Annotated in this window: 93 protein-coding genes, 2 tRNA genes, 1 pseudogene and 1 riboswitch (1 of these 97 cut by a window edge); of the genes and pseudogenes, 46 read left to right on the top strand and 50 right to left on the bottom strand. The window is 69.8% G+C overall.

All coding sequences use genetic code 11. The annotated features are described in order from the left end of the window. Window positions 1–735: 735 nt before the first annotated feature. Window positions 736–1,827 (top strand): MerR family transcriptional regulator, encoded by a 1,092-nt coding sequence (locus tag ACFO60_RS25380; protein ID WP_380844199.1) that lies wholly within the window; start codon window positions 736–738, stop codon window positions 1,825–1,827. A gap of 28 nt (window positions 1,828–1,855) precedes the next feature. On the opposite strand, the gene ACFO60_RS25375 is transcribed toward ACFO60_RS25380, so the two are convergent. From ACFO60_RS25375 to ACFO60_RS25345, 7 genes are all read right to left on the bottom strand, one after another. Then, window positions 1,856–4,456 (bottom strand): valine--tRNA ligase, encoded by a 2,601-nt coding sequence (locus tag ACFO60_RS25375; RefSeq protein WP_380844197.1) that lies wholly within the window; start codon window positions 4,454–4,456, stop codon window positions 1,856–1,858. A gap of 489 nt (window positions 4,457–4,945) precedes the next feature. Then, window positions 4,946–6,229: an ATP-dependent Clp protease ATP-binding subunit ClpX gene (gene clpX / locus ACFO60_RS25370; RefSeq protein WP_380844195.1), complete on the bottom strand. Its 1,284-nt coding sequence runs from the start codon at window positions 6,227–6,229 to the stop codon at window positions 4,946–4,948. 180 nt (window positions 6,230–6,409) lie between these two features. Then, window positions 6,410–7,054 (bottom strand): ATP-dependent Clp protease proteolytic subunit, encoded by a 645-nt coding sequence (locus ACFO60_RS25365; RefSeq protein ID WP_380844193.1) that lies wholly within the window; start codon window positions 7,052–7,054, stop codon window positions 6,410–6,412. A gap of 11 nt (window positions 7,055–7,065) precedes the next feature. Then, the gene (locus ACFO60_RS25360) at window positions 7,066–7,710 is read right to left on the bottom strand and encodes a ClpP family protease (protein ID WP_380844191.1); all 645 of its coding nucleotides are present in this window, start codon (window positions 7,708–7,710) and stop codon (window positions 7,066–7,068) included. 116 nt (window positions 7,711–7,826) lie between these two features. After that, a complete protein-coding gene (locus ACFO60_RS25355; RefSeq protein WP_380844189.1) occupies window positions 7,827–9,404 on the bottom strand; it encodes a Na+/H+ antiporter in 1,578 nt (525 codons plus the stop codon). A gap of 259 nt (window positions 9,405–9,663) precedes the next feature. After that, window positions 9,664–11,043: a trigger factor gene (tig, locus tag ACFO60_RS25350; RefSeq protein ID WP_380844187.1), complete on the bottom strand. Its 1,380-nt coding sequence runs from the start codon at window positions 11,041–11,043 to the stop codon at window positions 9,664–9,666. A 209-nt stretch (window positions 11,044–11,252) separates the two neighbouring features. Beyond that, on the bottom strand, window positions 11,253–12,122 hold the full coding sequence (locus ACFO60_RS25345; RefSeq protein ID WP_380844185.1) for a helix-turn-helix domain-containing protein: 870 nt from the start codon (window positions 12,120–12,122) through the stop codon (window positions 11,253–11,255). 261 nt (window positions 12,123–12,383) lie between these two features. Between ACFO60_RS25345 and ACFO60_RS25340 the strand changes: the two genes are divergently transcribed. Further along, window positions 12,384–12,893, top strand: a complete 510-nt coding sequence (locus tag ACFO60_RS25340) for an ATP-binding protein (RefSeq protein ID WP_380844183.1) — start codon at window positions 12,384–12,386, stop codon at window positions 12,891–12,893. A gap of 251 nt (window positions 12,894–13,144) precedes the next feature. On the opposite strand, the gene ACFO60_RS25335 is transcribed toward ACFO60_RS25340, so the two are convergent. Beyond that, window positions 13,145–13,218, bottom strand: a tRNA-Pro gene (locus ACFO60_RS25335). Between the two features lie 90 nt (window positions 13,219–13,308). On the opposite strand from ACFO60_RS25335, the gene ACFO60_RS25330 reads away from it, so the two are divergent. Then, window positions 13,309–13,379: transfer RNA gene (locus ACFO60_RS25330), tRNA-Gly, on the top strand. 154 nt (window positions 13,380–13,533) lie between these two features. On the opposite strand, the gene ACFO60_RS25325 is transcribed toward ACFO60_RS25330, so the two are convergent. Further along, entirely contained in the window at window positions 13,534–14,595 is a 1,062-nt protein-coding gene (locus ACFO60_RS25325; protein WP_380844181.1) for a DUF418 domain-containing protein, read from the bottom strand. 166 nt (window positions 14,596–14,761) lie between these two features. Between ACFO60_RS25325 and ACFO60_RS25320 the strand changes: the two genes are divergently transcribed. Beyond that, window positions 14,762–15,577, top strand: coding sequence for a hypothetical protein (locus ACFO60_RS25320; RefSeq protein ID WP_380844179.1), 816 nt, complete (start codon window positions 14,762–14,764; stop codon window positions 15,575–15,577). Between the two features lie 55 nt (window positions 15,578–15,632). After that, on the top strand, window positions 15,633–16,985 hold the full coding sequence (locus tag ACFO60_RS25315) for a dihydrolipoyl dehydrogenase family protein (RefSeq protein WP_380844177.1): 1,353 nt from the start codon (window positions 15,633–15,635) through the stop codon (window positions 16,983–16,985). 103 nt (window positions 16,986–17,088) lie between these two features. Here ACFO60_RS25315 and ACFO60_RS25310 read toward each other — a convergent pair whose 3' ends face one another. Then, window positions 17,089–17,166, bottom strand: coding sequence for a 50S ribosomal protein bL37 (locus tag ACFO60_RS25310; protein WP_380832349.1), 78 nt, complete (start codon window positions 17,164–17,166; stop codon window positions 17,089–17,091). Between the two features lie 200 nt (window positions 17,167–17,366). Here ACFO60_RS25310 and ACFO60_RS25305 point away from each other — a divergent pair. The 3 genes and pseudogenes from ACFO60_RS25305 to ACFO60_RS25295 all read left to right on the top strand — a co-directional run. After that, window positions 17,367–18,134 (top strand): annotated as a pseudogene (locus ACFO60_RS25305) (DeoR/GlpR family DNA-binding transcription regulator); the annotation flags it as partial. 212 nt (window positions 18,135–18,346) lie between these two features. After that, window positions 18,347–19,420: a galactose-1-phosphate uridylyltransferase gene (gene galT / locus ACFO60_RS25300; RefSeq protein ID WP_380844175.1), complete on the top strand. Its 1,074-nt coding sequence runs from the start codon at window positions 18,347–18,349 to the stop codon at window positions 19,418–19,420. A 72-nt stretch (window positions 19,421–19,492) separates the two neighbouring features. Then, a riboswitch (cyclic di-AMP (ydaO/yuaA leader) is annotated at window positions 19,493–19,630 on the top strand. A gap of 55 nt (window positions 19,631–19,685) precedes the next feature. Next, window positions 19,686–20,606: a coiled-coil domain-containing protein gene (locus ACFO60_RS25295; RefSeq protein WP_380844173.1), complete on the top strand. Its 921-nt coding sequence runs from the start codon at window positions 19,686–19,688 to the stop codon at window positions 20,604–20,606. Between the two features lie 253 nt (window positions 20,607–20,859). On the opposite strand, the gene ACFO60_RS25290 is transcribed toward ACFO60_RS25295, so the two are convergent. Then, window positions 20,860–22,167, bottom strand: a complete 1,308-nt coding sequence (locus ACFO60_RS25290) for a M50 family metallopeptidase (RefSeq protein ID WP_380844171.1) — start codon at window positions 22,165–22,167, stop codon at window positions 20,860–20,862. Window positions 22,168–22,413: 246 nt separating this feature from the next. Here ACFO60_RS25290 and ACFO60_RS25285 point away from each other — a divergent pair, with 246 nt between their 5' ends. Then, the gene (locus ACFO60_RS25285; RefSeq protein WP_380844169.1) at window positions 22,414–23,019 is read left to right on the top strand and encodes a response regulator; all 606 of its coding nucleotides are present in this window, start codon (window positions 22,414–22,416) and stop codon (window positions 23,017–23,019) included. 40 nt (window positions 23,020–23,059) lie between these two features. On the opposite strand, the gene ACFO60_RS25280 is transcribed toward ACFO60_RS25285, so the two are convergent. Next, window positions 23,060–24,178: a PP2C family protein-serine/threonine phosphatase gene (locus tag ACFO60_RS25280; protein ID WP_380844167.1), complete on the bottom strand. Its 1,119-nt coding sequence runs from the start codon at window positions 24,176–24,178 to the stop codon at window positions 23,060–23,062. Window positions 24,179–24,297: 119 nt separating this feature from the next. Here ACFO60_RS25280 and ACFO60_RS25275 point away from each other — a divergent pair, with 119 nt between their 5' ends. Continuing rightward, entirely contained in the window at window positions 24,298–25,554 is a 1,257-nt protein-coding gene (locus ACFO60_RS25275) for a GNAT family N-acetyltransferase (RefSeq protein WP_380844165.1), read from the top strand. 187 nt (window positions 25,555–25,741) lie between these two features. After that, on the top strand, window positions 25,742–25,933 hold the full coding sequence (locus ACFO60_RS25270; protein ID WP_380844163.1) for a hypothetical protein: 192 nt from the start codon (window positions 25,742–25,744) through the stop codon (window positions 25,931–25,933). A gap of 6 nt (window positions 25,934–25,939) precedes the next feature. Here the strand turns inward: ACFO60_RS25270 and ACFO60_RS25265 are convergent, their stop codons facing one another. Next, entirely contained in the window at window positions 25,940–26,413 is a 474-nt protein-coding gene (locus tag ACFO60_RS25265; protein ID WP_380844161.1) for a ribose-5-phosphate isomerase, read from the bottom strand. 133 nt (window positions 26,414–26,546) lie between these two features. Between ACFO60_RS25265 and def the strand changes: the two genes are divergently transcribed. Then, entirely contained in the window at window positions 26,547–27,035 is a 489-nt protein-coding gene (gene def, locus ACFO60_RS25260; RefSeq protein ID WP_380844159.1) for a peptide deformylase, read from the top strand. Here the strand turns inward: def and ACFO60_RS25255 are convergent. The 3 genes from ACFO60_RS25255 to ACFO60_RS25245 all read right to left on the bottom strand — a co-directional run bounded on the left by ACFO60_RS25255 (window position 27,032) and on the right by ACFO60_RS25245 (window position 29,807). Beyond that, entirely contained in the window at window positions 27,032–27,496 is a 465-nt protein-coding gene (locus ACFO60_RS25255; RefSeq protein ID WP_380844157.1) for a hypothetical protein, read from the bottom strand. The two genes, def and ACFO60_RS25255, sit on opposite strands and share 4 nt — an antisense overlap. An 18-nt stretch (window positions 27,497–27,514) precedes the next feature. Continuing rightward, the gene (locus tag ACFO60_RS25250; RefSeq protein WP_380844155.1) at window positions 27,515–28,921 is read right to left on the bottom strand and encodes an aldehyde dehydrogenase family protein; all 1,407 of its coding nucleotides are present in this window, start codon (window positions 28,919–28,921) and stop codon (window positions 27,515–27,517) included. Window positions 28,922–29,159: 238 nt separating this feature from the next. Continuing rightward, the gene (locus ACFO60_RS25245; protein WP_380844153.1) at window positions 29,160–29,807 is read right to left on the bottom strand and encodes a mycothiol-dependent nitroreductase Rv2466c family protein; all 648 of its coding nucleotides are present in this window, start codon (window positions 29,805–29,807) and stop codon (window positions 29,160–29,162) included. Between the two features lie 218 nt (window positions 29,808–30,025). Here ACFO60_RS25245 and pepN point away from each other — a divergent pair, with 218 nt between their 5' ends. From pepN to ACFO60_RS25190, 11 genes are all read left to right on the top strand, one after another. Then, window positions 30,026–32,593, top strand: a complete 2,568-nt coding sequence (gene pepN, locus ACFO60_RS25240) for an aminopeptidase N (RefSeq protein ID WP_380844151.1) — start codon at window positions 30,026–30,028, stop codon at window positions 32,591–32,593. Between the two features lie 268 nt (window positions 32,594–32,861). After that, window positions 32,862–33,413, top strand: coding sequence for a LemA family protein (locus tag ACFO60_RS25235; RefSeq protein ID WP_380844149.1), 552 nt, complete (start codon window positions 32,862–32,864; stop codon window positions 33,411–33,413). Window positions 33,414–33,426: 13 nt separating this feature from the next. Next, entirely contained in the window at window positions 33,427–35,259 is a 1,833-nt protein-coding gene (locus ACFO60_RS25230) for a DUF2207 family protein (protein WP_380844147.1), read from the top strand. A gap of 12 nt (window positions 35,260–35,271) precedes the next feature. Next, on the top strand, window positions 35,272–36,315 hold the full coding sequence (locus ACFO60_RS25225; protein WP_380844145.1) for a hypothetical protein: 1,044 nt from the start codon (window positions 35,272–35,274) through the stop codon (window positions 36,313–36,315). Window positions 36,316–36,574: 259 nt separating this feature from the next. Then, on the top strand, window positions 36,575–37,297 hold the full coding sequence (locus ACFO60_RS25220; protein ID WP_380844143.1) for a Crp/Fnr family transcriptional regulator: 723 nt from the start codon (window positions 36,575–36,577) through the stop codon (window positions 37,295–37,297). Window positions 37,298–37,549: 252 nt separating this feature from the next. Beyond that, window positions 37,550–38,332 carry a hypothetical protein gene (locus ACFO60_RS25215; protein WP_380844141.1) on the top strand — a complete coding sequence of 261 codons (783 nt, stop codon included), beginning with the start codon at window positions 37,550–37,552 and terminating at the stop codon, window positions 38,330–38,332. Further along, the gene (locus ACFO60_RS25210; RefSeq protein ID WP_380844139.1) at window positions 38,329–40,707 is read left to right on the top strand and encodes a hypothetical protein; all 2,379 of its coding nucleotides are present in this window, start codon (window positions 38,329–38,331) and stop codon (window positions 40,705–40,707) included. The genes ACFO60_RS25215 and ACFO60_RS25210 overlap by 4 nt, the downstream gene beginning before the upstream one ends. Continuing rightward, window positions 40,697–41,650, top strand: coding sequence for a hypothetical protein (locus ACFO60_RS25205; protein WP_380844138.1), 954 nt, complete (start codon window positions 40,697–40,699; stop codon window positions 41,648–41,650). The genes ACFO60_RS25210 and ACFO60_RS25205 overlap by 11 nt, the downstream gene beginning before the upstream one ends. After that, entirely contained in the window at window positions 41,640–42,929 is a 1,290-nt protein-coding gene (locus ACFO60_RS25200) for an OmpA family protein (RefSeq protein ID WP_380844136.1), read from the top strand. The genes ACFO60_RS25205 and ACFO60_RS25200 overlap by 11 nt, the downstream gene beginning before the upstream one ends. Then, on the top strand, window positions 42,926–44,491 hold the full coding sequence (locus ACFO60_RS25195; RefSeq protein WP_380844134.1) for a hypothetical protein: 1,566 nt from the start codon (window positions 42,926–42,928) through the stop codon (window positions 44,489–44,491). Before ACFO60_RS25200 ends, ACFO60_RS25195 begins: the two co-directional genes overlap by 4 nt. After that, window positions 44,488–45,636 (top strand): hypothetical protein, encoded by a 1,149-nt coding sequence (locus ACFO60_RS25190; protein ID WP_380844132.1) that lies wholly within the window; start codon window positions 44,488–44,490, stop codon window positions 45,634–45,636. The genes ACFO60_RS25195 and ACFO60_RS25190 overlap by 4 nt, the downstream gene beginning before the upstream one ends. Here the strand turns inward: ACFO60_RS25190 and ACFO60_RS25185 are convergent. Both ACFO60_RS25185 and ACFO60_RS25180 read right to left on the bottom strand, forming a co-directional pair. Further along, window positions 45,523–46,032 carry a Pycsar system effector family protein gene (locus ACFO60_RS25185; RefSeq protein WP_380844130.1) on the bottom strand — a complete coding sequence of 170 codons (510 nt, stop codon included), beginning with the start codon at window positions 46,030–46,032 and terminating at the stop codon, window positions 45,523–45,525. The genes ACFO60_RS25190 and ACFO60_RS25185 overlap by 114 nt on opposite strands. A 201-nt stretch (window positions 46,033–46,233) precedes the next feature. Further along, window positions 46,234–47,652, bottom strand: coding sequence for an amidase (locus ACFO60_RS25180; RefSeq protein WP_380844128.1), 1,419 nt, complete (start codon window positions 47,650–47,652; stop codon window positions 46,234–46,236). 205 nt (window positions 47,653–47,857) lie between these two features. On the opposite strand from ACFO60_RS25180, the gene ACFO60_RS25175 reads away from it, so the two are divergent. The 3 genes from ACFO60_RS25175 to ACFO60_RS25165 all read left to right on the top strand — a co-directional run bounded on the left by ACFO60_RS25175 (window position 47,858) and on the right by ACFO60_RS25165 (window position 51,425). Next, window positions 47,858–48,622, top strand: a complete 765-nt coding sequence (locus ACFO60_RS25175) for a nuclease-related domain-containing protein (protein WP_380844126.1) — start codon at window positions 47,858–47,860, stop codon at window positions 48,620–48,622. Window positions 48,623–48,808: 186 nt separating this feature from the next. Further along, complete coding sequence (gene ilvD, locus ACFO60_RS25170; RefSeq protein ID WP_380844124.1) at window positions 48,809–50,650, top strand: dihydroxy-acid dehydratase; 1,842 nt, start codon at window positions 48,809–48,811, stop codon at window positions 50,648–50,650. Window positions 50,651–50,897: 247 nt separating this feature from the next. Then, window positions 50,898–51,425 (top strand): helix-turn-helix transcriptional regulator, encoded by a 528-nt coding sequence (locus tag ACFO60_RS25165; RefSeq protein ID WP_380844122.1) that lies wholly within the window; start codon window positions 50,898–50,900, stop codon window positions 51,423–51,425. 72 nt (window positions 51,426–51,497) lie between these two features. Here the strand turns inward: ACFO60_RS25165 and ACFO60_RS25160 are convergent, their stop codons facing one another. Together ACFO60_RS25160 and ACFO60_RS25155 are read right to left on the bottom strand one after the other, a co-directional pair. Then, window positions 51,498–51,722 carry an FmdB family zinc ribbon protein gene (locus ACFO60_RS25160; protein WP_380844120.1) on the bottom strand — a complete coding sequence of 75 codons (225 nt, stop codon included), beginning with the start codon at window positions 51,720–51,722 and terminating at the stop codon, window positions 51,498–51,500. A gap of 322 nt (window positions 51,723–52,044) precedes the next feature. Beyond that, window positions 52,045–52,554 carry an HNH endonuclease gene (locus tag ACFO60_RS25155; RefSeq protein WP_380844118.1) on the bottom strand — a complete coding sequence of 170 codons (510 nt, stop codon included), beginning with the start codon at window positions 52,552–52,554 and terminating at the stop codon, window positions 52,045–52,047. 369 nt (window positions 52,555–52,923) lie between these two features. Here ACFO60_RS25155 and ACFO60_RS25150 point away from each other — a divergent pair, with 369 nt between their 5' ends. After that, on the top strand, window positions 52,924–54,990 hold the full coding sequence (locus tag ACFO60_RS25150) for a prolyl oligopeptidase family serine peptidase (RefSeq protein ID WP_380844116.1): 2,067 nt from the start codon (window positions 52,924–52,926) through the stop codon (window positions 54,988–54,990). A gap of 151 nt (window positions 54,991–55,141) precedes the next feature. On the opposite strand, the gene purU is transcribed toward ACFO60_RS25150, so the two are convergent. Further along, window positions 55,142–55,990, bottom strand: a complete 849-nt coding sequence (gene purU, locus ACFO60_RS25145) for a formyltetrahydrofolate deformylase (RefSeq protein ID WP_380844114.1) — start codon at window positions 55,988–55,990, stop codon at window positions 55,142–55,144. 254 nt (window positions 55,991–56,244) lie between these two features. Here purU and ACFO60_RS25140 point away from each other — a divergent pair, with 254 nt between their 5' ends. The 3 genes from ACFO60_RS25140 to ACFO60_RS25130 all read left to right on the top strand — a co-directional run bounded on the left by ACFO60_RS25140 (window position 56,245) and on the right by ACFO60_RS25130 (window position 57,436). Further along, entirely contained in the window at window positions 56,245–56,409 is a 165-nt protein-coding gene (locus tag ACFO60_RS25140) for a hypothetical protein (RefSeq protein ID WP_380844112.1), read from the top strand. Window positions 56,410–56,513: 104 nt separating this feature from the next. After that, a complete protein-coding gene (locus ACFO60_RS25135; RefSeq protein ID WP_380844110.1) occupies window positions 56,514–56,966 on the top strand; it encodes a hypothetical protein in 453 nt (150 codons plus the stop codon). 11 nt (window positions 56,967–56,977) lie between these two features. Next, a complete protein-coding gene (locus ACFO60_RS25130) occupies window positions 56,978–57,436 on the top strand; it encodes an NUDIX hydrolase (protein ID WP_380844108.1) in 459 nt (152 codons plus the stop codon). Between the two features lie 93 nt (window positions 57,437–57,529). Here ACFO60_RS25130 and ACFO60_RS25125 read toward each other — a convergent pair whose 3' ends face one another. From ACFO60_RS25125 to ACFO60_RS25115, 3 genes are all read right to left on the bottom strand, one after another. Further along, the gene (locus ACFO60_RS25125; protein WP_380844106.1) at window positions 57,530–59,449 is read right to left on the bottom strand and encodes a tetratricopeptide repeat protein; all 1,920 of its coding nucleotides are present in this window, start codon (window positions 59,447–59,449) and stop codon (window positions 57,530–57,532) included. Window positions 59,450–59,748: 299 nt separating this feature from the next. Next, a complete protein-coding gene (locus ACFO60_RS25120) occupies window positions 59,749–60,246 on the bottom strand; it encodes a GNAT family N-acetyltransferase (RefSeq protein WP_380844104.1) in 498 nt (165 codons plus the stop codon). Beyond that, window positions 60,243–61,622, bottom strand: a complete 1,380-nt coding sequence (locus tag ACFO60_RS25115) for a tetratricopeptide repeat protein (protein ID WP_380844102.1) — start codon at window positions 61,620–61,622, stop codon at window positions 60,243–60,245. Before ACFO60_RS25115 ends, ACFO60_RS25120 begins: the two co-directional genes overlap by 4 nt. A gap of 512 nt (window positions 61,623–62,134) precedes the next feature. Between ACFO60_RS25115 and ACFO60_RS25110 the strand changes: the two genes are divergently transcribed. The 4 genes from ACFO60_RS25110 (at window position 62,135) to ACFO60_RS25095 (ending at window position 65,947) form a co-directional block, all read left to right on the top strand. Further along, window positions 62,135–62,404 (top strand): hypothetical protein, encoded by a 270-nt coding sequence (locus ACFO60_RS25110; RefSeq protein WP_380844100.1) that lies wholly within the window; start codon window positions 62,135–62,137, stop codon window positions 62,402–62,404. Between the two features lie 574 nt (window positions 62,405–62,978). Next, window positions 62,979–63,971, top strand: a complete 993-nt coding sequence (locus ACFO60_RS25105) for a mechanosensitive ion channel family protein (RefSeq protein WP_380844098.1) — start codon at window positions 62,979–62,981, stop codon at window positions 63,969–63,971. 38 nt (window positions 63,972–64,009) lie between these two features. Beyond that, on the top strand, window positions 64,010–64,375 hold the full coding sequence (locus tag ACFO60_RS25100) for a globin (protein ID WP_380844096.1): 366 nt from the start codon (window positions 64,010–64,012) through the stop codon (window positions 64,373–64,375). A 30-nt stretch (window positions 64,376–64,405) separates the two neighbouring features. After that, window positions 64,406–65,947 carry a glycoside hydrolase family 13 protein gene (locus ACFO60_RS25095; RefSeq protein ID WP_380844094.1) on the top strand — a complete coding sequence of 514 codons (1,542 nt, stop codon included), beginning with the start codon at window positions 64,406–64,408 and terminating at the stop codon, window positions 65,945–65,947. Between the two features lie 113 nt (window positions 65,948–66,060). Here ACFO60_RS25095 and ettA read toward each other — a convergent pair whose 3' ends face one another. The 5 genes from ettA to ACFO60_RS25070 form a co-directional block, all read right to left on the bottom strand. Beyond that, a complete protein-coding gene (gene ettA, locus ACFO60_RS25090; protein ID WP_380844092.1) occupies window positions 66,061–67,725 on the bottom strand; it encodes an energy-dependent translational throttle protein EttA in 1,665 nt (554 codons plus the stop codon). A gap of 10 nt (window positions 67,726–67,735) precedes the next feature. Further along, the gene (locus ACFO60_RS25085; protein WP_380844090.1) at window positions 67,736–69,040 is read right to left on the bottom strand and encodes a GGDEF domain-containing protein; all 1,305 of its coding nucleotides are present in this window, start codon (window positions 69,038–69,040) and stop codon (window positions 67,736–67,738) included. A 618-nt stretch (window positions 69,041–69,658) separates the two neighbouring features. Then, window positions 69,659–70,225 (bottom strand): single-stranded DNA-binding protein, encoded by a 567-nt coding sequence (gene ssb / locus ACFO60_RS25080; RefSeq protein ID WP_380844088.1) that lies wholly within the window; start codon window positions 70,223–70,225, stop codon window positions 69,659–69,661. Between the two features lie 173 nt (window positions 70,226–70,398). Continuing rightward, window positions 70,399–72,045 (bottom strand): GTP-binding protein, encoded by a 1,647-nt coding sequence (locus tag ACFO60_RS25075; RefSeq protein ID WP_380844086.1) that lies wholly within the window; start codon window positions 72,043–72,045, stop codon window positions 70,399–70,401. Next, window positions 72,042–74,201 carry a GTPase gene (locus ACFO60_RS25070; RefSeq protein WP_380844084.1) on the bottom strand — a complete coding sequence of 720 codons (2,160 nt, stop codon included), beginning with the start codon at window positions 74,199–74,201 and terminating at the stop codon, window positions 72,042–72,044. Before ACFO60_RS25070 ends, ACFO60_RS25075 begins: the two co-directional genes overlap by 4 nt. On the opposite strand from ACFO60_RS25070, the gene ACFO60_RS25065 reads away from it, so the two are divergent. Further along, entirely contained in the window at window positions 74,178–74,735 is a 558-nt protein-coding gene (locus ACFO60_RS25065; RefSeq protein WP_380844082.1) for a hypothetical protein, read from the top strand. The genes ACFO60_RS25070 and ACFO60_RS25065 overlap by 24 nt on opposite strands. 158 nt (window positions 74,736–74,893) lie before the next feature. Here ACFO60_RS25065 and cobA read toward each other — a convergent pair whose 3' ends face one another. The 12 genes from cobA to ACFO60_RS25005 form a co-directional block, all read right to left on the bottom strand. Further along, window positions 74,894–76,129, bottom strand: a complete 1,236-nt coding sequence (cobA, locus tag ACFO60_RS25060) for a uroporphyrinogen-III C-methyltransferase (RefSeq protein WP_380844080.1) — start codon at window positions 76,127–76,129, stop codon at window positions 74,894–74,896. A 55-nt stretch (window positions 76,130–76,184) separates the two neighbouring features. Then, window positions 76,185–77,210, bottom strand: coding sequence for an agmatinase (speB, locus tag ACFO60_RS25055; protein WP_380844078.1), 1,026 nt, complete (start codon window positions 77,208–77,210; stop codon window positions 76,185–76,187). Window positions 77,211–77,473: 263 nt separating this feature from the next. After that, a complete protein-coding gene (locus ACFO60_RS25050) occupies window positions 77,474–78,658 on the bottom strand; it encodes a nicotinate-nucleotide--dimethylbenzimidazole phosphoribosyltransferase (protein ID WP_380844211.1) in 1,185 nt (394 codons plus the stop codon). A 245-nt stretch (window positions 78,659–78,903) separates the two neighbouring features. Continuing rightward, window positions 78,904–79,959, bottom strand: a complete 1,056-nt coding sequence (locus ACFO60_RS25045; RefSeq protein ID WP_380844076.1) for a sirohydrochlorin chelatase — start codon at window positions 79,957–79,959, stop codon at window positions 78,904–78,906. 320 nt (window positions 79,960–80,279) lie between these two features. Continuing rightward, window positions 80,280–81,389 (bottom strand): GNAT family N-acetyltransferase, encoded by a 1,110-nt coding sequence (locus ACFO60_RS25040; RefSeq protein WP_380844074.1) that lies wholly within the window; start codon window positions 81,387–81,389, stop codon window positions 80,280–80,282. Window positions 81,390–81,590: 201 nt separating this feature from the next. Further along, on the bottom strand, window positions 81,591–82,763 hold the full coding sequence (locus ACFO60_RS25035; RefSeq protein WP_380844072.1) for an ABC transporter permease: 1,173 nt from the start codon (window positions 82,761–82,763) through the stop codon (window positions 81,591–81,593). Beyond that, the gene (locus ACFO60_RS25030; RefSeq protein WP_380844070.1) at window positions 82,760–83,674 is read right to left on the bottom strand and encodes an ABC transporter ATP-binding protein; all 915 of its coding nucleotides are present in this window, start codon (window positions 83,672–83,674) and stop codon (window positions 82,760–82,762) included. The genes ACFO60_RS25035 and ACFO60_RS25030 overlap by 4 nt, the downstream gene beginning before the upstream one ends. Next, a complete protein-coding gene (locus tag ACFO60_RS25025) occupies window positions 83,667–83,984 on the bottom strand; it encodes a winged helix-turn-helix domain-containing protein (protein ID WP_380844068.1) in 318 nt (105 codons plus the stop codon). The genes ACFO60_RS25030 and ACFO60_RS25025 overlap by 8 nt, the downstream gene beginning before the upstream one ends. Beyond that, window positions 83,981–84,451 (bottom strand): hypothetical protein, encoded by a 471-nt coding sequence (locus tag ACFO60_RS25020; RefSeq protein ID WP_380844066.1) that lies wholly within the window; start codon window positions 84,449–84,451, stop codon window positions 83,981–83,983. Before ACFO60_RS25020 ends, ACFO60_RS25025 begins: the two co-directional genes overlap by 4 nt. A 177-nt stretch (window positions 84,452–84,628) precedes the next feature. Continuing rightward, entirely contained in the window at window positions 84,629–85,246 is a 618-nt protein-coding gene (locus ACFO60_RS25015) for a LutC/YkgG family protein (protein ID WP_380844064.1), read from the bottom strand. Then, complete coding sequence (locus tag ACFO60_RS25010; protein WP_380844209.1) at window positions 85,243–86,631, bottom strand: lactate utilization protein B; 1,389 nt, start codon at window positions 86,629–86,631, stop codon at window positions 85,243–85,245. The genes ACFO60_RS25015 and ACFO60_RS25010 overlap by 4 nt, the downstream gene beginning before the upstream one ends. 73 nt (window positions 86,632–86,704) lie before the next feature. After that, complete coding sequence (locus tag ACFO60_RS25005; RefSeq protein ID WP_380844062.1) at window positions 86,705–87,481, bottom strand: (Fe-S)-binding protein; 777 nt, start codon at window positions 87,479–87,481, stop codon at window positions 86,705–86,707. Between the two features lie 178 nt (window positions 87,482–87,659). Here ACFO60_RS25005 and ACFO60_RS25000 point away from each other — a divergent pair, with 178 nt between their 5' ends. The 5 genes from ACFO60_RS25000 to ACFO60_RS24980 all read left to right on the top strand — a co-directional run bounded on the left by ACFO60_RS25000 (window position 87,660) and on the right by ACFO60_RS24980 (window position 94,759). Beyond that, a complete protein-coding gene (locus ACFO60_RS25000; RefSeq protein ID WP_380844060.1) occupies window positions 87,660–88,679 on the top strand; it encodes an LLM class F420-dependent oxidoreductase in 1,020 nt (339 codons plus the stop codon). A 382-nt stretch (window positions 88,680–89,061) separates the two neighbouring features. After that, on the top strand, window positions 89,062–90,585 hold the full coding sequence (locus ACFO60_RS24995; protein WP_380844058.1) for a hypothetical protein: 1,524 nt from the start codon (window positions 89,062–89,064) through the stop codon (window positions 90,583–90,585). Between the two features lie 753 nt (window positions 90,586–91,338). Beyond that, window positions 91,339–92,355 (top strand): NAD-dependent epimerase/dehydratase family protein, encoded by a 1,017-nt coding sequence (locus tag ACFO60_RS24990; protein WP_380844056.1) that lies wholly within the window; start codon window positions 91,339–91,341, stop codon window positions 92,353–92,355. A 42-nt stretch (window positions 92,356–92,397) separates the two neighbouring features. Then, window positions 92,398–93,477 (top strand): toll/interleukin-1 receptor domain-containing protein, encoded by a 1,080-nt coding sequence (locus ACFO60_RS24985; RefSeq protein ID WP_380844054.1) that lies wholly within the window; start codon window positions 92,398–92,400, stop codon window positions 93,475–93,477. After that, window positions 93,470–94,759: an NUDIX domain-containing protein gene (locus ACFO60_RS24980; RefSeq protein WP_380844052.1), complete on the top strand. Its 1,290-nt coding sequence runs from the start codon at window positions 93,470–93,472 to the stop codon at window positions 94,757–94,759. The genes ACFO60_RS24985 and ACFO60_RS24980 overlap by 8 nt, the downstream gene beginning before the upstream one ends. A gap of 115 nt (window positions 94,760–94,874) precedes the next feature. On the opposite strand, the gene ACFO60_RS24975 is transcribed toward ACFO60_RS24980, so the two are convergent. Continuing rightward, the gene (locus tag ACFO60_RS24975) at window positions 94,875–95,327 is read right to left on the bottom strand and encodes a winged helix-turn-helix transcriptional regulator (protein WP_380844050.1); all 453 of its coding nucleotides are present in this window, start codon (window positions 95,325–95,327) and stop codon (window positions 94,875–94,877) included. Between the two features lie 90 nt (window positions 95,328–95,417). Between ACFO60_RS24975 and ACFO60_RS24970 the strand changes: the two genes are divergently transcribed. From ACFO60_RS24970 to ACFO60_RS24960, 3 genes are all read left to right on the top strand, one after another. Beyond that, window positions 95,418–96,011, top strand: a complete 594-nt coding sequence (locus ACFO60_RS24970) for a dihydrofolate reductase family protein (protein ID WP_380844048.1) — start codon at window positions 95,418–95,420, stop codon at window positions 96,009–96,011. 133 nt (window positions 96,012–96,144) lie between these two features. Further along, entirely contained in the window at window positions 96,145–96,531 is a 387-nt protein-coding gene (locus ACFO60_RS24965) for a PPOX class F420-dependent oxidoreductase (protein WP_380844046.1), read from the top strand. A 248-nt stretch (window positions 96,532–96,779) separates the two neighbouring features. After that, window positions 96,780–98,162 carry a tetratricopeptide repeat protein gene (locus tag ACFO60_RS24960; RefSeq protein ID WP_380844044.1) on the top strand — a complete coding sequence of 461 codons (1,383 nt, stop codon included), beginning with the start codon at window positions 96,780–96,782 and terminating at the stop codon, window positions 98,160–98,162. On the opposite strand, the gene ACFO60_RS24955 is transcribed toward ACFO60_RS24960, so the two are convergent. The 4 genes from ACFO60_RS24955 to ACFO60_RS24940 all read right to left on the bottom strand — a co-directional run bounded on the left by ACFO60_RS24955 (window position 98,159) and on the right by ACFO60_RS24940 (window position 102,059). After that, the gene (locus tag ACFO60_RS24955; RefSeq protein WP_380844042.1) at window positions 98,159–98,683 is read right to left on the bottom strand and encodes a GNAT family N-acetyltransferase; all 525 of its coding nucleotides are present in this window, start codon (window positions 98,681–98,683) and stop codon (window positions 98,159–98,161) included. The two genes, ACFO60_RS24960 and ACFO60_RS24955, sit on opposite strands and share 4 nt — an antisense overlap. A gap of 13 nt (window positions 98,684–98,696) precedes the next feature. Next, a complete protein-coding gene (locus ACFO60_RS24950; protein WP_380844040.1) occupies window positions 98,697–99,005 on the bottom strand; it encodes a type II toxin-antitoxin system TacA family antitoxin in 309 nt (102 codons plus the stop codon). A 214-nt stretch (window positions 99,006–99,219) separates the two neighbouring features. Beyond that, on the bottom strand, window positions 99,220–100,356 hold the full coding sequence (locus ACFO60_RS24945; RefSeq protein ID WP_380844038.1) for an SGNH/GDSL hydrolase family protein: 1,137 nt from the start codon (window positions 100,354–100,356) through the stop codon (window positions 99,220–99,222). 113 nt (window positions 100,357–100,469) lie between these two features. Then, window positions 100,470–102,059 carry a hypothetical protein gene (locus tag ACFO60_RS24940; RefSeq protein WP_380844036.1) on the bottom strand — a complete coding sequence of 530 codons (1,590 nt, stop codon included), beginning with the start codon at window positions 102,057–102,059 and terminating at the stop codon, window positions 100,470–100,472. A gap of 265 nt (window positions 102,060–102,324) precedes the next feature. Here ACFO60_RS24940 and ACFO60_RS24935 point away from each other — a divergent pair, with 265 nt between their 5' ends. Together ACFO60_RS24935 and ACFO60_RS24930 are read left to right on the top strand one after the other, a co-directional pair. Next, on the top strand, window positions 102,325–102,870 hold the full coding sequence (locus ACFO60_RS24935; RefSeq protein WP_380844034.1) for an ATP-binding protein: 546 nt from the start codon (window positions 102,325–102,327) through the stop codon (window positions 102,868–102,870). Window positions 102,871–103,094: 224 nt separating this feature from the next. Continuing rightward, complete coding sequence (locus tag ACFO60_RS24930) at window positions 103,095–103,403, top strand: hypothetical protein (protein WP_380844032.1); 309 nt, start codon at window positions 103,095–103,097, stop codon at window positions 103,401–103,403. Between the two features lie 128 nt (window positions 103,404–103,531). On the opposite strand, the gene ACFO60_RS24925 is transcribed toward ACFO60_RS24930, so the two are convergent. The 4 genes from ACFO60_RS24925 to ACFO60_RS24910 all read right to left on the bottom strand — a co-directional run bounded on the left by ACFO60_RS24925 (window position 103,532) and on the right by ACFO60_RS24910 (window position 108,250). After that, window positions 103,532–104,542, bottom strand: a complete 1,011-nt coding sequence (locus ACFO60_RS24925; protein ID WP_380844207.1) for a helix-turn-helix domain-containing protein — start codon at window positions 104,540–104,542, stop codon at window positions 103,532–103,534. Window positions 104,543–104,892: 350 nt separating this feature from the next. Then, on the bottom strand, window positions 104,893–105,525 hold the full coding sequence (locus ACFO60_RS24920; protein WP_380844030.1) for a GNAT family N-acetyltransferase: 633 nt from the start codon (window positions 105,523–105,525) through the stop codon (window positions 104,893–104,895). A gap of 314 nt (window positions 105,526–105,839) precedes the next feature. Next, window positions 105,840–107,564, bottom strand: coding sequence for an FtsX-like permease family protein (locus ACFO60_RS24915; protein WP_380844028.1), 1,725 nt, complete (start codon window positions 107,562–107,564; stop codon window positions 105,840–105,842). Further along, the gene (locus ACFO60_RS24910; RefSeq protein WP_380844026.1) at window positions 107,561–108,250 is read right to left on the bottom strand and encodes an ABC transporter ATP-binding protein; all 690 of its coding nucleotides are present in this window, start codon (window positions 108,248–108,250) and stop codon (window positions 107,561–107,563) included. The genes ACFO60_RS24915 and ACFO60_RS24910 overlap by 4 nt, the downstream gene beginning before the upstream one ends. Window positions 108,251–108,396: 146 nt before the next feature. On the opposite strand from ACFO60_RS24910, the gene ACFO60_RS24905 reads away from it, so the two are divergent. Next, on the top strand, window positions 108,397–108,450 hold the 5' end (the start) of the coding sequence (locus tag ACFO60_RS24905; RefSeq protein ID WP_380844205.1) for a response regulator. It continues 600 nt past the right edge of the window; 54 of the gene's 654 nt are visible here — the first part of the coding sequence; it begins with the start codon at window positions 108,397–108,399; the stop codon falls past the right edge of the window.

The following is a 108,450-nucleotide window of genomic DNA, read 5'->3' as shown; positions in this document are numbered from 1 at the left end:
GGAAGACGGGAGTAATGCATATTCATGCACTGGCTTTTAACACACTGTTGAGTTCTCAAGAAACGGACGCGTACACCAGCCGGAAACCAGACCCACCAGGAGCCCGACCCCGGTCCGGGGCGTTCATTTCGTCTGCCTTAATTCTAGCCGACCCGGTCGATCAGAGCCAAATCGCGGTGTTACCCGCACTTGACTTCCAACCACCCGAACCATCTAGCATTCAGGCCGCCCCGTTTCCAGGGCAACCCCTCTAACTTACCCTACCGCTCTGGCGAGGTCAACCGGGCCGGTCAAGGGCTCGGAAAGCTTCGCTGGGCAGCACTGCGACGCCGGGTCCGTCGTTGCAACGCCGGACCCGAGGGTGTCGTAGAGGGTCCCCGGGAGCCAGGCGCCTGTGCGGCGACCCGCCGTTCCCTGGGGCGAGACAGAACATTAAGCGGCGTCGGGAGGTCCGTCAAATCGCGGCGGCTCCATGCATCTGAAGCGGCGGACTCGATCGAATGACTATGTACAACGCATAGGAGACACTCGACCTCCATGCCGGACATGCTCGCGAAGCGGTACAAGACATGAGCATCCACTGGTCACACACTCGGCTCGTGAGCGGATCGCGGGGAAGCCGACGGGCAGGGCCGGCGGGTCAGTGGAACGAGTGAGGCCACGCGGGAAGGCCAGGCAGGCCGGGCGGGCAGGCCGGCGAATGCACAGGAACGTCGACGGACGGTGGAGGCGCCGGTGGGATACGACGGCGTGGCGCAGGGCGACGACGGTCCGTTGCCCCTGGACGAGCCCGGCTACGGCATCGGCGCCGTCGCCAAGCGGATCGGCGTGCCCGTCCCCACTCTGCGCACCTGGAACATGCGGTACGGCATCGGTCCCAGTCGGCGCAGCCCGGGCGGGCACAGACGTTACGACGACGCCGATCTGCGTCGCCTGGAGGAGATGAACCGGCTCATCCACGCCGGTGTGGCTCCGGCGGACGCCGCCCGGCAGGCGCTGCGTCCCCGGCCGCCGGCGGGCCCTGAGGCCCCCCTGGCCCCCGTCGTGCGGCCCGCAGCGGCAGCGGACGGCACCTCGTCCGGCGAACCGGGCAGCCGGGCGGGTGTGGAGGCGGACGGCCGTCCCGGCACAGGGCCGGAGGGTCGGGAGGATGCCGACGGGGGCGGCCCGCCGGGCGATGGGCCGACCGGGCCGGCGGTCCTGAAGGGGAGCGCACGGAACGGTCTCCCGTCCGCCGCGATGCTGGCCAGGGCCGCACTGTCGCTGGACGGCCCCACCGTGGGCGGCGGGCTGGAGGCGGCGCTGCGGCGCCAGGGGGTCGTCTGGACCTGGGAGCGGCTCGTGCGGCCGGCGTTCGCCATCATCGTCCGCAAGCAGACGGAGACGGGTGAGGGCGTGGAGATCGAGCACCTCTTCTCCCACCGCCTGCTGGACGCGCTGGCCGTCCACGCCCGGCGGGCGCCGGCTCCGGCACGGCCGCGCCCGGTCCTGCTCGCGTGCGCCGCGGACGAGCAGCACGGCCTGCCCGTGTACGCGCTGGCCGCGGCGTTGAGCGAACGGGCCGTCGAGACGCGGGTGCTGGGCCCTCGCACGCCGTACGCCGCGCTGGCGGCGGCCATGCGGCGGCTCGGGCCCTCCGTCGTCTTCCTCTGGTCGCAGCGCCGCGAGACCGGAGACACCGTGCCGCTCGGCGCCCTGCCCCGGCTGCGACCGGCGAGCCGCCTGGTCGTGGGCGGCCCCGGCTGGGCGGAGGAGGTGCCTCCCGGAACGGCCCGCGTGTCCACCTTCTCCGAGGCGGTCACCACTGTCATGGGCTTTCTGCGCTGAGGCCCCCGTCCCCGCGGCCGCCGGTGCCTCAGCTCGCCGGCAGAGCGGCGAGCTGAGCCTCCAGACGGGCGATGTCGACGTCGGCCTGGGTGGCGCGGGCGCGCACCTTGGCGACGACGTCATCGGGCGCCTTGGACATGAACTGCTCGTTGCCGAGCTTCGCGACGACCTGGGCCGCCTCCTTGCGAGCCGCGGCGAGATCCTTCTCCATGCGCCTGCGCTCGGCGGCGACGTCGATGGCCCCCGCCGTGTCGATTTCGATCGAAACCGAGCCGACCGCGAGCCGCGCCGTGGGCGTGAACGACTCTGACGGGTCGTCCAGCCTCAGCAGGCTGCGGATCGCCGGCTCGTGCGAGGCGAGCGCCGTGCCGGCGAGCGCGAGCCGGGCCGCGACCCGCTGCCCGGGCTTCAGGCCCTGGTCGGAACGGAAACGGCGAACCTCGGTGATGAGCTCTTGGAGGGCGAGGATCTCCTCCTCGGCCGGCCGGTCGGCGTACTCGCCGGCGACCACCGGCCAGGAGGCCTTCATGATCGAGGGGCCGGCGGTCAGCGCCCGCCAGAGCTCCTCGGTCACGAACGGGACGAGCGGGTGCAGCAGCCGGAGCAGCGCGTCGAACACGTGGCCGAGCACGAGCCGGGTGCGTTCGGCGACCTCGCCGCCCGACGCGATCTGGATCTTGGCCAGCTCCACGTACCAGTCGCAGACCTCGTCCCACGCGAAGTGGTAGAGCTGATCGGAGATCTTGGCGAACTCGAAGTCCTCGTACCCGGCGTCCACTGCTCCGACGACCGACTGCAGCCGGGACAGCACCCACCGGTCGGCGACGGTCAACTCATGCGGCGCAGGCAGCGCCCCGGAGACGGTCGCCCCGTTCAGCAGCGCGAACCTGGTGGCGTTCCAGATCTTGTTGCAGAAGTTGCGCGAGCCCGCCGCCCAGTCTTCGCTGATGGCGACGTCCGAGCCGGGGCCGGCTCCGCGTAGCAGGGTGAAGCGGGTCGCGTCCGCGCCGTACCGGGAGACCCAGTCGAGCGGGTCGATGACGTTACCGGACGACTTGGACATCTTCTTGCCGTACTGGTCGCGCACGATGCCGTGCAGGGCGACCGTGCGGAAGGGCGGCGTGCCGTCCATGGCGTACAGCCCGAACATCATCATCCGGGCGACCCAGAAGAACAGGATGTCGTACCCGGTGACCAGCACGGTGGTCGGGTAGAAGCGCTCGAGATCGGCCGTGCGGTCGGGCCAGCCGAGAGTGGAGATCGGCCACAGGCCCGAGGAGAACCAGGTGTCGAGCACGTCGGAATCTTGGACGTAGCCGGCCGGGGGCTCCTCGTCCGGACCCACGCAGACGACCTCACCCTCCGGGCCGTACCACACCGGGATGCGGTGCCCCCACCACAGCTGGCGGGAGATGCACCAGTCGTGCATGTCGTCGACCCAGTCGAAGTAGCGCTTGGCGAGCTCGGGCGGGTGGATGCGGGTGCGGCCGTCACGGACGGCGTCGCCGGCGGCCTTGGCGAGCGGCTGGACGTTGACGAACCACTGAAGGGAGAGCCTGGGCTCCACCACGGTCTTACAGCGCGAGCAGTGGCCGACGGCGTGGACGTAGGGGCGTTTCTCCGCGACGACGCGGCCCTCGGCGCGCAGCGCCGCGACGACGGCGGGCCTGGCCTCGAACCGGTCGAGCCCCTGGAAGGGGCCGTGCGCGGTGATGACGCCGCGCTCGTCCATGATCGTGAGGGACGGCAGCCCGTGGCGCCGCCCGATCTCGAAGTCGTTGGGGTCGTGCGCCGGGGTGACCTTGACGGCGCCCGTGCCGAACGCCGGGTCGACGTGCTCGTCGGCGACGATCGGGATCAGCCGCCCGGTGAGCGGCACCTCCACCGAGGTGCCGACAAGGTGGGCGTAGCGCTCGTCGGCGGGGTGGACGGCGACGGCCGTGTCTCCGAGCATCGTCTCGGCGCGGGTGGTGGCGACCACGATCGCGTTCTCGCCCTCGCCGTAGCGGATGCTGACGAGCTCGCCGTCGTCGTCGCTGTGGTCGACCTCGATGTCGGACAGGGCGGTGAGGCAGCGCGGGCACCAGTTGATGATGCGCTCGGCGCGGTAGATGAGCCCGTCGTCGTACAGCCGCTTGAAGATCGTCTGGACTGCTCGGGAGAGACCTTCGTCCATGGTGAAGCGCTCGCGCGTCCAGTCGACGCTGTCGCCGAGCTTCTTCATCTGGCCGAGGATGCGCCCGCCGGACTCTTCCTTCCACTGCCAGACGCGCTCGACGAACGCCTCGCGGCCGAGGTCGTGCCGGGAGAGACCCTGCTTGGCCAGCTCGCGCTCGACGACGTTCTGGGTGGCGATGCCGGCGTGGTCCATGCCGGGCAGCCAGAGCGTCTCGTGGCCGCTCATGCGGGCCCGCCTGCTCAGGGCGTCCTGGATGGAGTGGTCGAGGGCGTGGCCGATGTGCAGGACCCCGGTCACGTTGGGCGGAGGCAGCACGATGCTGTACGGCTCTCGCCCGCTGCCTACATCCGCCGTGAAGTGACCTTCGGCGACCCAGCGCTCATAGCTCGGGGTCTCGACGTCGGCGGGTGCGTACTGGGTAGGCAGCTCAGGCGTTGTCACAGTCACCAATTGTAGGGATGGCTGCGGCTCGCCCGCGTCGCCTCACGCCGTGCCCGTAATCGGGTATACGGCCCCGGTCACCGAAAAGCCATCTTAGGTACGACTGAAAGTGCGGTCTCGTTACGTTACGTAACATCGGTGAGATATCGCAGCGTGACGTGACCGTGCGCACCGGCATCGAAAACCGCGGTTCCACCTCCATGAGGGCGCGGAGCCGCGTCCGGAGACGGGCGGGCGACGGCGGGGGCGACCGCCTGAGGCGTTAACGCCCGCGAAACCCCGCGGCCCGCGGGGCGGAGACTAGGCCCGCGCGGCGGGGCGCATGGCGATGATCGGTCATCGGCGCACGGCGGTGGCTGCTCACCCGCGAAGGACGGCCGGGACGCACCCGTGAACGGCCGCCGGGGCGCGGCCCGATCGCGAGCGGCCGGATGGCCGCTTCGCGATGGCGCCACGCCCCGCGCATGCCGGAAACCGGGAAAGCGGTCGGCGGCCCGGTCAGGCGGACTTCTCTCTGGGAGTGCGCTGCTGCTTGGCGCTGAGCTGGTCGCGGGGCACCAGAGTCGGGTTCACGTGCTCCAGGACCGACTCACGGGTGATGACGACGCGGGCGACGTCCTGGCGGGACGGCACCTCGTACATCACCGACAGCAGGACCTCTTCCATGATCGCGCGCAGGCCACGAGCGCCGGTGCCCCGCAGGATCGCCTGGTCGGCGATGGCCTCGAGCGCGTCGTCGGTGAACTCGAGCTCGACGTTGTCGAGCTCGAACAGCCGGCGGTACTGCTTGACCAGGGCGTTCCTCGGCTCGGTGAGGATCTGGATGAGCGCCTCGCGGTCGAGGTTGTGCACGCTGGTGATCACCGGCAGCCGGCCGACGAACTCGGGGATCATGCCGAACTTCAACAGGTCCTCGGGCATGACGTCGGCGAAGATGTCAGAGGCGTCGATGTCATCCTTGGAGTGGATGATGGCGTTGAAGCCGATGCCCTTCTTGCCGATGCGCGACTCGATGATCTTTTCGAGTCCGGCGAAGGCGCCGCCACAGATGAACAGCACATTCGTGGTGTCGATCTGGATGAACTCCTGGTGCGGGTGCTTGCGGCCGCCCTGTGGCGGCACGCTCGCGGTCGTGCCCTCGAGGATCTTCAGCAGAGCCTGCTGCACGCCCTCGCCCGAGACGTCGCGGGTGATCGAGGGGTTCTCGCTCTTGCGGGCTATCTTGTCGACCTCGTCGATGTAGATGATGCCCGTCTCGGCCTTCTTGACGTCGTAGTCCGCGGCCTGGATGAGCTTGAGCAGGATGTTCTCGACATCCTCGCCGACATAGCCGGCTTCGGTGAGCGCCGTGGCGTCCGCGATGGCGAACGGAACGTTCAGCATCTTCGCGAGCGTCTGCGCGAGGAGGGTCTTGCCCGAGCCGGTCGGGCCGAGCAAGAGGATGTTGGATTTGGAAAGCTCCAGACCATCGTCTCGGCCGCGTTCGCCGGACTGCACCCGCTTGTAGTGGTTGTACACCGCTACCGAGAGGGCCTTCTTCGCCTTGTCCTGTCCGATGACGTAGGCGTCGAGGAACTCGTAGATCTCTCTCGGTTTGGGCAGACTGTCCCACTTGAGTTCGGAGGACTCGGAGAGTTCCTCCTCGATGATCTCGTTGCAGAGATCGATGCACTCATCGCAGATGTAGACGCCTGGTCCGGCGATGAGCTTCTTGACTTGCTTCTGGCTCTTCCCGCAGAACGAGCACTTCAGCAGGTCTCCGCCGTCGCCGATGCGTGCCACCCCAGATACTCCTTTGCGTGGGACCGCCTGCTCCGCGATCCGAATCTTGCGGACTCGGTCCGAAAAGTCATCCCGCTCAGGTTTCGACGTTACCGTCTTCTGGGCCCACAGTGCGCCCCCTAGCGGTGAGTCGCACCGGAACGTGCCCAATTGGGCACCGTTCCGGTGCGATCCGCGTCCTCAGGAAGCCACGGCTTGAGCGCGCTTCTTCCGTGAGGGGATGATGTCGTCGATCAGGCCGTACGCCTTGGCCTCGTCGGCGTTGAGGATCTTGTCGCGCTCGATGTCGCGACGGACCTCCTCCGGCGTCTTGCCCGAGTGCCGGGCGACGATCGTCTCCAGCAGTGATCGCATACGAAGGATCTCGCGGGCCTGGATCTCGATGTCGCTGCCCTGGCCGCCACCCTCGGTGGACGGCTGGTGGATCAGGACACGGGCGTTCGGCAGGGCGAAGCGCTTGCCCGGCGTGCCGCCCGAGAGCAGCACCGCCGCGGCCGAGGCCGCCTGGCCCAGGCAGACGGTCTGGATCTCGGGGCGGACGAACTGCATCGTGTCGTAGATCGCGGTCATCGCGGTGAACGACCCGCCCGGCGAGTTGATGTAGATGCTGATGTCGCGGTCGGGATCGAGCGACTCGAGCGTCAGCAACTGGGCCATCACGTCGTTGGCCGACGCGTCGTCGATCTGCACCCCGAGGAAGATGATGCGATCTTCGAACAGCTTGTTGTACGGGTTCATCTCCTTGACGCCGTACGTCGTGCGCTCGACGAACGAGGGGATGATGTAGCGGCCGTTGATGTCTCCCGGCCGGATCAGATCACTCACGAATTGCCCCTTCAGGAGACGGCGCCCTCAGAGGGCACCTGCCGCGCGCTGCGCACGACGTGGTCGATGAAGCCGTAGTCCCTGGCCTCCTCGGCGGTGAACCAGCGGTCGCGATCGGAGTCTCTCTCGATCTGGTCGAGCGGCTGGCCGGTGTGGTGGGCGATGCGCTCGGCAAGGGTCTTCTTGACGTAGAGCATCTGCTCGGCCTGGATCGCGATGTCGGCGGCCGTGCCGCCGATGCCGCCGGAAGGCTGGTGCATCATGATGCGCGCGTGCGGCAGCGCGTACCGCTTGCCCGTCTCGCCGGCGCACAGCAGGAACTGCCCCATCGAGGCGGCCAGACCCATGGCGACGGTGCAGACGTCGTTCGGCACGTACTCCATCATGTCGTAGATCGCCATGCCGGCCGTGACCGAACCACCAGGCGAGTTGATGTACAGCCAGATGTCGCGGTCAGGGTCGTCGGCGGCAAGGAGGAGCAGTTCAGCGCAGATGCGGTTGGCGACCTCGTCGTCCACCTGGGTGCCGAGCACCACTATGCGCTCACGCAGCAGACGGTTGTATAGCTGATCCTCAAGGCGGAACGAGCCGTTCTCACGGCCACGCGACTCCGGCCCAAAGCTCGTGGGCTGGTTAGAGGTCGGCGGGCTGGTCACAGCGTCACCTTCCGATGCGTCGTAATAGATGGGCTTTGCTTGTGACCTTAACGCGCGGCGCCGACCGGTCAGTCCCGGTCTCGACACTGTTCGCTGTCGGCGCAGGTACCGGGAGGTCAGTGCGACCCCGAGGCGCGGCGGCGATCCTCGAGATCGAGCTCGTGGACGAGATGCCGTTGTGTCGCGGCGCTGATCTTGCCCTTGGAGTAAAGATCGTCCAATTTCTCCCGCTGGGTGTGGGCGAGTTGCTTGCGCAACCAGCGGGTGCCGGAGTCGGGCGAGGTCTCATCGCCGTCCTCCCCTTCGTCCTCATCGAGTATCGCACGCACTTTGTCCAGACGCAGCTCAAGGAGCTGGCGGAACACCTCGGCGGTGCGCTCGTCGATCTGGTCGCCGGCGGCCAGCTCGTCCAGTTTGGCCAGTGCGGCCTCCATGGTGGACTGCCGCGCCTGCGCCTCCTCCACGACGGTCTCGTCCGACTCGCCGAGCCCAAGGCGGCGCAGCAGCGGGGCCAGCGTGGTGGCCTGGCCCATGAGCGTGGCGAGTATCACCACCGCGGCGAGGAAGATGAGCAGCGGCCGGCTCGGCACCGTGAGCGGGATGGACAGGGCCACGGCGAGCGTTATCGCCCCGCGCATTCCGGCCCACCCCATCACCAGGCGCTGCCCCGTGCCGATGCGGTCGAAGGACAGATGCCGGCCGGGCAGCCACTTGGCGAGCGGGAAGACAAGCATGGTCCACGCCATCCGCAGCAGCGCGACCACGGCGAGGACGAGCGCCGCTGTCCCGGCGAGCGTGGCGAAGGAGTAGTCGGCGACCCCGGACAGCACCTGGCGGATCTCCAGCCCGAGCAGGACGAACAGGCTGGACTCCAGGAGCAGGACCAAAACCTCCCAGAACGCGTTCCCGGTGACCCGGAAGGAGGGCTGCAGGAGCCCTTGCCCCCTGGTGCCCAGGTAGAAGCCCGCGGTGATGGTGGCGAGCACCCCGGAGAAGCCGAAGTGCTCGGCGGGGAGGTAGGCGACGAACGGGGTGACCAGCGAAAGGACGATCTGCGCGCCGCCGTCCTTGATCCGGCCGCGGAGTCTCGCCATGGCCCAGCCGAGCGCCAGGCCGTAGAGCATGCCGCCCGCGACGACGCGCGCCAGCAGCAGGCCGCCGTCGGCGAGGGTGACCGGCTCGGCGATCGCGGTGAGGGCGAGGCCGAACAAGGTGAGGGCCACGGCGTCGTTGACCAGGCTCTCCCCCTCCAAGATGGTCACCAGGCGGCTGGGGGCGCCGAGGCGCTTCATGATGGAGGTCGCCGCCACGGGGTCGGTGGGGGCGACCGCGGCGCCGAGCGCCAGCGCCACCGGCCATCCCACCTCCGGCACGGCCAGGTGGACGGCGGTCATGACGGCGAGCGCCGTCACGCAGGTGAGGCCGAAGGCCATCACCGAGATCGGGACGGCGTCCTCCTTGGACTCGCGCGGCGCCGTCAGGAACGCCGCGCGGTACACCAGCGGTGGCAGGTAGAGGGCGAGGATGACGTCGGGGGACACCACCGCCTTGGACATGCCCGGCACGAAGCTCGCGGCCAGTCCGAGCAGGACGAGCGGGATCGCCACGGGTATCCCGAAGCCCTGTCCCAGTCCGCGTCCCACCAGCATGATCACCGCGACGACCACGGCGACGATGAGGTATTCCTCGATCATCCGATTACCCGTCTCATGGTCGTGAGTTGCCCGAGTTCGGCCAAGTATCACCCCGATGGTTGTTAAAGGCCGTGCACGTACGAACGACTGTGAATGCGAACGTGCGCGACGGCGGGACGGGATACCGGTCGGGGGCGTCGTCGTTTCCGGGACGCGGCGAAGCGGTGCCCGGAGACGACGATGCCCCCGCCGCGCGAAGCGGTGGGGGCATCGGGACGATCGTGCGGCGCCGCCGGCCGATGGGCCGGCGGACGCCGGATCACTCGGCCGGCTGGGCGTCCGCGGCGGAGACGCCCTCGGCGTCCTCCTGGCCCTCGTTGAGCTCGGCGTAGATGGCCTTGAGGTCGACCTCGTTGCCGGCCTCGTCGACCACCTTGACGGCGTCGCCGATGACGGTCTTGGCCTTGTCACGGACGATCTCGACCATGGCCAGCGTGAGCTGGTCGTTGTCGGCGAGGTGCTGGGCCAGGGTGTTCGGGGCGACGCCGAGCTGCATGGCGCGGCGGACGACGAAGTTGGTCAGCTCCTCCTCGCTCACCCCGATGTCCTCGCTCTTGACGATCTTGTCGAGCATGAAGCCCGTCTTGATGGCCTTCTGGGAGTTCTCGTCGAACTCGGCGAAGCGCTCTTCCTCGGTGGTCTGGTACAGCCGGAAGAACGCCTCGCGGCTGAGGCCGCTCTCGCCGATCTGGTGCTCGAGGTTGTGCTTGCGGGCGTCCAGCTCGGCCTTCAGCGCGCTGTCGGGCAGCGGGATGTCGATCTGGTCCAGGAGGGCCGTGACGGCGTTCTCACGGGCCTGCACGACCTGGTCGACCAGCTTGTTGCGGCGGGCCTGCGCGCGGATGCTCTCGCGCAGCTCCTCCAGCGTGTCGAACTCGCTGGCGAGGCCCGCGAACTCGTCGTCGAGCTCAGGGAGGACCTTCTCCTTGACACTCTTGATCTTGATGGTGACCTCGGCCTCCTCGCCGGCGTTCTCGCCGCCCACGAGGGTCGTGGTGAAGGTCTTCTCGTCGTCGGCGGTCATGCCGACCAGGGCGTCGTCGAGGCCCTGCAGGACCGAGCCCGCGCCGACCTCGTAGGAGACGTCCGAGGCCTGCTGCTCTTCGATGTTCTTGCCGTCGATCGTGGCGGAGAGGTCCATCACGACGAAGTCGCCGTTGCCGGCGGCACGCTCGACGCCGGTCAGCGTCGCGAAACGCTGCCGCAGGGCGTCGATCTGCGTGTCGATGTCCTCGTCGGAGACCTCGGCCGAGGGGACGGTGACCTCGAGGCCGTCGTAGGCGGGGATGTCGAAGGCGGGGCGGACGTCGACCTCGGCGGTGAACTCCACCTGCTTGCCGTCGTCGATCTTGGTGACCTCGATCTCCGGCTGGCTCACCGGGAAGACGTCGCTCTCGTCGACGGCCTGGCCGTAGAGCTTCGGCAGGGCCTCGTTGAGCGTCTCCTCCAGAACCACCGCGCGGCCGAAGCGCTGCTCGATGATGCGGGCGGGAACCTTGCCGGGGCGGAAGCCGGGCACGCGCACCTGCTGCGCGACCTTCTTGTACGCCGCCTGCATGCTCGTCTCGAGCTCCTCGAACGGCACCTCGACGGTGAGCTTCACCCGGGTCGGGCTGAGCTCCTCGACAGCGGTCTTCACGGGGTGGTCTCCTTGGTCAAGCTTGCTGGTGATCGCGGGCGCGTCATGCCGTACGGCGACCGCGACATGCTCGCGCGTCGCGCCCACATGGGCGGCTCAGTGCACGGGCCAGCCGGCACTACCTTTTCGGGGCGTGCTCAATCGTGGCGGGTGTCCAGCGCCGCATGCCAGTCTAGGGCAGACGAGCACCGTCGGCGTCACGACAGGCGTCAGAATCTCTCAGTGATGATCTTTTGCAGGATGTCGACCGTGGCCTCAGGGGTGGTGCTGACGGCGCACAGCCGCTCCATCACCTCGCTGTAACGGTCCACTTCCTCGCGTTTGTCCAGGTAAAGCGCGCTCGCGAGTTGCTCGACGTATACCACGTCGGGAAGCTCGTGGTCTTCGAAGCGGAGAATGCTGAAGGCCCCGCCCTCGGCGCTGTGCCCGCCGTAGCTGAAAGGCATGACCTGAATCGTGATGTTCGGCTGGCGCATCAACTCGAGCAGGTGCTCCAGCTGGCCGCGCATGACCTCGGCCCCGCCGATCGGCCGCCGCAGCGCCGCCTCGTCGATCACGGCCCAGAACACCGGGCCGTCGGCCCGGTCGAGGATGCGCTGGCGCTCCATGCGCAGGTCGACGCGGCGCGAGATCTCGGCCGGTCCGACGCCCGCCGAGCCCGCCGTGATGACCGCACGGGCGTATTCCTTGGTCTGCAGCAGGCCGGGAACGAACTGCACCTCATAGGTGCGGATGCGGGACGCGGCCTCCTCAAGGCCGACGTACGCCTGGAACCACGAGGGCAGGAGGTCGTTGAAACGGTGCCACCAGCCAGGCTCGTTCGCCCTCTGCAGGAGGTCCATCACGACCGATCGCGCCTCCCCCTCCTCGACCCCGTAAAAGGCGAGCAGGTCTGACACATCGCGTTCCTTGAATCCGACCCGCCCGAGCTCCATCCTGCTGATCTTGGATTCGGAACCGCGGATCAGATGCCCCGCCTCTTCGCGCGAAATGCCCTTTCCTTCGCGAAGTCGGCGAAGCTGGGACCCCAGCAGGATACGGAGAGCCGTAGGACCGGATCCAGGCTGGAACGGCGTCATTCGGCCTCCTTCTCTTCTCGGGCCAGCCCACACAGTGTCACCACTTCCGGCTCTCGTGACAAGGTCTGGACCGCGGGTCGGGTTCGCCGGTCGCAACAGTGCGACGCGAGGGTGACATCCCGGGCGGTTCTTGCGTCTGCACGACGCAAGTGCACGTGCATTTGGGTCTTGCACCAAGCCGAATACTGACCCATGATGGCCTAGTGCATATTGGGCTTAAGGTGCACTAACCCCTATAACGGCACTGGCTGCGGAGACACAATGACGGCGGGAGGTAGCAGCAGGATGCTGGAGCCCGTATCCGCGGTCCATTGCCTCGAAGCAACCCCTGATGTGGGATTTCGACGGTTATTGCGCACCGGCCGGCACGAGGACGCCACCACCTGCCCGCTGTCTCCGCAGGCCGATTCGGTGAAAACGGCCCGTGAAGTGACACGCCACACCCTGCGCGACTGGGGGTGCCCGCAACTCGGCGAGGACGCCGCGCTCGTGGTCTCGGAACTGGTCACCAACGCCGTGCGCTACGCCCTCCACGGCGTCCGGAGGTACGACGACCATCCCATAACGCTGCTGCTGCTGCGGATGTCGCCGCACGTGCTGCTGGCGGTGTCGGATCCGAGCGACGAGGTCCCCGTCCCCAGGGAGCCCGACTTCATCTCCGAGCACGGCCGCGGCCTGTACATCGTCGACACCTACAGCAAGGCGTGGGGCTGGGAGACGCTGGAGGAGGGCGGCAAGGCCGTCTGGGCCCTGTTTCGCGCAGATCGCTGACCACCGGTCAGCACGCTGCCCGCAGGATTTCGGCCCGTTTCGGGCCCGCGCCCCTCACCCCACAGCGGCTCGGCGAGTCTCGCCCGGCCTCGAGTCCACCCCGGGAGCACGCCGCGGATCACGCGGATCGCGCCATGAACATTTCACGTCCCTCGAACGTGACCGCCGCCCCGGCCGCCGTCGCCATGACCGCCGCGGGCCCGCCCGAGCCCGGCCCGCCATCGCGTCGGCGGGACCCGGAGCCGGGCACGTCGGGGTGACCGGATTTGAACCGATGATCTCCTGCACCCAAAGCAGGCGCGCTACCAAGCTGCGCTACACCCCGGAACATCGGGTCGCTCGCGCACTCGCATTCTCCGGTACGCTTACGTCCTGACGACCGGAAGAAGTCTAGACCAGACTGCGACCGGCTCGCGCGGACGTAGCTCAATGGTAGAGCCCCAGTCTTCCAAACTGGCTACGCGGGTTCGATTCCCGTCGTCCGCTCTCACCACGAAGGCCCAGGTAAAGGACATGATCCTCCACCTGGGCCTCACTTGTTCCCCGGCCTGTTCCCAATCTCGCAGCCGTTGCGTGCCCGTGCCTTTTCGCGCTCTCAGACCCGCTCGATCGCCGTGTTCCCTCCTTCCGCCCCCGGCGGTCAGAGGGCTCGGCGCAGGGGTGGGCGGCGGGCCCAGGTGGCCCAGCGCCAGACCCATTCCAGCGGCCCCTGGCGATAGCGGCGCAGCCAGAGCGCCGACACCAGCCACTGGAGGGCGAGGATGGCTCCGGAGATCAGGAGCACCCTCGCCGAGGACCAGCCGTCCGGCGAGCCGCCGATGAGGCGGGCGGCCAGCAGGACGAGGAGCGTGGCGGACAGGTAGTTGGTCAGCGCCATCCGGCCCAGCGGTGCGAAGACCTTCCGCAGCCCCGGAGCGAGCGGCGTTCTGAGCAGGAGCAGCAGGGCGCACACATACACGCCTGCGATGAGCAGCCCGGCGAGGGCGAACCAGGTGTTGAAGTGGGCGTCGTCGCCCCGCGTCCCTACCTGCAGCCACACGGCGGGCACGGCCGCCGCGGCGAAGACCAGGCCCAGCACGGCCGGGACGCGGGCGGAGCGTTCGATGCGGTCGATCACGCCGTACCGGGTCAGCGCCGAACCGAGCAGGAACAGCCCTGGTACCAGCGCCACGTGGTTGTCGCCGAAGATCAGCGGCGTCACGATGAGGACGGCGGCGAGGCCCGCGACCGCCCAGCGCGGCAGCCAGGTCGAGGGCAGCAGCACCAGCAGGCCGATGACGGCGTAGATGGTCAGGATGTCGCCCCGCCACAGCAAGAACATGTGGGCCAGGCCGAGGGCGAGCAGCGCCAGGAGCCGGCGCAGCAGGAGCACCCGTGGACGCGGCTCCTTTCGTGCTGCGGACGAGAGCAGCAGCGAGAAGCCGATGCCGAACAGCAGGGAGAAGATCGGGAAGAAACGCTGGTCGACGAACAACCCCAGCCCCAGCCAGGCGTCGTCCGGGCCCGCCACCACCACGGGCTCCGTGGATCGCACGGTGTGGAGCATGTGGGCGATCGGCTTGACGTTGGCCAGCAGAATCCCGCATAAGGCGAACCCGCGCAGCACGTCCAGCGCGGCGATGCGCGGCCGGTCGGAGATGGTGCTAGGGAGGTGCCCCGATCCGGTGGCCTCCGGCGCCGGGGGGAGCGTTTCATGTGGCATGAGCCGTAATTCTGCGGCCCCCGTTTCGGCACCGGATCGGTCGAAAGTAGCGTTCGCGGCAAGCCTGACCGTACTTCCGGCCGGTTCACCGCACGGGCGCGGACGGAACCCGCCGCGGCGGCTCTTCGTTGACCAGCACACCTCCCCCCGGCGAATCGAGGCTTCCTTGATCTCCAATGTCCGGTCCCTTTGCTCCCTCGCCGCGCTCGCCCTGGCACTGACCGCGTGCTCCGCGTCCGGTGCACAGGAGTCCGGCGACGCCGCGTCCCAGGGAGTGGCGCACACGGTGCCGCCCGCCGGACAGGGAGAGGAGGAAGAGGACGAAGAGCAGGCGCCGCCTTCCTACATCCAGATCTGCGTCGCGTGGCGCACCCGCGTCCGCGCCGGCTATCGGGCGTGCGACAACGCGCGGCCCAGATTCCGGTGGTATTTCCTGGCGTTCTCCAAGCGCGTCCCACCGGTGGGCGGCAAGGCGCGGGGCGGGTCGTTCAAGCGTCCTGAGGGCGATGAGCACCGAGCGGGCGCGAAGGGCGGCATCGGCTCCAAGATCGCCATCGACGACGATTGGGACGCCGTCCAGATCTGCGTGAGGAAGCCGTCGCGCGTACGGGTCGGGGACCGCCCGTGCGTGGACGAGGAGCACGGTTTCGCCTGGTACTACATCGGCATCGACGATCACGTGCCGGCGCCTGGGAAGACGGCGGAGTACGGCTCTTTCTGGGAGCCGGACGGCTTCGTCTACCGTGCCCGGGGCAAAGGCGGCCTCGGCTCGGACATCGCCATCGACGAGGACGGGACGCTGGATGCCGGGGACGAAGACGAGACGCAGGAGGACGACGACTCGGGGCCGACGGTCACCACGTGCAGCGGCACCGTGATCAACGGCGCGTGCGCGGACGATGGCGGCACCTTCGATGACGACGACGATCCCGTGTGCCGATGGGTGGGATTCGGGGTGCGCAGGCACAGGGTCTGCTCCTGATGGAAGATCTTGGTGGGGTCCGTGTCGGCGGGAGGGGACGGGGCAGGGGAAGGCCATGGCTGGGGAAGCGGAAGAGTTCGACGTCGTCGTCCTTGGGCTCGGGCCGGGCGGCGAGGAGGTCGCGGGGCGTCTCGCCGAGGCCGGGCTGGCCGTCGCCGGTGTCGAGGCGCGCCTGGTGGGCGGCGAGTGCCCTTACTGGGGGTGCGTCCCGTCCAAGATGATGGTCCGCGCGGCCGATCTGCTCGCCGAGGGCAGGCGCATACCGTCCATGGCGGGCGAGGCGACCGTGGTCCCCGACTGGGCGCCCGTGGCCCGGCGGATCCGCGAGGAGGCCACCGACAACTGGGACGACAAGGTCGCCGCCGACCGCTTCCACGACAAGGGCGGCACCCTCGTGCGGGGCCGCGGTCGCATCACCGCCCCCGGCGAGGTCACGGTCGACGGCAGGCGCGTGCTCCGCGCCCGCCGCGGCATCGTCGTCTCCACCGGCTCGCAGCCGGCCGTGCCGGCGATCGCCGGGCTCGGCGGCACCCCGTACTGGACCAACCGCGAGGCGATCGAGGCCGAGCGGGCGCCCGAGTCGCTCGTCGTCATCGGCGGCGGCACGGTCGGCGTCGAGCTCGCCCAGGTGTTCCGCCGTTTCGGCGCCGAGGTCACCGTCCTCGAGGTCGCCGGCCACCTGCTGCCGCCCGAGGAACCCGAGGTCGGCGAGCTGGTCGCCAGGATCTTCTCCGATGAGGGGATGACGGTCCGCACGGACACCCAGGTGACCCGGGTGGACCACCACGGCGCCGCCTTCACCGTGATGACCGAGGACGGCAGCCACCGGGCCGAGCGGCTGCTGGTCGCCACCGGGCGGCGCTCCGACCTCGCGGCGATCGGCGTGGGCGCCGTCGGGCTGGACGAGTCGGCGCACGCGATCGAGGTGGACGAGCGCATGCGGGCCGCCGAGGGCGTGTGGGCGCTCGGCGACGTGACGGGCAAGGGCGCCTTCACCCACGTCGCCATGTACCAGGCGCGCATCGCGCTCGCCGACATCCTGGGCGAGCGGGCGCCCGCGGCGGACTACCGGGCGGTGCCGCGGGTGACCTTCACCGACCCCGAGGTGGGCGCGGTGGGGTTGACCGAACGGCAGGCGCGCGAGCGCGGCATCGCCGTGCGCACGGCCGTCACCTCGCTGTCCTCCTCGGCGCGGGGCTGGATCCACCGGGCCGAGGGGCTGGTCAAGCTGGTGGCCGACGACCGTTTCCTGGTCGGGGCGACCGTCGCGGGCCCGGCCGGCGGTGAGGTGCTCGGCCTGCTGACGCTGGCCGTGCACGCGCGGGTGCCGATCGACGGGCTCGCGAGCATGGTCTACGCCTATCCGACCTTCCACCGGGCGATAGAGGACACCCTGCGCCTCTTGTGACGCCCCTCGGCGGCGGCCCCGCGAAGGCTCGCGAAGGCTGAGGCCGGGCCGGCGGCCGGGTCAGCCGGTCAAGGATCAGAGGTCAGCGGTCAGCGGTCAGCGGTCAGCGGGAGACGGGCCGCTTGCCGTGGTTGGCCTTCCTCTTCTTACGGGCCCGGCTCTTGCGCGCGCGTCTCGCCATCTCGGCCTCCCACGGGATACGGATCGTGCTCCCACCATGCATCCGCGCCGGGGCCGGTACAAGGCCCAAACGTCGATGAGACACCATGGGTTTCACCCGCCCCGCGACCTCGTGGCTCAGCCGGCCACTCCCCCATGTTCCAACACCATCAGGGTGAGAATATGTAGTATTTTGATGGAATCTGGTGGAGAGGTGAGGGGATGCTGGCTCAGCAACGGCAGCAGGCGATCCTCGAGCGCGTGCGCAGGAACGGCGCGGTGCGGGTCGCCGACCTGGTGCGCGAGCTCGGAGTGTCGGACATGACGATCCGCCGCGACCTTGAAACCCTGGCCGAGCGCGGGCTGGTCGACAAGGTGCACGGCGGCGCGACCGCCACCGGCGCCGGGTCGACAGAGGAGCCGGGCTTCGCGGCCAAGTCGGTGCGCCAGCAGGCCGAGAAGGAGGCCATCGCCCGCCGGGCCGCCGAACTGGTGCGCCCGGGCAGCTCGGTCGCGCTGTCGGCGGGCACGACGACCTGGACCCTCGCCCACCACCTCGCCGACGTCCCGCACCTGACGGTCATCACCAACTCCGTGCACGTCGCCGACGTCTTCCACCGGGCGGGGCGTGCCGACCAGACCGTCGTGCTCACCGGAGGGCTGCGCACGCCGTCGGACGCTCTGGTGGGCCCGGTCGCCGTGTCGGCCATCCGCGCGCTCAACGTCGACACGCTGATGCTCGGCGTGCACGGCATGAACGTCAGGGCGGGGTTCACCACGCCCAACATCCTGGAGGCGGAGACCGACCGCGAGCTGGTCGCGGCGGCGCAGCAGCTCGTCGTCCTGGCCGATCACACCAAGTGGGGCACCGTCGGCATCAGCAGGATCGCCGGCCTGGAGGAGGCCCACGTGGTGATCAGCGACACCGGCCTGCCCGAGGAGGCGCGATCGGCGCTGTCGGACCAGGCCGGCGCGCTGATCCTGGCCGACCCGGCCGTGACGACGCTCCAGACGGCGGCCGCCGCGGCGCATGACCCCATACGAGCGGGACGGGCGGCGGTGTCCGCCGCTGCGACGACGCACGCGGCGCGATCCGTCGACGGAACAGAACCAGCGGCGCGGGCCGCCGGAACAGAAGAAGCGGCGCGGGCCGCCGGAACGGAACGGGCGGCCCGGACGGCCGCCGGACAGGAGGTGGCCCGGTGAAGCGGACCGTCACACAGCTCGCCGACGGGCGGGAGCTCGTCTACTTCGACCGCCGCGACGACGCCGACCGCGGCGCGGCCGACACCCGGGAGCTGCCCCCGCGTCCCACGGCCTCGGAGCTGCGGTACGACCCGGTGATGGACGAGTGGATCGCGATCGCCGGGCACCGGCAGACCCGCACGTTCCTGCCGCCCGCCGACGAGTGCCCTCTGTGTCCCTCCCGGCCGGGCCGTCCGACCGAGATCCCCGCCTCGGACTACGACGTCGCGGTGTTCGAGAACCGCTTCCCGTCCTTCAGCTTCAACCTCGGCCACTACGAGGACATGGGTGGCCTGAGCGAGGTGCGGCCCGGCGTCGGCCGCACCGAGGTGGTGTGCTTCACCGCGGACCACGACTCCTCCTTCTCGCGGCTCTCGCCCGAGCAGGTCGATCTGGTGCTGCTGGCGCTGGCCGACCGCACCGAGCACCTCTCTCGCCTGCCCGGTGTGGAGCAGGTGTTCCCCTTCGAGAACCGCGGCGCGGAGATCGGCATCACGCTCGCCCACCCGCACGGCCAGATCTACGCCTATCCGTACGTGACGCCGCGCACGCGGCAGATGCTGGACTCGGCCGCTCGCTACAGGGAGCGCACGGGTGGCGATCTGTTCGCGGACGTGCTCGCCGCCGAGCGCAAGGCCGAGACGCGCGTCGTCGCGTCGAACGAGCACTGGACGGCGTTCGTCCCCGTGGCGGCGCGATGGCCGTTCGAGGTGCACGTCTATCTCAACCGCAAGGCCGCGGACCTGCGCGAGCTGGACGCCGATGAACGCGCGGCCTTCGGCCCGCTGTACACCGACGTGCTGCGGCGGCTGGACGGCCTGTTCGGGGTCAAGATGCCGTATGTCGCGGCCTGGCACCAGGCGCCGGTGCGCACCGGGCGCGACCTGGCCTACCTGCATCTGCAGCTCTTCAGCATCCGGCGGGCGGCGCAGAAGCTGAAGTATCTGGCCGGGTCGGAGTCGGCGATGGGGGCCTTCGTCAACGACGTGCTGCCCGAGGAGGCCGCCCGGATGCTGCGCTCACAACCGTGACTTCGCGCACGTGGGCCGCCGGGTCGCCATAAATACGGATCTACCACTACCATCCTTCAAACACCGACCGTAACGGCCGGTCCGCCTAATCCCAGGTGCCCCGCCTGGGAACCGGGGACCCATCGGTTCCTTGGGGTGAATCCACGCATGTGGTAGGGCATCTCCGGCCCGAACCCGTCAGCTAACCCGGTCGGCAGATGGAGAGGAGTGGGCTCTGCCCCCGACCTACGGTCGCCACGGTTCCGTGGCCGTCTGCGCTCTGATCATGGCCGCTCTCGTGCTCGGCCCGTCCACGGCGGGGAACGCCGCCCCCAAACCCACCGAGAAACAGCTCAAGGCGCAGCTGGCCTCGCTCGGCAAGCGGGTCGACAAACTGATCTCCGCCTACAACGCCAAGCGCGTCGCGGTCGCCAAGGCCAAGGCGGACGAGAAGACGGCGCGCGAGCGGCTGAAGACCGCCGAGAGCGAGCTCACCGCGTCAGAGGGTCAGGTCGGCGACATCGCCCAGCTTCGCTACCAGGCGGGCAGCGGCCTCGGCATGATGCGGGAGCTCCTGTCCCCCGGCTTCGGCGGCGCCGCGATGCTCGAGCAGTTGCAGGCCGAGCAGACCGCGAAGATCGGCCGGTACACGGCGGCGCGCGACGCCCGTAAGAAGGCCGCCGACGACGCGGCCTCGCTCACCGACCGCCTGGGCGACGACGTCATCGAGGTGACCGCGCAGCGCAAGGACGCCGAGAAGCTGATCGCCGAGATCAAGGACAAACTGGACCGGCTCGTCCCCGTCGCCCCCGGCAAGCGGGCGAACGGCACCTGGGCCCCCGAACTGCCCACCGGCGGCGACAACATCACCCCCCGGACCCGGCTGATGCGCGCCGAGGTCAAGAGTCACTTCCCGTTGCACTTCCCCGTCGGCTGCTACCGCGCCGAGGACAGCGGGGAGCACCCGCTGGGCCGGGCGTGCGACTTCATGCTCAGCTCCGGCGGGGCGTTGCCCTCGGCCGCCGGCGCCGCGCTGGGCGAGCAGGTCGCCGCCTGGGCCATCAAGAACGGCGGCAAGCTGGGCGTGAAGTACGTGATCTACCGGCAGCGGATCTACAACCTCGGCTTCCCCGGCTGGCGGGCGATGGAGAACCGTGGCGGCGTCACGGCCAACCACTTCGACCACGTGCACATCTCGATGTACTAGAAGGGTGGCGAATGGCATCTGGTCTGCTGTTCGTCACCCTTATAGCATCTGGTCTGCTGTTCGCCACCCGTGAAGATGCCGTTCGCCCTGGTGGGGCGACCGTCTGAACGCGATGCACGCCGGTCGAGGCGTCGGAGCCGAGGGTCCGCCCGAGCGGCCGGCCGGCCGCTCGGAGTGAAAGTTCCACTGCGGTACACGCCTGGAGGTGCGACTTCCGTGACCCTCCGCCCGCCGCGACGAGCGGCCGGGACGGTCAGCCGGGCAGGCGGATGGGGTTGACGATGTCGGCGTAGATGAGCAGGGTGCCCATGACCACCAGGACGATCGCCATCGCGTACGTCAGCGGCAGCAGCTTGGCGATGTCCACGTGACCCGGCGTCGGACGGCGGCGCACCCGGGCGTACCCGCGCTTGACGCCCTCCCAGAGGCCGCCGGCGATCTGGCCGCCGTCCAGCGGCAGCAGCGGGATCAGGTTGAACATGCCGACCGCGAGGTTGAACCCGGCCAGGAGCTGGATGAACCCGGCGACCTTGTTCTCCAGCGGGATGGCCGAGGCGGCGATCTGACCGCCCAGGCGCCCGGCGCCGACGACGCTCTGCGGGCTGTCCAGGGCGCGCTCGGCGCCGCCGAACGCCGCCTGCCAGACGCCGACGAGCTTCTGCGGCATGTGAGCGAGGGCTGAGGCGGTGCGCTTGATCAGATCCCACATGAAGCCGACGACGTAGGCGGGACTCTGCCTCTCCACGACGAAGACGGGGCTGACGCCGAGGAACCCGACGTTCTTGTCCAGCTTGGTGGGGTCGTCGAGGGAGGGGCGGTCCTGCCCGATGAGGGCGGTGTTCAGCGTCATCGGCCTGCCGTCGCGCTCGATGCCGATGGCGACCGGGCCGGGGCCGTGGGAGCGGATCAGCACAGTGGCGTCGTCCCAGGAGTTCACGGGCTTGCCGCCGAAGGACACGATCTTGTCGTTGACCCGCAGGCCTGCGAGCGCGGCGGGGGTGGGGCGGTGCGCCGGGGTGCAGCCCTTGCCCTTCTGCTGCTCGGCCACGGTGACGACGCACTTGGAGACCTCGCCGACGACGGGTTTGGCCACCGAGATGCCGAAGCCCATCAGCACGACGGCGAACAGCACGAAGGCGAGCAGGAAGTTCATGGCCGGGCCGCCGGAGAAGATGATGACCTTCTGCCACCACAGCTTGCGGTACAGAACCCGGTCGGCGTCGCCGGGCTTGACCTCCTCCAGCGACGCCTGCCGGGCGGTCTCGATGAGCCCCTGCCACGGGCCGGTGGACATGTTGCGCAGTTTGTTCGGGTCGTCCGTGGGTTTGGGAGGCAGCGGGCCGATCATACGGATGTAGCCGCCCAGCGGAATCCACTTCAGTCCGTATTCGGTATCGCCGCGGCGGCGCGACCACAAGGTGGGCCCGAAGCCGACCATGTACTGCGTGACCTTGACGCCGTAGAGCTTGGCGGGCACCAGATGGCCCAACTCGTGGAGGGCAATGGACAAGGCCATCCCGACGAAGAAGATGAGAAACCCGGCCACTACGAGCCAGCTCATAGGTGCTACCCCCACCTGCGGAGAAGATGCCTTGTGTTTGGATTGCCCCTTCCGAGCGTAACCGAACGCGCGAGGACTTCGGCCGCTCCCCGAAAACAACACACTACGACCAAGCGTAGGAGTGACTTGCGCGCCGTGGAGCGAATCGGGAGACTGCATTGACGGTAAGCAATCGTGTAGACACCGTGGGATATGAGTCGGCGAAGCATAATTTGCCGGATCTGTTCCCAAGCCCAAGGGAGCACCTTGATACGGATCCTGGTCGCCGAACACCTTCCTCTCGTCCGCAGAGGCCTCGTGGCCTCGCTGAACGGCGAGAAGGATCTCATGGTGATCGCCGACGTCGCCTCCGGTGAATACATCGTGCCGGCGGCCATGGAACTCACGCCGGACGTAGCGGTGATCGACGTGGATCTGCCCGACGTCGACGGGCTCACCGCGGCCGCGCGCCTGCACCAGAAGGCCCCCCGCTGCAAGGTGGTCCTGCTGTCGGCCCGCCCGAACCCCGGGCAGGTGCGCCGGGCCTTCGCCGCGCACGCGCTCGGCTTCCTGAGCACCAACGTGGCGCCCGAGCACCTCGCGGACGGCATCCGCCGCGTCGCCGCGGGCCGCAAGGCCGTCGACTCCGACCTGGCCATCGCGGCCCTCACGTCGGCCGACAACCCTCTCACTCCTCGTGAACAGGATGTCCTGCGCATCGCCGCCCAAGGGGCGTCCTCGAAGGAGATCGCCGCCAAGCTCTATCTCTCTGTGGGAACGGTCCGAAACCACCTGTCGCGCATCATCTGCAAGACCGGAGCGCGCAATCGCGCCGACGCGGTGCGCATCGCGGCGGAGACCGGATGGCTCTGAGGCCCTCTGAGGCCCCTCTGAGGCCCGGAGCCTCACGCGTCTACGGCCGCCAGATGAGGATCAGAGCGCAGTCGTCGTTGTGCCCGGCCGACATGGAGTTGACCAGGGGCCGGGCGCCGTCGTGGAACCCCGAGGGCACCAGGCGCTCGGCCTCGCCCAGCAGCCGGTCGAGCCCGGAGTCGATGTCGCGCCCCGGCTGCTCGATCAGGCCGTCGGTGTAGAGCATCAGCGCGTCGCCTTTGCGCAGCACGCCGCTGTCGGGCTCGCAGTGCAGATCGGGGACGACGCCCAGGACGACGCCCTTGGCGGCCGACACCTGCCAGGTGCCCGTGCCCGCGTCGAACTTGACCACCGGCGGGTGCCCGGCCGAGGTGATCTGGTAGGCGCCCGTCGACAGGTCGAGCCGCAGGTGGACGGCGGTGACGAAGCCCTCGCCCTCGGGCTGGCGATGCAGGTAGGCGTTGCAGGCGGGCAGGAAGGACTCGACCGAGCCGAGCAGCCCGCCAAAGGTGCCCGAGAGCATCAGGGCGCGCGTGCCGGCGTCGACACCCTTGCCCGACACGTCGACCAGCGCGACCTCAAGGATGTTCCCGTGGCGCATGGAGACCAGGAAGTCGCCGCCGAAGGACGAGCCGCCGGCCTGCTTGAGCACCACGCGGGAGCCCCACTCTTTGGACGGCAGCGGCGGCAGCTCCCCCTGGCGCTTCAGCCGGTCTCTGAGCTCCAGCAGCATCACGTCGCCGCGCAGGCCCTGGACGCCGAGCTTGCCGCGGGTGCGCGCCATGAGGGAGGCCAGCACCGTCGTGAACCCGATGGTCACCACCAGCCCCGGGCCGACCGAGCGCACGCCGAGCATGACGGCGATGTAGGCGAGGGCGACGGCCACGGCGCTCACCAGGACGGCCAGGCTGCGCAGGCGAAGCTGCAGGCCGCCGACCAGGGTGACCAGGATGAACAGGCTCGGCGAGAACCACTCGGTGGAGACCCTGGCGGCGAGCGCGCCCAGCACAAGGGTGGAGACGCTCAACGTGATGAGCAGGTTCCGGTCGCGCGCCAACGGCCCCCTGCGCAGGAACCGCACGATCCGCACCAGCATCGGGATGCGTACCAAGATCGCACGGAGCCGCGGGGGGATCAGCGGCGCCGGACGGGAAGTCATGATGCGCTCGACTCTATCTGCCCATCTGCCGTTTGGGCAGCCGACTTGACCAAGACCTTGATCATTAAACGGGGATATTAGGTGGCCGATCCGGTTTGCCCGGTCATAACCTTGGCCAGGTGAACAGCGACCCAAGCGCTCGGCCCGGCATGGTCATCCGCCCCATCGCCGAGGCGGAATGGCCCGCCTGGCTATTCGTGGACGAAGAGGCGTTCTCCGACGACAACACTCCCGCCCGCGCCGAGGGGTTCCGGTCGGTCATGGAGTTCGACCGGTCGCTCGGGGCCTACGACGGCGACCAGTTGGTCGGGGTCACCGCAGGGCTGACTTTCACGATGACCGTCCCCGGCGGCCCCAAGCCGGTCTGCGGCGTGACGGCCGTCGCCGTGCTGCCCTCCCACCGGCGCCGGGGGGTGCTGTCCTCGCTGATGCGCCGCCAGCTCACGGGCCTGCACGAGGATGGAGAGCCGGTCGCGGCGCTGTACGCCTCCGAGGCCGCCATCTACGGGCGGTACGGGTACGGCAGGGCCACCGACAACCTGACCTTCACCATCCCCACGCGCGGCACCGGCTTCGCCCCGCACGCGCCCAGCGACCCCGCGCTGCGGTTGCGCGTCGTCAGGCCCGCCGCCAAGGCCCGGGGCGATCTTGAGAAGGTCTTCGACGCCGTGCGGCTCACCCGCCCGGGGCTGTACGCGCGCAACGTCGCCAAGTGGGACCTGGTGATGGCGGACGATCCCGACTACCGGCGCGGGGCGAGCGCGTTCCGCTGTGTCATCGCCGAGGACGACACGGGGCCGCGGGGGTACGCCCTGTTCCGCGTCAAGTCGGGGTTCACCGGCCATGACCTGCCCGACGGCGAGCTGCGGATCTTCGACCTGTTCGGCCTGGACCCCGCGGCCTACGCCCTGCTGTGGCGCCATGTCCTCGATCGCGACCTGTGCTCGCGGGTGTACGCCGCCAACCGCCCGGTCGACGACCCGATCATGCACCTGCTCGCCGAACCCCGCCTGCTCACCGCCGGCCATCTGGACGAGATGTGGGTCCGGGTGGTGGACGTCGACAGGGCCCTGACCGCCCGCGCGTACGCCGCGCCGGTGGACGTGGTGCTCGACGTCCGGGACGCGGTGTGCCCCTGGAACGAGGGCCGCTGGCGGCTGTCGGCCGACACCACGGGCGCCACCTGTGCCCGCACGGAGGACCCCGCCGACGTGGAGCTGCCGGTGAGCGTGCTCGGGGCGGCCTATCTGGGCGGGCGGACGCTCGGCTCCTACGAGGCCGCGGGCCTCGTCCGCGAGCGCCGCCCCGGTGCGCTGCGCGCCCTGTCGGCCGCGATGGCCTGGGACGTCGCACCGTGGGGCGGTCTGATCTTCTGACCGTCCGTCCCCAGACGCGGCTGAAGACGGGCGCGACGGACGGCGAACGGCCCAGGGCGGCGAAAGGCGGACGGCGAGGGCGGCGAACGCGTGGGAGACACCGGCCGGGGGCGCGGGAGACACGAGCCGGGGGCGCGTGACGAGAAACGCCCCTGGCTTTCCCGCGGAGCTGATCTAGGCTTTGCCCATGGCACTGCAGAGCTTGCAGATCACCGCGATCACCGCGATGCGGGCGCGCGACGTCTCGCGTCCCTCGACCGGCCAGCAGGAGGCCGCCGACCGGCGGCCCCTTCGTGACGAGATGCCCCGCAAGACCGAGGCTCCGCGCAGGAGCGAGCCCGCGCGCAAACCCGAGCCCCGCCGCCGCAAAGACGGCTAGCCGTTCTCAGCGGCCGGGCAGGGGCGGCGTCTCGCCCGTGTCCACGTACGCCGTGATCTGGTCGATGCGGCGCTGGTGGCGCTGCTCGCCGGAGAACGACGTGCTCAGGAAGACCTCGACGAAGCGGGTGGCCTCTTCGAGGGAGTGCATGCGGGCGCCCAGGCTGATGACGTTGGCGTCGTTGTGCTGCCGCGAGAGCGAGGCGGTCTGCTCGCTCCAGGCCAGCGCCGCGCGCACGCCGCGCACCTTGTTCGCGGCGATCTGCTCGCCGTTGCCGGAACCGCCGATCACGATGCCGAACGCGCCCGGGTCGCCGGCCACGCCCTCGGCGGCACGCAGCACGAACGCCGGATAGTCGTCCTCGGCGTCGTAGACGAACGGCCCGTCGTCGACGACGTCGTGACCGTGCTCCTTCAGCCAGGAGACGAGGTGGTTCTTGAGTTCGTAGCCGGCGTGATCGGCGGCGATGTAGACGCGCACGTGCCCCATTGTCGCAGCCCGCCTTCTCCCGGGTCCATCGGGCCGCGCCGTATGCGGATGACCGGCCCCCATCGGCGGCGATTCCGTTACAGTAATAGGCGGTTGGCCAGATGACCCCTTACAGGAGAGCTTGATGCGAGAGATCCGCGTGATCGGGGACCCCGTCCTGCGCACCCCCGGCGAGCCGGTCACGTCCTTCGACCGCGATCTTCGGCGGCTGATCGACGAGATGATGGAGGCCATGTACGCCGCCGACGGCGTCGGCCTGGCCGCGCCGCAGATCGGGGTGTCCAAGAGGCTCTTCGTGTACGACGCCAGCGGGCGCAAGGGCCACGTCGTCAACCCCGAGCTCGTCATCGACGACGCCGAGGAGGTGCTGGACGAGGAAGGGTGCCTGTCGGTTCCCGGCCGCGACACCGGCAAGCCCCTGTACGCGCGCACACCGCGGGCGGCGGGGGTCACCGTTCGCGGGTTCGACCGGCTCGGGCGGCCGGTGCGCGTCAAGGCGCGAGGTCTGCTGGCGCGCTGCTTCCAGCACGAGTTCGACCACCTCGACGGGGTCATCTACGTCGACCGCCTGCCGAAGAACGCCGCCCGCGAGATCTTGCTGCGCGCGCCCTAAGAGTGCTGCCGGGCGCGGCGCCGAGCGCGCGGCAGGCGGGCCAGCCACAGCAGAGGGCGGGCGACCAGGCCCAGGCCTGCCAGGAACAGGGCCGCGACGACGACCCACTCGTTGGAGCCTCCGGGACCGTACACGTGGCCGCGCCGCCCGGTGTCGAAGGCCGGCGAGGTCGCGCCGGGCGTGAAGGTGCCGCGCTCACTGCCGTAGAACCCGATGTCCTGCCGCACGTCCCCGCCGTCGCGCGAGCGGAACGTGCCGACCCACACGCACTGCTCGTGACCCGGATGCTGGATGCAGTCGAGTCGCCGGGCGGTGAAGGTGCCGGGAACGCCGTCGCCGCGCAGCGCGGCGAAGGCGGGGCTCGCGTTCTGGACGGCGAGCAGGACGAGCAGCAACCCACCGAGCGCCAGCGCCATCTCGAACGCGCCGATCCGGCGCACCGGACGTACTGACGGCTTCACCCCCACCGCCCTTCTTCGCTACAACTGCAGCGATTTGACCTCGAGGTACTCTTCCAGGCCGAACTCGCCGAGCTCCCGGCCGACGCCGGACTGCTTGAAGCCGCCGAACGGGGCCGAGATGTTGAACCGGCCGCCGTTGATCGCCACCTGGCCGGTGCGCAGCCTGCGCGCCACGGCCACGGCCTCCTCCTGCGTCGCCGCCCACACCGCGCCGGACAGCCCGTAGGGCGTGCCGTTGGCGATGTCCACGGCCTCGTCGACGGAGGTGTAGGGGATGAGCGAGAGCACGGGGCCGAAGATCTCCTCCTGCTCGATGACCATGCCCGGCGCCACGCCGGCGAAAACGGTCGGCTCGACGTAAAAGCCGCGTTCGAGCGGCCGGTCGCCGCCGCCCGCGACCAGGCGCGCGCCCTCCTCCTGCCCTCGGTTGAGGTAGTGGACCACGCGGTCGCGCTGGGCGGCCGACACGAGCGGCCCGAGACGGGTGCCCTCGTCGAACGGACCGCCGAGGGTGTAAGTGCCGGCGAGGGCCGCCGCCTGGGCGACCGCCCCGTCGTACTCGTCGCGGTGCACGAGCATGCGGGTCAGGGCCGAGCAGGTCTGGCCGGAGTTGACGAACGCGCCCGCCACCCCGAGCTTCACGGCGGTCGCCAGGTCGGCGCCGGGCAGGATCACGTTGGCCGACTTGCCGCCGAGCTCCAGCGCGACCCGCTTCACCGTGTGGGAGGCCAGGGCCGCGACGCGCCTGCCGGCCCGGGTGGAGCCGGTGAAGGACACCATGTCGACGTCCGTGTGGGAGGCGATCGCCTCGCCCACGACCGGCCCTGGGCCGCTGACCATGTTGAACACCCCGGCGGGCAGGCCGGCGTCGTGCAGGATCTCGGCGAAGGCGTAGGCGGCCAGCGGGGCCACCTCGCTCGGCTTGAGCACGACCGTGCAGCCGGCCGCGAGCGCGGGCGCCACCTTGCAGACCACCTGGTGCAGCGGGTAGTTCCACGGGGTGATCGCGCCGACGACGCCGACCGGCTCGCGCAGGATCAGCGAGTTGCCGACACGGGTCTCGGTCTCGCCCCGCTCCTCCGCCAGTCGCGCGTGGTCGGCGAGCACCGCGGCGGGCATCAGCGTCTGCACCTTGAGCGCGAACGCGTACGGCGAGCCCATGTCGGTGGCGATGGTGCGCGCCATCTGCTCGGCACGGTCTTTGAGCAGGCCGGCCGCCGCTTTGAGGATCTTGCCGCGGTCGGCCGGCGCCGCGCCCGACCACGACGGGAACGCGGCGCGGGCCGCTGCGACGGCGCGGTCGACGTCACCCGGAGAGCCTGCGGGCACCCGGTCGATGACCTGTTCGGTCGACGGATCGACCACGTCGATGCCCTCACCCGACGAGGAGGAAACCCAGGCTCCTTGCACGTAAAGGTGACGCATACCCCTCGATCCTTGTGCGCGGTCTGCTCGGCGGGCGGTCGAGCCGCCGGGCGGTGGACGCGCACCGCCCCGCCCTCACGACTCTCGTCACGATGGTGCCGCGCGGTCGCCACCATCCGGCCGCCATCCCAACTCACATTACGGTCAGGTAAGGAGAACGGATCGAGTTGACCATGGTTGTCAGCGCCACGCAACCCTCCGCACATGTCCGATCACGATCGGCCCGCGGCTCAGGCCATCAGTCGAAGATCGGCTGGCGAGTGCGCGAGCGCTTCAGTTCGTAGAAGCCGTCGGTGCCCGCGACCAGCAGCACGCCGTCCCACAGCTTGGCGGCCGCCTCGCCCTTGGGGGCGGGAGTGACCACCGGGCCGAAGAAGGCGACTCCTTCGACGGAGATGACCGGGGTGCCGACCTCCTGCCCGACCAGAGAGATCCCCTCCTCGTGCGACCGGCGCACGGCCTCGTCGAACTCGGTGGAGTCGGCGGCGGCCACGAGCTCGCGGTCGAGGCCGGCGGCCTCCAGAGCGTCGGCGAGCACCGCGCGCAGGGCGGCGACCGCGTCGAAGCCCTCTTCGCCTTCGCGCGGCTTGAGGCGGCGCTCGTTGTGGATGCGGACGCCGATCTCGGTGTAGAGGTCGCCGACGACGCGTTCGCCGTACTTCTCGGCGGCGGCCTGCACGACGCGGACCGGCGCCATGGCGTCCCTGAGCATCTCGCGGTACTCGGCGGAGATGTCCTTGTCCTGGTTCAGCACGAAAAGGCTCATGATGTGCCAGCGCGGCTCGACGGGCCGCACCTTCTGCACTTCCAGCAGCCAGCGTGAGGCCATCCAGGCCCAGGGGCACTTGGGGTCGAACCAGAAATCGACCGGGGTTCGTTCAGTCATGGGCAGCTTCCTGATCATGTTCGTGAGGGGAGTCCGATACTCCTCGCAGCTCCGGCCCGACCCCGCCTATTCCCCTAATCCCTACGCCCGTGCGGGAAATCATTTCGTCCCGGGTGCCCCGTCGCGCGCATCCGGTGCCGCATCGCCGCGCCCGACGTGGCAGGATTCATGCATCCCTCTCGCGAAGGGGCGGGGGGAGGTCGTGATGAGGAGCGGATGTGGCAGGCAATCTGACCCGTGACGAAGCCCGGGTAAGGGCTCGTCTGCTTGAAGTGCGATCCTACTCGGTCGAACTCGACCTCACCGAGGGCGACGAGCGCTTCGAAAGCGTCACCACGGTCCGATTCTCCTGCGCCGAACCCGGCGCGACGACGTTCATCGAGCTGGCCGAGGCGAAGATCCGCAAGGCCGTCCTGAACGGCGCCGAACTCGACGTGACCACCTACGACCTCGAGACCGGCCGCCTGCCCCTGCCAGGCCTGGCCGCCGACAACGAGCTGCTCGTCGACGCCGACTGCACCTACATGCGCACCGGCGAGGGCCTCACCCGCTTCGTCGACCCGCTCGACCAGAAGGTCTACCTGCACTCGCAGTTCGAGACCGCCGACGCGCACCGCATGTACGCCTGCTTCGACCAGCCCGACCTCAAGGCGACCTTCGAACTCGGGGTGCTGGCGCCGTTCGACTGGGAGATCATCTCCAACGGCGCGCCCGACTCCGTCGAGGAGCTGGAGGAGCACAGCGGCCGCCACGGCACGCTCCAGCGCGCCAAGCGCTGGCACTTCCCGCCGACCCCGGTGATGTCGACCTACATCACCGCCCTCATCGCCGGGCCGTACGCCGTGGTCCGCGACGAGCACGACGGCATCCCGCTCGGCGTCTTCTGCCGCGCCTCCCTGGCCGAGCACCTGGACGCCGGCAACATCTTCGAGGTCACCAAGCAGGGCTTCGACTTCTACCATCGCGTCTTCGGCACCCGTTACCCGTTCGGCAAGTACGACCAGGTGTTCGTGCCCGAGTTCAACGCCGGGGCCATGGAGAACGCCGGCGCGGTGACCTTCCTGGAGGACTACATCTTCCGCTCCCGCGTCACCGACGCCATGGTGGAGCGCCGCGCCGAGACGATCCTGCACGAGATGGCGCACATGTGGTTCGGCGACCTGGTCACCATGCGCTGGTGGGACGACCTGTGGCTGAACGAGTCCTTCGCCACCTACATGTCGGTGCTGTGCCAGGCGGAGGCCACCCGCTGGGGCCAGGCGTCGTGGACGACCTTCGCCAACGTGGAGAAGTCCTGGGCCTACCGCCAGGACCAGCTGCCCTCCACCCACCCGATCTCCGCCGACATCCCCGACATGCAGGCGGTCGAGGTCAACTTCGACGGCATCACCTACGCCAAGGGCGCCGCGGTGCTCAAGCAGCTGGTGTCCTACGTCGGGCTCGACAACTTCCTCGCGGGCGTGCGCGACTACTTCGACGAGCACGCCTGGGGGAACACCGAGCTGAAAGACCTGCTCTCGGCCCTCGAACGCACCTCCGGCCGCGATCTGTCCTCCTGGTCGAAAGAATGGTTGGAGACCGCCTGGGTCAACACGCTCCGCCCGTCGTTCACGGTGGACGCCGAGGGCCGCTTCCTGACCTTCGACGTGCTCCAGGAGGCTCCGGCCGACTACCCGACGCTGCGCTCGCACCGCGTCGCCATCGGCCTGTATTCCCGGGTCGACGGCTCGCTCACGCGGGTCAAGCGGGTGGAGCTCGACGTCGTCGGCGCCCGCACGGCCGTGTCCGAGCTGGTCGGCGAGGCCCAGCCCGACCTGGTCCTGATCAACGACGACGACCTGACGTACGCCAAGATCCGCCTGGACGAGCGTTCGATGCGCACGCTGGTCGACGGTGGCCTCGCCGGCTTCGCCGACTCGCTGCCGCGCGCGCTCAGCTGGTCGGCGGCCTGGGACATGACCCGGGACGCCGAGATGGCCACGCGCGACTACGTCCGCATGGTCACCTCCAACGTCCACGCGATCGCCGACATCACCGTCCTGCAGACCGTGCTGCGCCAGGCGCGGCTGGCCGTCCAGCAGTACGCCGACCCGGCGTGGCGGGACGCCGGCCTGGCCGAGCTGTCCTCGGCCCTGCGCCGCCTGATCGACTCGGCCGAACCCGGCTCCGACCACCAGCTGGCCTATCTCAACGCCTTCACCGCCGTCGCCACCTCGACCGAGGACCTCGCCTTCGTCAAGGGCATCCTCGACGGCACGTCGATCCTCGAAGGCCTGACCGTGGACGCCGACCTGCGCTGGACGCTGACGCACGCGCTGGCGTCGGGCGGCGTGCTGTCCGGCGACGACATCGCGGCCGAGCTGCGGCGCGACCCGTCGGCCAGGGGCGAGCAGTCGGCGGCGCAGTGCCAGGCGGCGATCCCGACCACCGAGGGCAAGGCCGACGCGTGGGCCTCGATCACCAGCGGCTCGCTGAGCGGCGCGGTGCTGCGCGCCACGCTCGTCGGGTTCATGGACCCCCGCCACGTCGAGCTGCTCCAGCCCTACGGCGAGCGGTTCTTCCAGGAGGTCGGCCGCATCTACAAGAGCTGGCCCTCCGACAGCGCCCAGCGGTTCGCCACCGGTTGCTACCCGGTGCTGCTCATCGAGCCCGAGACGGTGGCGAGGACGCAGGACTACATCTCCTCCTCCCAGCCGGTGCCGGCGCTGCGCCGCCTGCTGCTGGAGGGCGCCGACTCCATCAGCCGGGCGCTTCGCGCCCGCGCGAAGGACTCCTCGGCCGCCTGAGCCGCCCCTCACACCCCAGGCCCGCCGCACCGGCGGGCCTCTCGCCCGAGGCACCCCCTCCTCGAAGCCCGGCCCGCCTGATGTCCAAGTCCGGTTGGACATCAGGCGGGCCGCTCGCCTTTCCGGCCCGGGCCGGCCCGCCCAGCGCGCTGTAAGCCCATTGCAAGCGTTCCGCGGTGACATGGGGCGAAGCAACAGGCAGCGACCGTTTACAGCCGGCCATGGCCGGTCTACTGTGCGCGCTGTCACCGTAAGCCGGGAGGCCCCCTTGATCGCTCTCGCCGTCGTCGGCGTCCTCGCTCTTCTGCTGCTGTTCCTCGTCGTCATGACCTACAACGGGCTGGTCCGCAAGCGGGGCGCGGTGGACAACGCCTGGGCCCAGATCGAGGTGCAGCTCAAGCGCCGCCACGATCTGATCCCGAACCTCGTCGAGACCGTCAAGGGGTACGCGGCCCACGAGCGCGGCACCCTGGAGGCCGTGATCGCGGCCCGCCGGCAGGCCGTCTCGGCCCAGGGCCCGCACGACCAGGCGTCCGCCGAGAACCTTCTGTCGGGCGCGTTGAAGAACCTCTTCGCCCTGTCGGAGGCCTACCCCGACCTCAAGGCGAACCAGAACTTCGCCGCGCTGCAGGACGAGCTGGCCACCAGTGAGAACCGCATCGCCTACTCGCGGCAGTACTACAACGACGCCGTCCTGACCTACAACAACGGCATCCAGACGGTCCCGGCGAACATCGTGGCGGGCATGACCGGCTTCCAGGCGCGCGAGTATTTCCAGGCGCCCGAAGAGGAGCGCGGGCCGGTCCAGGTCCGTTTCTGACGCCCGCCGTCCGATGGTCTACTTCCTCGCCGCGGCCGCCGCCCTCGGACTGTGGCTGGTCCTGCTGGCCGTGCTGTCCTTCACCACCCGCAATCCGGCCGTCGACCCGGCGCCGCCCACCAGCGAGCTGGGCGATGAGTCCCCCGCCCTGGTGGACCTGATCACCGGCGACTGGCGCCTGTGCGACGAGGCCGCCTCGGCCACGCTGCTCGACCTGGCGGCCAGGGGCGCGGTGCAGATCGAGGAGATCGGTCCTGAGCTGTCGCTGGTACGGCTGCGCACGCCCAGCGCCCCGCTCGCGCCGTACGAGAAGCTCGTCCTGGACCACGTGGCGTCGCTCGCCACCGACGGGGTGGTGGCCACCGGGGCCCTGGCCGAGGGCGCCAGGGACGTCGGCCACTGGTGGAAGAGCTTCCGCAAGAAGGTCATCGCCGAGGCCCGCGAGAAGGGCCTGTCACGGCCGCGGTGGAGCCGCGCCCACGCGCTCGTGCTCACCGTCGCCGCGCTGGTGCCCGCCGGCGCGCTGGGCGTGGCCGTGAGCGCGACGGCGGACGCCGACCACGAGGGCGCCGGCTTCGGCGCCGCGTTCCTCGGCCTCGCGGTGCTGAGCGCGCTGATGGGCAAGATCAACGGCGAGCGCGGCACGGCGGAGGGCGCCAGGGCGGCGGGCCGGTGGATGGGCGTGCGCGAGCACCTGGCGACGGGCGGGTTCGCCGACCGCCCGGCCGCCGCCGTGACCATCTGGGGCAGGCACATGGCCTACGCCGCCGCCCTGGGCCTGGCCGGGCGCGCCGTGACCAGCCTGCCGATCAGCGTCCCCGCCGACGACAGGCGCGCCTGGTCCGACTACGGCGGCATGTGGCACGTGGTCGACGTGCGCTATCCCCGGCGCATCCTGTGGGGACGCCCGCCGATGCCGGTGATGTTCGGCGGCCTCGTCGCCGGGCTCGCGGTGGGGTTCTGGCTCTGGCTGTTCGGCATCGTCGCCAAGGCCACGCTCGACTGGCCCGCCGCGTTCGTCATGCCCGTCGCCTACCTCGGCGGAGCGGTCGCGGCCGCCGTCCCCATCACCTTGGCCCTCGCCGATCTGACCACCAGGACCGAGGTCGAGGGCCAGATCGTCCGGCTGCGGGCCTTCCAGGTCGGCGGGAGCGACAACCCCACATACGCCTACTGGGTCGCGCTCGACGACGGGCGGCGGCGCGAGGTCAAGGCGCTCGGCATCGGCGAGGCGCGCTGGCGCCCGCTGGCCGAGGGCGACAGGGTCAGGGCCCGCATCGCGCGACGGCTGGGTTGGATTCACGAGATCGAGGTCGTCGAGCGCTCCCGGCATCGCGCCGCCCCGTCGTACGAGGACACCGGCGAGCGCTTGCTCGACGCCCCGGAGAACCTCGGCGAGGTGCCCCTCCGCGCCCCGAAGGAGGAACGCGACGGCCCCGCCGCCCTGGTCACCCCGGCCGACCTGCGGCGTGCCCTCGGCATCGAGGTGGGCGCGGCCGGGCCGTACTCCGAGGCGCTTCCCACCCCGGCCTGGCTCGCCGTGCGGTCCTGCCGCTACCGGACGACCGGCGGCACGCCGGTGACCGTGGACGTGCACGCGTCCGCCGGCGCGCGCGGCGGTTACCTGATGGTGCTCGGGCACCTGCTGACCCGCGTCGAAGGACGCGAGGTCCCCGGCGTGGGCGGCGCGGCGATGCTGTACCCGGGCGTCGTCGCCGCGCGCACCGCCGAGGGCACCTTCGCCATCCACGTGCACTCCCCTGCCGGGCCGCCGCCGCCTGCCGCGCTCGTCGAGCTGGCCCGCACGGCCGCCGCCCGCTTGGACGGAAGGTCACCGGTGGCGTGAGAGGGTGTCCGGGTGGACGCGCCCCATGGCCTTCTCTACCCCCCGGCCCCCCTCGATCTGCTCACCGCGCTCGCCCGGCGGTACGCCTTCGGCGACCTCGGCGCCCTCGCCCCCCTGGTGATGCCGGAGCCCGGCATGATCCCCGCGCTGTGCGAGTTCGGTCAGCGCCTGCTCACCCTTGATGCCGAGGACTTCGCCGCCGAGGTCGACGCGAAGGCCGTTCCGAGCGCGCTCCGGCGCCGCGCGCGCGAGTGTCACATGCCCCAGACCCCGCGCGAGCAGCCGCGCGGGGCGCTGTCCTCGCTCAGGCCCGCCTACGGGCTGCTGCTGGAGGTCATCCAGGTCCGCTGGCAGCGGCGCGAGCTCAGCTCGGTGGTGTCGGCGCTCCACATCGCCAGTGAGTACCTGCCGCTGCTCGCCTTCGAGCCGGTGCTCGGCCACTCGGGCGACCCCGCGCGCTGGCCGGAGGGCCTGCGGGCGGCGGGCAGCCGGTTCGGCGTGATCGGCGACCGCGACTGCGACCACACCAAGCCCGAGAAGTCCGCCGCCGAGCGCACGCTGCGCGTCGCCCAGGAGCCGGGCGAGGGCTGGCGGGCGTACTTCGACCGGCAGCACAGCCAGCTCTCCGGCGCCATGGCCACCTGCGTCGCCAAGTGCCGCAAACCGTGCACGGCCATGCACTGGATCCCCGCGCAGGCCCGCGAGAGCCTGTCGCTGCGCTCCAAGGTGGCGCTCACGTTCGCCGAGACCCCGCTGATCCGGCTGCGCCACGCGGCGCCCGTCGGCCACGGGTTCGGCGTCCCGTCGCCGGAGGAGGTGCTGGACGCCTGGGCGCGCAGCCGGTCCTATCTGGACAAGAACGACGTCGGCCACGAGGCCACCCGGGACGACGGCTTCCCGCTCCCCGGCCTGCCGAGCCTGTTCTCCGCGCTCGCGGCGGCGCCCATCATCCCCTCGACCCTCCTGGCGGACGTGACCGCCCACGTGCTGACCCTGCTTGCCAATGCTCACGAGCGGCGGCCCGGCACTCCCGCGCCCACCCGTCCGCCGAGCTGACCAGGAACACCACCAAGCATCAATCAGGACATTTCTAGTTAAGTCCGAACATAGACATAAACATCTCCAGCTTTCGCCCACTAAACATGAATAGCCACTCACATCGCTCTATGCTGAATAGTTTTCTCTTTTCTATAGATGACACATGATTTCCGAGTAGCATGAAGATCTCCGTTCGGGATGGGGCATCGGCACTCGGAGATGTTCGCGCCGCCGATGAATGGAACGGACGACGGCGATCGCGGAGGCGCAGGTGTCCATGGCGAGACCATCACAGGCCAGGGAGCCCACGGGGACCCCTCGTGGTGGCGCCTGGCCGGCGGGGAGCATGCTCGACCGCATCGATCCCCGGCTCCGGGCGCGGCTACTGGGACTCGGCACGCTGCGGCAGTACGGCGCGGGCGAGAACCTCCTGGTGGAGGGCGACCGGACCGTCGATGTGCTGCTCCTGCTGGACGGGTGCGTGAAGATCACGGCCAGCACCGGCACCGGGAAGGCGGCGCTTCTGGCCATTCGCGTCGGGGGCGACCTCATCGGCGAGTTCGCGGCGCTGGACGGCGCCCCGCGGATCGCCACGGCCACGGCGGCCGGCGCCGTCGTGGCGCGGCGCATAGGGGGAAAGGAGTTCCGCGACTTCCTCACCGCGAACGCGGATGTCGCGGTGATCGTGAGCACCGCCATGGTGAACAAGCTCCGCTGGGCGACACGAAGACGCGTCGACTTCGGCGGACATGACGTCAAGGGGCGTCTTGCGCGCGTCCTTCTGGAACTGCTCTCGTCCTACAGCCGCCCCGTCCCGCAAGGGTACGAGATCACCGTCTCGCTGACCCAGCCCGAGCTTGCCGGAATCATCGGCGCCTCCGAACCCGCCGTGCACAAGGCCCTCGCGGAGCTGCGGCGGCTCGCCCTGATCGACACCAGTTACCGCCGCCTGCGGGTGCGCGACCGCGACGGACTCGCCCGCTTGGCCGGGTCCGGCTGAAGACCCCCCACCGTTCCGCACACCATCCCCTCACCCCGGGATCACTGGAGACCTCACCGGGGCGGTGACGCCTGCCGGTCCGCGGGGGTCCTCAGAAGCGCTGCGGCCGCATCCCCGTCGCCCGGCGCGCATCGGATGTCCGCAATCCCATATTTGAACGGGTTGTACGGAGCCGGTTCTGAGTAGCGTGCGCTCATTCGACCGAAGAAATGCCGAAATACCAGCATGTTTCCGTCTACTTGAAGGAGGCTCATGGAAATCCGGAACCAGGCGATCCGCAGAGTATGCGTCGCGGTCGATCTGGAAAGCTACAGCTCGCGCATCCTCGTGGAGCAAGATTGGGCACAGCGCCAGCTGGTCGGGATGCTCGAGGAGGCCGACCGGCGCGGGGACCTCGGCCGCGAACGCTGGATCACCCAGCAGCAGGGCGACGGAGAGCTCGCGCTGCTGCAGCCGGGCATCGACGAGGCCCACGTGATCCCCGGTCTCATCCGGGGGCTGCGCACGCAGTTGCACGAGAGGAATCGGCCGCTCGCCCTGGCGAGCCGCCTGCGCATGCGGCTCGCCGTGCACGTGGGGCTCACCAGAGTGGCCGAGAACGGCTTCGCCGGCGACGCCGTGAACACCGTCTGCCGGCTGCGCGACGCACCTGCGCTGAAGGAGGCGCTCCGCGCCGCCCCTGACTCCTACCTGGCGGTCATCGTCTCCCAGCCGATCTTCCAGGAGGTGGTGCGAGGGCACGACCTTCATGACCTGCAGGAGAGGAGCTTCACCAGAACCGAGATCGAGATCCCGGACAAGAACTTCATCGCTGAGGCGTGGATCCACGTCCCTCACGGGCGTTCGGCGACGCCCGGCGCCGAGCCGGCCGCCAAGCCGTCGCCCGCCACGGCCCGCCTCCCGCAGAACAGCTCATCTTCCCCGCAGAACAGTTCGTCGATGAAGACCAAGAAGTTCCGCGGCCGCGACTGGGTGCAGGGAAACGTGGTCAACAACACCTACAGCGACGACCACGGTGAGCGCGGGGACCGATGAGCGACGGCGACACTCCGCAGCCCCAAGAACGACCTGCCGATGACGCCTCCGAGGGCAAGCGGCAGCCGTCATGGAACGTTCCGGAGGAATCCCCGCCTCGCCACGCCTCCCCCGAGTCCGACGGCGCACCCGCCCACGGTGCGGTTCCGGGAGTCCCGGCCCTGCCTTCGGGGGCGGGCGATGCGGGCGCCGTGCCCGGCGGGAACCCGGCGGAGGGCGGGCGACGGCCGGACGGCGAGTCGGCCCGCCCGGATCCTTGGGTGCAGGAGGAGCCGGTCGAGGGCCCGCAGACCGCCAGCGAGGACGAGGCGTCCCTGCGCGACAACACCGGCGAGGAGTCCGCCGCGCGGAGGATGCGGGCGGAGACCTGGTACGGCCGCGACTGGGTCGCCGGAGACGTCACGAACAACTACTACGGCTCGGAACGGGAGCGCCTGACCCAGGCGGGCGGTCCACTCAGCGCCTCCGTGCTGGCGGAATGCGACAGGGTCCACGCGCTGACGGCCTCCGACCGCCGGCTGCGCGACCGGCTGCGGCGCGAACCTCTGGTGTTCCTGAACAAGAGGGCCGGGACCGGGCGACGGTCATCGGGCATCACCGCGCTGTACGGCCTGCCGCAGCGGGGGAGGCCGGCGGCGCGGGTCAACGTGCTGGACGGGGCAGGCGGGCTGCGCGCGGTCATGGCCGAGCTCCTGCGAGGCCAGGGACACCTGGTCGACGCCAGTGGCATGGGGTGGGTGCGCGAGCTGGGCGAGGCGCAGATCGGCCAGCTCGTCAAGCGGCTCACCGAGATCGAGGCCACCTTGATCGTCCTCACCGACGAGCCGGACGGCTCAGAGCTTCCGTGGCCGCCGGACAACGTGGTGTGGCACGTGCCTCCCCAACCGCTCGACGTCGTGGCCCACCACATCGCCGCCGGGGTGTACGCGGTCGACGGCCACGTGGACCGCCAGGCCCTGGACAGGGCGGGCCGTCTCGTCTCGGACGCCGTCGCCGCGAGCCCGGCGGCGCGAAGCTGGTACGAGGAGATGACCTCGGGGGCTTCCACCACTCCCAGGGCCGCCGTCCAGTTCGCTCGCGCGATCGCGCAGTGGGCGCTGCAGGACCGCAAACCCGATCTCGACGTGCTCATCTCCGTCTACCGCGACGCGCAACTCGTCGAGCTGGCCAGGCGGCTGCTCAGAGAGAGCGGCGAGAGCGACTCCCCGCTGCACCAGTCCTACGTCCTGGCATCGGCGGTGCTGGACCGGCTGCCGGTGACCGAAGTGATCAACGCGGCCCGCGCGCTCGCGGACCGTCTCTACAAGGTCGAGCGCCCGACCGGGACGACCGGCAGAAAGGTGTTCGGAGACCCGCTGCCGACACGGCTGCGGCACCTGACGCTGGGTCCGGCCGGCAACGGCGGGCCGGCGGCCGGCGCGTTCAGCGTCCGCATGCCTGAACCGCGCCTGGCCCGCGCTCTGCTGTGGGTCGTGTGGAACGACTACGACAGTGCTCGGACGCCGCTGCTCCACTGGCTGATGGAGGTCTGCGCCGGCGCGCGGACACTGGTCACCCAGGTGCGCTGCGCCCAGTCGTTGGCGATCATCGCGGCGGAGGACTACGACGTCGTCTACCAGGAGGTGCTCAAGCCCTGGAGCCACTCTCGGGACCTGAAGGTGCACCGCGGCGCCGCCTGGCTGATAGAGGCGCTCATGGCGACCTGGCAGGGGGAGGGAGAGCAGGACAAGGTCATGCGGCTGCGGGCCCGGCTGCGCAGGTGGTCGCGCTCGGGCGAGTGGCAGCAGCAGGCCGTCGCCATCCGCGCGTACGGGACCCGCATCGCCACCTGGTTCCCCGAGGACGCTACCGAGGCGCTGCGCATCGCCGCCGCCGACCCCTGGGAACGCTTCGACTCCCTGGTCGAGCACGCGCTCGTGGAGATGTACCTCCAGGGTCTGGAAGCTGCGGTCCTAGGCGAAATGTGCCTTTGGAAGGCCTTCGTCCCCATGCGGGCGCAGGCGGCCCGCACCTGGGTCCGGCTCGCCCGGCTGCGGTCCCGGCCGTCGAACGGCGCACCCGGCCGCGACCACACCATCCAGTGCCGCCTCGCCGAGATGGGCGAGGATTTCTGCCTCACCGCCGACGCGCACGCCTCCCTGTGGGCGCTGGCCTGCTCACAGCCGGAGTCCATCCAGGAGGCCTGGCGGGTGCTGAGCCGGTGGGAGGCGCGCGGCCGCGTCCGCCCCGAGCTGCGCGAGAGCTTCGCCGACCTGGTCCGGCGGCTTGAGCTGGACCCCCAGATGAAGGACCAGACAGATCGGCTCCGCTCCTACCGCCGGATGTGGGTCAAGAGAGCGGCCAAGAACGCCCAGGAGGAGCAAGGTGAGCGATGACATACGTCCGGCAACGGGACGCCGGCGCCGGGACGCCGGCACATCCCCCGTCCTGCCGTCGTGGCGGGAGATGTTCACGGTCGCGTGGTGGCAGGGCCTCTGGCGCCGGATCACCGGCCGCGCGGACCGCCCGGGGATGGAGGAGCGTCCGGTGCCGAGGCCGGTCGTGGTGGAGGAACCCTCCCAGGAGTTCACGATCCTCACGCCTGCCAAGGGCGACGGCTTCCCGTTCTCGGTACGCGTCCGCTGCGACTGGGAGGTGAGCGCCATGGCCGACGACGACCACATGACGAAGAAGACGGCCGAGGTCCGGCAGAGCCTCACCCGCCTGCGCGGCACCATCCAGGAGCGCGTGGAGGCCGCCATCCGCCCGATCGCGCGACAGTACCCGCCCTACCGGCCGGCCGAGGCTGAGAGGGCCATCGGGCCCGCGCTGGTCTCGTGCATGAAGGACGGCGAGGTCAAGGGCAACATCCGCGTGTGGGTCGACGTGTGCGAGCCCGTGCGCAAGGACCTGGAGGAGGTCTGGCGGCAGCGGCTCCTGCTGGACGCCCAAGGGGAGCATCGGCGCGTCTTGGTCGAACAACTCCGGCTCCGGCGCGACCAGTGGCAGGAGATCCTCCTGCAGTCGCTCAGAGGCGTGGGAGAGATCACCGCCGAGAAGGCCACGTGGATCGCGCCGTACGCCATGGCGCTGGCCCAGGAGGAGGGCGACGCCACCCAGGTGCTCAGGTACATGCTCAAGGAACGCTTCGACGAGTCCGATCGCCTGTTCAAGGCCCTCAGCGACCTGGTGGTCGACCACAGGGAGCTGGAAGAGTTCGACTTCATCGTGCAGAGCGACTCGGCCCTGCGCAGCCTGCTTCACCACCTGGGCGTGCCGGTCGCCCCGCAGGAGAACGACGGCGGCCGGGCTCTGGAAGGAGCCCGCGATGGAGGCTGAGCCGCCGCCGAGGGCTCGCCGGGCGCTCGCGCCGCTGGTCGCGGCCGTGCTCGCCTTCCCGTCCCTGTCCGCGTGCGATCTCACCCAGCCGGTCGCGGAGGACGGCGACGCGTGCGCGTGGCTGAGCGCTCCCCGCGTACCGGACGCGGAGGCGAAGATCGCCTCCCACACGGTCTTCCTGGTGGACGTGACGGCCTCCTTCCTGCCCGCCAAGGGAGAGCAGAGCCGGACGCTCGACCCGAAGGGAGTGGTCACCGCGATCATGGGCGGGGACTTCCAGGGCGAGGGCGAGCATCTCGTCTCGATCGGCGCCTTCGAAGGGGCCTCCACCAAGACGGCGTGGCCGACGCTGCGCGCCGCGATGCCGCCGGCGACCGGAGGGGACGCCACCGTGGCGCAGGAAGAGCAGGAAATGATCGGATGCGTATCCGACGCGATCGCCTCCGCCGAGGACACCGCGCCGCTGAGCACGGGCACCGACGTCCTCGGGGCGATGACCCAGGCGGGCGAGATCCTCGGCGGCGACGACGGCCAGGAGGGCGTCGATCAGAAGGGGCCGACCGCCAGGAGGCTGGCGGTGATCACCGACGGGCTGTCCAACTCCGGATGCCTGGACCTGCGCCGCGTCCTCAAGGACGGCGCCGACCCTGACGGCGCCCTGCGGGCCTGTCCTCGCGCGAAGGGTCTGGCGCGGCTGGGGGGCGTCGACACGCGCTTGTTCGGCATCGGCACGCAAGTGTCCGACCGCGTCCTGTCCAGCGAGCACGCCGAATGGCTCAAGGGCTACTGGAGGGAGGTGTGCCGGAGTCTGAAGGTGGGCGGCACCGGATGCGTGCAGCCGCCAGGCGCGACTCGGACCGTCCGGAGCGGCGTGGACCGCACGGATGATCCCGTGATCGCCTTCCCCGCCATCCACAAGGACCCCAGATCCGACGACATCCCCTCGGAACTGCTGTTCGCCACCGATTCCGCCACGCTGACCGCGCGGGCCAAAGCTCTGCTCACCCAGGTCGTGGGCAAGGGGCGGCACGTCGTCGAGGTGATCGGGTACACCGACTCCCGGGCCTCCGCCGCATACAATCGCGACCTCTCCCAGCGACGGGCCTCGGCCGTCCTGCGATACCTGCTGGCGCATGGGCTCGCCTCACCGGGCACCCGCGCCGAGGGGCGGGGAGAGACCGGGAGGAAGTGCACCCGGGAACACCCGAAGGGCGTGGCCGACGAGGCGTGCATGGCGGAGAACCGGCGCGTCACGATCCGTTATGGAGGGCGGCCGTGACAGAGACCTCCCCGCGCAGAGGCGATGCGCCCGACGACGAGATGAACACCCGCGCGGAGGCGTCTCGGCCCGGGGGCAACGGCGCGAAGCCGCCTGGAGGCCACGTCGTCCATGACCCGGGCGACCCCGAGTACGGCCCGGGCGGCCGGGGGGAGGGCGGCGGCGACGAGGGGGCGCCGCCGCCCATCAGGGCCGAGGACATCGTCCTGCCCTGCCACCACGGCTGCGCCTGCGGCCTGCACCAGCAGGTCGTCTACGGCTCGCTCGTCGACCCGCACTCCCCCGAGCAACTGGACTACGGCGAGATGGCCGAGCTCACCGAGGCCAGCGAGACGGCGACGAGGAAGCTCGACGCTTACCACACCTATCTCAGCCGCCAGCGCGGCACCGTGGGCCAGAGCAGGGACCGTGCCACCGGTGCGCTCGGCGAGTTCCGCACGTTCCTGCACAGCGGCGCGATCGGCAGGGCGCGAGGCGACATCACCCGGGCGGAGCGCGATCTCGCGGCGCTCCCGGCGCACGACCGCGGGGAGGCTCCGCAGTGGCTGAAGATCCTCACCGTGCTGACCATCGTCGGCGTCGCGTACTTCGACGCGACCTTCTTCCAGCAGGCGTTCCTGGACATCTTGAAGATCCCACTGCACGCTCCGCTCGCGGAGAGGGCGGTCGGATGGATCGCGGCACTCGTGCTGGCGCTCAGCCTGGTCGCCTGCGGCCGGGTCATCGCCGGCCCGGTCTATCGCACCGCCCGCGCCGCACGCCGCACGCCGAGCCCCGACGAGCCACCTCCTCGCCGCCTGATGCGGGCGTCCTACGGAGCCCTGCTGCTCGCCTTCCCGCTCGCCGTCCTCAGTGTCTACGGCCTGTGGGCGCTGCTGCGCGGCCAGCTGGCCGCGGCCGACGCGACGCGTCCGGTGACGGCCCCCGGCTGGAGCGTCCTGCTGCTCCTCATGGTGCTGGCACTGACCGTCATCGCCCTGGAGGTGCTGATCTACCGGCCCTACCATGAGAACCTGCGCGAGGCCGAGCGACGGTACCGGACCGTCACCAGGCAGGGCGTGCGGTTGGACAAGAAGGCCGGGGAGGCGCTCACCGCCTACGAGCACGCCTTCCGGGACCTGCGCTCCTGCCACGACGAGGTGGCCGCGGTCATCCGGGCGGAGCTGGCGCGCCCCTGGCACACGGTGATCCTGCCCGCGCGGCTGCGTCACGGAGCCGCGGGGCAGCGGCCGCCCCGGCCGCTCCTCAGCGGCGACATCGCCACGCCCGCGGATTCCGCGGCTCAGCCAGAGCCCAGCGTGCGGGATCGCGGGCCTGCCGATGCCGGCCCCCATCTCCCTGATCTGCCATTTCGCATCTTCGAAGGCGTCGACCAGCCCCAGCCCGGCCGGGGGCCGCTGGCGGAGACGGCGCGCAGCATCCGGGACCTCGACCCGGGCCCGGTGCGCGCCGCGTACACCCGCCTGAGCGATCGGCTGGAGAAACAACTGGCCATCACCCCGGCGCCGGAACCGGCGACCTTGGCCCTTCGGGAATCCGCGTCCCTTCAGGAGGAAGCGTGACAGAGCATGCCACTCACGTCACCGCCGCGCCCGTGGAGCCGCATGGACGGTGGCGACTGGTGAAGGCGAGCGAAGGGCTGGCCGCGAAGTTCGACGCCGCGGCCCTCGCGCTGGACGAACTGGCCGAGACGCGACGCGGCGACGCCTTACGACAACGCCGTCCCCGTCCCGAGCTCAGGATGCCGCGCGGCCCGGCGGCCTGGCGGTACCTGGCGCTGCTCGTCCTGTTCTCCGCGATCCTCGTGCCGGCCTCTGCGGGGATCGCCGGTGCGCTGATCCCGGGACCGGCGGCGGCCCTGCCCGGCCTGCTCCTGTGCGCCGCGCTGATGGCGACGGGCGCGCGAGTGGCGGCCACCATGCGCCCCTCCCCCGTGCGCCCGGCCGTCAGGCGGGGCCGGGCGACCCCGGGCGCCGAGGACGTCTCTTTGGTCCGGCAGGGCCTGCTCAGGGTGGGACGGGCACACCGGGGCGCCCGAGGGCGTGTCGGGGGCGAGGCCGTCGTGGCCGTCATCGCCCACTGCGCGTGCGTGCTGGTCTGCGCGGGATGGGTTCTGGTGTGGTGCCGCCTGGCGGGGGCCGGCGCCATCGTCGCCACGGCGCTGGGGGTGGCCGTGCTGGCCGCCGGGGTCGCCCTGCTCGGGGCGCGACTGGACCTGGCGGCACCCGCCCGCTCATGGCCGGCGGGCCGGACGGATCGGCCGGGGGGCGGCCTCTCGCGGGCCGCCCCCTGGCCGGCGCCGGGCCGGCGCCACCGCGTCGCGAGGGAAGGGGCCCGCGCCCGGATGCGCGCGCACCGCAACCTGTGGAACGACATCGCCCGCCAATGCGGGCTCCACCTGGCCCCGGCGGGCGACGAGGACACCGCGGCCGGCCGCGCTCTGCTGACGGCGCTCTTGGCGGAGGGATATCAGGACGGGGGTCTCGTGTGGCGACGGCGGGTGGAAAGCGGGGTACGGGGTCCGCTCTCGATCGCCCTCCTCAATCTCGTCCGTTACCACCCGGACCAGCTCGACCGGCGTCTTCGCAGAATTTCACCCGATGATCTGGGCGAGCAAAAAGGACACCGCACAGCAGGAGAGAGAGACAAGGAGAAGCAGCATACCCCAGCGGATCAAACCGTATTTCCGGTCCACGATGGCGCCTAAGCGCCGCAGTTGCCCGGCGGCGAGTTCCACGCTCCTCCGGGTGCCCTCGTCCGGGTTTTCCCGGCCCAGGGCGACAGCGGCAGTGAAAGTCTCGGCGAACTCCCCGAAGTAGGCACGACCCGAGCCTGGGGACCGGGGGGCCGCACGGGGGTACAACGCCGCGGTGAGGGCGAGAATGCCCAAGAAGAAGGCCAGGACGCCTGCCCACCAGCTCCACAGCAACGGCCCAGGGATGGCACGCCGGCTCCACTGACCGCTCGCCGCCGCGCCGACCAGCGCGCCCGCCCCGACGCCGGCGGCACCGAGCACGATGGCCGCCTTCTGGTCGGCACGGCCGATCTCTCCTCGCACTTCGGAAAGGAGCTCCAGGAGACGCCCGAGCGACTTCTCCTCCATCGCGCCACTTCGTTCCCGCCGAGTGCCCAATGCTGGAATTCGCTCAAATATGCCCACGATCTCCATTATGCATAATCAATAGGCCATACCAATGGTGGGCGTATTTTTCCACTCTCCCGGCGGCGTCCACCCAGGAATCTCTCCTTATCCGCGCAGGGCCGACCAGGCGGCCCGCCATAAGGGCCGCACGGCGGTCCGGGGTCACCAGAGTTCGGGGCGGCGGTCTCCCCAGAAGCCGCCCACCGCGGCCTCCACCTGCGCCGACAGCGAGATGAGGGTGGCCTCGCCGCCGATGCGGCCTGCCAGCATCACGCCGATCGGCAGTCCCGCGTCCGTCCAATGCAGAGGAAGGTTGACCGCGGGCTGGCCGCTGATGTTGTAGGGCGCGGCGAACGGCGCGAAGCGCTCCATGCGGTGGAAGGTCTCCTCCGGGTCCTCGACGTCCTCGAACCAGCCGACCGGCACGGGCGGCTGGGTGACGGTCGGGCTGAGGATCGCGTCGTAGTCGTTCATCACCAGGAACGCGAAGCGGGTCGCGGTCTGCAGCGTCGCCTGGGCCTGCAGGAAGGCCGGGGCGGGGGTGGCGAAGCCCCGCTCGCGCAGCCACCGGGTCAGCGGCCGCAGTTCGGCTTCCATGGACGGGTCGACGGGGTGGAGGCAGGCGAAGCAGAACCACAGCCGCTCGAACTCGCCCAGAATGGAGCCGTTGAACGCGGGCGGCATGTCCACGACCTCGTGGCCCAGCGATTCGAGCAGCTCTGACGCCCTGTCGTAGGCGGCGAGGACGTCGGGGTGCACCTCGGCGCCCGGCACGACGGGGGTGGCGTTCCTGCCGATGCGCAGACGTCCGGGCTCGCGGGTGACCGCTTCCACGAAGCCCACGGGGGACGGCGGCGCCACGTACAGGTCGCCCGGCTGGTTGTGCGCCATCACCTCGAGCAGCGCCGCGGCGTCGGCCACGGTGCGGGCGATCGGGCCGTTGGTGGACAGGCCCGCCAGGTCAGGGATGACGGGGGCGAACGAGATGCGCCCTCTGGTGGGCTTGATGCCGTACAGGCCGCAGACCGAGGCCGGGATGCGGATCGAGCCCGCCCCGTCGCTGCCCTGCGCCGCGGGTGCGAGCCCGGCCGCGACCGCGGCCGCCGCTCCCCCGCTCGAACCTCCGGCCGAGCGCGTCAGGTCCCAGGGTGTGCGCGAGGGAGGTGACACGTCGGTCTCGGTGTAACAGGGCAGCCCGAACTCGGGGGTGGCGGTCTTGCCGAGCATGATCGTGCCGGCCTCGCGAAGCCGCTCGACCACGCTGTCGTCCACGGGCGCCACGAAGCCCTCGTAGGTGGCCGAGCCGAAGCGTATCGGCACGTCCTTGACGAGGTTCAGGTCTTTGATCGGGATGGGCACGCCGAGCAGTGGAGGCAGGTCGTCGCCGGAGAGGACCCTGGCCTCGGCCTGGCGGGCCTCCTCCAGGGCACGCTCGGGAGTCGGCGTGACGAACGCGCCGACGCGGGGGTCGAGCCGTTCCACGCGCTCCAGATAGTGCTTGGCGATCTCGACGGGGGACAGCTCCCGGGCTCTGACGGCCGCGGCCTGCTCCAGGGCTGTAAGATCATGAATGTGCGCCACGCTTCCGCACAGTAGGGCCTGTGACCACGACTTCTCTAGGGAGAAGAGAAATAGATACCCGTCCTTCCGCCTTACAATGCGGGAACGCGGGGCCACAAAAATGTGAACTAGCCAACACTAGGCACACCCTTGGGCGTCAACTACCGTGAGTTACGTGGATTCCGGCCTAGAACCCGATGACGGTCACAGTACGTCACCCATCTGGGTGAGTGACCGCCCTTCGCAGCCGAGATCACGGCCCGCCGCCCCGGAGGAGACTTACGCCCCGGTCGGCCGCGCGTCGTTGCTCGGCCTGCTTCAGCAGCCCAAATACCGCCATCTGCGCCTGCGTGCTCTGATCGCCGCCGGTGCGGGGCTGCTGGTCGGCATCCCGCTGTGGAGCTGGCGGCTCGGCCTGGTCGCGGCGATCATCGCCGCCATCGCCGACACGGTGTACCGCGCCCGCACGGTCTCCTCGGTCCCGCCCTGGCGCCGCGCGTCGGCCGCCGAGCGGCGCACCGAGGCCCAGCTCAGGAAGCTGGAGAAGAACGGCTACCTCACGTTGCACGCCCGGGCCATCCCCAACAGCGACGCGCAGATCGACCATCTGGTCGTCGGCCCCACCGGGGTGTACGCCGTCGACTCCGAGAAGTGGGACAAGCGGCTGCCGGTCCGGGTGCAGTCGCACCGCAAGCTGTTCCACGGGCCGTTCAACCAGAAGCCCCGTCTCGACGAGGCGCGCTGGGAGGCCTCCCAGGCCGGCGAACTCATCACCAAGACGCTCGGCCGTGAGATCACCGTGGTGCCCTCCTTGGCCATCTACGGGCCCGCGATCCCGTGGAAGATCCTCAACATCCGCGAGGTGGACGTCTTCGACGGCTCCCGCGTGCGCAAGTGGATCACCAACCGAGAACGTTCGCTGACCAGCGATGAGGTCGAGGACATCTACGCCGTCGCCGAAGAGGTCCTGCCCCCGCGTTACCCCGAATAGCCGACCGTCGAGAGGGTCCTTCGGGATTCCCGTCCCTGTTGCACCACTGCCCCCGGGAATCCCGAAGGACCTTGTCATGTCCGCGGGCCCGTCACATCTTGTCCACGCTGTGGACGGCGGGTCTCGCCAGTCGGGCGATGGCCGTACCATTTGAAGACTCAGCAGTCGTCGGATGGGAGAACGGTCATGCCGGCCCTCAGATCTCGCACGGTCACTCACGGCAGGAACATGGCGGGGGCCCGCGCCCTGCTCCGGGCCACGGGTGTAGCCGGCGGGGACTTCGGCAAGCCGATCATCGCCGTGGCCAACAGCTTCACCCAGTTCGTCCCCGGCCACGTCCACCTGCGCGAGGTGGCCGAGGTCGTGGCCGGCGGCATCCGCGAGGCGGGGGCGATCCCGCGCGAGTTCAACACCATCGCCGTGGACGACGGCATCGCCATGGGCCACGGGGGCATGCTCTACTCCCTGCCTTCGCGCGAGCTGATCGCCGACGCCGTCGAGTACATGGTCAACGCCCACTGCGCCGACGCGCTGGTCTGCGTCTCCAACTGCGACAAGATCACTCCAGGCATGCTGCTGGCCGCGTTCCGGCTGAACATCCCGACGGTCTTCGTCTCCGGCGGCCCCATGGAGGCCGGCAAGGCGCTCGGCCGCAAGCTCGACCTGATCGACCCCATGATCGCCGCGGCCGACGAGAGCGTGTCGGACGCCGAGCTGCTCGAGATGGAGGAGAACGCCTGCCCCACCTGCGGCTCGTGCAGCGGCATGTTCACCGCCAACTCGATGAACTGCCTCACCGAGGCCATGGGCCTGGCCCTGCCGGGCAACGGCACCACGCTGGCCACCCACAAGGCCCGCAAGGCGCTGTTCGAGCGGGCCGGCCGCCAGGTCGTCGAGATCACCAAGCGCTACTACGAGGGCGACGACGCGTCGGTGCTGCCGCGCAGCATCGCCACCCGCGACGCCTTCGAGAACGCCATGGCGCTCGACGTGGCCATGGGCGGCTCCACCAACACGATCCTCCACCTGCTCGCGGCGGCCCGCGAGGCCGGCGTCGACTTCGGCCTGAAAGAGATCAACGAGCTGTCGCTGCGCGTGCCCTGCCTGTGCAAGGTCGCGCCCGCCACCGCCAAGTACCACGTGGAGGACGTCCACCGCGCCGGCGGAATCCCGGCGATCCTCGGCGAGCTCGACCGCGCGGGGCTGCTCCACCGCGACGCCCACAGCATCCACGCGGCCTCCCTCACCGACTTCCTCTCCGCCTGGGACCCGATGTCCCCCGACGTCCGGCCCGAGGCGCTGGAGCTCTGGCACGCCGCGCCCGGCAACGTCCGCACCGTGAAGGCCTACTCCCAGGACGCCCAGTGGGAGTCCCTCGACCTCGACCGCGCCGATGGCTGCGTCCGCGACTTCGAGCACGCCTACACCCGTGACGGCGGCCTGGCCGTGCTGTACGGCAACCTCGCGCCCGAGGGCGCCATCGTCAAGACGGCCGGCGTCGACGAGTCGATCTGGCGGTTCAGCGGGCCCGCCGTGGTGTTCGAGTCGCAGGAGGACGCCTCCGAGGGCATTCTCGGCAACAAGGTCAAGGCCGGCGACGTCGTGGTCATCCGCTACGAGGGCCCCAAGGGCGGCCCCGGCATGCAAGAGATGCTCTACCCGACGAGCTTCCTCAAGGGCAAGGGGCTCGGCAAGGCCTGCGCGCTGATCACCGACGGCCGCTTCTCCGGGGGCACCTCGGGCCTGTCCATCGGGCACGCCTCTCCTGAGGCGGCCGAGGGCGGCATCATCGCCCTGGTCGAGGACGGCGACCTCATCGAGATCGACATCCCCGGCCGCGGCATCGAGCTGAAGGTCTCCGAGACCGATCTGGCGGCGCGCCGTGAGCGGCTGCTGGGCGATCTCGGCCGTTACCGCCCGCGCGACCGCGAGCGTTCGGTGAGCGTGGCGCTGCAGGCCTACGCCGCCCTGACCACCTCGGCCTCCACCGGCGCCTCCCGCGATCTGTCCCAGCTCTCCCAGCACTGAGCGCCGCCTCGGGCGGGCACGGCGGCGGGCGCCCTCGGGCGCGACCGCCGCGCCCGCTCCGGGGTCGCCGGTGCCCCCTCGTCGCACAGGCGGCACCTCTCTCTCAGAGATGCCGCGCGGCCGTGCACGAGCGGTGGCGTAAGGGCAAGCCGGCCCTCACCGGAAGGTGACCAACAGTCACCCTCCGGATGGCCATGACAAGATCTGGTGTTCGAAAAATGTCGGCGTCGAGACGTAGTCTGGACGTATGGCCAACGTCACCACGCCGCCCCTGACGACCGCCGAAGTCGCCGCTCTCGCCCTGTCCCTGGCCCATTTGGGCGAGGGTCCGCAGGCGCTGACCGCCCGCCGCGGGCTGCGCCGCGTGTTCGACAACCTCGACCTCGGCGACGAGGTCATCGCGACGACCCTCGACACCCTGACCACGCCGCTGCCACCCGACGTCGCCCGGCGCGCCCGCACGATCGCGGGCGCGGTGACCGGTCGGCAGGTGGTGCGGCTCCACTATCGCGACGCGGCCGGCCGGGTCACCTCCCGTGACGTCGAGCCGGTCACCTGCCTCGTCCACCGCGACCATTGGTATCTCGTGGGATGGTGCCGCACGAAGGTCGGCATCCGCGCCTTCCGGTTCGACCGCATCGTCGCGGTGGAGCCGACCCTGGTGCCCGCCCGGCCGCATCGCGCCGAGCGCTATCTCCCGTTCCAGCGCAGAACCGCTCCCGACCGGCGTCCCGCGCGCACGCTCACGCCACTGACCGACCGCCGCCCGGCCTGACGGCGCCACCCGGCCCGGCGGCCACGGCTTCGCCGGGCCGGGTGGCTTCACCCGGCCCGCGCGCACCGCGCGTCAGCCGCAGCAACCACCGCCGCAGCAACCACCCCCGCCGGCGCCACCGGCGGGACCGGCCGTACGCGGCGCCGAGGCGCCGCCGGTGACGGCGACGGTCGACAGCAGCTTCACGGTGTCGTCGTGGCCCTCGGGGCAGAGCGCGGCGTCTCCCGCCGCGGACATGGGCCTGGACAGCTCGAAGGTCGAGCCGCAAGAGCGGCATCGATAGTCGTAACGCGGCATGCCCCAAGGGTACGACGCCGCCCGGCCGGCACGCGGAGACCTCGGTCGGTCAGCCCGCGTTCCGGCCAGGCGCGAAGACCCGGCCAGGCACGTTGCCGGCCAGACGCGAAGATCTCGTCAAGCCGCGTTCCGGCCAGGCGGAGACCTGGTCAGGCCACGTTGCCCGCCAGGCCTGAAGACCTGGTCCAGCCGCGTTCCCGGCCAGGCGGAGACCTGGTCAGGCCACGTTGCCCGCCAGGCCTGAAAACCTGGTCCAGCCGCGTTCCCGGCCAGGCAGGAAGACCTGGTCAGGCCGCCTTGCCGGGCGGGCGCGGAGGCCCGGTCAGGCCGCGTTCTCTGCCAGGTAGGGCGCCCATTGGGGGTCGCCGTCGAGTTGGGCGCCGATGAGCCGCCAGTGGACGCCCCTGGGCACCACCGGAGCCACGCGCAACGACCAGCCGATCTCCTCCAGAAGCCGGTCGGCCTTGCGGTGGTTGCACGTCATGCACGAGGCGACGCAGTTCTCCCAGGTGTGCTGCCCGCCGCGGGAGCGTGGAAGCACGTGGTCGATGGTCTCTGCCCGCTGGCCGCAGTAGGCACAGCGGTAGTCGTCCCTGCGCATGAGCGCGGCCCGGGTCAGCGGGATACGAGAACGATAGGGAATACGCACATAGCGCCGAAGCCGGATGACCGATGGGACGTCGACCGTGCGCGAGGCCGAGCGCAGCACGGCGCCCCGGCCATCGCGATGGACGACATCGGCCTTCTCCCTGATCACGAGCACGACGGCTCGATGCAGGTTGAGGGTGGTGAGCGGTTCGAACGTGGCGTTCAGCAGCAGCACCTGGCGCATCAGCGGGCCTTCCCCGCTGCGAGCGCCCCCATCGGTTGGGATGCGCCGCGGCGCATCCCGGCTTGCGGCCCGTCGTCTTGGGCTCCGGATGCTTCCGTCACGTGCACCTCCGCCGGACGGCCCAGCGGATGGGTTCCACGGCACCGCCCTTCAGCAAGTGTGGCCTCTCGGTCGACTCTCCCGCCACCCCAATTAACGGTCGTGTCTCCCAGGCCCCGCCTCCCGGTTTATGTCCGTTTCACCCCGCTAAGCAAACCTATTGGGGAAAGATCACTACAGATCGGGGAACATCCGGCGTGTCAACCATCGGTGCAACGGACCGGAAACGATGCTCCACGTCGGGTAACGAGGTGCCATAGGCTCGGCTGCATGACGCGAACGCCGTATCCGAAGGCACGCCGTGACGACGTGGTCGACGAGTACCACGGCACGCCGGTGCCCGACCCATATCGCTGGCTGGAAGACCCTGAGCAGCCCGAGGTCAAAGAGTGGCTCGACGCGCAAGGCGAGCTGTTCGGCGAGGCGATGGGCGCGTCACCCAGGCGAGGCGCCTTCCGCGACCGCCTGGCCGAACTGGTGCGCTCGGGCACCGTCGGCGCTCCGGTCTGGCGGGGAGACCGCAGCTTCTTCATGCGCCGCACCCCCGACCAGGAGCACGCCGTGCTCTACACTGCCGACCCCGACGGGCACGAGCACGTCCTGCTCGACCCCATGGCGATGGATCCGTCCGGGCTGACCACCGTCGACTCCTGGCAGCCGGACAAGGAGGGCCGGCGGCTGGCCTACCAGATCTCGGTCGGCGGCGACGAGGAGTCCCGGCTGCACGTCATCGACGTGGTCACCGGCGAGCGCGTCGACGGACCGATCGACCGCTGCCGCTACTCCCCCATCGCCTGGATGCCCGGCGGCGAGGCGTTCTACTACGTGCGCAGGCTCGCGCCCGGCCAGGTGCCCGAAGGCGAAGAGCAGTTCCACCGCCGCGTCTACCTGCACCGCCTCGGCACGCCCACCGAGCAGGACGTCATGGTCCTCGGCGAAGGGCTGGAGAAGACCAACTACTACGGCGTCGCGGTCTCCAAGGACGGCCGCCGGCTGACCATCTCGGCCTCCCGGGGCACGGCTCCGCGCAACGACCTGTGGACGGCCGACCTGTCGGCCTCGCCGATCGACGCCCCCGAGCTGACCATCGTCCAGCAGGGCGTGGACGCGCAGACCAGCCTGCTGTACGGGCGCGACGGGCGCCTGTACGTCTTCACCGACCGCGACGCCCCCCGGGCCCGCATCTGCGTGACCTCTCCGGACGAAACCGGCTACGAGAGCTGGCGCGATCTCATCCCTGAGGATCCCGAGGCGGTGATGTCCGACTTCGCGATCCTGGACGATCTGGAACACCCGGTGATGCTGGTCGGCTGGACCCGGCACGCCGTCAGCGAGATCACCGTCCATGACCTGGCCACCGGCGTCAAGGTCGGCCAGGTGCCGACTCCCGGGCTCGGCACGATCGGCGCCATTCACGAGCGGCCCGAGGGCGGCCACGAGGCGTGGTTCGGCTACACCGACAACACCACCCCGACGAGCATCCAGCGCTACGACGCCCGCACAGGGGAGACCACGCTCTGGGCGGCCTCGCCCGGGGCCGTGGAGATCCCGCAGGTGAACACCGAGCAGGTCGTCTACCGGTCGGCCGACGGCACCGAGGTCCACATGATCGTGGTGTCCAAGCCCGGCGACGGTCCCCGGCCGACGATCCTGTACGGCTACGGCGGGTTCGGCCTGCCCATGACCCCGGGCTTCTCGGTGGCGACCCTGGCATGGGTGGAGGCCGGCGGCGTCTACGCGGTCGCGCAGCTCCGTGGCGGCGGCGAGCAGGGCGAGCAGTGGCACCGCGCGGGCATGCTCGCCGACAAGCAGAACGTCTTCGACGACCTGCACGCCGCCGCCGAGCATCTGATCGCCACGGGCGTCACCACCTCCGAGCAGCTCGCGATCTCCGGCGGGTCCAACGGCGGCCTGCTGGTGGGGGCCGCGCTGACGCAGCGGCCCGAGCTGTACGCGGCGGTGGCGTGCGCGGCCCCGCTGCTGGACATGGTGCGGTACGAGAAGTTCGGCCTCGGGGCCACGTGGAACGTCGAGTACGGCACGGCGGACGATCCCGAGCAGTTCTCCTGGCTGTGGGGCTACTCCCCCTACCACCATGTCCGTGAGGGCGTGCGTTACCCGGCGACGCTGTTCCTGGTCTTCGGGTCCGACACCCGCGTGCACCCGCTGCACGCCTGGAAGATGTGCGCCGCGCTCCAGCACGGCCAGGCGGCGGACGACCGGCCCATCTTGCTGCGCAACGAGAACGAGGTGGGGCACGGAGCGCGCGCGGTCAGCCGTTCGGTGGACCTCATGGCCGATCAGCTGGCCTTCCTCGCCGAGCACACCGGCCTGTGACCGGCTGAGACGTCCCCGGCCGGCCGAGATCAGCCCTCGCCGGCCGGGACGTCCGCCCGGCCCGCGAGCACACCGCCCGCCTTGTTGCGGGGACGGCCCCGTGCCGCCGGCGGGTATCGGCTCGCTGCCCGACGGGGCCTTCAGCGCCCGTTCAGCGGGGGAAGACGATGGTCTTGTGGCCGTCGAGCACCACCCGTTGCTCGGCGTGCCACCGCACGGCCCGGGCGAGCGCCAGGCACTCGACGTCGCGGCCCATCGCGGCCAGGTCTTCCGGCGAGTGGGTGTGGTTGACCCGGGCGACCTCCTGCTCGATGATCGGGCCCTCGTCGAGGTCCGCCGTCACGTAGTGCGCTGTGGCGCCGATGAGCTTCACCCCGCGCGCGTGGGCCTGGTGGTACGGCTTGGCGCCCTTGAACGACGGCAGAAACGAGTGGTGGATGTTGATCACCTTGCCCGAGAGCTTGGCGCACAGGTCTTCGGAGAGCACCTGCATGTAACGGGCCAGCACGACCAGCTCGGCGTGATAGTGGTCGACGAGCGTGAGGACCTCGGCCTCCTGGCGCTGCTTGGTCTCGGGGGTCACCGGCAGGTGGTGGTAGTCGATGCCGTACGACTGGGTGAGCGGGCGCAGGTCGGGATGGTTGGACACGACGGCGACGATCTCGATGTCGAGCAGGCCTGAGCGCACCCGATAGAGCAGGTCGTTCAGGCAGTGGCCGAGCTTGCTCACCATGACCAGCACCTTCGGCCTGACGGCGAGGTCATGGAGCCGGAAGTCCATGGTGAGGTCGGGCGCCAGTTCGGCGAAGGCGGCGCGCAGTTCGTCCTCACCGAGGGCGGAGGTGAACTGGACGCGCATGAAGAAGCGCCCGGCGCCACGGTCGCCGAACTGCTGGCTCTCGGTGATGTTGCACCCTCGGTCGGCCAGCAGCCCGGAGACGGCCGCGACGACTCCCGGCCTGTCGGGGCAGGACAGCGTCAGAACATACTCGGAGATCACCGGGCACTCACCTCTTCGCTCACGTTGAGGCAGATTACCGCTCCAGGGCGTCGTTGCCGGGCCATCTTCCGCAAGGTGCCGCCGATGACTTGTCCGGCGCGGTGTGCGGCGCCGTGCCGGCGTCTGGAGAGGACCGCCGACATGTCCGGGTATAGGGGACACCAACCTGCATTACGGTCGGACGACAGTAAGGAGACACAAACCCACGCGCTCTGTTGCCCGCCGTTGACCTGCGACTCCATAGCCTTTGTGACGTGAAATGGGTCGATAGCAGTGGATTTGAGGTCGAGGCGCTGGTCCTCGGCAACCAGCCCTGTCTGCGGGTGAGCCGAGGACGCCAGTACGTGGCCTACTACCCCGATGTCACGGAACTGTCCCGGCACCTGGACCTGGCCGACCTGGTCGTCACCGCCGATTGACCGTCTCCTGGCCGTCCACGGGCGCCGCCATGGCGGCGGGTGCCGCCTCCGGTCCGCCGGGGCGAGGCGTACAGTGGCGCCCGAGGAGCGGAAGGAGCCGGCGGGTGCTGAAGTGGGACGAATTGTCACCTGGGGAGAAGCGCGCGGCCGTCGCCCTGGCGGCGATGTTGCCCGGTTACATCAACGCCGTGTTCGTCGCCGAACATCTGGCCGAGGCCATCGCCTGGCAGCGCGGCGAACTGACCGACGAGCAGCTCACCGAACGCACCGGGTGGACCTTCAACGCGACGCCCGAGCAGTACGCCGACATGGCGATGCGCTCCGCCCGGCGCGCGGGGGCCGACCCGGTGCAGTGGCTCGACGCGATGAAGGGCGCCTACGAGGAGCAGCGTGCCATCGCCGCCGAGTTGCAGGAGCAGAGCGACCAGCAGGCCGCCGGCCGTCCGGACGAGTTCTGGGAGATCATCAACGCCAACACCTGGCCGCAGGACCTGAACGGGCCTGACGACCTCGCCGGGCCGGACGATCTGCGCGATCCCAAGGACGGCCGGCCCTAGGCACGCCGGTCATGCAGATCAGCGACCGGCCCGCCGCCCGCATCGTCTGCCTTGACGGCGCGGGCAGGGTGCTGTTGATACGGTGGCGCGACCCGATCGGCGGCGTGGTGTTCTGGGAGCCGCCAGGCGGCGGCATCGACGCCGGTGAGACCCCGCTGGAGGCCGCGCGGCGCGAGCTGACCGAGGAGACCGGCCTGCCCGGCGACGCCGTGATCGACGTGTGGGTCCCCGTGGAGCGCGACTATCACTGGCTCGGCGTCCACTACGTGAAGGTCGAGCCGTTCTACCTCGCGCGTTTCGCCGCCACCCCCGCCGTCTCGCCGGCCGCGTTGACCAGCGAGGAGCAGGACGTCCATATCGGGCACGGCTGGTTCACCGCGGCCGAGCTCGCCGCGCTCCCCGACCTGGTGGAGCCTCCCACGCTGGCGGAGGTGATCGCCCTGCTGGACGGCCACCCCGGCCCGCGGTGAGCGGGACGCCGGCCGGGGCGCCCGCCGGAGGCTTCTTCATGACGCCGGCGTCCTCACGAGCCGCCGGCGGCCACCGCGGCACACCGGCGGCTTTCAGGATTCGCTGAGCGCCTTGAGGATGTCGGCGTCCTTGGAATCGAGGTCGTGGGCGCGCCGCAGGTCGTCCATGGCCTCGGCGAACCGGCCGAGATCCTTGAGCGCGATCGCCCGGTTGTAGTGGAGCGCGGCGTCCTCGCCCAGTTCTATGGCCGTGGTCAGGTCGGCGACGGCCCCTTCCGCGTCCCCCGTCGCGTACCGCAGGATCGCCCGGTTCGCCCAGGCGGAGGCGAGGCCGGGAGCGCCCGAGACGGCCAGGTCGAAGGCCGCCATGGCCTTCTCGTGCCGCCCCAGCGCGGCCTCCAGCTGCCCGAGGACGCACGACAGGTGCGGGTTGCCGGGAGCCAGCGCCAGACCCGCCGTCACGTCCGCGCGCGCCCTCTCGTCCAGTCCGAGCTGGACGAGCAGCCCAGCCCGGTTGATGTAGGCGTCCACGTAGCCGGGGTCGAGCTCCAGGACGTGGTCCAGGTCGGCCTTGGCCCCGTCGAGGTCTCCGGAGGCGATGCGGAGCTGCGCGCGGTTGTAATAGCCCTCGGGGAGGGGCGGGCTGAGCCTGATCGCCTCGTCGTACTCGGCCAGCGAGGCCTCCGGGCGCCCCATCCGGTAGAGCAGGTTGCCGCGGTCGAGGCGGTGGTCGGGGTAGGCGGGGTCGATCGCGACCGCGGCGTCCATGTCGGCCAGCGCCTCCGCCGGCCGCCCGAGCATCGTCAGGAGCTGCGCGCGGTTGGCCCGCAGCACCATGCGGTGGACCGGGTGCCGGCCAGGCGGCAGGTCGCGCTCGGCGAGATCGATGGCCTCCTCCACCAGTGCGAGGGCCCTGTCGGTGTGGCCGGCGCGCATCTCGATCAGCGCCTTGCCGTTGAGGTCGAAGCCGAGCTTGAACGCGCGCACGGCCCGGTCGGGGAGCAGGCCGGAGATGGCGATGGCCTCGTTGACCCAGCCCCCGGCGCGGCCGAGGTCGCGCCGGGCCGGATCGGGATGGCGCGCGTCCAGCATCGCCGTGCCGTACGCCGAGGCGGAGTGCACCTCGGGGTCCACGCTGGCGCGGCGGGCCCGCTCGTACAGCTCGCGCGCCTGGTCCCTGCGTCCAAGGCCCGCCAGGGCCGTCGCCGTGCCGTGAAGGAGGTTCCACCACCGCGGCGCGCCCGGCTCGGCGAGCCGCAGGCCGCGCTCGCCGAGGTCGGCGGCCGCCTCCAGGAAGCCTTCCCGCATGCAGTGGTCGAGCGCCGCCCAGAGCGCCTCCACGCCGGCTCCCCGCGGGTCGCCGCCGTGTTCACGGTGATAGGGGATCGCGCCCAGGGACCACGACAGGCGGCCCGTGGCGGCGAGCTGGTCTGCCCGCCGGTCGTGCATGCGGGCGCGTTCGGCCTCGGGCAGCGCCCGGTAAGCGGCGAGCGCCCGGGGGTCGTCCAGGACGCCGTCGGAGGCGACGTAGCCGGCCGCGAGATCTCCCTGTTCCACCGGAGCCGCTAATGCCGCCTTTATCCGGTGGCCTCGGAAGAAATCTGGCGGCGGTTCACTGGAACAGGCGACAATTGTCAATCGTCCGGGGTCCGAACGGCGGACAAGTGTGGCGAGGAGTTCGCGGTCGGTGCCATCGGCCTCGTCCACGTTGTCCACGGCGATGACACCAAGGGCGACTCCGCAGTCTCGGACGAATTCGGTGATTCCGTTCGCTATGCGTAGGGTGCGGCGGGGCGCGGGGACGAGGATGCGCTCCTCGGGGGAAATGCGCGCGTCGAGGGGCACCCAGCGGGCGACCACCTGATCACGCAGATCGGGCGCCGCCGCCCGGATCTCGATGTCGTGCCGCGCGACCACCTCAGAGGAGCGCTCCAAAGCGGCCGGCAGCAGGTGCGCGAGCAGCGCGCCACCGAAGCCGTACGGGCCTCGCAGGCGGCGGTGGGCGTCGAACACCGGGATCCGCCGAGGGTCGGAGCCCTGGCCGGTCGGTAGGTCCAGGGCATGCAGCGTGTCCCGGCGATCCTGTGAGCGCCCTCCATGGATCCACAGGTGGCGACCGGTGCGGCCGGTCACCCCTTGTGAATCACACTGGCCGTACCGGTCAGGTGAACCATGCCCGGCTTACGGACGATGATCTTCTTCATCGGATGTCCTCTCGGGGGCTTCAGCTACAAAGACCCTATTATCGGGACGAAAATGAAGCGTCCGCAAGCATGCCACATGGTTTGTTCTAGATAAGTGAATAATTGTCGCTAATGGGTTAGTTGGGTGGAGGGGCGGACGGCAAGCCGCTTCTCGCCGTAAACAACGACGAGACCGCCTCGGTCCTCCCTGCGAACTTCGCGCCAGCCGTACTTGCGGTACAGCTCAAGAGCGGCGCCCTGCCCCAGAGTCGTGTCGCCGCGGAGCGCGTGGTAGCCGAGACGCACCGCCGACCGCTCCAACGCCTCCAGCACCAGCGTTGCGAACCCGCGCCGCTGGAAGTCGGGGTGGACCCGCAGCCGGCACATCTCGGCGGTCTCACCGTCGATGCGCCGCAACCCGCCCATCGCCACGATGCCCGCCCCCTCGACCTCGCCGACCAGGAACTCGCCGCGATCGGCCAGGTACACCTGGTTGATCCGCGGGATGTCGTCCTCGTAGTACACCCCGTCCCCGTCGATGATGCCTACTTGTGCCAGACACGTGCGGTGGAGATCCCAGACGGCTTCCCGATCCGACCAGCGATACCGCCTGAGCGACAGCGTCATACATCGACCTCCGAGGTCGGAACCGTGTCGGCGGGCGGCGGCGAGGCGAGGACGTCCTTGAACTTCTGCAACCCGTCGATATCACCGCATCGAGCCTGGATCGCCTTCGCGAGCTCGTTGGCGCTGCGCAGGATGATGTCGGTGCGGAAGCTCTCGCCGACCTGGCGCACCGCATCCATGCCCAGGCGCAGCGCCTCGTCGCCGTCGCCCTCCAGCAGCCTGCACTGCGCCTGGTCGAAGCGGATGAGCGTCTGGTCGAGCAGGTCTCCTTCGTACTTCTCCAGCGCCTGCTCCAGGATCAGGTCGGCCTCGAGGGTCTGGCCGAGCCGGGTCAGCGCGTCCCCCTGGTGGAAGTAGAGCTGGCGCTCGGTGTAACCGAACACCGTGTCCTCCTGCTGGGCGGGCGTCATCTGCGCGAAGGCCGCCCGCGCGCGCGACAGCGCCCGCTTGGCCTGGTCGACGACGTCCTTCTTGCCGCCGGCGTTCGCGAGCATCGACAGCGCGCGGGCCTCCACGACGGGGGCCATCGCCTTGGCCGCGCACGGCGTCTGGCCGGCCAGGTCGCGGCTCTTCTTGGCGAGGTTCAGCGCCTCTCTCGGGTCGCCCAGGAACAGCGGGACCAGGGCCTCGCGGGCGGTGACCCAGGCGCGCAGGGCGCGGTCGCCGGTCTCGTCGGCGGCCATGCGCGAGGTGCGGAAGAACGACCGGGCCATCCGCTGGTCACCGAGATCGATCATGATGATGCCGGCGAGGCCGGACAGCCGGGCGGCCAGGGCGCAGAGGCGTTCCTGGAGGTCGATCGGCTGGTGGCGCTCCATCGCCTGACGCACGGTGCTGAACTCCAGCAGCACGTCGCACAGCTGCCGCATCGGCGGCGTGTTCATGTACTGCCGGCCGAAGGAGGCCGCCGCCTCCTCCCAGTGGTCGAGCATGGCCGGCGAGACGGTGGTCGACACGAGGGTCTCGTCCATCCGGCGGCGAATGCCTTCGGCGGCGCCGAGCACCGACGCGTTCAGCGGCACGGCGGCGCCGCCCGCGATGATCTGCAGCAGCGTCCTTCGTAACACGTTCTCGTCCTCCTCACCCCCGTCCGACGAGGGATCGCTGAGCGGCTTGATCCACAGCTCGCGCGATTCGGGGGGACTGTCGGGCCTGGCCTCCTGCTGGCCGCCCCGTACGACGCCCGGCATCCGGTGGCCGTGGCCACAGATGCAGGGGCCCTCGTACCCGAGGGCGACCGGCTCCACCCGGTAGACGGAACACAGGTAATGGAGGTACTCCGGACCGGGACGCTTCAGCCCGCTTTCGTAAGCGCTCAGAAGCGTCTCTCCGATGCCGGGCACCGCTTTCCCGTCACGTTCGAACAGAGCGCGCACCTGTTCGACCACGTCGGCCAGCGCGATGCCATGGGCGAGACGGTGAGATTTGATTCGAGTTGTCCCGAAATGGGGAGCACACTCTTCGAAAATCTCCTCGGCGATTCGGGCCATACCGTGCCCCACCGCCAGGCCGCGCGCCCGGGTTCGCCGCGCTAACTCCGTTTCCTTGTGCTGTCTGCCGGACATCCCGGCCCCTCTCTCCGCGGCCAGTTGTCACCCTGGTCACCAACCCGACCGGTCCCACCTGCGCGGACGCAGCATCGTGCCAGTGTCACTGCGCCTATCGAGAATGATGGACCAGTAATGACCGGACATGAAAGGACGCTCGAACCTGCTGACATAGGATCGTCCTCCGCCGGGGACGTTCTTTCAACCCACTTGAAATATCCCCCCACCCGCGACGCTACTCACCTTCGTTGACCCATCGGCCACGGGTGAGTCAGATTTGGCCAACCAGCCCCGATTCACCGGTGTGATCGCCGGTGAATCGGTCTAGAGGAAGGCTCGATGTGGACGACAGCTTCCAATATCTGGAACGCCTGGCCGACGAGCTCGACGCTCGGGGGCTGCTCGCTCGGGTGGTGCACACCCAGTCGGGGCGGGCGTTCGTCCGCGTGATCAATCCGAATGCCACCAGCCTCGCCGAGAACGTCACCTGCCGGCCGCAGGCGACCCCCGCCTACTACTGGTGGTCGTGGGGAGAGCGCATGCACCAGGTGGACGATCCGGCGGGAGCGGCGACCAAGGTCGCCCGTGTGCTGGCCGCGGTGAGCGAGTAAGACACGTGACGGACGCGATGCAGCGCAGTCATCGCCGTCCGCCGTGGACACCGCGGCTCTTCGGGGTCGGCGGGGTGCCCGGTGCGGAGCGTCCGGCGTACGTGGAGACACGGCCGCCCGGACGCTGGGCATCCCGCCGGCTCTGTATTGGCCGGCACATTCCCTGGCACGTGCCACGACCACGTCACGGCACCTGCCGGCAGCATCACCCGCCGCCGCCAGGACGCCTTCCGGCGCACCGGCCGGCGGCGTCGTCCGGCGCACGCCGGCATCCCAAGAGCAGCCACCGGGCCTGGACCTCCATCCAGGCCCGGTGGTGATCGGGGGGACAGCCCCCGATCGGGAACGGAACGGGACACGCTTCCGGGTGCGTGTCCCGTTCCGGGCCGCTCGTCACCGGGGTGCCCGGGCCCGCCCTCCGCGGCCCCGGGCCCGGGTACTCCCGTCTTCCCCGGCGTAACGTGACGGCGGCCGGGCCGGTCGGCGAAGTCAGTTGGGTCAAGTACCGTTCCGTCTAGGTCAACGACCGATAATCGTCTTCGCCGGCCGGCCCGATCCGAGAGGTACCAACCGCGTGTTCACGCTCGTCGTCGAGTCCAACCCCGTAACCTCACCTGGCATGTCGTGGGTGCCGGATGTAGCGAAAGCAGTGGCGAACGCGTGCGTCAGCAGCGGCGGCGACGACGTGGCCTGCACGTTCCTGCTGAACTGGCTGCCACCGGGGTGGGCCTCGCCGCTCGCATGGCTGATCAACGTCGTCCTCATCGCGGTGGCGGCGCTGGTCGCGCGGGCGATCATGCACCGGCTGATCGACCGGGTGATCAGGCGCGCGGCCGAGGGCGTGCTGCCCGAACGCCTGCGGCGGTCCGGCACCACCGTGGACGGCGCCGCGGCCCTGATCACCGAGCGCCGCCGCCAGCGGGCCGAGACCCTCGGCTCCGTGCTGCGCAGCCTCGTCTCCGTGGTCGTCTTCGGCACCGCCGCGATGATGATCCTCGGGCGTTTCGGGCTGAACCTCACGCCCATCCTCACCAGCGTGGGCATCTTGGGCGTGGCCGTGGGCTTCGGCGCCCAGGAGCTGGTGAAGGACTTCATCGCCGGCATGTTCATGCTGATGGAAGACCAGTACGGCGTGGGCGACATGATCGACACCGGCACGGCCGTCGGCACCGTCGAGGCCGTCACCCTGCGCATCACCCGCCTGCGTGACGCCGACGGCCGGGTCTGGTACGTCCGCAACGGCACCATCACCCGCATCGGCAACGAGTCCCAGGGCTGGTCGCGGGCCCTGGTCGACGTCCCCGTGGCCTACGACGCCGACATCGCCGCCATCCGCGACCTGCTCAAGACCGTCGCCGAGGAGGTCTGGGCCGACCCGTCCTTCCGGGACACCGCGATCGTCGAGGAGCCCGAGGTGTACGGCCTCGAGCAGATCTCCGACAAGGCGATGATCTTCAGGATCACCGTGAAGACCGTCCCCGCCCACCAGGCCGAGGTCGCGCGCGAACTGCGCATGCGCGTCAAGTGGGCGCTCGACCGTGCGGGCATCTCCCTCGCCGGGGTCTGAGTAGGCTGGAGACCGTGTCCGCTACACCTGCAGAGCCAATGTCCTTCTATGACGCCGTCGGCGGCTCAGAGGCCTTCGAACGCCTCGTTCACCGCTTCTACCAGGGCGTCAAGAGCGATCCGCTCCTCCGCCCGCTCTATCCGGAGGAAGACCTCACCGGGGCCGAAGAGCGGCTGCGCCTGTTCCTCATCCAATATTGGGGCGGCCCCACCACCTACGGCAAGCAGCGCGGGCACCCGCGGCTGCGCATGCGGCACGCGCCGTTCGTCATCGGCGAGCCCGAGCGCGACGCGTGGCTGAGGCACATGCGCGACGCCGTCGAGTCCCTCGAACTGCCTGAGGAACTGTCCGCCAAGCTCTGGACCTACCTGCAGTACGCGGCCCAGAGCCTTGTGAACGCATAAGTGCCCGCTTCGAGGGGCAGCCAAGGATTTGTGAATAACTCCCCTTGGTGGCGAGACGCCGTCGTTTACGAGATCTACGTTCGCAGCTTCGCCGACGCCTCGGGAGACGGCGTCGGCGACCTCCAAGGGATCCGTTCCCGCCTGCCCTACCTCGCGGAGCTCGGCGTGGACGCGATCTGGCTGACTCCGTTCCAACCCTCCCCCATGGCCGACGGCGGCTACGACGTCGCCGACTACCGGGGCGTCGACCCGCTGTTCGGCACACTGGCCGACTTCGACGAGCTGGTCGCCGACGCCCACGCCCACGGCCTGCGGCTGATCGTCGACGTCGTGCCGAACCACAGTTCCTCGGCCCATCCGTGGTTCCAGGCCGCGCTGGCCTCCCCGCCCGGCAGCCCCGAGCGCGACCGCTACGTCTTCCGGGACGGGGACGCGCCGCCCAACAACTGGACGTCGGTGTTCAGCGGGCCCGCGTGGAGCCGCCTGCCCGACGGGCAGTGGTACCTCCACCTGTTCGCCCCCGAACAGCCCGACTTCAACTGGCGCAACCCGGCCGTCCACGAGGAGTTCCAGGACGTCCTGCGCTTCTGGCTCGACCGCGGCGTGGACGGCTTCCGCATCGATGTGGCGATGGGCCTGTACAAGGACGCCGATCTGCCCGACGTGCCGCCGGCCGAAGAGGGCTTCCAGTCGCGCTCGCCCATCTGGAGCCAGCCCGAGGTGCACGAGGTGTACCGCGAATGGCGCAAGGTGCTCGACTCCTACGCAAGCGACCGCGCCGCCGTGGGCGAGGTGTGGACCGACAGCGCCGAAGACCTCGCCCTCTACGTCCGGCCCGACGAGCTGCACCAGAGCTTCAACTTCGCCTGGCTGGAGGCGCCCTGGTCGGCGACCGCCTTCCGCAAGATCATCGATGACACGCTGGCCGCGGTCACCGCGCCGACCTGGGTGCTGTCCAACCATGACGTGGTGCGCCACATCACCCGCTACGGCGAGGGATCTTTGGACCCGGGGGCCGGGCTCGCCCGCGGACGTGCCGCCCTGCTCGCCATGCTCGCCCTGCCCGGGTCCGCGTACCTCTACCAAGGGGAGGAACTCGGCCTCCCGGAGGTGAAGGATCTTCCCCCGGAGTCGCGCCAAGACCCGATCTTCGAGCGCTCCAAGGGCGAGTTGCTCGGCCGTGACGGATGCCGGGTGCCGATGCCGTGGTCCGGCCCTGCCCAGCCGTACGGGTTCTCCTCCGGCGACACGCCTCCGTGGCTGCCTCAGCCGGCCTCGTGGGCCGCGCTCACCGCCGAGCGCCAGGCCGCCGACCCGGCCTCCACCCTGTCGTTCTACCGCCGCGCCCTCGATCTGCGCCGGTCGCTGCGGGCCACGCTGCCCGGCGCCATCGCTTGGCTCGACTCCCCCGAAGACACGCTCATGTTCACGCGCGGCGAGCTGATCTGTGCCACCAACTGCGGCGAGGGCCCCGTCCCGCTGCCGCCGCACCGCGAGGTCCTGCTGTCCAGCGGCGACCCCGGCGACACCTCCCTCGCCCCGGACACCACGGTCTGGCTCCGTTCAGCCTGACGACCGCCCGGCAGCTCGTATCCGACGCGCCCCGCTCCCGCCGTCGACCGGCGGGAGCGGGGAGAGAGCCCCTTGGGCGACGTGGCCGCGGCACCGCGCCCTTCGCGGGCCGGTCACTCGCGGGTCAGCTTGCGGTAGGTGACGCGGTGCGGGCGCGCCGCGTCGGCGCCCAGTCGTTCGACCTTGTTCTTCTCGTAGTCGGCGTAGTTGCCCTCGAACCAGAACCAGTTGGAGCCGCCTTCCCACGCGAGGATGTGGGTCGCGGTGCGGTCGAGGAACCACCGGTCGTGAGAGGTGATCACCGCACAGCCCGGGAAGTCGAGCAGGGCGTTCTCGAGGCTGGACAGCGTCTCGGTGTCGAGGTCGTTGGTCGGCTCGTCGAGCAGCAGCACGTTGCCGCCCTGCTTGAGGGTGAGCGCCAGGTTGAGGCGGTTGCGCTCGCCACCCGACAGGATGCCCGCGGGCTTCTGCTGGTCGGGCCCCTTGAAGCCGAAGGCCGCGATGTAGGCGCGCGAGGGCATCTCGACGTGGCCGACCTTGATGTGGTCCAGGCCGTCGGAGACGACCTGCCAGACGTTCTTGGCCGGGTCGATGTTGCTGCGGCCCTGGTCGACGTAGGAGATCTTGACGGTGTCGCCGACCAGGATGTCGCCGCCATCCGGCGTCTCGCCCTGCATGATCATGCGGAACAGGGTCGTCTTACCGACGCCGTTCGGGCCGATGATGCCGACGATGCCGTTGCGCGGCAGGTCGAAGGACAGATCTTCCATGAGCACCCGGTCGCCGAAGCCCTTGGTGAGGCCGGTGGACCGGATGACCGTGGTGCCCAGACGCGGGCCCGGCGGGATCTGGATCTCTTCGAAGTCGAGCTTGCGGTATTTGTCCGCCTCGGCGGCCATCTCTTCGTACCGCTGCAGACGCGCACGGCTCTTGGTCTGGCGGGCCCTCGCGTTGGAGCGCACCCACTGGAGCTCGTCTTCCAGGCGCTTCTTGCGCTTGGCGTCCTTCTGGCCCTCCACCTTCAGGCGGGCGGCCTTCTGCTCAAGGTAGGTGGAGTAGTTGCCCTCGTAGGGGTAGCAGCGGCCGCGGTCGAGCTCGAGGATCCACGTCGCGACGTTGTCGAGGAAGTAACGGTCGTGGGTGACGGCCAGGACGGTGCCGGGGTACTTCTCGAGATGCTGCTCAAGCCACTGGACACTCTCGGCGTCGAGGTGGTTGGTGGGCTCGTCGAGCAGCAGCAGGTCGGGCTGCTCGAGCAGCAGCTTGCACAGCGCGACCCGGCGACGCTCACCACCGGACAGCTTGGTGACCTCGGAGTCCGGCGGGGGGCAGCGGAGGGCGTCCATCGCCTGCTCGAGCTGGCTGTCGACATCCCACCCGTTGCGGTGGTCCAGCGCCTCCTGCAGCCTGCCCATCTCGTCGAGGAGCTCGTCGCTGTAGTCCGTCGCCATGAGCTCGGCGATCTCTTCGAACCGGGCGCGCATGGCCAGCGTCTCGGCCACGCCCTCCTGGACGTTGCCCAGGACGGTCTTGGACTCGTTCAGCGGCGGCTCCTGCTGCAGCATGCCCACCGTGAAGCCGGGCATCAGCCGGGCGTCACCGTTGGACGGCTGTTCGAGGCCGGCCATCATCTTCAGCAGCGTGGACTTACCAGTGCCATTGGGGCCCAGCACACCAATCTTGGCTCCGGGCAGGAAATGCAGCGTGACGTCGTCAAGAATGACCTTGTCGCCGTGCGCCTTGCGGACACGCTGCATCGTATAGATGTACTCGGGCATGTTCCTAAGACTAGGGGATTCCGCCATCGGAGTTGTCCGCTCGCGCGTGCGGCGGGGATTCTGGTGCGACGGGAAGGCAAATGCGGTCGCGGCCGAGCTCCTTGGCACGGTAGAGGGCGAGGTCGGCGGCGGCCAGCAGCTCGATCAGATCATCGCCGTGGAGGCTCATGATGGCCACGCCGGCGGACACGGTGACCGAGATCATCGTGTCGTCGACGGGGATGGCCATGCGGCCGACGCGGGAACGCAGGCGCTCGGCCACTCGCCTGGCCTCGGCGACGTCGGCGCGCGGCAGCAGCACCACGAACTCTTCACCGCCGAACCTGCCGACCACGTCATAGTCGCGAAGCTGGCTGCGCAGGGCCGTGGCGACGCCCGCGAGAACCTGGTCTCCGACCAGGTGGCCGTAGGTGTCGTTGACCCGTTTGAAGTAGTCGATGTCGACGATCAGCAGGGCGAGCGTCTCCCCCGTGCGCCGGGCCCGGACGATCTCGGTGTCGGCCTCCCGCTGCCAGGCCATCGCGTTGAGCAGGCCCGTCTTGGCGTCCGTGCGGGCGGCCGCCTTGAGCTGGGCGTGCAGCAGGCTGCGTTGCAGGAGGACCACCGGAGGCAGGGTCAGCGCCAGCAGCACCGGGCTGAGGCCGCAGGCGATGGCGACCAGCACCCCGAGGCACAACTCGACGACGTCGAGCAGGACGCGCTCGCGGTCCCACAACACGTCACGCCAGCGCGTGTCCGGATCGGACATGTACAGGGCGATGGCGATCAGCGCGGTGTTCAGCACGGTGAAGAGCGCCGCGCACCCCACCGCGACAGCCAGTGGCCAGCTCGACGCGGGCGGCGCCCCCATGCGGCCGGGCACCACGGCATGGAAGATCAAGGACGCGACGCCCGCCGCGAGACCGATGGCGGCCGCGCTGAACACGCGCCGGTAAAGGACCGTCGCCCGGACGCGTATCTGCAACAGGAACTGCAACGGCAGCGGCGCCAGTAGGGCGTAGACCGGTGGCAGCAGCAAGGCGGCGGGCAGCCACCAGGCGGAGAGCAGGTCGCGCGAGACGCCGGCCGGCATGCCGAGGCGGCGGGTCGCCTCGATGCAGACCGCTCCGCACGCCATGAGCGCCACGAAGGTCAGCAGCTCGGACCAGCGGAACTCGGTGGAGGTCGCGAGATAGCCCGCCGCTCCGAAGGCAAGGCCCACGGTGGCGCAGAGATAGACGACCAGGGCGGCGGGTTGTGCCAGCAGTGGCCATCGGTCGGCCAGCGAGAGCATGCCGCCGCGTGGCTCAAGCGAGAGTTCACCAGACGCCGCCATCACATCCCCCAACGCTCACACCCACCTGGGCCGCTCTATGACATCGACTCTACGTCTCACGATGTGTAACACAATAGTCGCAGAGTGTGCGGCCCGCGATGGGAACCGCTACGTTGAGCACTGCGGTCAACTCCGTCCGTTGGCCTCGACTCGATCGCTCTGCGTGGAGCGCCCCCTGCGGGAAAGGAGCAGCCATGGTGCGGGGCATCATCTGGATCTGACAAGGCGCCGCCTACCAGCCCCCCGGTAGCGCCCGCTCCTCCTCCAACGCCCGCTCTTCCGTCCTCCTCGAACGCCCGCTCCCCCCTCCTCCTCGAACGCCCGCTCCCCTCCTCCGACGCCCCGCTCTCCCTCCTCCGACGCCCCGCTCTCCCTCCTCCTATCGCAAAGCACCGCTCTCTACCGCCACCCCACCCGTCGGATGCAAGCACCGCCCTCTCTTCGCAAGCGGCGGTCTCTGCTTCCCGCGCCCGCCCCACCCGTCTGACGCAAGCACCGCCCTCTCTTCGCAAGCACCGCGCTCTCTCCTCCAGCACCCACCCGTCCGATGAAAGCGCCGCTCCTTCTTCCAGCGCTTGATCCCCCACGCGTCACGCACCCGTTCGCGCTGGGCATGGCTCAGGCCGCGAGAGGTTCGGAGGAGGCCTGCGCCGCCCACGGGACGCCGGCGGCCGAGGCCTGCTCCGCGCGCACGGCGGCGATCGCGTCAGCGGGGGCCACGGCACCGGCGCCAAGAAACGGATCGGCGGCTCCCCCAGCATCGCGAGCATCGCCGGAATCGCTGGAATGCGCCGTCTGGTCGAAGGCGGGGGAGGCGGGCCCTCGCTGAGGTCTTTGGAAGGTGCTCACGCCGCGCCGCAGGTCGTGGCCCACGGACGTCGCCTCGACCTCGGCGGTGAAACGGCGCTCGCCATCACGATCGTAGGACCGGATGCGCAGCCTGCCGTGGACGACGATCGGCTGCCCGAGTTTGATGGACCGGGCGACGTTGTCGGCGAGAGACCGGTAACACCGCACGGCGTAGAAGGTCGTCTCGCCGTCATGCCACGTCTGGGAAGACCTGTCGAACACGCGCCGCGTCGAAGCCAGCCGTAGCGATGTGACGCGGGAGCCGTCGTTGCAGTCGTACTGGCGGGGGTCGGCGGTGACGTTGCCGACCAACGTGATGTAGGTGTCGTTCATCATGCCTCCCATGGCGGGCCGGCGGACCATCTCCGCCGACGTGGGAGCCAGTCTGGTCCGACCCGTCACGCTCCATGATTGCCGAACTACATTCTGTGGATAAGTCGCCACGCCGGGCGCTCCACTGTGGAGAACCGCGGAACGCAAGGCCGTCGCACCACCCCCCGCGGGGCGGGTCAGCGCCGGGTGGAGAGCAGGGCGGCGAAGAACTCGTTGTAGCGGCGGAGCTCGTGCTCCACCGGCTTGACCACCATTTCCTTGGACACCGCCGCGATGCGCCGGCGCATCTCCCTTTCGAGCTGCTCGCGCTCGTTCCCCGCGCCGAGGACCACGAAGTTGCGGCTCGCGATGGCCGACAGCAGGCCAAGGCCGAGCACGCTGACGATCATCAGTCCGAGCCATGGCAGCGTGGTCACATCGCCCAGCAGATCGGCCGGCGCCGGGCCTATCTTGAACACGCCGTACAACAAGACGGCTCCGGCCCAGCCGATGCCGGCGACGAAAAGCACAACGAGCAGGTACTGCCAGATCTTCAGCAGCCACCACCAGCCGGGAACCCGGTCAAGGCTCGGAGCGATCTCGGTCAGCTCGCTGGACAGGACCTCCGGCAGCCGGCCGGCCTGCGACCGGGCGGCGTCCCTGACGCCGTTCTGCCAGGCCTCGGGCATGCCGGAGCCGAGGCCGTCGGCGAGCGCCTGGACGGCGTTCTCGACCTCGGCGGGCTGGGCGCTCACCGAGGCCGCGGTCACGGCCTTGATCTCGTCGCGCACGTTGCCCAGGCGCAGGCTGTTCAGCGGGTCGGGGCGCAGGCGCGCGGCCCAGCGGGCGTACGGCCAGCCGACCCAGTCGATGGAGCGCACGCCGTACACGTTCTCCATGGCCTCGCCCACGGCAGGGACGCCTACCGCGTCGCAGAGAGCGTCGGTGAGCCCTTCCTGCCGGGCGAGGTCGACGGTGGGCTGCACGGCCATGGCCTCAGGCGCGGGCATGACCTTCGCGAGCTTGGCCATGACGAGGTTGAGATCGGCCTCCAGGCGCTGGACGGCCGCCCGCCGCTGGACGACGGACTCGGCGAGCACGCTTTTCAGGCTGTTCACGCCCCTGCCCGTGGTCGCCGAGGTGGGCACGATGCGCGGATGCTGCACGCCCTCGCGCTTCAGCAGGTCGGACAGGTCGACGACGCACTCGGCGAGTTCCTCAGGGGCCAGCCGGTCGGCCTGGTTGAGCGCGAACACGGTGACCGCCTCGTGTCCCGCCAACTCGGCGATGTACTTGGTGTGCGTGGCGGCGTCGGCGTACTTCTGCGGGTCGAGCACCCACACGATGAGGTCGACCACCTTGATCAGGCGGTCGGCCTCGTGGTCGGTGATGGCCCTGATGGAGTCGTGGTCGGGCAGGTCGAGCAGGATCAGTCCGTGGAGCTGGCTCTCGCCCCGGTCGAGCGCGCTGGCACGGGCGAACCGGTGGCGCCACTGCACCTGCAGCCAGTCGAGCAGCGGCCCCGCCCCGTCCAGGCCCCACACGCACGCGTGCGTGCGCGCGGTCGTCGGGCGGCGCACCCCCGTCGGGGACAGTTCGAGCCCGGAGAGGCGGTTGAACAGCGACGACTTGCCGCTGCCCGTGCCTCCGGCCAGGGCGACGACGGTGTGCTCGCCGGACAGCTTGAGCCGGTCGCCCGCGCGCAGCAGCAGCTGCCCCGCCTCGGCGATCAGCGTGGGGTCGACCCTGCCGGGGCCGAGCTCGACGATCTTCGCGAGGGCCGAGAGCCGGTAGCTCAGATCGTTTCGCGTATCCGGCGTCCCCGCTCGCACGCTGACACTCATCGGGCGACCTCAAGGTTGTACGTTGCCTGGTAGAGCCGCTTGGCCGCGGCCTCGTCGGGGATTCCCGCCTCGTCGAGCACCTGCACGTATCTGAACGTCTCCTCGTCGAACAGCACGCTGATGCGGGCACGAAGATCGCTGCGCGCCTTCGTCCCGATGCTGCGCAGCGCCTCGGCGCCGAGCACACCGCGCAGCAGGCGCTCAGGAAGGGTGCCCGTCCCTGAGACGGCCGCGACCTCCGAACTGCCGTAGCCGAGCAGGCCCATCATGAAGACCATTGACAGCGCTTCCTCATCGAAGGCGACGAGCTTGGCCACCGAGCGCTTGGTCACGCCTCCGGCACGGACCAGGCCGACGACGTGCTCCTGCCAGGCGCCGATCGTACGGCCGACCCGGCGGGCGAACTCGTCGGACGGCCGGCCGAGGCTCGGCGCCGCGGCCAGGCGCTCACCCGCGCCGTCACGCTGGCGCCACCTCGCGACGACCTCCTCCGCCGCCCGCTGCCCGGACGAGACGATCACCGCTTCGAGCCCCGACCGCAGCGCCGCCCGGAAGGCGTGCAGCCGGGCGGGGGCGTGCTGGGCGGACTTGGCGGCCAGACGGCCGGGACGGCGCAGGTGCAAGGACTTGATCAGGTCGCCGGAGCCGGCGAAGTCCTGCCAGCGGGCCAGGACCTCCCCGCGCAGCAGGGAACCGTTGCTCATCGCGTCGTCGATCTCGGCGAGCGCGCCCATGTAGGCGGCGTCCACGTCGGTCCGCAACTCGGCCCGGAAGGCGACCTGGGCCTCCATGTGCCGCGCCAGCGCGGGAACGCGGCTGCGGAAGCTGTTCAGGACCCCATCCAGGGTGGCCCGGACGGCCTGGTCGCGGCGCTGGTCGTCGACCGACAGCTCGGTCAGCCACATGCGCAGCTCGGCGACCTCCGCCTCGGGCAGGCGCCCGGCGGTGACGGTGGCCTCGTTGATGACGAAGCGGTCGACCTCCCCGAGACCGTATTCCTGGAGCATCCGGGCGAAGTGCTTGTCGATCACGTCGCGGGACTTCGGCGGGACCCGCGACAGCACGATCGCCATGCGCGCGCCGCGCTCTTTGGCCAGCCGTAACAGGTTCCACGCGGGCGCGTCGGCGTAGCGGGTCGCGGTCGTGACGAAGACCCACAGGTCGGCGGCGTCGAGCATGCGCTGGGCCACCTCGTGGTGGGTCTCCACCACAGAGTCGATGTCGGGGGTGTCGAGCAGCGCCAGGCCCGGCGGCAACCGCTCGCTCGAGGAAAGCACCAGGCTGTCGAGACCGCTGCCCGGAGCAGGCCGGTCGAGGCGCACCAGGCCGCTGAGCACGTCACCCTTCGCGAACCAGTCGCCGTCGTCGGGGTGACACACCAGGACGGGCGTGCCGGTGGTGGGGCGGCGGACGCCCGTCGCGCTCACCTTGGCCGCGGCCAGGGTGTTCACGAGCGTGGACTTGCCGGCCCCGGTCGAGCCGACGACGGCGATCAGCGCCGGCGCGGTGCTCATGTGCACCCGGGGGATGACGTAGTTCTTGATCTGGGCGAGGATCTCGGTCTGCGCCTTGCGCGCCTCCTCGACGCCGGGGACCTCCAGGCCGAGCCGGACTCCGCCGACGCCGTCCCGCAGTCCGGAGAGCGCCGCGGTCAACGCCCGCGAGACCGGCTTGGGCAGCGTCGTCTCGCGCACGCGCTTGTGCGACTCGGGTTCGGGTTCGGGCTCGGGTTCGGGCTCGGAATACGACCCCGGGTGAGCGTCCTCGGGGATGGCGGGAGGCTGCGGGAGCGCCTGCGCCTGTGCCCGCGCGGGCTGGAAAAGGCTGCCCGAGGTCTCGGCGACGGCGGGCGCGGCGGAAGGCTCGGCACCGGAACCGCTGTCCGAAGGCGCACCGGCGTCCTTCTCGGCGTCGGACGGTTCCACGGCCGGGGGCGCGAAGGGGTCCCACGCGCTGGAGGAGGCCGGCCGGGCGGAGGAAGAGGGCGCGGGGGCGTCGGTGTCGTCGGTGTCGTCGGTGTCGTCGTGCACGGTGTCCGCCGGGACGGGATCGGTGAGGGCCTCCACCGGTGCGCCGACCTCGGGCGATGCCCCGGCCTCGAACGAGCCGGCGTCCTGAACGGCCCCGGCGTCGTGGACGTCTTCGGCGTCCTGCACGGGCTCGGTGTCCCGAACACCCTTAGCGCCCTGAACAACCTCGGCGTCCTGTACAGCCTCGGCGTCCTGAACACCTTCGGTGTCCTGAATGGCCTCGGCGTCCTGAAGATTCGCGGTGTCCTGAGCGGCCCGGGCGTTCTGGACGTCTTCGGCGTCCTGGACATCTTCGGCGGCGCCTGCTTCTCGGGCGTCCTCGGCGGGCTCGGCGTCCCCCGCTCGCTGGGAATACTCGGCGCGCTCGACGACCCCTGCTTCCTGGGCATTCTGGGCATGGTCGACGCCTTCGGCGTCCTGGACGTCCCCGGCGTTCACGGCGGCGCTGCGGTCGGCGGCGGAGGCGGAATTCGCGTGCTCCGCGCCGGATGCGGCGCCTTCGGCCTCGCCCGCACGGAAGGCATCGAACGCGTCACCAGCGCCCTCAACCTCAGCGGACGCGTCATCAGCGATCCGAACGTCGTCGGACGCGTCCTTGGCGGATCGGGCGTCGTCGGACGCCTCACCAGAGGTCCGGGCGTCAGCGGTCTGGGCGGCTGAGGGCGCACCGGTGATCGGGCCGTCGCCGCCGGCCCGGATCGCCTGGAACGTTATCGTGTGCTCCTCTGGGACCTCTGGGGAGTCCTTGCCCTCGATCACCGCTTCACCCGACTGCTCGGTGTGCCCATCGGCGCGCTCGGTCTTCTTCGCAGCCGATTTCACGGAACCCGCTCCGCTCGAACCATCTCGATCTCCTGGCCGACCCTGACGACGTCACCGACGACCACAATCGCCGGGGGCCGCGTCCCAGCGGCGGTCACTCGCTCCGCCACCGTGGTGAGGTTGGCATAAAGAGCTCGCTGGGTCGGAAGAGTACCGTCCTGTACCACCATTACGGGGGTTTCCGGCGAACGTCCCTCTCGTAGCAGTGTGTCAGCGATCATGGCTATTCGTTCAACAGCCATCAGAAGTACCAGGGTTCCCTGTGATCTCGCCAGTCCCGCCCAGTCAACAGTTGATTTCGGATCGTCCGGCGCGACGTGAACGGAGATGACGTGGAACTCCTGGCTCACCCCCCGATGGGTCACCGGCACACCTGCGGCCGCGGGGACGGCCACCGCGCTGGTGACGCCCGGCACCACGATGACGGGGATGCCGGCCCGCGCGCAGGCCAGGGCCTCCTCGCCGCCGCGACCGAAGACGAAAGGGTCGCCGCCCTTCAGACGCACGACGAACCGGCCCTTCCTGGCGTGCTCGACCAGCAGCTCGTTGATCTTCTCCTGGGCGAGATAGCGGCCATAGGGGATCTTGGCGGCGTCGATGAGCTCGACGTCCGGCGCGAGCTCGTCGAGCACGGAACGGGGAGCGAGGCGGTCGGCGATGACCACGTCCGCCTGGGCCAGGAGCTGGCGCCCGCGTACGGTGATCAGCCCGGGATCACCGGGGCCGCCGCCGACGAGCGCGACGCCGACGGGCTTGGTGCGGTTGCGCCGCGCGTCGACGGTGCCGTCGCGAAGCGCGTCGACCACGGCGTCTCGGATGCCCGCGGCGCGGCGCGGATCGCCTCCGGCGGTGATGGCCACGCTGATCTCGTCGACGCGCCCGCTCGCCGGCGTCCACGCGGCGGAGGCGTCGCGGTCGTCTGCGCGCACGCACCAGATGTGCTTGGCCTCCGCCTCGGCGGCGATCGCGGCGTTGACGGACCGCTTGTCGGTGCACGCCTGGACGAGCCAGGCTCCGTCGCAGTCGCCGACCTGGTAGGACCGGCGCTCCCAGATGACGAGGCCGTCGGCGATGAGGTCGTCCAGCGCGGGTGTCACGCTCGGGGACACCAGGGTGACCGACGCGCCGGCCTGGAGCAGGGTGGGCACCCTGCGCTGGGCCACACGCCCGCCGCCGACGACGAGCACGCGCCTGCCGCTGAGACGTAGACCGAGCAGGTATGGCGACGACATGGGACGGTGTTCCCTTTCCCGGGAAGAGGCAAAACCCGTTGTCCGTGAGGTAAACCTACAGGCCTGTCGCGGCGCGAGGCACAGCTTGCCTGCCTTGCAGGAGCGGCTTTCGCCGATCCCATGGCTCGCCGCCTGACGCGTCCTCTCGTCTGCGCGCGATGGCGGACAGGGCCTCAAGGATGACGCGGTTGCCGAGGTAGGCGGTGATCTCCGCGTGGTCGTACGGCGGGGACACCTCGACGACGTCCATGCCGACCACGGGCAGCTCGTAGCAGACGCGCCGGACGGCGTCGAGGAGCTCGCGGGAGGAGAGGCCTCCGGGCTCGGGGGTGCCCGTGCCGGGGGCGTGGCCGGGGTCGCACACGTCGATGTCCACCGAGAGGAACACCCCGTCGCACTCGTCGGTGGCGATCGCGAACGCCTCGGTGAGGCACTCGGTGAGCCCGCGTTCCACGATCTCGGTCATCTCGTAGGAGCGCATGTCCTGCCGGGCCATCCAGTCGAGCGTGCCGGGGCCCGGCCAGTACCCTCGCAGCCCGATCTGCAGGAACCTGTCGCCGCGGATCGCCTCGGACTCGATGAGGCGCCTCATCGGCTGGCCGTGGCCGTACAGGTTGCCGAACTCGACGTCGCCGGTGTCGGCGTGCGCGTCGAAGTGGATCATGGAGACCCGCCCGAACCCGTGGTGGCGCGCGACGCCGCGCGCGTCCGGCAGGGCGACGGTGTGGTCGCCGCCGAGGATCAGCGGGATCGCCCCGGACGCCGAGATGGTGTGCACGGCCTGTTCGATGTTGGCGATGGAGGTCTCGATGTCGCCCGAGAAGCACTCGACATCGCCGGCGTCGAGGACCTTGAGATCCTTCAGGGGGTCGACGCGCAGGGCCAGGCTGGGACGGGATCCGTCGTGGGGCAGATAGCACGCCTGACGCAGGGCCATCGGGCCGAATCGCGCGCCGGGACGGTTGCTCGTGCCTCCGTCGAAGGGGGCGCCGACGATCACGACGTCCGCCCGTTCGAAACTGGCCGCGTCGCCGAGGTCGCAGCGCTCCACGCCGAGGAAGGTGATGTCGGGACCGAACATCGGGCCGTAGCGCATCCTGGTCCAATCACGCCTGATGGCAGAACGTCATCATTTAACCGTATTCACGGTAAAGACCTCCGCCGCGCGCCGGTAATACCGCGGTGGCACCACTGAGGGATGAAGGCGTCCGCCATGCCCTGGGGAACTCCTGAGAACTCGTCCGTCCCAGGGCGGGGCGTCGTGATCCGAGGACGTGCGAAGAGATCGACGTCCGAGAACGTGCGAAGAGACCGGCGTCCGAGAACGTGAAGAGAGCGGCGAGATCAGTCGTCGTGGTTCTGGACGTCTTTGTCGGTCACGCCGGCGGAGTCGAAGGTGGCGACCTCGTGCATGACGCGGACGGCCGAGCTGACCAGGGGGTACGCGAGCAGCGCACCGGTGCCTTCGCCGAGACGCAGATCCAGGTCGACCAGAGCACGGAGGCCGAGGTGGTCGAGCGCGAGCGCGTGCCCCGGCTCGGCCGAGAGGTGGCCCGCGACGCAGTGGGCGAGGGCGTCCGGGGACAGCGCCACGGCCACGAGAGCGGCCGAGCCGGCGATGACCCCGTCCAGGATGACCGGGACGCGGGACGCGGCGGCGCCGAGGATGAACCCCGCCAGGGCGGCGTGCTCCAGGCCGCCTACGGCCGCCAGCTTGCGGACCGCCTCGCTGACGGCGGCATCCGACGCCCGTCCCCCGGCACCGACGGGCAAGCGGCCGTGGCCGCCGTCGGCATCTGACGTACGGCCCTGGCCGCCGTCTGCGATGCCGTTGATCTGGATGTCGTTGATCTGGAGGGCGCGGCGGATGACGGCGATCTTGCGGTCGAGGGTGGCGTCGTCGACGCCCGTGCCCCTGCCGGTCGCCAGCGCCGGATCGTGGCCGGTGAAAGCGCAGATGAGCGCGGCCGACGCCGTGGTGTTGGCGATGCCCATGTCCCCGGTGATCAGGCAGGCGGCCCCCGCGCCGATCAGGTCGCCGGCGACCGCGATGCCCGTTTCCAGCGCGGCGACGGCCTGGTCCACGGTCATGGCGGGCCCCTGCGACAGGTCGGCCGTGCCGTGGGCGACCTTGCGCGAGACCAGGCCGGGCGCTTCTGGGAGGTCGGCGGCGACTCCGACGTCCACCACGGTCACCGATGTGCCGGCCTGGGCGGCGAAGGCGTTCGCCACGGCCCCGCCGGCCAGGAAGTTCGCCACCATCTGGGTGGTGACCTCCTGCGGCCACGGGGTCACTCCCTGGGCGTGCACGCCGTGGTCACCGGCGAAGATCGCCAGAGCGGCGGGGGCCGGGAGCGGAGGCGGGCAGGCTCCGGCGGCGCCGGCGAGGCGCACGGCGACCTCCTCCAGCGCGCCGAGCGCTCCGCGGGGCTTGGTCAGGCGGTCCTGGTGGGCTCGCGCCTGGCTCATCGCCTCCTGGTCGGCAGGCCTGATCGCCGCCAGGGTCCGCGCCAAGGAGCCATCTCGCATGGTCACACCGGGCCTTCCGTCGGGGGATGCGGAGAAAGAGCGGCCGGCGTCGTCACGCCGGCCCTTCCATCGGGGTACGGGGAGGGAGACCGGCCGGCGTCGTCACGCCAGGCCATTCTTCAGGGGTACGGGATGGAGATCGCCGGCGTCGTCACGCCGGAAGTTCCTTCAGAGGTACGGGGCGGGGACCGCCGGCGTCGTCATACCGGGCCTTCCCCTGAAGGAGGGAGTGGAGGGCGGTGTGGTCACACCAGGCCTTCGGCCATGGTGGCCTGTTCGCGCGCCAGGCTGCGGATCGGGGAATCGTCGCCGCGCAGGACGCCGTCGCCGACCTCCTCCAGCATCTCGGCCGCCGGGAGGGAGTCGAGTGCCTCCAGCGAAAGAGGCTCGTCGGAGGCGTCCAGCAGGTCTTCGACCGGCTCGGTGAAGACCGCCCTGCCCGCCATGCCCGCCATGCCGAAGACGGGCGTGTCCTGGCGGGCCGGCCACAGGTCGGCGGCCCGGAGCGCCTCGTCGTACCGCTCGATGATCAGGTCGGCCAGCCCTTCGCAGTCGCCGATCACCTCGGCGCAGCGCACGTCCAGATCGATGTGCCCTGCCGCGTATGCCAGCGCCTCGGCCCAGATGCGCTCCAGCACGCCACCGGCGAACAGCAGGTAGGGAAGCACGACGACCCGCTTGGCGCCCAGGCGCCGGCAGCGCTCGATGCCCTGCGCGACGGACGGCGGGGCGTCGGAGACGTACGCGGTCTCGACGGTCAGCAGGTCGGCGGCGTGCGTCTCCCAGAACAGGCGGGACACGCGATGGACGTCGGCGTTCGCGGCGGTGTCGGAGGATCCGTGACCCACGAGCACCACGGCGGTGTCGGCGGGCGAGATCGGCTCCCACGCGGCGTCGCCGTGCTCGTCGCCCATGGTGACCGAGGCGAGCCGCGGCATCTCGGCGAGCGCGTCGGCCAGCCGTTCGGCCATCAGCGCGAGCACCTGGGGCGAGGCGTCGAGCGGGCGGGCGAGGTCGCAGCTGAGGGTGGGGTGCATCACCTGGGCGCGGGCGATCTCGGCGGGGATGTCGCCGCTGTCGCCGAGGGCGAGCGGGACGGTCACCAGGCGGTGATGGCCGCGAGCGAGCAGAGATGCGACGGAGTCGTTCAGCGACGGCCGTCCCTTGGCGACGAAGCCCCCCGACACGTCCGTCGCGACCTGGTCGAGACGGCACCGCAGTCGATGGACGAAACGGCCGAACTCTGCCGCGCCCGTGTCATCGTGGGCGCCGTGCCCTATGAGCAGAAGCGGCGGCTTCATGTGGATCTCCGATCCTTTGACCTGCGGTTATCTGGTCGGGTCGCGAGGATATCTGAATCTGTCAACACTTGGACATGCCTTTGCGTACCTTTTGGCGGAACGCAGACCATCCGTTCATGGTCGTCCGACCCGCGGCCGTTACGTACCCCGGGAAAACCGCGATAGCTACGCGCTGTGCCCGTCGCACGTCAGCGGGTGTACGCGAGCGGTTCGACGCGGGCCGTGAACGGCGCGGCGCGGACGGTGAACGGCGCGGCGCGGGCCGTGAACGGCGCGGCGCGGGCCGTGAACGGCGCGGCGCGGACGGTGAAGGGCGCGCATCAGAGGGTCTCGCCTTTGAGGAGGCTGAACAGGACGGCGTCGGAGATGCCTCCGGAGATGGGCAGGGCCCCGCGCAGGACGCCCTCCTCGGTGAAGCCGGCCTTGCGGGCCACGGCCTGGCTGGCGACGTTGCCGACGGCGGCCAGCAGCGTGACGCGGTGGAAGCCTCGCATCATCAGGAACGTGCTGACGGCGCGCGTCGCCTCGCAGGCGAACCCGCGGCGCCGCGCCCACGGCGAGATCCAGTAGCCCACCTCGACGTCGCCGCGCTCCCAGTCGGCGCGCTGGATGCCCGCCGACCCGGCCAGGCGGCCGCCGTCCTTGGGTTCGATGGCGAACTGCACGCCGTTGACCGAGTCGCCATGCGCGAACTTGGTGCACCAGTCGTACGCCCGCTGCAGGTCGTATCCGTCCGCCCAGGGCATCCAGCGGTTGATCTCGGGGTCGCCGTCCACCGCCTGGAAGACGTCCTTGGCGTCGGTGCCGGTGAACGGGCGCAGGATGAGCCGCTCGCTCTCGAGGCGCACGCCCGTGCCGAAGCCCCGGCCGTTCATGGTGGGCGGGCCCATCGCGAGGTCGCGGGCCAGCAGCCCGAACACGACCAGGTCGTGCGGGCCGTCCTCCTCGACGCCCGCGCCGCGCAGCAGGCCCTCGCGGGTGAACCCCGCCTTCTCGGCGACGCGCAGGGAGGCGGTGTTGTCCAGGTTGGCGCGCAGCTCGACGCGGCGCAGCCCTCCCTTGGTGAGCGCCCACTCGGTCAGCCCGCCGACGGCCTCGGGGGCGTACCCGCGGCCGCGGTGGAAGGGGTGCACGCCGTACCCGATCTCGGCCGTCCCCGCGCCCCACACGGTCTTGAACAGGCTGATGGCCCCGACGATCGTCCCCTCGGCGACCATGGCCAGGTGGATGCCCTGGCCGGACCGCCACAGCTCGTGCACGCCGTACGACAGCCACTGCGGCACGCTGGAAGGGTGGCCGGGCACGCCCGGCGGGAGGAACTGCGCCCCCGACTCGATGATCGCGCGCACCCGGTCGGCGTCCCGGGGACCGAAGGGCCGCAGGAGCAGCCGTCGCGTGGTGATCGTCAGGTGCTGATCGAAGCCGGTCAATCTCATCCCCCTTGTGCGGACACATCAGCTCATCGCACATCGGGGCTGTCCGCAACTTGGCAGGCCCTGGTGAACCGGCGCGATTCGCCGATTCGGCCAGGGCCTGTCTTCTCCCGTCTCAGCAGCCCCAGGGACCGGCGCCTCGCCGGCCCCAGGGACCGGCACTTCAGCAGTACCAGGGACCGGCACCGGGCGCGGGGCTCACGCGGGGCGGCGCAGGACCTCGTTCCAGCGCACACGGGCGCCCGTGCGCAGCACGGCCCGCTGGTAGACACGTCCGCCGGCGAACAGCACGGCCGCGGCCGCCACCACCATCAGGCCCATGGCGAGGGCGGTCTCCCACAGCGGCACGTCCACGACGGTGGACCGCACCGGCATGACCATCGAGGAGAACGGCGGGACGATGGACAGCACGCGCGTCAGCACGCTGTCGGGCGACTGGGCCGCGAAGAACCCGATGAGGTAGGACGCCATCAGGAGCATCGTGGCCGGGGTGAGCACGCCGCTGAGATCCTCCTGCCTGGACACCAGCGAGGCGATCGCCGCGTACATCGCCGCATAGAAGGCGTAGCCGAGCAGGAACCACACGACCACGCCCGCCACGACCCCGTACGTGCCGTCGGGCAGTTGCGGGACGGCGCCGGAGATCTGCGCGGCGGCGAGCCCGACCGCGGCGATGACGACGAGCTGGGAGAGCCCGAGCACGCCGAGGCCGATGACCTTCCCCGTCAGCAGCTGCCACGGCCTGACCAGGGTCAGCAGGATCTCGACGATGCGGCTGCCCTTCTCCTCCACGACGCCCATCGCCACCCAGGTGCAGATCTGGATGAGCAGCATGAACAGGATGACGACGATGGTCATCGCGATCACCACGCGGACGGTGGCGTCCTCGCCGCTGCCGTTGAGCGCGACCTTCGTCAGGGCCGGCACCTGCTGGGCCTGGGCGACCTTGGCCGGGTCGAGGCCGGCCGAGGCGAGGTTCTTCTCGGTGGTCACCGTGCGGTGGGCGGTGTCCAGGATGACCGAGAGCCCGCCGTCGACGACGGTCTTGGAGATGACGGTCGCGTTGTCCACGATCGCCGCCTCGACGTCGCCGGCCGCGACGGCCTTGCGCGCCGCGGCCTCGTCGGCGTAGCGCTCGATCTTGATGGACAGGTCGTCGTCCTGCGCGGCCTGGGCGTCGAGCGCCGCCTGCAGCCGGTCGGCCTGCGCGCCCGCCAGCCCGACGGAGTGGTCGTCGGCGCCGCCGAACAGCTTGGGGAGTATGGCGAGCACGGCGACCAGCACGGCGGTGACGAGCAGGCCGTAGCGGTATCCCTTGGTGCGGCTGCGCACGTTGATCTCGCGGCGGGCGACCAGGATGACGGCGTTCACGCGACCACCTCTCGGAAGATCTCGGCCAGGCCGGGCTCCTGCCAGCCGAAGTGCTGGACCCGTCCGGCCTGCGAGGCCAGGCGCAGCGCCTCCTGGTCGTCGGCCGGGACGAGGACCACCTCGTCGTAGCGCCCCTGGTCGCCGGGGTGGGCGAGCGGCGGGCGGTCGTTCTTGGTGACGATCTCGCCGGGCAGCCGGTCGGCCCAGCCGGGCTCGGCTCCGGTCACGACGATGCGCAGCCGCTTGCGCGACTCGCGCGCCCGCAGCTCGGCCACCGTGCCCATCGCGACCATGCGCCCGGCCTTGATGATGCCGACCGAGTCGCACAGCCGCTCGACCAGGTCGAGCTGGTGGCTGGAGAAGATGACCGGCACGCCGGCGGCCGCGCGCTCGGCGAGCACGCCGGCCAGGGCGTCGACCGCGATCGGGTCAAGGCCGGAGAAGGGCTCGTCCAGCACGAGCACCTCGGGGTCGTGGATCAGCGCGACGGCGAGCTGGACGCGCTGCTGGTTGCCCAGTGAGAGGGTGTCGACGTCGTCCCCGCGCCGGCCGGTGAGGCCGAGCCGTTCGATCAGGGCCTCCGCCGAGCGCCGGGCGTCCGCCGCGCCCAATCCGCCGAGCCGGCCGAAGTACTCGACCTGCTCGGCGACCCGCATCTTGGCGTACAGCCCGCGCTCCTCCGGCATGTAGCCGAACCGGCGGCGGGCGTCGTGGCCGAGAGGACGTCCCTTCCAGCGCACCTGGCCGGCGTCGGCGCCGAGCACGCCCATCACGATGCGCATGGTCGTCGTCTTGCCCGCGCCGTTGGCGCCGACGAACCCGAACATCTCTCCGGGGCGCACGGTCAGGCTCACCCCGTCGAGCGCCACGGTGTCCCCGTAGCGCTTTTCGAGCCCTTCCATCTCAAGCATGGGGGGTTCCCTTCATGATCTTCTCCAGGACGGAAACGTACTCGCCGAAGGCCTCGCGGCCCCTCGGCGTGAGCGAGAGCCAGGTGCCGGGCTTCTTGCTGATGAAGGCCTTCTCGACCTTGACGTAGCCGGCCTCTTCGAGGGTGAGCATGTGCTTGGAGAGCAGGGAGTCGCTGACCTCGATGGTGTCGCGCAGGAACCGGAACTCCACCTTTTCCGCGGCGGCCAGCGCCGCCATGATCGACAGTCGGACCGGCGTGTGGATGAGCTGGTCGAGGTCGTGGCGGGGGTGCGCTCCGTTCTCGGTCACCTGACGCCTTCCCAGGGGCGCAGGCGCCAGGTCGCGTACAGCATGGGCAGGGCCGCGACGACCGGGGCGACCAGGCCGCCCGCGACCCACCAGCCGGTGGGGTCTTCGGGCATGGCGTACCCGAAGAGCGCCACGCCGACCATGGCGGCCACCCATACGAGGGCGACGCGCCAATGCATGCGGGCACGGTCGTACACGCCGATGCGGTAGGCGCCGAGGAAGGTCAGCAGCGTCATCACCATCCACGCGTACCCGGCGACGCGAGGGATGGGCGACGAGCCGAAGAACATCGCCGGCCAGTACAGGAGCGTCGCGACGCCCCAGACGAGGTACAGCCAGCCTGTCGACGCGGCGGACCGCCCGACGCTCTTGCGCATGCGGCCGATCTCGGCGAGCGCGTCGCCGGCGCTCATGTCCGCCTCGGCGCCCTTCTTCCCACCTGTGCTCACATCGTCACCGGCGTTCATGCGCTCACCTTTCCTTCACGTCCTCAACAAACTAACAAGTACTCAACCCCCATTCAAGTACTTTACTCGCCTTCGAGAATGACGAACCCCGGCACGGCGCGAAGCCGTACCGGGGCGGGTGACGCCGGTGCTCGATCCACCCAGGCAGCGGCCGTACGGGGGTGGGTGAGACAGGTGCTACATGACGATGATCACTTCCAGCGTGCGGGGGCCGTGCACCCCCTCGACGCGGTTCAGCTCGATGTCGCTCGTCGCGGAGGGGCCGCTGATCCACGTCATCGGCCGCACAGGGTCCAGGCGGGCGACCGCCTCCGGCACGCCGGGCACGATCTGGTCGGCGAGGACGACGCACAGGTGGTAGTCGGGCACCAGGGTGAGGGCCCTGCGTCCCTGGCCGGGGCCGGCGTCCAAGACGATCGTCCCGGTCTCGGCGATGCCCGCCGCGCAGCCGGTCACCACGCCGCCCGCCGCGTCCAGGTCGGCGGCGGCGAGCGGCGGGGCGTCGCCCAGCCGCTCGACCTCGGCGGGCACCTCGCTCAGCCACTCGCCGGGCAGCCCGCCGGGCACGACCAGGCTGCGCACGCCCTGGCCGGACAGCGCCCGCGCGACCGTCGCCGCCACCTCGTCCGCGGGCACGACGTGCACGATCGCCCGGTAGTCACGGACCCGCCCGGCGAACAGCTCGACGTCGCCGGACTCCACCCGCGCGGCGCGGTAGCCGCGGGTCACCTCGGCCGCCGGCGCGCCGGCCACGGCCGAGCGGATGCGCGCCAGTATCGCCTCGCGCGAGCTCATCGGCCGCCCTCCTGGGTGCGCCGCCACCAGTCGCGGAACGACTCGGGCGGCACCTCGGGCACGTCCCGGGTGGCGGTCCAGGCCGCGCCCGGCCCCGGCAGCCGCGTCTTCGGCACCAGCCCGCGCAGGTGCGCCGCCAGCCGCTGGGCGGTGCGCAGCCGTACGGACCTGCCCAGCACCCACCCGGCGGCGCCGAGCCCGGCGCGCTCCGCCGGGGCGTGCGGGGCCTTGGACCGCAGGTGGACGAGCACCTCGGGAATGTCGATGGCCACCGGGCACACGTCGTAGCACGCCCCGCACAGGCTGGAGGCGTACGGCAGCGAGGCGTCCAGCTCGGACTCCATGCCGCGCATCAGAGGCGTGAGGATGGCCCCGATCGGCCCCGGATAGACCGAGCCGTACGCGTGGCCGCCGACCCGCTCGTAGACCGGGCAGACGTTCAGGCAGGCCGAGCAGCGGATGCAGCGCAGCGCCTGGCGCCCGATCTCGTCGGCCAGGACCTTCGTCCGGCCGTTGTCCAGCAGCACCAGGTGGAACTCCTGGCCTTCGGTGGCGCCGGCCCACATGGAGGTGTAGGGGTTCATGCGCTCCCCGGTGGAGCTGCGCGGAAGCAACTGGAGGAAGACCTCCAGGTCACGCCACGTGGGCAGGATCTTCTCGATGCCCACCACGCTGATCAGGGTCTGCGGCAGCGTCAGGCACATGCGGCCGTTGCCCTCGGACTCCAGCACGACGAGCGTGCCGGTCTCGGCGATCAGGAAGTTGGCGCCCGAGACGCCGACCTTGGTGGACAGGAAGCGCTCGCGCAGGTGCAGCCGGGCGGCGTCCGCCAGGGCGTGGGGGTCGTCGCTCAGGCCCTCGGGCGCCGGACGGCCCCACTCGCCCATGTGCTCCATGAAGATCTCGCGGATCTCCGAACGGTTGCGGTGGATGGCCGGCACCAGGATGTGCGAGGGCCAGTCGTCGCCGAGCTGGACGATCAGCTCGGCCAGGTCGGTCTCGTAGGCGGTGACGCCCTCGCGTTCGAGCGCCTCGTTGAGGCCGATCTCCTGGGTCACCATGGACTTGACCTTCATGACCCGGGTCTCGCCGGTGGCCTTGACCAGGCCGGTGACGATGCGGTTCGCCTCGGCGGCGTCCGAGGCCCAGTGGACGTGCCCGCCGGCCCTGACGACGGCCTCCTCGGCCTGGACCAGATAGCGGTCGAGGTTGCGCAGCACGTCGTCCTTGATGGAGCGGCCGGCCGCGCGCAGTTCGTGCCAGTCGGGCAGCTCGGACACCACGGCCCCCCGCCTGGCGCGGATGGTGTGGGTGGCCTTGCGCAGGTTGAACCGGAGCTGGGAGTCGGCAAGGGCCTTCTCGGCGTTGCGCGGGAACGAGGGCATCCCGAGGAAGACGCCCGACCCTGGTCCGCTCATCGCGCGTCTCCTTCGCAGGTGGGTGACGACGGCGCCGGGGTCACCGGTCGCCCTCGGTGCTCGCGAGGATCTCCGCCAGGTGCATGACGCGGACGCCGGCGCGCTGACGGCTCAGCGTGCCGCCGATGTGCATCAGGCAGGAGTTGTCGGCCGCGCACAGCACCTCGGCGCCGGTGGCCATGACGCCGGCGACCTTGTCCCCGCACATGGCCGCGGACACGGCGGCGTTCTTCACCGCGAACGTGCCGCCGAAGCCGCAGCACTCGTCGGCGCCCGGGAGGGGGACCAGCTCCAGGCCCCGCACGTGCCGGAGGAGGGTCGTGGGCCGGTCGCCCACGCGGAGCCCGCGAAGCGAGTGGCACGTCGGGTGGTAGGTCACCCGGTGCGGGAAATACGCGCCCACGTCGGTGACGCCGAGCACGTCCACCAGGAACTCCGACAGGTCGTACACCTTCGGCGCGGTCTCGGCCACGGCCCGCGCGAACGGCGAGCGCCCCGCGTGGACGCCGGCGAAGGCCCCGGCCCGCGTGGCCCCCATGCCGGCCGCCAGCTTCGGGTACTGCTCGCGCACCATGGCGGCGCACGACCCGGACGGGGCGACCACGGCGTCGTACCCGGCGAAGACGTCGAGGAAGTGCCGCGCCAGCCGCACCCCCTCGTCGCGGTGGCCGGTGTTGGCGTGCATCTGCCCGCAGCACGTCTGGGCCTGCGGGAACTCCACCTCGCAGCCGAGGCGGCGCAGCAGCGTCACGACCGCCTTGCCGGTGCCGGGGAAGAGCGTGTCGTTGACACACGTGATGAACAGCGCGACCCGCATGGCGGCCCCCTCCTTTCGGACACTCGGCGGCCTTCGCCCGGAACGCGCGCCGGTGGACACCGATTGATCAAACTTGATCAGACCATACTCCGGGCGGGAAGGACGGCCACGTGGCCCTCGACCACGCCGGTAGAACGTGTTCTAATTGCGGCGCCGGGCGGAGCTTGGAGGGGTGGGCATGAGCGGTGAGCTGAGGCTGGGGTTGAATCTCGGCTACTGGCAGCGGAACGCCGACGACGCGACCGAGGTCGTCCAGACGGCCGAACGGCTCGGGTACGACTCGGTGTGGACCGCCGAGGCGTACGGGTCGGACGCGTTCACCCCGCTGGCCTGGTACGGCGCGCGGACCAGCCGGATCAAGCTCGGCACGAGCGTGGCCCAGATGTCGGCGCGCGCCCCGGTCACCACGGCCATGACGGCCATGACGCTCGACCACCTCACCGGGGGCCGGCTGCTGCTCGGCATCGGCGCGTCCGGGCCGCAGGTGGTGGAGGGCTGGTACGGGCAGCCGTTCCCCCGGCCGCTCGCCCGCACCCGCGAGTACGTCGACATCATGCGCAAGGTGTGGCGCCGCGAGGAGCCCGTCACCAACGACGGCCCGCACTACCCCCTCCCCTATCCCGGCGGCGCCGAGCTCGGCAAGCCGCTCAAATCGATCACTCATCCGCTGAGGCCCGAGATCCCCGTCTACCTCGGCGCCGAGGGGCCGAAGAACGTCGCCCTGGCCGCCGAGATCACCGACGGCTGGCTGCCGCTGTTCACCTTCCCCGAGAAGATCGAGACCATGTACGGCGAGTCCCTGGCCGGGGCGCGGCCGGGCTTCGACATCGCCGCGATGGTCTTCACCATGATCACCGACGACGTCCAGGCCGCGCTGGACGGCGTGAAGATGATGCTCACGCTGTACATCGGCGGCATGGGCGCCAAGAGCCGCAACTTCCACGCCGACATCGTCGGCCGCATGGGGTTCGCGGACGCCGCGCACAAGATCCAGGAGCTGTACCTGGCGGGGCGCAAGGACGAGGCGTTCCACGCCATTCCCGACGAGCTGGCCGACGGCATCTCCCTGGTCGGGCCGATCGGCCGCATCCGCGAACGCCTGGAGCCGTGGCGCGCGAGCCCGGTGACCAGCCTCCTCGTCATGGGCCCCCGCGACGAGCCGAGCCTGCGCGCCGTCCGCGACCTGGTGCTCGGCTGAGGCGTCATCGCGCCTTAGTTTCATGACGTGGCAACCGAAAAGGCCGGGCAGGCGAGGAATGAGGTGCGGCCGGGAGTTCGGCGACTTCCTGGGGTGAGGCTCCCGGCATATCCTCCTGCGGAGCCCGCCTGAGAAGAGCGCCGGGAAACCGGCTTTGGGGAGGAACACGATGCCACGGCGATCCGCAGCATTGAAATGGTCATTATGCGCCGTCGGGATGGCCCTTCTGGCCCAGATACCGCCCGCTTCCGCTTCCACCATCACTTCCGGTTCCGGTTCCGCGAAGGGGCTCGCCCGCCCGGCCGGCGGCACGGCCGCGGCCACCCGCCCATCCCCCGTCCGGCCTGCGGATCTCACGGTCTTCGCCTTCAGCCAGTCCGACGTGGGCCAGGAAGATCCGCAGGTGTACAAGCTGGTGCCGGACATCAACATCCGGGCCATCGGGAAATGGTCCACCAACGGCGACGAGGCGGCCGACTACAATTTCGCCCAGATCGGGCGTTATCACAACAAAGGCATCACGTTCATGGGCAGCGGGACGTCCAGCGTCATCTTCCCGCAGGACTTCGCCGACGCCGGGGTCTTCGACGACATGTCGACACGCGACGCGGACAACAATCCGGTCCCCCACGACGAGTTCGGTTTCCCCGAGCCCGCGCGCCGGGGCAACATGTTCAACCCGGAATATCGCCGGTACCTGCTCGGCTGGGCCAAGATCCAGGTCGACGGCGGGGTGGACGGGGTCTCCTTCGACGAGGTGAACGCCGGGTTCAGCGGCGGGCAGAAGTACGGCTTCAACGGCAACGAGGGATTCGACGACTACGCCATCGCGGACTTCAACCGATACCTGTTGAACAAGTACCCCGCTTTCACGGCCGGCGACTGGAAGAGCCGTTTCGGGATGACCGACGACAACCTCCCGCGACGCGACGTCCCTGCCGGCGACCTGGCGCGCAACTTCAACTACCGCACCTACCTCAAGGCGCACGGCTGGAACACCGCCCCCCTCACCTCCGCCAACCCGCTGGCCGGCGAGTGGGGGCGCGTGACCCCCAACCGGATGTACGCCGACGACACCTCGTTCACCGCGACCTACCTGCGGCGCTACTGGAAGCAGATCGTGGACGAACTGCGGGCCTACGCGCTGAGGACGGCCCACCGCCAGATCCTGATCTCCTCCAACGGGCTCCTCCCGTACGTGGACTTCAACAGTGTCGGGATGTACCCGTGGAACGCCGACGAGCAGACGCCCGACTACCGGGGGGCCGACTACGTCCCCGTGGTCGGCGGCCATCTCAACGGCGCCAAGTCGCTGCAGGCCAACTATCGGTATCTGAAGGAGAAGAGCCGCCAGATCGCGGGCGACGTCCCGGTGACGGTCTTCATCGACTGGCCGAACGACATGATGACCAACTACCTGAACCTGCCGCTCGCCGAGAAGCAGGACTACTGGAAGATCTTCGGCGCCGAGGCCTACGCCAACGGGCTGTTCCCGGCCTTCCACCTGAAGGACACGGTCGGCAGCCCGACCGCGGAACAGTACGGCATGCTCGACTTCTTCCAGACCTACACGCGGTTCTACAAGGATCACCGCTCGCTCTACCAGCGCAACGACCCCGACGCGCAGGCCGTGAGCGTCGGGACGGCCGGCGTGTCGGCGAGCCTGCTCGTCCAGCGCGGCAGCGGAGCGCGGACGATCCACCTCGTCAACCACAACTACGACCAGGGGATCACTCCTCAGACCCACCTCAGCGTGCAGGTCCAGTTGCCGCGGTGCCCGCGGAAGGTCTCTGTGATCTCTCCCGACTTCGCGGGGTCGAAGACGCCGGTCTCCTCGTGTCACCAGGGGCGGCTGTCGGTGACCGTCGACCGGCTCGACTACTACGACGTGCTCGTGCTGAGCTGACGTCCTGGCGCTCTGCGACGTGCTCGAACTGAGCTGACGTCCTGCCGCCGCTTCCCCGTGGCATCGAGGTGGAAGCGGCGGTGATCTCGGCGGCGAGCGACGTCCCGGCATTCCACCGTGACGGGTCCGCGCAGGTGTGAGCACCGGGAGGGAGGGCGGCCAGCCCCGGTCACGCCCTCCCCTCCGGTGCTCGCGGGCACGGCGGCCATTCTCGAAGAGCGCGCCCCACTCTTTTCGCCGCGACCCGGATTCCCTGCGAACCGGAGTCCGCGTCTCCAACGGTAGGCGGCCACCGCCACATTTGCAACTATTCCTACTAGCTTTAACTGGAAATCGTGGTCGCAGGCACGTCCCGGCGACGCGGACGCGCTCACCGCGAAGATCCACGCGCCCCAACAGCGCGCGGCGACGGCGCCCGACCACCCGAGATCACGCACCGGCGGGCGGCGCCTGCGCCTCACCCTCACCCTCACCCTCACCCTCACCCGCGCCCGCGCCCGCGCCCGCGCCCGCGCCAAGGCAGGCACTACTCGTCCTGCCATGGGTCCCCCAAGGCCTGAGGGAGTACGTGAAGTGCCCGGGAGATCCGGACCACGCCTCGGTGATCCTTTACCGTGATCCTTTACCGTGATCCTTTACGTGATCCTTTACCGTGATCCTTCCCGTCGATCACAGCGCTGATCGAATGGGGTGAAATCTCAGGCTCCGACGCACCGGGCACAGCGAGAACGTGTTGAGAGCGGCAATGGGATCATGCAGACTGCAAGATGTGGCAGCCCACTCTCGCGGACAAGAGCAAGGCACAGTTCCATGAGCCGAGCAAGGGTTCTGGTGACCGGAGCCGGAGGATTCATCGGATCTCACCTGGTGAGCTCGCTCAAACGTGAAGGTCATGCTGTTCGCGGTGCAGATCTCAAATATCCAGAATTCTCCCCTACAAGCGCGGACGAGTACATCATCTGCGATCTCCGCGAGGTGCGCGAGGCCACACCGGCTTTCCGTGACGTCGACTACGTATGCGCCCTGGCGGCCGATATCGGCGGAATGGGGCACATTTCGAAGAACGAAGCCGACATTCTGACGAACAACACACTGATAAGCATCAACAGTTTGCGACTCGCCACCCGATATCGGGTCGAACGCTTTCTCTTCGCGTCCTCCGCCTGCGTCTACCCGATGACGCTACAGACAGCGCCGGAATCCCCCGCCCTACAGGAGGACGCCGTGCTTCCCGCCGACCCGCAGGGCGCGTACGGATGGGAGAAGCTGTTCAGCGAGCAAGCTTGCAGGTACTATTCCGAACAGCACCGGCTCGATGTCCGAGTGGCTCGGTTACACAATATCTACGGACCGGAGGGCACATACCAGGGAGGACGGGAAAAAGCCCCCGCAGCAATATGCAGAAAGGTGGCGGCCGCGCAACCGTGCGATGCCATCGAGATTTGGGGGGATGGCGGGCAGACGCGTTCTTTCTGCTATATAAGTGATTGCGTCGACGCTTTGAGCCGCCTCTTGGCCTCGAATATCACCCAACCGGTCAACATCGGATCCGAAGAGGCGATCTCGATCGAGTCCTTGGCGCGAAAGATAATCTCCGTCTCCGGGAAGAAGTTGGATCTCCGATTCACCGACGGCCCCGAGGGTGTCAGGGGACGCACCAGCGACAGCACTCGCGCGCACCGTCTTCTGGACTGGCGCCCCACCACTCCGTTGGATGCCGGGCTGGCAAGAACGTACGAATGGATCGCCGCACAATTGCAGCGGGCCTGACACCGGCCGTCGACGACCGACCACCGGTCGCCATGAGAGCAGATGGAGGGCACGGTGCACGAAAAGGAGACGGTAGATTTCTTCATCAGCCATGCCGGCGGCGACTCGGCGTGGGCCGAATGGATTGACCAGGTGCTCCGCCGCGCGAATCACAGTACGATCACCGATCTATACGAGTTCGAGGTCGGGCGGAACTTCATCCTCTTGATGGAGGATGCGTTACAGCGGGCCGACAAGCTTCTGCTCATCTGGTCATCGAAGGCCCGTGCGCGCTACATGGTGGAAGTAGAGTGGTCCAGCGCCATGGCGCGCAACCGTGACCGGGTGATTCCGATCGTCGTCGAAGAATGCGAAGTCCCGGCTGTCCTGAGCGCGACCATGCACATCAACCTGACCAAGTTCTCAGATGGACAGACCGCCGGTGAAGCACTTGTGCAGGCATTACATGGACGTGAGCGTCCCACCGACACGGTGAATTATCCGCGAACCGTGAATCCTGTGGTCATGCCGTTCTCCTCGGAACTGCAAAGGCGCGTCTCCAATCAGCACGAGGCGGCAAGGCAGGACGCCACCACCGCCCTCGACTTCAGCTTGGACACTCACATCTTCCCGCGGCCTGGACACTCGATGTTCACCGTCTCCGAAGACGTCAGCGAAGTATGGATGATCGCCAAAGGATTCGATTCGTTCCTGCACGACAACGCCAGGGGGATCAAGCATGCCATCGCCCGTGGAACGACCTTTCGCTTTCTCATGCACGATCCCGGCAACACCGAGCTCATGAAGATGATGGCACTGACGAGTTACAGCAACCGCGACCACCAGAACGTCGCACTTCGACTGAAGAGCGCGGTCGATCAGATTCGCGGGCTGGCGGAAGACCGGGGGGACGCCGTCGAACTGCGGCTCGTCTCGTGGCCGATCGTCACCGGTTGCACCTTCTTCGGGCCGAACGATCGGCTGGGTCTCGCGTACATGGAAATCTTCGGTTACCGGATCTCATTGAACGAGAGGCAGGCCCTGACCGTTTCACGCGCGCGCGATCCGCAGCTCTTCAGGTATCTCCGCGAACATTTCGTGGCCCAGTGGCGCGACGCCGAGCAGGTGGTGTGGGATGACTGACCTCAAGGACGCGGGCGGCTTGGCCGAGGTGCCGTTCATCGTCTGCACCGGCGGCGTGCCCGGCTCTGGAAAGACCACGCTCATGCGGAGACTGGCGTCATACGCCGAACACTCTCCGTCGCTTGTCGTCTCCGAAGACCTGCGGCGCGAGCACGGACTCCAGGACCCGTTCAACGCCGACTTTCGAGCACGCCTGCACGACCTCCTGGCCGAGGAAGTGAGCGTCCGGACGGACAGAGGATGCAATGCCGTCCTGGTGGACTCCAACCTGCTGGAAAGAGGCGCCAGGCGCCAGGTTCTGGAGGCGGCAGGCCGCGACTGGAAGCGCGTCTTCATAGCACCGTACGCATGCCTCGATGTGCTACGCGAGCGTGTGGCGAAAAAGTTCGGCGTCGGCTACATGTACCCGAGCCATCAGTTCTCCATCGACAGCGTCATTGATCACAGTCTGTACTTCGGCGAGCCCGTTTTTCTGGAAGAAGCTCTCGAGACCTTCGACGTCGTCATCTCCCATCGTACCGACGGGGACCACACGAGATGGTGGACGAGGACGGGCGATCTCGGCGAGTTCGCCCGTTCATTGGCGCGTGCGCTCACCAAAGAGCCGGCACACTCTTCTCTGGGCTCCGAGCACTCACAGCGGATCAGAATATCCAGCCGGCAGGACAGTTGGTGCTGGGACCCGGAGTCCACCGGCCTGCTGGCCGTGTCGCCCGAGCGACCGGCGACTTATCACGCACGAAAGAAAATGATCGAGACGAAAGGCGCCAATAAGCCGACCCCGGCCACGAAGAACGCTCTCGGTGATTTCGCCACCTCCTACCCCGGCCTATTGAGAAGTAGCCTGGGAAACACCCAGCTCATCGTGCCCTCAGTCCGTGTCGTGATCCACGACGACCATGGACGTATCCTCCTGATACGCCGTCGCGACACCGAGGAGTGGGCTTTGATCGGCGGCGCGCACGAACTGGATGAAGAGGTCGCTGAAACAGCGCGGAGGGAGGTTCGCGAGGAAGCGGGGATCGAACTGGGCAGGCTTGATCTGGCCGCCGTGCTGAGCGGACCCAAACAAGTCGTACAAGACCGGTTCGGCAATATCAATCAGGGCCTGGTCTTCGTTTTCAAATCCGAGATACCCAGCGGCACCATCCCGGTTCGCGAAACGGCCGAGACCGTCGACGCGGCGTGGTTCGGCTTGGATCAACGCCCCACTCTCAGCAAGCGTCACGAGCTTTCTCTCCAGAGCGCCCTGAGATTCGACGGCACGGTCACGGTCACCTGATGTGGATTCGACGGCTCAAGCTCAGATGACCTCGGCGAGGCGAGCGGCGTCCAGCGTCCCACCGTGACGGGTCCGTGCAGGCGAGCCTCGCTCAAAGCTCTGGATCGCGCCGCGATCAGATGGCCGCGCCGGGGCCGGGCAGTAGGTCGACGTCGCCCGCGTGCATCGGCTCGCCGCAGTGGGCGCAGCGCAGGTCGACGCCGCCGATCTCACCGCAGGCGTGATGGCGGTAGAGCACCGGCGGGCCGGCCTCGCCGGCGAGCCACTTGTCGCCCCAGCCGGCCATGACCATGAGCAGGTCGACGAGCTCGGCGCCCTTCTCCGTCAGGACGTACTCGTACCGCGGGCGCCGGTCGTAGGGCCTGCGTTCGAGCACTCCTTGCTCGACGAGGTGGTTGAGCCGCTCGGTCAGCACCTTGCGCGAGATGCCGAGGTCCGCCTGGATCTGCTCGAACCGGGTGAGCCCGGCCCACACGTCGCGCAGGACCAGTGGCGACCAGGGCTCCCCGATGACGTCGAGCGTGCGCGCGATCGAGCACGCCATCTCACTGAAGTTCGTGCGCTGCATGGCACCAGTCTAGCAATCGGGGTTCCCTGAGGGAACTCCAACTGGTACGGTCATGGAGTCTCCTGAAGGAACTCCAGGAAGGATCGCGAGATGAGCAGGGTCATCAGCGCCCACGCGGTGTCGGTCGACGGTTACCTCACCGGTCGTGATCCCGGCGCCGGACGCGGGCTCGGCGACGGGACGATGCTGTTCGACTGGTACTTCGACGGCGACACGCCGAGCCAGGTGTTCGACGGGTTCCAGCTGGGCGGGCCGAGCGCCCGCGTCTTCGACGCCCTCGCCGGACGGGTGGGCGCGATCGTGGCGGGGCGCAACACCTATGAGGACTCCGACCACTTCGGCGGCGGCAGCCCGCACCCGACGGCCCCGCTGTTCGTCCTCAGCCATCGGCCGGCACCGGAGATGACCGAGCGGCAGACCCTGGTCACCACCGGCATCGGGGACGCGGTCGCGGCGGCTCGCGAGGCCGCCGGCGGCCGAGACGTCGGCCTCATGGGCGGCGGCGTCGCGACCGAGGCGCTGAAGGCGGGGCTCGTCGACGAGGTGATCCTCCACCAGGTGCCGATCCTGCTCGGCGGCGGGCGCCCCTTCTTCCAGGCGCTGCCCGAGCACGTGCGCCTGCGCCTGCTCGAAGCCGTCCCCGCGCCGGGCGTCACCCACCTCCACTACGAGGTCGAGCGCTGATCCTCCTCACCGGCGACCCGGCGGTGAGCGGCATCGACACCGCCCAGGCACTGCCCGGCCCGGGCGAGGACGTCGTCGTCGCCCGAGACCGCCCGAACCCCACCCCCAACCGGCACAGAGTCCACGCCAGGAGATGACCACGATGCTCGACCCCGAGATCCGCCGCGTACTCGACGGCACCCCGATCGCCCACCTCGCCACCGTCCTCCCCGACGGCGCTCCCCACTCCGTTCCCGTCTGGATCGGCACGGACGGCGACCATGTCGTGATCCTCACCGGCCCGGACTCCCGCAAGGCGCGCAACCTGCGTCGCGACCCGCGGGTGGCCCTCTCCCTGACGCCGGCCGGCAACCCGTTCCAGCCGGTCATCGTCCGCGGCAGGGTCGTCGAGTGGCTCGACGGCGACGCCGCCTGGGAGATCGTCGACCGGATCTCCACCAAGTACATCGGCGGCCCCTACACGCGTAGCGAGGAGCGCGTCGTCGCGCTCATCAAGCCCCATCGGCAGATCATGGGCTGAGACGTCCCGAGTCGCCGGTGACGATGCCCGGAAAGCGGAGATTCCTCATCCATGTGCGGAGGTGCTTTTCGCCTGCCCCCGAGTGTAGCCGAATTCCTCCATTTCACGCCGAATGATTGATTTGGTCCGTTATTTGCTCATACGTGTTCGGGATACTCTCGCAGAGTGCGCGAACCCTCTCCAGTAACAGTTGGGCGAACATTGGCCCACAGTCCGCAATATAAGGCCGAGGTTGGCAAGATGGCCACGTGCGCTCCCCGGACTTCGAACTCAAGATCGTCTCTCTTGTACGGTATGTAGATGCATGCTCACCTGCCAACCGGCACGGCGACTGCCCTTTCGCCGTGGAACGGCAAGGCGAGCGCACCTGTCGTGAAGAGTGCCGGGGGGTGGTCGCGTCGCTGCTCAGGCGCGGACGAAGTACTCCAGAACAGAGTCTCCATGCGTTCGATGCACGTCAATTGCGGCTGAGCGAGCCTAAGGGAGCACCAGACATCCTCTGGCACACTTCCTCACTCCTTCAATTAGTGGTAGCCGCCGCACGAGCGCATCCGATAGATCCGAACGGAGCCATCAACCTTCGACGGTTCGTTGACGTCACCTCTGCTTTGGGCGCTCTCGGCTGTCGCGGCCTTGATCCGGACCATCTCGTTCGGCGTGGAGTCGCACAGTACATAAAGCTCGGACTCGCCGCCTGGATCAACAAGTTGCAGCGTTCGGATGATCCACGCGGAGATTGGGAACATGCCAATAAATGGCGGACGTTCTTTGAGGAAAGCGTACCAAGTGAGGCTGCTTCCACCATGTCGTATATCGCGGCGACCCTTCACGGTCCCGCAGCCCGCCGCTTGGACACCTGGTTGGAGTCTGCACCCCTAGAGGACATCCTGATGTGGAGGCCGCCCACCACGCCGTTGGAATCTTCGTCTACAGCCCTTACAGGTGAAGCCGTTGAGACATGGACCTGGATCGTGGACAGGTTCACACAGACTTACCTTGACAGATGGTCACTCTCTTCCTTGAAGAGGGAATACTCATTTGTAAAAGGCGCCTGGAATCCTAACGCGCCGGCAGAGCTTCTCAGTGAGCGGATGATAGCGTCCACAGAAGTGGCCACTGCGTTGGCCGACAGGACTCTGCGTAATGACGATCTCATCGATCCGGCCATGATGAATGCTCTGGTAGATCAGGCTCTAGCTCTACTGCAGGACGGGCAGCGGAATGCGGCAGCAGCCCTGTTCGAGGGTGCCCGCCTGCTTGACCCCGCCGACAAGATGACACAGAATAATTACGCGTTCTGTATTCTCATAGACAAGCCTGGCGAGGCGCTGCGCTTGCTTAAGGATTTACTTCAACGAGGCGCACCCGTCCCTGCCGTGACTCTTTGCAACATAGCGCTTGCCGAATCACTACTTGGGCAGACCAGGGCGGCGCTGGAAGCATGCGAGCAAGCCTGTCAATCCGCCAAAGACGGCTCTACCGCTATTCTTTGGCAAAAGAGCACCAAAGACTGGTTTGCTGAATACACAGACGTGCGGAGATGGGCGGTACGCTTTGCCGCAGAGTTGGAAGAGGCAGAGAATGCTTCCAGCAGCCAGTGGAGACGACGACCAGAGCAGTTTGAAGCCTAAGACTCGGCCGGTTTGGAATGCTGAGCTCTGAGCGCTTTCTTGAGATCCTTTATCAACAAGAATAGGTGGAGTGGATCCGTAGGAGATGGCTCGAACTCTGCATGTCGTAGATAGAACTCCTTGGCATCCTCGTCTTTTGCATGAATCAAGAGAGCCCTGACGCCGACCTCGTCAGCGGCGTTCGCCACTCGAATCAAAGCATCCCTGAGCAGCGCCCGACCAAGCCCCTTGTTCTGTGCCGAGGAGTCCACGGCCAGACGCGCGAGCAAAATCACCGGGATAGGGTGGGCGGGCAGACCACGAGCAATTCGACCTGGAGCCTGCGCTCGCTCGACCCCGCCGGTCGCCAAAGCGTAGTACCCCATGACTCTTACATCCTGCAAGGTAACGAAGACGGTCGCCATACCAGCCTGCTGGCTGACCCAAGCATATTTCTTGAGCCAGTCATCAAGATCGGGCTGGTTACAACTGAACTCGTCGACACTGTCCTGTGCGGTCAGTTTGCGAGGTATCGAGAACACGGGCTTCTCTCCGCTAACTGTCGAAAGTACCTGGCTCCTCCGAAAGGAGCTCGGTCAGTCGCGGCTTGATGACCGCCGGCCGCTCAAGACTATCCTCGAAAGCGGCCCAGGACGCATCATCAAGCATGAACCAGCGACGATCGGCGAGAACTTGTTCCGCCGCCTTGCTCGCGCTGTCAAGAATGAATGACGTCACGGTCGTATTAGTGGCTTGTGCCGCCAACCGGATGAGCGCGTCCTGCCGTGCACTTGCGCGCAAGTTGAGCCTTGTCTCTCGGGCGCTTCGGGGTTCCTGCTCAGGGTTGGCATTGTTGCTGTCCACAGCCTGCTCCTCCTAGCCCTTGCCGCCGAGCGTACTGACATTGTACGTACGTGTCAAGAATCTGTACATGCAATGTATGTACATGAGATGCCATGCCGCGCCTGGTGCCGCGAGCATTCCTCGTCGACGGCGCGGTCCGGCGATCGTGACCTGCTCGCCGGCCGTGTCGGCTACCAGGGCATACCCTCGGACAGCTGCGCGGTAGGGGCCTGCCTCAGCTGAGGTGGAGGTGGGTGAGGTCGACGGCGTCGGCCATGGCCTGGGCGCCCGCGTCGTTGGGGTGCAGGTGGTCGCCGCTGTCGAGGTCGGGACGGATCGCGTCCGGCTCGCCGGGGTCGGCCACGGCGTGCGCGAAGTCCACCACCGCGTCGAAGACGCCTGAGGTGCGGATCCAGTCGTTGACCTCCCGGCGGACGAGCTGGCCCTCCGGGGTGTCCACGCCCGGGTAGATCGTGCCCAGATACGGTCCGAGGGTCCCGCCGAGGACGGTCAGACCGGCGTCGCGGGCCCGGCGGGCCAGCTCGGTGAAACCGGCCGCGAGTTCGTCGGCGGCGGGCACCCGCTCCCCGCTCGCCGCGCCCAGGCCGATGTCGTTCAGCCCGAAGTGCAGCAGGACATGGGTCGCGCCCGGCACGGAAAGGACGTCCCGGTCGAAGCGCGCGAGCGCGTGCCGCCCCACCTCGTCGGTCAGCAGCCGGTTCCCGCCGATGCCCTGGTTCACCACCCAGCCGCGCTCGAGCCGCGCGTTGAGCAGGTTGGGAAACCGGCGGTTGGCGCCGTGGGAGGTGCCGGCACCCTCGAACCAGGAGTCGCCGAAGGCCACGGCCACGGCGGTCCCCTCGGGGGCGAGGACGTCCACGCCGGTGACGAAGAACCGGCTGTCGATCTCCTCGGCGGCAGGCAGCGAGGACGCCGACACGGCGTCGCCCTCGGCCACGTAGCCGGTCTCCAGCGGAGTGTGGGAGAAGGTGGCCGGGCCGGTCTCCTCCGGCAGGTAAAGGCTCACGGCCAGGTCGGTCCCCGCGTCCACGGCCAGGGGTACGGGGTCGGTGGTGACCTCGCCGCCCGGGGCGATGGTGACCTCGGCGGCGCCGCCGAACGTGAGGGGCGCGTCGGACCCGGCGAGGATCTCTCCGCCGGACTTCCTCAGGGCCACGCGGGCGGCGGCCACCACGAGGGGCCGGTCGCCGAAGCGGTTGCTGAGCAGTACGCGCAGCCCTTCCCCACCGCCGTCGAGGTGGAGAATCTGCCGGAGGGTCTGGCCGGCGAACCCGCGGGGCTCCTTGAGCTTGAAGTTCTCCCCCGGGCTGAGAACGGCGGAACGGAACGCGGCGGTCCAAGTCGTCGTCATGGCCGTCCAGAACACCCGCGCGAGATGCTCTATTCCATATAAAATCCGTAGGTTTTAAGGATTATGCGCCCTTCGGCCGTCGTGCGGGGACGGCGGAGCACGGCAGCAGCACGTCAGACGAGACCTGAGATGTGAGGGGCGATGCCGAGGGAGCGAAGCTCCTCGTCAAGGGTGCGGACGTACTTGTTGCCCGCCCAGGGCTGGAGCCGGGCACGAGCCTGCCGCACGGACTCAGCGAGCCGCGCCGAACTGTGCCCCACCGTGATCTGAGCCGCACTACGGATCTTGTCGACGGCAGCGGGAATCTCACGCTTCTGGGTCAGAGCCTTGGCGTAGTACAGGAAGGCCTCACCACGCGCCAGCTTGCGCGTCATGGGGGCCGCCAAAGTCCTTTCGACCGCGTCGATCGCATCATCGGGACGTCCCCAGGCGATCATGCAGAAGGCGGCGTTCTTCCGGACCCCGTTCGGGGTCCACCAGTACAGGTAAGAAGGGTCCGTCTCATTTCCCGGTTGGTCGATGAAATGACGCGACTGCGCGAGCGCGTGTTCACTGTCCCGGACTCTGCCTGCTGTGGCCAGTGCTCGTGCGAGGTCTATCGCGTGCACCGATTTCAAGACCGTGCTCGCGCTCTGTCGCGCCCAGCCTTGCGCGGCGAATATGTGATCCAGCGCTTCCCCTACCCGGCCCTGATGGAGAGACATGCCACTCAAACAGGTGTGCAGGTACGAGATCAGCGTCGGGTCTCCGACCTCGTGAGCCGCCGTCAGCGCCTCCTTGTAGCGCTGACGTGCTCCGGCATAGTCCATCAGGTCGTGGTGCAGCCAGCCGGCGAGCTGGTTGAGTTCGGCGTGGGCGCGGGTGAGCCGGTCGCGCAGCCCCGGTAGAAGGGTCTCGCGGCTCAGCAGGTCGGTGACGAGGCGGCGTTGGCCGTCGACGATGGGGAGTACGGTCTCGGGGCCGAAGTCGTCGTCCAGGCGGCGGCATCGGACGGTGAGCTTCTCGATCACTTCGACGGTCGCGACGTCCACCCGGGCAGAGGCTCGGACCGCTGACGCCAGCCGGTCTTTCTCCGGAGGGGACAGGTGCCTGAGCAGGACCACGGCCGGGGCCCCGCCGAGCGCCAGGGCCAGCTCGAACAGCAGATCGCGGCGCTTCACATCGGCCTCCTCGGCTCCGAGGGCACGCAGCAACGAGGCGCAGTCCTGCGGCGTGGGAACAGGGACCGCCTCACGTGCCGCTTCCAGACTCATGGTGACATGACGGGCAGGCGGAGCCGGGACACCAGAGGGCCGCTGTGGAGGGAGGTGCCGGTGATCCGTCCGGTCGATGAGCTGGCGGTCGCGCACGCTGTAGGAGGCGTACACCTCGTCGGTGATCAGATGCCGGGCGGCGGTCTGGTAGACCTGCGCGAACAGCGCCACTGTGCGCGCGGTGGGCCGCTTGCCGCGCCTGGGCCAGTGCTCGAAGTCGTACAGCCGTGACTCCCGCAGCGCGGCGGTCCCGGCCGGGTCGAGATCGTTGTACAGCGCCACGGCCTCGGCGGCGGTGCGTCCGTAGGCGTAGCGGTACAGGCGGAGCGGGCTCACGTCGAGGTACACCGCGAACAGGTCGGCGATCTGCTCGAAGCCGTAGCCCTTGGCGCGCAGCGCCTCACTGCGCCGCCGGCATTCGAGCAGGACGTGCACTCCCTCACCTGACATGGCTCAACGCCTCCCGGATACGACGCGACACGGAATCATTACACGCAGCGTACCTTTCTCATCACCCGGAGTAATGGAAAATGTGATACCCGTTGACGTCCGCCGGAGGACGCGGCTCTGGCGGACGTCCTCATTCGAGCAGCTCACCGGCCTGCCAGGCGAGGGCGATACGACCAGGCGAGGCGGGGATCAGCGAGATCGGCGGCACCGGCCATGGTTCTGGCTTGTGTGCATGCCCTTCGAACCCTGCGATGAGGAGGCCCGCGTGGCCGCCATCCCGATCACGCTCCCTGAGCCGCTCGCCGGCGGCCACCCGTCACGATCCGAACCGGTCAGCGAATCGGTGCGGCTGGGCCCCGAGGTCCTCATCTGGCGGCGCGCCTTCTCCGCTCGGCCGGACCAGGCGTCCGGGGCCAGGAGGTTCGCCCGCTTCCTGCTCGCCGGCACGGTCTTCGCCGACGACGCCGAGCTGATCGTGGGCGAGCTCGCGGGCAACGCGATCCGCCATACCCGCAGCGGGCCGCCCGACGGCCACTTCACCGTCGAGATCACACTCACGTCCGCCCGCCACGCGGCCCTCACCGCTCCGGCGTCGGCGGTGAACGTCCTGATCACCGTGTACGACCTCGGCGGTGGCGGCATCCCCCGGTTCGATGACGGCGGTCGGCACGATTCGTACGAGGAGAACGGACGCGGCCTCGCGATCGTGACCGCCCTCGCCGCCCGCGTCGGCCACCAGGGCACCCCCGCCGGCGGCCACCGAGTATGGGCCTACCTCACCGCCCCGGACTCACACCCGGCACACCCATGACCGCCGACCGGTCCGGCTGTTCACGACGCTCGGCCACCCGCCTCAGGCAACGAAGGCGTGCAGAGGTTGACAACAACTGTGCCGAGAACGTCAACACCTGCCCGACCAGTCCCTGACACGCTTGGGAGATCGACATACGGCGTGCGGACGGCCCCTCCCGCGCATCGCCTCGAAGGGCGCACCACGCCGCGTAAGCCGAAACCATCAGCGAAGGAGAAAAGGAAATGAGCGCACTGAGAAGAGCCGGACTTGCGGTGTCCGGGGCGGTCCTGGCCATCACGCTGGGCACACAGGCGGCCACGGCGTCCATTGTCACTTACAACCTCGGGTTCTGGTCGCAGGTCTGCGCCGGCGGCATCTCGGCGCGCGATATCCGAGATTTCCGGAGCCTTCTCCAGGCTGACAACTGGCAGCCTGCCCACCAGTACGCGGGTTACCCGGACAGCGCGTTGAAGCTCATGCTGCAGCGGGGATGTACGGCATTCGACAGGTACAGGACCGCCGAGGCCGCCAACCGCGCTGTCTGGGGATAGTCCCCTCTCCATACGTCGAACCTGGAGATCGAGCAGTCACGGGGGCGGTCTCCAGGAAGGCGTGAAGCCGGACCGGTCCGGAGCAGGCGGCTCGCGCCGGCGGCTCGGCAGCCAGAATGAGAGCGCATTCACAGCGTCGCAGTGCTGGTTCGGTGCCGGTAGTCGTTGGGTGACATACCGTACGCGGCGCGGAAGACCTTGCTGAAGTGGGCGCCGTCGGAGAAGCCCCAGCGGGTCGCGATGCTCTGGATCGGACGGGAGCGCAGGGCGGGGTCGGCCAGGTCGTGGCGGCAGCGCTCCAGACGGCAGTGGCGTATCCAGGCTGCGACGGTCATGCCCTCGCCCTGGAACAGCTTGTACAGGTGCCGGGTGGAAACCTGGTGAGCGGCCGCGATGAGGTCCGGCGTCAGGGCGGGGTCGCCGAGCCGCTCATGGATGAAGCGGTGGATCCGGGCCAGCAGAGCCCGCTGCCGCGCCTCGGGCGACAGGCGGTCCGTCGCGTCGAGCTGGTGGGCGCAGGCCGCCGCGATCAGGTCCACCGTCACGGCGCCCAGGGCGACGGTGTCGGCTCTGGTGTAGTCGCCGGCATGCTTCACCAGCTCAATAAGGTGGCCGGCCAGCACGGCGGCGATGCCCTCCTCGGCGGAGAAGGGGACCGCGGCAAGCCGTTCAACGGTGGTGGAGCGCAGCCCCAGCGCCGTTCGGGAGACCTGGACGACCACGGCCTCGTTCACGCCGTCATCCGCTGATCGCCATCCTTTGTACGGCTGCGAGGAGTCGAGGACGACGAAGTGGTTCGCACCGAAGACAGCGTCTCGGCCGTGCTGGCTCAACCCGCCGCAACCACGCACCATGAGCTGGATCAGGTAGACCTCGGGATCGCAGTCCCGAACGAGCTTCGCGGTCCGCTCCGCCCGCACCATCGGGTGGGTCAGTACCGATATCTGCACCCCGGCGCAGTCCAGCACCCTCACCGACGCCTGGAAATCGGCTTCGCTGTCACTCCGGATCCAGGACGACACGTGGGTCTGCGACGCCATCTCGAACCAGGAGGGAAAGCGATCCTCGGGTGCCAGATCCTCGGTCCTGAATTCCTTGATGGCCATTTGCGGACGCCCCCATTCAGACCAACGCGTCATCAAGCCCAAATGCGATGTTCGGCGAAGATCACTTGGTTGTGATGTCGCACTGATTGACGCATGGGTGTGGTGTCTGTACGGCTTGGCCGGAGGTTGATCGGCATGTTTTCACTGGTAAGGGCCATGTGACGGGTTCTTCGGACCGGTTCGGTCCGAAGAGGGATGGCCATGGAACATTGCCGGGGGGGCTGCGGGTGCGGCCTGGGAACAGGCGAGTGCGGGGCCGCTTGACAATGATCGGTTACGGCGCCACTCGCGCGAGGCTCGGTGTTCGCGGACTTTCCGGGAATGGGAACGTCACGGATAGGTGCAGAAACGAATAGGTGCGGAAAAGGCCGAGTCGAGGCGGGTCAGCGGGCGGGCCGGGACGGGTGGGGGGGCCAGGGGCCGGGGCCGAACATGTCGTTGGTGAGGGCCCAGCGTTCGTGGTCCTCCCAGGCGCCGTCGATGAACAGCATCGCGGGCGAGTACCCCTCGTAGCGAAACCCGTGACGCTGGACCAGTTTCAGGGAGGCGCGGTTGCCGGGCTGTATCTGGGCGTCCAGCCGGTGCAGCAGCAGCCGCTCGAACGCGTAGCCGAGCACCAGGCGCAGCCCTTCGGACATGTAGCCCTTGCCGGCGGTGGGCGCGAAGGCCGCGTAGGCCAGCGAGGCGTTCTGGAAGCGTCCCCGGATGATGTCGTTGAGGAACACCGTGCCGGCGATGGCTCCGGTGTCGCGCAGGCAGACGAGAAGGCCCTGCGCCTTCACGTGGTCGAACCGCCCGAGGTAGGACCGGTAGTCCTCCGGCGTGGCCGGTAGCGACATCCACGGCTGGTGCAGGTGCGCGCTGGCCTGGGTGAGCGCGGCGAATTCCTCCGCGTCGGCGAAGGTGAGCGGCCGCAACGTGACGCGGGAGGATTCTTCCAGCCGATCGGCGAGAAACGCCTCGACCTCCGCCGCCGTCCGCGCTGTGGCCGCCTCGACATAATCGCCCTGATTCACGAGTGAAACGGTATCTCTATCGGCCGACTTGTACACATACGGGTTGGTGAAGCCTTGTACGCCCCGTTCTGGCGGGGTTCCGGTGGCTCGTGCGATGTCCGCGAACGTACGCCGGTCGTCCGCCGTACGGCGGCGCCGTCTTCGCCGTACCGCGTCCCGCCGACCCGGCGCCGATCAAAGAGCCACATCGGACGGGGGAAATCCACCTTCGCGCCGAGTGGTGGTGCGAAACACACCAGGACGGGGGCGACCCGACGAAGGAAAGCGGCCATCGCGCGTGCGAGCCGGGGAGGTGATTCGGGGGCGCGAGGTGGTTAGTCGGGGCGGGGGGCGGGGTCGGTGGTGACGGAGCGGAGGAGGGGGCGGCTGAGGGCGCCGGCGGCGATGACGCCGGCGAAGCCGAGGGCGGCGCAGACGAGCAGGGTGACCACTCCGGTCGCGCTCATGCCGAGAGAGGCGAACGGGGCGGCGCAGAACATGCCGGTCACGATGGAGCCGCCGCCCATGACCGTCAGCGGGATGAGGGTCTCCAGGCGGCGTGCCTTGTCGAGCACTTCCAGGTCGGTGCCGGCCAGGCGGAGCAGCGCGTAGGTCTGCCTGCGGTCCAGGACCGAGGAGGCGGCGGTGATGCCCGCGCTCACGATCGCCACCAGGAAGGACACCACCAGGACGATCGTGGTGCCGGTCCTGATGTCCTGCAGGAGCCAGGCCGTCATCGGGTCGTTCTCGATGGCCAGCGACGTGCTCGGAGTGAGCAGCCCGATGAACCCCGCGACGAACCCCGTGAGCGCCACCCCGCTGACCGTGCGCCAGGCGGACCTGGGGTCGTCCACGAGGCGCCGCCCGGCGAGCAGTCGCGCGGGCCGCTTCGCGGTGCGGGCGGTGACGCGGCCGATCATCCCGACGACCCACGGCCCGACGAGGTTGACGGCCAGGAAGGCCAGGCTCAGCACGACCACGACGAACGTCACGCTCACCCCGGCGCCGAAGGCCGGAACCGCGGCCAGGCACGCCAGCAGGGCGATCACGCGCAGGAACCGCATCGCGGGCGGGGTCTCGCGCCTGGCCACTCCGAGCGGGCTGACCACGACCCGCCGCAGCCCCACCACGGCCGACAGGCCGACCAGCAGCGGCACCGCGAGCAGCACGGCGCCGATGGGCAGCGCTCCCGGCCAGATGTCGGAGGCGAACCAGGCGCCCCCGCTGATCCTCACCTGGGTGAGCGGCGGGATGGCGACCGTGTACAGCAGCAACCCCAGCATCGCCCCCGCGAACGCCGTGATGATCGCTTCGGCCACGGTCATCGCCACGACCTGCCCGGGGGTCGCCCCCACCAGGCGCAAGGAGGCCAGGCGCCGGTCACGGCGGGCCACCGTCAGCCGGGCCGCCGCGCCCCCGAACACCAGCAGCGGCACGACCATCAGCACGCTCGCGACGGCCGCCAGCGCACGGTAGGCCTCCGCGTCGGAGGAAGGGTGCCCGGTGAAGCCGGCGATCCTCCTCGCGGACACGCCGAGGCGGTAGTCCCCCTTCCACTTGGCGGTCATGATGTCGTCGCCGGGCGCGTGACCGACGACGGCGACCAGTTCGCCAGGGTGGACGAGCGCCTCGTCCCCGATCGTCCCGGTCCTCTTCTGCGGGAAGCGGCGGCCGAACGAGGGGTCGGCCGCGGTGAGCTCGGCCAGGCCCGGTGACATCACGACCTCGCCCGGCGAGGGCAGGCGGGTGATCCCCGCAGGGGGGCGGACGCCCGGCGAGAGCACCGCCACGTGCACCGTGGTGATCATCCGGTCGCCCGTGAACTCGGCGCGCGTCGCCTCGATGGCGCGCGCCGCCGCGGCGGGGACCTCGGTCGCCTGCTCCGGGTTGCGCCAGGCGCCGCGTTCGGCCCGTCCGGCGAAGGCGAAGTTGATCGCGACCGCGAACAGCAGCAGCGCGGTCGAGACGGCCACCGCGGCGACGGTCAACGACGAGCCGAGGAGCCCGCGGCGACCGCCGCCCTTCAGCAGCCGCCAGGTCAGGGCGAGCAGATTGTTCATCGCGCGTTCACCTCGCGCCCCTGCCAGGGGTTGACATCCGGCGCCGGAGGCAGGATGTGGCCGTCCCGGACCTCGACCACGCGGTCGCACCAGCGGGCCACGTGCGGATCGTGCGTCACGACGACCAGCGAGGCGTCGTTGTGCTTGGTCGCCTCGACCAGCAGGCGCATCGTCTCGTGCCCCGTGGCCTGGTCGAGCGCGCCGGTGGGCTCGTCGGCGAACACCACCGCGGGGCGGGTCACGAGCGCGCGGGCGATGGCGACCCGCTGGGCCTGCCCACCGGAGAGCTCGCCCGGCCGCCGCCTCTCCATGCCGGCCAGCCCCAGCGGGCCGAACCAGGAGGCGGCCTGCCGCACGGCCTGGGCACGCGGGACGTCCCCGAGCATGAGCGGCAGCGCGACGTTCTCGTCGGCCGGCAGTTCGGGCAGGAGCTGGCCGAACTGGAAGACGAACCCGAAGCGGGTGCGCCGCAGCGCGCTGCGCCTGCGCTCCCCCAGGGTGTCGACGCGCTCGCCGAGCAGATGCACCTCGCCGGCGTCCGGCTTCATGATCCCTGCCAGGCAGTGCAACAGCGTTGACTTTCCAGAGCCGCTCGGACCCATGATGGCGACGGCCTCACCCCGGTGGATCACCAGGTCCACTCCGGCCAGGGCGACGGTGGGCCCGAAACTCTTCCTCAGGCCCATCCCGTGGAGAACATTCTGCGACGACATGAGGAGAGCCTCTCTCGCGGCCGGTGTCCGCCGGATCGGGCGGCCGGCCGACCCGTGGGGCGGGCCCATCGGCCGAAAGGCTGATCTTCCTGGCGTGACGCCCCCCGCTTGCTGGCAGAATCGGGCGGGTGAGGGTACTCGTCGCGGATGATCAAGAAATGGTGCGCACCGGC

The organism is Sphaerisporangium dianthi (assembly GCF_042654065.1).
In the GTDB taxonomy this organism is placed as follows: domain Bacteria; phylum Actinomycetota; class Actinomycetes; order Streptosporangiales; family Streptosporangiaceae; genus Sphaerisporangium; species Sphaerisporangium dianthi.
This window is presented reverse-complemented; position numbering and strand designations above follow the sequence as displayed.

Coding starts and splice junctions, on each gene's coding strand:
- ACFO60_RS25280 (WP_380844167.1), bottom strand. CDS start 24,178: ATGACTTCCCGTCCGGCGCCGCTGATCCCCCCGCGGCTCCGTGCGATC.
- ACFO60_RS25220 (WP_380844143.1), top strand. CDS start 36,575: ATGGCGAGACCATCACAGGCCAGGGAGCCCACGGGGACCCCTCGTGGT.
- ACFO60_RS24930 (WP_380844032.1), top strand. CDS start 103,095: ATGAGCGCACTGAGAAGAGCCGGACTTGCGGTGTCCGGGGCGGTCCTG.
- ACFO60_RS25075 (WP_380844086.1), bottom strand. CDS start 72,045: ATGAGTGTCAGCGTGCGAGCGGGGACGCCGGATACGCGAAACGATCTG.
- ACFO60_RS24925 (WP_380844207.1), bottom strand. CDS start 104,542: ATGACGCGTTGGTCTGAATGGGGGCGTCCGCAAATGGCCATCAAGGAA.
- ACFO60_RS25290 (WP_380844171.1), bottom strand. CDS start 22,167: ATGAGCTGGCTCGTAGTGGCCGGGTTTCTCATCTTCTTCGTCGGGATG.
- ACFO60_RS24965 (WP_380844046.1), top strand. CDS start 96,145: ATGACCACGATGCTCGACCCCGAGATCCGCCGCGTACTCGACGGCACC.
- ACFO60_RS25270 (WP_380844163.1), top strand. CDS start 25,742: ATGGCACTGCAGAGCTTGCAGATCACCGCGATCACCGCGATGCGGGCG.
- ACFO60_RS24915 (WP_380844028.1), bottom strand. CDS start 107,564: ATGAACAATCTGCTCGCCCTGACCTGGCGGCTGCTGAAGGGCGGCGGT.
- cobA (WP_380844080.1), bottom strand. CDS start 76,129: ATGTCGTCGCCATACCTGCTCGGTCTACGTCTCAGCGGCAGGCGCGTG.
- ACFO60_RS25015 (WP_380844064.1), bottom strand. CDS start 85,246: ATGAGCTCGCGCGAGGCGATACTGGCGCGCATCCGCTCGGCCGTGGCC.
- ACFO60_RS25005 (WP_380844062.1), bottom strand. CDS start 87,481: ATGCGGGTCGCGCTGTTCATCACGTGTGTCAACGACACGCTCTTCCCC.
- ACFO60_RS25340 (WP_380844183.1), top strand. CDS start 12,384: ATGACGGCGGGAGGTAGCAGCAGGATGCTGGAGCCCGTATCCGCGGTC.
- ACFO60_RS24910 (WP_380844026.1), bottom strand. CDS start 108,250: ATGGGCCTGAGGAAGAGTTTCGGGCCCACCGTCGCCCTGGCCGGAGTG.
- ACFO60_RS25130 (WP_380844108.1), top strand. CDS start 56,978: ATGCAGATCAGCGACCGGCCCGCCGCCCGCATCGTCTGCCTTGACGGC.
- ACFO60_RS25345 (WP_380844185.1), bottom strand. CDS start 12,122: ATGACGCCGTTCCAGCCTGGATCCGGTCCTACGGCTCTCCGTATCCTG.
- ACFO60_RS25325 (WP_380844181.1), bottom strand. CDS start 14,595: ATGCCACATGAAACGCTCCCCCCGGCGCCGGAGGCCACCGGATCGGGG.
- ACFO60_RS24940 (WP_380844036.1), bottom strand. CDS start 102,059: ATGTCAGGTGAGGGAGTGCACGTCCTGCTCGAATGCCGGCGGCGCAGT.
- ACFO60_RS25100 (WP_380844096.1), top strand. CDS start 64,010: ATGTCCTTCTATGACGCCGTCGGCGGCTCAGAGGCCTTCGAACGCCTC.
- ACFO60_RS24975 (WP_380844050.1), bottom strand. CDS start 95,327: ATGCAGCGCACGAACTTCAGTGAGATGGCGTGCTCGATCGCGCGCACG.
- ACFO60_RS24990 (WP_380844056.1), top strand. CDS start 91,339: ATGCAGACTGCAAGATGTGGCAGCCCACTCTCGCGGACAAGAGCAAGG.
- ACFO60_RS25230 (WP_380844147.1), top strand. CDS start 33,427: ATGGTCTACTTCCTCGCCGCGGCCGCCGCCCTCGGACTGTGGCTGGTC.
- ilvD (WP_380844124.1), top strand. CDS start 48,809: ATGCCGGCCCTCAGATCTCGCACGGTCACTCACGGCAGGAACATGGCG.
- ACFO60_RS25315 (WP_380844177.1), top strand. CDS start 15,633: ATGGCTGGGGAAGCGGAAGAGTTCGACGTCGTCGTCCTTGGGCTCGGG.
- ACFO60_RS25045 (WP_380844076.1), bottom strand. CDS start 79,959: ATGAAGCCGCCGCTTCTGCTCATAGGGCACGGCGCCCACGATGACACG.
- ACFO60_RS24970 (WP_380844048.1), top strand. CDS start 95,418: ATGAGCAGGGTCATCAGCGCCCACGCGGTGTCGGTCGACGGTTACCTC.
- ACFO60_RS25000 (WP_380844060.1), top strand. CDS start 87,660: ATGAGCGGTGAGCTGAGGCTGGGGTTGAATCTCGGCTACTGGCAGCGG.
- def (WP_380844159.1), top strand. CDS start 26,547: ATGCGAGAGATCCGCGTGATCGGGGACCCCGTCCTGCGCACCCCCGGC.
- ACFO60_RS25355 (WP_380844189.1), bottom strand. CDS start 9,404: ATGATCGAGGAATACCTCATCGTCGCCGTGGTCGTCGCGGTGATCATG.
- ACFO60_RS25210 (WP_380844139.1), top strand. CDS start 38,329: ATGAGCGACGGCGACACTCCGCAGCCCCAAGAACGACCTGCCGATGAC.
- ACFO60_RS25030 (WP_380844070.1), bottom strand. CDS start 83,674: ATGCTTGAGATGGAAGGGCTCGAAAAGCGCTACGGGGACACCGTGGCG.
- ACFO60_RS24945 (WP_380844038.1), bottom strand. CDS start 100,356: ATGACGACGACTTGGACCGCCGCGTTCCGTTCCGCCGTTCTCAGCCCG.
- ACFO60_RS25085 (WP_380844090.1), bottom strand. CDS start 69,040: ATGGCGGCGTCTGGTGAACTCTCGCTTGAGCCACGCGGCGGCATGCTC.
- ACFO60_RS25010 (WP_380844209.1), bottom strand. CDS start 86,631: ATGCCCTCGTTCCCGCGCAACGCCGAGAAGGCCCTTGCCGACTCCCAG.
- ACFO60_RS25160 (WP_380844120.1), bottom strand. CDS start 51,722: ATGCCGCGTTACGACTATCGATGCCGCTCTTGCGGCTCGACCTTCGAG.
- ACFO60_RS25155 (WP_380844118.1), bottom strand. CDS start 52,554: ATGCGCCAGGTGCTGCTGCTGAACGCCACGTTCGAACCGCTCACCACC.
- ACFO60_RS24985 (WP_380844054.1), top strand. CDS start 92,398: ATGGAGGGCACGGTGCACGAAAAGGAGACGGTAGATTTCTTCATCAGC.
- ACFO60_RS25250 (WP_380844155.1), bottom strand. CDS start 28,921: ATGCGTCACCTTTACGTGCAAGGAGCCTGGGTTTCCTCCTCGTCGGGT.
- ACFO60_RS25050 (WP_380844211.1), bottom strand. CDS start 78,658: ATGCGAGATGGCTCCTTGGCGCGGACCCTGGCGGCGATCAGGCCTGCC.
- ACFO60_RS25185 (WP_380844130.1), bottom strand. CDS start 46,032: ATGGAGGAGAAGTCGCTCGGGCGTCTCCTGGAGCTCCTTTCCGAAGTG.
- ACFO60_RS25245 (WP_380844153.1), bottom strand. CDS start 29,807: ATGACTGAACGAACCCCGGTCGATTTCTGGTTCGACCCCAAGTGCCCC.
- ACFO60_RS25200 (WP_380844136.1), top strand. CDS start 41,640: ATGGAGGCTGAGCCGCCGCCGAGGGCTCGCCGGGCGCTCGCGCCGCTG.
- ACFO60_RS25150 (WP_380844116.1), top strand. CDS start 52,924: ATGACGCGAACGCCGTATCCGAAGGCACGCCGTGACGACGTGGTCGAC.
- ACFO60_RS25020 (WP_380844066.1), bottom strand. CDS start 84,451: ATGAACGCCGGTGACGATGTGAGCACAGGTGGGAAGAAGGGCGCCGAG.
- speB (WP_380844078.1), bottom strand. CDS start 77,210: ATGTTCGGTCCCGACATCACCTTCCTCGGCGTGGAGCGCTGCGACCTC.
- ACFO60_RS25165 (WP_380844122.1), top strand. CDS start 50,898: ATGGCCAACGTCACCACGCCGCCCCTGACGACCGCCGAAGTCGCCGCT.
- ssb (WP_380844088.1), bottom strand. CDS start 70,225: ATGATGAACGACACCTACATCACGTTGGTCGGCAACGTCACCGCCGAC.
- ACFO60_RS25310 (WP_380832349.1), bottom strand. CDS start 17,166: ATGGCGAGACGCGCGCGCAAGAGCCGGGCCCGTAAGAAGAGGAAGGCC.
- ettA (WP_380844092.1), bottom strand. CDS start 67,725: ATGCCCGAGTACATCTATACGATGCAGCGTGTCCGCAAGGCGCACGGC.
- ACFO60_RS25215 (WP_380844141.1), top strand. CDS start 37,550: ATGGAAATCCGGAACCAGGCGATCCGCAGAGTATGCGTCGCGGTCGAT.
- ACFO60_RS25120 (WP_380844104.1), bottom strand. CDS start 60,246: ATGACGCTGTCGCTCAGGCGGTATCGCTGGTCGGATCGGGAAGCCGTC.
- ACFO60_RS25295 (WP_380844173.1), top strand. CDS start 19,686: ATGGCCGCTCTCGTGCTCGGCCCGTCCACGGCGGGGAACGCCGCCCCC.
- ACFO60_RS24980 (WP_380844052.1), top strand. CDS start 93,470: ATGACTGACCTCAAGGACGCGGGCGGCTTGGCCGAGGTGCCGTTCATC.